The sequence below is a fragment of the Nocardia vaccinii NBRC 15922 genome, assembly GCF_001613305.1.
Classification (GTDB): domain Bacteria; phylum Actinomycetota; class Actinomycetes; order Mycobacteriales; family Mycobacteriaceae; genus Nocardia; species Nocardia vaccinii.
The window spans coordinates 1-90,449 of the sequence record NZ_BDCC01000066.1 but is presented as its reverse complement, the minus strand read 5'-3'; the positions used below and the strand labels follow the sequence as shown (position 1 = coordinate 90,449).

At 68.0% G+C, this 90,449-nt stretch carries 81 protein-coding genes; 32 read left to right on the top strand and 49 right to left on the bottom strand.

Annotated elements, in window-relative coordinates; translation table 11 throughout:
• Positions 1 to 49: 49 nt before the first annotated feature.
• Both NV1_RS34625 and NV1_RS34620 read right to left on the bottom strand, forming a co-directional pair.
• Positions 50 to 472 (bottom strand): Hsp20/alpha crystallin family protein, encoded by a 423-nt coding sequence (locus NV1_RS34625; protein ID WP_067901443.1) that lies wholly within the window; start codon positions 470 to 472, stop codon positions 50 to 52.
• A 190-nt stretch (positions 473 to 662) separates the two neighbouring features.
• Positions 663 to 2,003, bottom strand: coding sequence for a phosphoribosyltransferase (locus NV1_RS34620; protein WP_067901396.1), 1,341 nt, complete (start codon positions 2,001 to 2,003; stop codon positions 663 to 665).
• A 256-nt stretch (positions 2,004 to 2,259) separates the two neighbouring features.
• Here NV1_RS34620 and NV1_RS34615 point away from each other — a divergent pair, with 256 nt between their 5' ends.
• The 3 genes from NV1_RS34615 (at position 2,260) to NV1_RS34605 (ending at position 4,802) form a co-directional block, all read left to right on the top strand.
• On the top strand, positions 2,260 to 3,096 hold the full coding sequence (locus tag NV1_RS34615; protein ID WP_218027295.1) for a slipin family protein: 837 nt from the start codon (positions 2,260 to 2,262) through the stop codon (positions 3,094 to 3,096).
• A gap of 524 nt (positions 3,097 to 3,620) precedes the next feature.
• Positions 3,621 to 4,070 (top strand): universal stress protein, encoded by a 450-nt coding sequence (locus NV1_RS34610; RefSeq protein ID WP_067901390.1) that lies wholly within the window; start codon positions 3,621 to 3,623, stop codon positions 4,068 to 4,070.
• Positions 4,071 to 4,130: 60 nt separating this feature from the next.
• Complete coding sequence (locus NV1_RS34605; protein WP_245714082.1) at positions 4,131 to 4,802, top strand: SRPBCC family protein; 672 nt, start codon at positions 4,131 to 4,133, stop codon at positions 4,800 to 4,802.
• A gap of 109 nt (positions 4,803 to 4,911) precedes the next feature.
• On the opposite strand, the gene NV1_RS34600 is transcribed toward NV1_RS34605, so the two are convergent.
• The 6 genes from NV1_RS34600 to acsA all read right to left on the bottom strand — a co-directional run bounded on the left by NV1_RS34600 (position 4,912) and on the right by acsA (position 11,477).
• Entirely contained in the window at positions 4,912 to 5,793 is an 882-nt protein-coding gene (locus NV1_RS34600) for an alpha/beta fold hydrolase (protein WP_157117553.1), read from the bottom strand.
• A gap of 194 nt (positions 5,794 to 5,987) precedes the next feature.
• The gene (locus tag NV1_RS34595; protein ID WP_067901384.1) at positions 5,988 to 6,236 is read right to left on the bottom strand and encodes a phosphopantetheine-binding protein; all 249 of its coding nucleotides are present in this window, start codon (positions 6,234 to 6,236) and stop codon (positions 5,988 to 5,990) included.
• A gap of 4 nt (positions 6,237 to 6,240) precedes the next feature.
• Positions 6,241 to 7,698 (bottom strand): dihydrolipoamide acetyltransferase family protein, encoded by a 1,458-nt coding sequence (locus NV1_RS34590; RefSeq protein WP_067901382.1) that lies wholly within the window; start codon positions 7,696 to 7,698, stop codon positions 6,241 to 6,243.
• A gap of 1 nt (position 7,699) precedes the next feature.
• Positions 7,700 to 8,668, bottom strand: a complete 969-nt coding sequence (locus NV1_RS34585; protein ID WP_067901379.1) for an alpha-ketoacid dehydrogenase subunit beta — start codon at positions 8,666 to 8,668, stop codon at positions 7,700 to 7,702.
• Positions 8,665 to 9,609 carry a pyruvate dehydrogenase (acetyl-transferring) E1 component subunit alpha gene (gene pdhA, locus NV1_RS34580; RefSeq protein ID WP_174557520.1) on the bottom strand — a complete coding sequence of 315 codons (945 nt, stop codon included), beginning with the start codon at positions 9,607 to 9,609 and terminating at the stop codon, positions 8,665 to 8,667. Before pdhA ends, NV1_RS34585 begins: the two co-directional genes overlap by 4 nt.
• A 71-nt stretch (positions 9,610 to 9,680) precedes the next feature.
• Positions 9,681 to 11,477, bottom strand: a complete 1,797-nt coding sequence (gene acsA, locus NV1_RS34575) for an acetate--CoA ligase (protein ID WP_067901437.1) — start codon at positions 11,475 to 11,477, stop codon at positions 9,681 to 9,683.
• 203 nt (positions 11,478 to 11,680) lie between these two features.
• Here acsA and NV1_RS34570 point away from each other — a divergent pair, with 203 nt between their 5' ends.
• Positions 11,681 to 12,511, top strand: coding sequence for a sigma 54 modulation/S30EA ribosomal C-terminal domain-containing protein (locus NV1_RS34570; protein WP_067901376.1), 831 nt, complete (start codon positions 11,681 to 11,683; stop codon positions 12,509 to 12,511).
• Here NV1_RS34570 and NV1_RS34565 read toward each other — a convergent pair.
• Positions 12,484 to 13,062, bottom strand: coding sequence for a hypothetical protein (locus NV1_RS34565; protein WP_067901433.1), 579 nt, complete (start codon positions 13,060 to 13,062; stop codon positions 12,484 to 12,486). The genes NV1_RS34570 and NV1_RS34565 overlap by 28 nt on opposite strands.
• 246 nt (positions 13,063 to 13,308) lie before the next feature.
• Between NV1_RS34565 and NV1_RS34560 the strand changes: the two genes are divergently transcribed.
• Complete coding sequence (locus NV1_RS34560; RefSeq protein ID WP_067901373.1) at positions 13,309 to 13,863, top strand: flavodoxin domain-containing protein; 555 nt, start codon at positions 13,309 to 13,311, stop codon at positions 13,861 to 13,863.
• Between the two features lie 83 nt (positions 13,864 to 13,946).
• On the opposite strand, the gene NV1_RS34555 is transcribed toward NV1_RS34560, so the two are convergent.
• Complete coding sequence (locus tag NV1_RS34555; RefSeq protein ID WP_067901371.1) at positions 13,947 to 14,225, bottom strand: DUF1918 domain-containing protein; 279 nt, start codon at positions 14,223 to 14,225, stop codon at positions 13,947 to 13,949.
• A gap of 158 nt (positions 14,226 to 14,383) precedes the next feature.
• Complete coding sequence (locus tag NV1_RS34550) at positions 14,384 to 15,817, bottom strand: wax ester/triacylglycerol synthase family O-acyltransferase (RefSeq protein WP_084526211.1); 1,434 nt, start codon at positions 15,815 to 15,817, stop codon at positions 14,384 to 14,386.
• A 285-nt stretch (positions 15,818 to 16,102) separates the two neighbouring features.
• On the opposite strand from NV1_RS34550, the gene NV1_RS34545 reads away from it, so the two are divergent.
• Both NV1_RS34545 and NV1_RS34540 read left to right on the top strand, forming a co-directional pair.
• The gene (locus NV1_RS34545; protein ID WP_067901430.1) at positions 16,103 to 16,996 is read left to right on the top strand and encodes an ABC transporter ATP-binding protein; all 894 of its coding nucleotides are present in this window, start codon (positions 16,103 to 16,105) and stop codon (positions 16,994 to 16,996) included.
• A complete protein-coding gene (locus NV1_RS34540) occupies positions 16,996 to 17,790 on the top strand; it encodes an ABC transporter permease subunit (RefSeq protein ID WP_067901365.1) in 795 nt (264 codons plus the stop codon). Before NV1_RS34545 ends, NV1_RS34540 begins: the two co-directional genes overlap by 1 nt.
• A 34-nt stretch (positions 17,791 to 17,824) precedes the next feature.
• On the opposite strand, the gene NV1_RS34535 is transcribed toward NV1_RS34540, so the two are convergent.
• Both NV1_RS34535 and NV1_RS34530 read right to left on the bottom strand, forming a co-directional pair.
• Positions 17,825 to 18,736, bottom strand: coding sequence for a universal stress protein (locus NV1_RS34535; protein WP_067901362.1), 912 nt, complete (start codon positions 18,734 to 18,736; stop codon positions 17,825 to 17,827).
• 51 nt (positions 18,737 to 18,787) lie between these two features.
• Positions 18,788 to 19,207: a CBS domain-containing protein gene (locus NV1_RS34530; protein WP_067901358.1), complete on the bottom strand. Its 420-nt coding sequence runs from the start codon at positions 19,205 to 19,207 to the stop codon at positions 18,788 to 18,790.
• 307 nt (positions 19,208 to 19,514) lie between these two features.
• Between NV1_RS34530 and NV1_RS34525 the strand changes: the two genes are divergently transcribed.
• A complete protein-coding gene (locus NV1_RS34525; RefSeq protein WP_245714081.1) occupies positions 19,515 to 22,136 on the top strand; it encodes a cation-translocating P-type ATPase in 2,622 nt (873 codons plus the stop codon).
• A 14-nt stretch (positions 22,137 to 22,150) separates the two neighbouring features.
• Here NV1_RS34525 and NV1_RS34520 read toward each other — a convergent pair whose 3' ends face one another.
• From NV1_RS34520 to tsaA, 3 genes are all read right to left on the bottom strand, one after another.
• Positions 22,151 to 23,527, bottom strand: coding sequence for an NAD-dependent succinate-semialdehyde dehydrogenase (locus NV1_RS34520; protein WP_067901353.1), 1,377 nt, complete (start codon positions 23,525 to 23,527; stop codon positions 22,151 to 22,153).
• A 7-nt stretch (positions 23,528 to 23,534) separates the two neighbouring features.
• Complete coding sequence (locus NV1_RS34515) at positions 23,535 to 24,467, bottom strand: endo alpha-1,4 polygalactosaminidase (RefSeq protein WP_218027291.1); 933 nt, start codon at positions 24,465 to 24,467, stop codon at positions 23,535 to 23,537.
• 187 nt (positions 24,468 to 24,654) lie between these two features.
• Complete coding sequence (tsaA, locus tag NV1_RS34510; RefSeq protein WP_245714080.1) at positions 24,655 to 25,152, bottom strand: tRNA (N6-threonylcarbamoyladenosine(37)-N6)-methyltransferase TrmO; 498 nt, start codon at positions 25,150 to 25,152, stop codon at positions 24,655 to 24,657.
• 157 nt (positions 25,153 to 25,309) lie between these two features.
• Between tsaA and NV1_RS34505 the strand changes: the two genes are divergently transcribed.
• A complete protein-coding gene (locus tag NV1_RS34505) occupies positions 25,310 to 25,573 on the top strand; it encodes a GlsB/YeaQ/YmgE family stress response membrane protein (protein WP_067901352.1) in 264 nt (87 codons plus the stop codon).
• A gap of 35 nt (positions 25,574 to 25,608) precedes the next feature.
• The gene (locus NV1_RS34500; protein WP_067901423.1) at positions 25,609 to 26,409 is read left to right on the top strand and encodes a DUF4097 family beta strand repeat-containing protein; all 801 of its coding nucleotides are present in this window, start codon (positions 25,609 to 25,611) and stop codon (positions 26,407 to 26,409) included.
• Between the two features lie 98 nt (positions 26,410 to 26,507).
• On the opposite strand, the gene NV1_RS34495 is transcribed toward NV1_RS34500, so the two are convergent.
• From NV1_RS34495 to NV1_RS34480, 4 genes are all read right to left on the bottom strand, one after another.
• On the bottom strand, positions 26,508 to 27,569 hold the full coding sequence (locus tag NV1_RS34495; RefSeq protein ID WP_157117552.1) for a hypothetical protein: 1,062 nt from the start codon (positions 27,567 to 27,569) through the stop codon (positions 26,508 to 26,510).
• 360 nt (positions 27,570 to 27,929) lie between these two features.
• On the bottom strand, positions 27,930 to 32,438 hold the full coding sequence (locus NV1_RS34490; protein ID WP_169813478.1) for a cation-translocating P-type ATPase: 4,509 nt from the start codon (positions 32,436 to 32,438) through the stop codon (positions 27,930 to 27,932).
• Between the two features lie 44 nt (positions 32,439 to 32,482).
• Entirely contained in the window at positions 32,483 to 32,953 is a 471-nt protein-coding gene (locus tag NV1_RS34485) for a hypothetical protein (RefSeq protein WP_157117551.1), read from the bottom strand.
• 505 nt (positions 32,954 to 33,458) lie between these two features.
• Positions 33,459 to 33,725 (bottom strand): hypothetical protein, encoded by a 267-nt coding sequence (locus tag NV1_RS34480; RefSeq protein WP_067901338.1) that lies wholly within the window; start codon positions 33,723 to 33,725, stop codon positions 33,459 to 33,461.
• A gap of 63 nt (positions 33,726 to 33,788) precedes the next feature.
• Here NV1_RS34480 and NV1_RS46090 point away from each other — a divergent pair, with 63 nt between their 5' ends.
• Positions 33,789 to 33,917: an Rv1535 domain-containing protein gene (locus NV1_RS46090; protein WP_245714079.1), complete on the top strand. Its 129-nt coding sequence runs from the start codon at positions 33,789 to 33,791 to the stop codon at positions 33,915 to 33,917.
• A gap of 100 nt (positions 33,918 to 34,017) precedes the next feature.
• On the opposite strand, the gene NV1_RS34475 is transcribed toward NV1_RS46090, so the two are convergent.
• Complete coding sequence (locus NV1_RS34475; RefSeq protein WP_067901420.1) at positions 34,018 to 34,443, bottom strand: hypothetical protein; 426 nt, start codon at positions 34,441 to 34,443, stop codon at positions 34,018 to 34,020.
• A gap of 426 nt (positions 34,444 to 34,869) precedes the next feature.
• Between NV1_RS34475 and NV1_RS34470 the strand changes: the two genes are divergently transcribed.
• The 3 genes from NV1_RS34470 to NV1_RS34460 all read left to right on the top strand — a co-directional run bounded on the left by NV1_RS34470 (position 34,870) and on the right by NV1_RS34460 (position 41,221).
• Positions 34,870 to 36,312 (top strand): lipase maturation factor family protein, encoded by a 1,443-nt coding sequence (locus NV1_RS34470; protein ID WP_067901335.1) that lies wholly within the window; start codon positions 34,870 to 34,872, stop codon positions 36,310 to 36,312.
• 469 nt (positions 36,313 to 36,781) lie between these two features.
• Positions 36,782 to 40,063 (top strand): protein kinase domain-containing protein, encoded by a 3,282-nt coding sequence (locus NV1_RS34465; protein WP_307630864.1) that lies wholly within the window; start codon positions 36,782 to 36,784, stop codon positions 40,061 to 40,063.
• A 363-nt stretch (positions 40,064 to 40,426) separates the two neighbouring features.
• A complete protein-coding gene (locus NV1_RS34460; RefSeq protein WP_218027290.1) occupies positions 40,427 to 41,221 on the top strand; it encodes an SDR family NAD(P)-dependent oxidoreductase in 795 nt (264 codons plus the stop codon).
• 114 nt (positions 41,222 to 41,335) lie between these two features.
• Here the strand turns inward: NV1_RS34460 and NV1_RS46510 are convergent, their stop codons facing one another.
• Positions 41,336 to 41,464, bottom strand: a complete 129-nt coding sequence (locus NV1_RS46510; protein ID WP_281181941.1) for a hypothetical protein — start codon at positions 41,462 to 41,464, stop codon at positions 41,336 to 41,338.
• Positions 41,465 to 41,923: 459 nt separating this feature from the next.
• Between NV1_RS46510 and NV1_RS34455 the strand changes: the two genes are divergently transcribed.
• Positions 41,924 to 43,057 carry an alpha/beta hydrolase gene (locus NV1_RS34455; RefSeq protein WP_245714078.1) on the top strand — a complete coding sequence of 378 codons (1,134 nt, stop codon included), beginning with the start codon at positions 41,924 to 41,926 and terminating at the stop codon, positions 43,055 to 43,057.
• A gap of 360 nt (positions 43,058 to 43,417) precedes the next feature.
• Here the strand turns inward: NV1_RS34455 and NV1_RS34450 are convergent, their stop codons facing one another.
• The 3 genes from NV1_RS34450 to NV1_RS34440 form a co-directional block, all read right to left on the bottom strand.
• The gene (locus tag NV1_RS34450; protein ID WP_067901418.1) at positions 43,418 to 43,861 is read right to left on the bottom strand and encodes an Hsp20/alpha crystallin family protein; all 444 of its coding nucleotides are present in this window, start codon (positions 43,859 to 43,861) and stop codon (positions 43,418 to 43,420) included.
• A 434-nt stretch (positions 43,862 to 44,295) separates the two neighbouring features.
• Positions 44,296 to 45,162 carry an SDR family NAD(P)-dependent oxidoreductase gene (locus NV1_RS34445; RefSeq protein ID WP_245714077.1) on the bottom strand — a complete coding sequence of 289 codons (867 nt, stop codon included), beginning with the start codon at positions 45,160 to 45,162 and terminating at the stop codon, positions 44,296 to 44,298.
• 227 nt (positions 45,163 to 45,389) lie between these two features.
• The gene (locus tag NV1_RS34440) at positions 45,390 to 45,827 is read right to left on the bottom strand and encodes an isochorismatase family protein (protein ID WP_218027289.1); all 438 of its coding nucleotides are present in this window, start codon (positions 45,825 to 45,827) and stop codon (positions 45,390 to 45,392) included.
• A 243-nt stretch (positions 45,828 to 46,070) separates the two neighbouring features.
• Here NV1_RS34440 and NV1_RS34435 point away from each other — a divergent pair, with 243 nt between their 5' ends.
• Positions 46,071 to 47,555 carry a FadR/GntR family transcriptional regulator gene (locus tag NV1_RS34435; protein ID WP_067901323.1) on the top strand — a complete coding sequence of 495 codons (1,485 nt, stop codon included), beginning with the start codon at positions 46,071 to 46,073 and terminating at the stop codon, positions 47,553 to 47,555.
• A gap of 165 nt (positions 47,556 to 47,720) precedes the next feature.
• On the opposite strand, the gene NV1_RS34430 is transcribed toward NV1_RS34435, so the two are convergent.
• Positions 47,721 to 49,190: an AMP-binding protein gene (locus tag NV1_RS34430; protein ID WP_218027288.1), complete on the bottom strand. Its 1,470-nt coding sequence runs from the start codon at positions 49,188 to 49,190 to the stop codon at positions 47,721 to 47,723.
• Between the two features lie 4 nt (positions 49,191 to 49,194).
• On the bottom strand, positions 49,195 to 49,503 hold the full coding sequence (locus NV1_RS46085) for an acyl-CoA dehydrogenase family protein (protein WP_067901321.1): 309 nt from the start codon (positions 49,501 to 49,503) through the stop codon (positions 49,195 to 49,197).
• Positions 49,504 to 49,657: 154 nt separating this feature from the next.
• Between NV1_RS46085 and NV1_RS34420 the strand changes: the two genes are divergently transcribed.
• Positions 49,658 to 49,993 (top strand): aldehyde dehydrogenase family protein, encoded by a 336-nt coding sequence (locus NV1_RS34420; protein ID WP_218027296.1) that lies wholly within the window; start codon positions 49,658 to 49,660, stop codon positions 49,991 to 49,993.
• A gap of 74 nt (positions 49,994 to 50,067) precedes the next feature.
• Here the strand turns inward: NV1_RS34420 and NV1_RS34415 are convergent, their stop codons facing one another.
• Both NV1_RS34415 and NV1_RS34410 read right to left on the bottom strand, forming a co-directional pair.
• Positions 50,068 to 51,963, bottom strand: a complete 1,896-nt coding sequence (locus tag NV1_RS34415; protein WP_067901314.1) for a sugar phosphate isomerase/epimerase and 4-hydroxyphenylpyruvate domain-containing protein — start codon at positions 51,961 to 51,963, stop codon at positions 50,068 to 50,070.
• Complete coding sequence (locus NV1_RS34410; RefSeq protein WP_067901311.1) at positions 51,960 to 52,832, bottom strand: shikimate dehydrogenase; 873 nt, start codon at positions 52,830 to 52,832, stop codon at positions 51,960 to 51,962. The genes NV1_RS34415 and NV1_RS34410 overlap by 4 nt, the downstream gene beginning before the upstream one ends.
• A 108-nt stretch (positions 52,833 to 52,940) precedes the next feature.
• Here NV1_RS34410 and NV1_RS34405 point away from each other — a divergent pair, with 108 nt between their 5' ends.
• Positions 52,941 to 53,600: a TetR/AcrR family transcriptional regulator gene (locus tag NV1_RS34405; RefSeq protein ID WP_067901307.1), complete on the top strand. Its 660-nt coding sequence runs from the start codon at positions 52,941 to 52,943 to the stop codon at positions 53,598 to 53,600.
• A gap of 333 nt (positions 53,601 to 53,933) precedes the next feature.
• Positions 53,934 to 55,277, top strand: a complete 1,344-nt coding sequence (locus tag NV1_RS34400; protein ID WP_067901305.1) for an MFS transporter — start codon at positions 53,934 to 53,936, stop codon at positions 55,275 to 55,277.
• A 26-nt stretch (positions 55,278 to 55,303) separates the two neighbouring features.
• Here NV1_RS34400 and NV1_RS42750 read toward each other — a convergent pair whose 3' ends face one another.
• The 7 genes from NV1_RS42750 to pcaH all read right to left on the bottom strand — a co-directional run bounded on the left by NV1_RS42750 (position 55,304) and on the right by pcaH (position 61,610).
• Complete coding sequence (locus tag NV1_RS42750; RefSeq protein WP_174557519.1) at positions 55,304 to 55,477, bottom strand: hypothetical protein; 174 nt, start codon at positions 55,475 to 55,477, stop codon at positions 55,304 to 55,306.
• Between the two features lie 156 nt (positions 55,478 to 55,633).
• Entirely contained in the window at positions 55,634 to 56,851 is a 1,218-nt protein-coding gene (locus tag NV1_RS34390) for an acetyl-CoA C-acetyltransferase (protein WP_067901298.1), read from the bottom strand.
• A gap of 24 nt (positions 56,852 to 56,875) precedes the next feature.
• Complete coding sequence (locus NV1_RS34385; protein WP_067901295.1) at positions 56,876 to 57,655, bottom strand: IclR family transcriptional regulator domain-containing protein; 780 nt, start codon at positions 57,653 to 57,655, stop codon at positions 56,876 to 56,878.
• Positions 57,652 to 58,860 (bottom strand): bifunctional 3-oxoadipate enol-lactonase/4-carboxymuconolactone decarboxylase PcaDC, encoded by a 1,209-nt coding sequence (pcaDC, locus tag NV1_RS34380; protein WP_067901413.1) that lies wholly within the window; start codon positions 58,858 to 58,860, stop codon positions 57,652 to 57,654. Before pcaDC ends, NV1_RS34385 begins: the two co-directional genes overlap by 4 nt.
• A gap of 31 nt (positions 58,861 to 58,891) precedes the next feature.
• Positions 58,892 to 60,259 carry a 3-carboxy-cis,cis-muconate cycloisomerase gene (pcaB, locus tag NV1_RS34375; protein ID WP_067901292.1) on the bottom strand — a complete coding sequence of 456 codons (1,368 nt, stop codon included), beginning with the start codon at positions 60,257 to 60,259 and terminating at the stop codon, positions 58,892 to 58,894.
• Positions 60,260 to 60,271: 12 nt separating this feature from the next.
• Entirely contained in the window at positions 60,272 to 60,898 is a 627-nt protein-coding gene (gene pcaG / locus NV1_RS34370; protein ID WP_067901288.1) for a protocatechuate 3,4-dioxygenase subunit alpha, read from the bottom strand.
• Entirely contained in the window at positions 60,891 to 61,610 is a 720-nt protein-coding gene (gene pcaH / locus NV1_RS34365) for a protocatechuate 3,4-dioxygenase subunit beta (RefSeq protein WP_067901410.1), read from the bottom strand. The genes pcaG and pcaH overlap by 8 nt, the downstream gene beginning before the upstream one ends.
• Positions 61,611 to 61,763: 153 nt before the next feature.
• Between pcaH and NV1_RS34360 the strand changes: the two genes are divergently transcribed.
• Entirely contained in the window at positions 61,764 to 62,510 is a 747-nt protein-coding gene (locus NV1_RS34360; RefSeq protein WP_067901408.1) for a CoA transferase subunit A, read from the top strand.
• Positions 62,510 to 63,163 (top strand): CoA transferase subunit B, encoded by a 654-nt coding sequence (locus NV1_RS34355; RefSeq protein ID WP_067901286.1) that lies wholly within the window; start codon positions 62,510 to 62,512, stop codon positions 63,161 to 63,163. The genes NV1_RS34360 and NV1_RS34355 overlap by 1 nt, the downstream gene beginning before the upstream one ends.
• A gap of 34 nt (positions 63,164 to 63,197) precedes the next feature.
• On the opposite strand, the gene NV1_RS34350 is transcribed toward NV1_RS34355, so the two are convergent.
• Positions 63,198 to 64,106, bottom strand: coding sequence for a LysR family transcriptional regulator (locus NV1_RS34350; protein WP_067901284.1), 909 nt, complete (start codon positions 64,104 to 64,106; stop codon positions 63,198 to 63,200).
• Between the two features lie 248 nt (positions 64,107 to 64,354).
• Here NV1_RS34350 and NV1_RS34345 point away from each other — a divergent pair, with 248 nt between their 5' ends.
• Complete coding sequence (locus tag NV1_RS34345; protein ID WP_067901405.1) at positions 64,355 to 65,536, top strand: 4-hydroxybenzoate 3-monooxygenase; 1,182 nt, start codon at positions 64,355 to 64,357, stop codon at positions 65,534 to 65,536.
• A 37-nt stretch (positions 65,537 to 65,573) separates the two neighbouring features.
• A complete protein-coding gene (locus tag NV1_RS34340) occupies positions 65,574 to 67,037 on the top strand; it encodes an aldehyde dehydrogenase family protein (RefSeq protein WP_067901282.1) in 1,464 nt (487 codons plus the stop codon).
• 23 nt (positions 67,038 to 67,060) lie between these two features.
• On the opposite strand, the gene NV1_RS34335 is transcribed toward NV1_RS34340, so the two are convergent.
• Positions 67,061 to 68,065, bottom strand: coding sequence for a helix-turn-helix transcriptional regulator (locus NV1_RS34335; protein ID WP_067901280.1), 1,005 nt, complete (start codon positions 68,063 to 68,065; stop codon positions 67,061 to 67,063).
• A gap of 100 nt (positions 68,066 to 68,165) precedes the next feature.
• Here NV1_RS34335 and NV1_RS34330 point away from each other — a divergent pair, with 100 nt between their 5' ends.
• From NV1_RS34330 to NV1_RS34320, 3 genes are all read left to right on the top strand, one after another.
• A complete protein-coding gene (locus tag NV1_RS34330) occupies positions 68,166 to 68,717 on the top strand; it encodes a DinB family protein (RefSeq protein ID WP_067901278.1) in 552 nt (183 codons plus the stop codon).
• 249 nt (positions 68,718 to 68,966) lie between these two features.
• On the top strand, positions 68,967 to 69,092 hold the full coding sequence (locus NV1_RS44100; RefSeq protein WP_373864689.1) for a hypothetical protein: 126 nt from the start codon (positions 68,967 to 68,969) through the stop codon (positions 69,090 to 69,092).
• Between the two features lie 119 nt (positions 69,093 to 69,211).
• The gene (locus NV1_RS34320) at positions 69,212 to 70,738 is read left to right on the top strand and encodes an acyl-CoA synthetase (protein ID WP_067901272.1); all 1,527 of its coding nucleotides are present in this window, start codon (positions 69,212 to 69,214) and stop codon (positions 70,736 to 70,738) included.
• Here the strand turns inward: NV1_RS34320 and NV1_RS47035 are convergent.
• Positions 70,707 to 70,904, bottom strand: coding sequence for a hypothetical protein (locus tag NV1_RS47035; protein WP_174557518.1), 198 nt, complete (start codon positions 70,902 to 70,904; stop codon positions 70,707 to 70,709). The genes NV1_RS34320 and NV1_RS47035 overlap by 32 nt on opposite strands.
• Positions 70,905 to 71,102: 198 nt before the next feature.
• Here NV1_RS47035 and NV1_RS34315 point away from each other — a divergent pair, with 198 nt between their 5' ends.
• From NV1_RS34315 to NV1_RS34305, 3 genes are all read left to right on the top strand, one after another.
• Positions 71,103 to 72,107: a sigma-70 family RNA polymerase sigma factor gene (locus NV1_RS34315; protein ID WP_067901269.1), complete on the top strand. Its 1,005-nt coding sequence runs from the start codon at positions 71,103 to 71,105 to the stop codon at positions 72,105 to 72,107.
• A 70-nt stretch (positions 72,108 to 72,177) separates the two neighbouring features.
• Positions 72,178 to 72,939 (top strand): isocitrate lyase/PEP mutase family protein, encoded by a 762-nt coding sequence (locus tag NV1_RS34310; protein ID WP_067901402.1) that lies wholly within the window; start codon positions 72,178 to 72,180, stop codon positions 72,937 to 72,939.
• A 267-nt stretch (positions 72,940 to 73,206) separates the two neighbouring features.
• The gene (locus NV1_RS34305; protein ID WP_067901267.1) at positions 73,207 to 73,749 is read left to right on the top strand and encodes a dihydrofolate reductase family protein; all 543 of its coding nucleotides are present in this window, start codon (positions 73,207 to 73,209) and stop codon (positions 73,747 to 73,749) included.
• Between the two features lie 69 nt (positions 73,750 to 73,818).
• Here the strand turns inward: NV1_RS34305 and NV1_RS34300 are convergent, their stop codons facing one another.
• The 4 genes from NV1_RS34300 to NV1_RS34285 all read right to left on the bottom strand — a co-directional run bounded on the left by NV1_RS34300 (position 73,819) and on the right by NV1_RS34285 (position 78,993).
• On the bottom strand, positions 73,819 to 74,181 hold the full coding sequence (locus NV1_RS34300) for a hypothetical protein (protein WP_157117550.1): 363 nt from the start codon (positions 74,179 to 74,181) through the stop codon (positions 73,819 to 73,821).
• A gap of 115 nt (positions 74,182 to 74,296) precedes the next feature.
• Positions 74,297 to 76,450, bottom strand: a complete 2,154-nt coding sequence (locus tag NV1_RS34295; protein ID WP_067901262.1) for an acyl-CoA dehydrogenase family protein — start codon at positions 76,448 to 76,450, stop codon at positions 74,297 to 74,299.
• Between the two features lie 223 nt (positions 76,451 to 76,673).
• A complete protein-coding gene (locus NV1_RS34290; protein ID WP_245714076.1) occupies positions 76,674 to 77,810 on the bottom strand; it encodes an alpha/beta fold hydrolase domain-containing protein in 1,137 nt (378 codons plus the stop codon).
• A gap of 265 nt (positions 77,811 to 78,075) precedes the next feature.
• Entirely contained in the window at positions 78,076 to 78,993 is a 918-nt protein-coding gene (locus NV1_RS34285; protein ID WP_067901256.1) for a universal stress protein, read from the bottom strand.
• A gap of 382 nt (positions 78,994 to 79,375) precedes the next feature.
• Between NV1_RS34285 and NV1_RS34280 the strand changes: the two genes are divergently transcribed.
• Positions 79,376 to 80,287, top strand: a complete 912-nt coding sequence (locus NV1_RS34280; protein WP_084526200.1) for a cutinase family protein — start codon at positions 79,376 to 79,378, stop codon at positions 80,285 to 80,287.
• Between the two features lie 207 nt (positions 80,288 to 80,494).
• Here the strand turns inward: NV1_RS34280 and fadD5 are convergent, their stop codons facing one another.
• Complete coding sequence (gene fadD5, locus NV1_RS34275; protein ID WP_067901253.1) at positions 80,495 to 82,102, bottom strand: fatty-acid--CoA ligase FadD5; 1,608 nt, start codon at positions 82,100 to 82,102, stop codon at positions 80,495 to 80,497.
• 214 nt (positions 82,103 to 82,316) lie between these two features.
• On the opposite strand from fadD5, the gene NV1_RS34270 reads away from it, so the two are divergent.
• A complete protein-coding gene (locus tag NV1_RS34270) occupies positions 82,317 to 83,552 on the top strand; it encodes an acyl-CoA dehydrogenase family protein (protein WP_067901250.1) in 1,236 nt (411 codons plus the stop codon).
• Positions 83,553 to 83,606: 54 nt separating this feature from the next.
• Here NV1_RS34270 and NV1_RS34265 read toward each other — a convergent pair whose 3' ends face one another.
• Complete coding sequence (locus NV1_RS34265; protein ID WP_067901247.1) at positions 83,607 to 84,575, bottom strand: zinc-binding dehydrogenase; 969 nt, start codon at positions 84,573 to 84,575, stop codon at positions 83,607 to 83,609.
• A gap of 82 nt (positions 84,576 to 84,657) precedes the next feature.
• Between NV1_RS34265 and NV1_RS34260 the strand changes: the two genes are divergently transcribed.
• Entirely contained in the window at positions 84,658 to 85,317 is a 660-nt protein-coding gene (locus NV1_RS34260) for a TetR/AcrR family transcriptional regulator (protein ID WP_174557517.1), read from the top strand.
• A 33-nt stretch (positions 85,318 to 85,350) separates the two neighbouring features.
• Here NV1_RS34260 and NV1_RS34255 read toward each other — a convergent pair whose 3' ends face one another.
• The 4 genes from NV1_RS34255 to NV1_RS34240 all read right to left on the bottom strand — a co-directional run.
• Positions 85,351 to 85,701 (bottom strand): hypothetical protein, encoded by a 351-nt coding sequence (locus NV1_RS34255; protein WP_067901241.1) that lies wholly within the window; start codon positions 85,699 to 85,701, stop codon positions 85,351 to 85,353.
• Positions 85,702 to 86,097: 396 nt separating this feature from the next.
• The gene (locus NV1_RS34250; protein ID WP_067901238.1) at positions 86,098 to 86,736 is read right to left on the bottom strand and encodes a TetR/AcrR family transcriptional regulator; all 639 of its coding nucleotides are present in this window, start codon (positions 86,734 to 86,736) and stop codon (positions 86,098 to 86,100) included.
• Between the two features lie 81 nt (positions 86,737 to 86,817).
• Positions 86,818 to 87,867 (bottom strand): cytochrome P450, encoded by a 1,050-nt coding sequence (locus NV1_RS34245; RefSeq protein ID WP_067901235.1) that lies wholly within the window; start codon positions 87,865 to 87,867, stop codon positions 86,818 to 86,820.
• A gap of 321 nt (positions 87,868 to 88,188) precedes the next feature.
• Positions 88,189 to 90,449: beta strand repeat-containing protein (locus NV1_RS34240; RefSeq protein WP_174557516.1), on the bottom strand; the 2,261-nt coding region annotated here is incomplete at its 5' end.

The following is a 90,449-nucleotide window of genomic DNA, read 5'->3' as shown; positions in this document are numbered from 1 at the left end:
ACTAAATCGGGTCGCGTCAGTGGATCGGCGCAATCCACGCTTTGCGCGGCTAATCGGCGGACTTCACCTCGATTTTGGTGACCTTGTGCTTCGACTCGCTCAGGGGAACGGTGACCGACAGGATCCCCTTGGCGTAGCTCGCATCGATGCCCTCCTCCTGCGCGCCTTCCGGCAGTGAGACGGTGCGCTCGAACGATCCGTAGCTGAACTCCGAACGCCCATCCTGCACATGGCTTTCGCTGCGCTCGGCCTTGATGGTCAGCAGACCGCCATGCACGGACACCTCGACATCCTTGGCCGGGTCGATGCCGGGGATCTCGGCACGAACCACGTAATGAGCGTCGTCGACCGACTCCTCCACCCGCAACACATGGCCGCCCAGCATCGGTGCCAGCCCGGGTGCCAGCCCACTCCACCAGTCGCTGATGTCGGGCAAGAGCGAACCGGGGCGATGGACAGGAAGTACGTTCATGATCACTCCTCGACTGTGTAGTGGGAAGAAACGCTCACTCCGATCTCACCGCTCCCGCATCCGGGCCCCTAGAGCACCGAGTCTTCACCCCGAGGTGACATAGGTCACCGGCCCGAGCGTCTCCGCGAAAACGCTCGCGACCAGGGGGCATGGCGGTCCGGACGCGGGCCGGGACGGGGCGCTCGGATCGTCAGGTCGATCCTGCCGATGTGGCCGGCGTCGTGGTGGGCAGGCGAGTGGTGAACCAGTCACATGCCAGTTCGGCGGCTTGGCGCAGCGTGCCCGGCTCCTCGAACAGGTGGGTCGCGCCGGGCACCTCCCGAACCACGGTTTCGCACGACATCGCTTGTGCCGCTTGGTTGTTCAGATCCATCACGGTGAAGTCGTGTCCTCCGACGATCAGTAGGGTCGGCGCCGCGACCGCGGCCAAGGCTCGGCCGGCCAGGTCGGGCCGGCCACCGCGGGAGACCACCGCTCGGATGTGCACGCAGGGGTCGGCGGCCGCACACAGCGCCGCGGCGGCCCCGGTACTGGCGCCGAAATATCCGACCGGCAAACCCGCGGCTCGCCCCTGTCGACTCAGCCACTCGGTCACCTCGACCAGCCGCCGGGACAGCAGATCGATGTCGAACACGTTGGCGCGGTCGATTTCCTCGGCTGGTGTCAGCAGGTCGAACAACAGCGTGCCCAGCCCGGCGCGCTGCAGCACCTCGGCGACGTAGCGGTTGCGCGGGCTGTGGCGGCTGCTGCCGCTGCCGTGTGCGAATATCACGATCCCGATCGGATGCTCCGGGATCGTGAGATGACCGGCCAGCTCGGTCTTTCCGGCCTGCACCCGGACATCGTCATCGCACAACGGCGGGTCGTCGTCGGGGACCGGTCGCAGTCCTGGCTCACGGGTGGCGGCGCGGTGCAGCAACTCGACGACCTCGCGGTCGCTGGTCTGCCCGAACTGCCGATACCATTCGCCGACCGCGTAGAAGAGCATCGGCTGCGCCAGGCAGATCACCTCGTCGGCCTCGCGCCGCAGGATGTGCAGCGCGGCGCGGGACGCGACCGGTACCGCCAGCACGATGCGTGCGGCACCGTGGGCGCGGGCGACCTGGCATGCGGCGCGGGCCGTTGCGCCGGTAGCGACACCGTCGTCGACGATCACCGCGGTCCGGCCCGACAAATCGATGCGCGCCCGACCTGCGCGGAACCGAACGGCCCGGCGTTCCAGCTCCGAGCGCTCGCTCTGTTCCACGCGCGCCATCTCGTCGTCCGTGAGCCGCGCCTGCTGCACAACGCTGGTGTTGATCACCCGGACACCGTCCTCACCGATGGCGCCGAAGGCGAGTTCCGGCTGATGCGGGACGCCGAGTTTGCGTACCACGATGACATCCAGCGGCGCGTCCAGCCGCCGAGCCACCTCGAATGCGGCCGGGACACCGCCGCGCGGCAGTCCCAGCACGACGACGTCTGCCGCCCGCAGTGGCTCGAGACGCTCCGCGAGTCGACGGCCTGCTTCGGCCCGATCTTGGAAATACATCGAAACCTCCTGAACACCGACTGTTCCCAGCCTCCCGAAGAACCCGCGCCATCGGCAGGTCCGGTAGTCACGCGGCCTGGAGCCGTTGGGCCCTGAGATTCGGTACCTCGCTCCCGGATCATGCGTTCGCACGCGGCGGGAGGCTTCGGCGGGGACGTTCGTCCCGGTGGGAAGGAACCGAATGCTCTGGAGAGCGCCTGGTACCGCGCGCATTCTCGAGGCGATATGCCAGCCGTGAGAAGGGGCAGCCATGAACATGTTCACCGGAGTCGCCATCGCTGTGGTGCTGGTGTTGGTGATCGCGGGGGCGCTATCGATTCGGGTGGTGTTCCAGTATCAGCGTGGCGTGCTGTTCCGGCTCGGACGCGTGGTCGGAGTCCGGCAACCGGGGCTCAGATTCATCATCCCGATCATCGATCAGATGCGGCGGGTGTCGATGCGGATCGTCACCATGCCGATCCAGTCCCAGGGCATCATCACTCGTGACAATGTCAGCGTCGACATCTCCGCAGTCGCCTATTTTCGCATTGTCGACGCCGAGAAGTCGGTAGTCGCCATCGAGAACGTGTACGCGGCGATCGATCAGATCGCTCAGACCACGTTGCGCAAGGTCGTCGGCCAGCACACCCTCGACCAGACTCTCGCGGAGACGGACGCCATCAACGCGGACATACGCAAGATTCTCGATACCACGATCCTGGAGTGGGGTGTCGAGGTCACCCTGGTCGAGCTGAAGGACATCCAGCTCCCCGACGCCATGCAGCGCGCGATGGCCCGGCAAGCCGAGGCCGAACGGGAGAAGCGCGCGAAAATCATTGCCGCCGAAGGCGAATCCCTGGCCGCCGCGGCGTTGGGCGACGCATCGGACACGATGATGGCCCACCCGCTGGCACTACAGCTCCGCAATCTGCAGACCCTGGTGGAGCTGGGCGTGGACAAGAACACCACAGTGGTCTTCCCGGCCTCGTTGATGAGCGCGGTCAGCGACATCACCACCTTCCTGACCCGCGAGATCGCGGCTACCGCGGCCGGACATCCGGCGAACGAGCGGCATGCCCATGTCTCCGACGGAGTGCTGGAAATGCCGAACTGACCCGGCCACCGGGCGCTGATCACCCGGTACCGAACGCAACGACCCGGCCGACGGCTCGGGCGTGCGAGGGAACGATGATCCGGATCCATTGCGGCGTAACGGAGATCGATCCGGCCGAGTACAGCGCGATGCCGGTGGTGAAGATTCGCCGGGCGCGAGGCGGCTCGCGCGGCAGCGGCCCAGGTGTGACGTTCTCAGGGACCGAAGATGACCTTCGGCACGCGTGCGAGGGTGCGGGGCGGGGGCATGCTGAATGTGCCGGGGAAACCCGGCAGCTGATCTGCCCGAGAGAGGTGGACGGGGCCACACACAGAACACTGAGCCTGGGTGGAGCCCGACGTCGCAAGACGGGTTCACGCACTCGGGCAGACCCATGAGCAGCCCGCCCGGCCATGCGACGCGGATCGGGCGCGGATGCGGACAACACGCGGTGGCCATCGGCCGGCTTTCGGTTGCGGACTGTGCGGCATGTCTGAGCAGCGCTCTGCTGGTAGGCGGTGCTCGCGAGGTTCTGGAGGTGTGCAGTGGCTCAGGACGGTTCCCGGGGCCGGATCGTGGTCGGCGTGGACGGTTCGGATTCGAGCAAGATCGCGCTGCGGTGGGCAGCGGCCCAGGCGCACTCGACGGGTTCGAAGCTACAGGTCGCACAGGTCTGGCAGCAGCCGGTCACCTACGGTGCGCCGGTGCCCTTCCCCGATGTCGATCTGGTCGAACTCGCACGCGAGGAGTTGCAGGGGACCGTGGCCGAAGTACTGGGGCCCGACCCGGACGTGCCGGTGGTGACCCGGATCCTGGAGGGGCAGCCGGCCGAGGTGCTGCTCGACCTCGCCCGCGATGCCGATTTGCTGGTCGTCGGCAGCCACGGCCGCGGCGCCTTCGCCCGGATGCTGTTGGGCTCGGTGAGTCAGCACTGCGTCCAACATGCGAGCTGCCCGGTTGTCGTGGTTCCGGGCATCGAACGGCAATCCGCATAGCCGCAGAGGTACGGCGGCCTGGTTCCGGCCGTGCAGTGATGATGAAGGAGTCACGTCGTGGTGAGCGCCAAGATGCTGAAAACCACGAAAACCGTTGCCGCGGTTGCTGTCGGCGCTGCGCTATTGTTGGCCGGCCTCGAGGCCGGCTATCGGGTGTTCGTCCGGACGAGGTGGCTCACCTGGGGTGCGAGCGGCGAGGAGATCGCCCGCGTCATGGCCGGTGACGACCTGCTACCGGTTCCGGACATCCTCGCCACCCGCGCCGTCACGATCCTCGCCGGGCCGGGGACGATCTGGCCGTGGCTGGTGCAGATGGGGCCCGGCCGGGCCGGCGCCTATACCTACGACTGGATCGAGAACCTGCTCGGCCTGGACGAGCACAGCTCCGATCGAATCACGCCCCAGTTCCAGGGCCTTGCGGTCGGCGATGTCCTCGGGCTGGCGTCGGCCGGTCCGCGCCTGCAGGTGGTAGCGCTCGAACCCGAACGCGCGCTGGTCCTGGCTTCCCAGGACGGCAAGCGGGTGTGGTCGTTCGGGCTCTACCCCACCACTGGTGGCACCCGGCTCGTGAGCCGCAACCGCATCGCCACGCCGCGCGTTTCGTGGCCGGCGCGGATGTTCGACCTGCTCGTCACGGAGCCCGGCAGTCTCATCATGGAACGAAAGATGCTGCTCGGTATCAAGCAGCGAGCCGAGCACAGCCCGTGCTCGTGCGGTGTGAGCGACGGCTGATTCCCGGCCGACTCGCCCGGCGTCGCAGCGTGCGCGGAAATGCGAACCGCGGATTGCCACGCCCCGGCGAGGCTTGCAGCGCGGAACCGGCAGGGGCGCGGGCCGACAGTCACGACGAGCGGTGCCGCGCCGCGCCGTGATCCGGGGCGGAGGGGTACCCGGCATCTGCGGGCGAACGTTCCATGGCCCGGAATACCACCCGACCGAACCGGTCGGGGTCGGCCAGCAGCCAGCTGTGGCCACCGCCGACCGTGATCGCGCGAATGGCGTTGTGAGCGCCGCACAGCGCCGCGGTAGCGGCGGCCGGGACGACCGCATCGTTCCGGCTCGACACGACCGTGACCGGTATTCCACGATGGCTCAATTCGCCGAGTTCACGCACCAGATCCGCGGTGCGGGCCAAGCAGCCCGTGCGCCACAGAGCCAGCGGATTGACCACCGCTGCGGGCACCACCTCTCGCAGGATGGCGGGCAGGGCACGGGGGGAGCCGCGGACCGGGAGCAGGTCCAGGTACAGCTGGGCAATCCAATCCCACAACGGCCGATCGGCCATCGGGACAGCCGAACCGTCGGGGCCGGTGCGCCATACCGTCCCGCCGACCGCGTTCATCAGCACCAGGTGCGAAACCAGTTCCGGGGCTTGGTGCGCGGCGATCGCGGCCACACTGCCGCCGAACGAATGCCCGATCAGGACGACAGGACCGGTATCGAGCGACTCGAGATACTCGCCCACCCAGGAGGCGTACCCGCACAAGCTGTTCCGGTCCGCCGATAGCGCGGCGGTGCCGCCGAAACCCGGCATGGTGGGCGCATGGACCCGCAGCCCGCGGCGTTCGAGCTGACCCAGCGGCGTCTGATAGGTCCGCCCCGCCAGACCCCATCCGTGCAGGAAAACGATGGTGCGATCGACACCTTCCCGCGGCGTCGGAACCGAGCCGTTGTCGACTGCCTCGCCGGATCCGAGCGCGGTGGCAGCCGATGTGATGTCCATCACTCCAATATCCGCCTCGCCCACACACCGTCACAGGGCCGACTGCCGGTCGCCCAGAGGCCCAAGGCCCTCGGCTCGGTGAGGACCTTCCGCCGCCCCTGGGCCCGCTGTCCGACTTCAGGACAGGTCGTGGGGCTCGAACCGCACAGCTGCCCGGCATTCGTCACGACGCACGTCCGCGGCCCTACGCCGAATCAGGAGGTGAGGAAATCGATACAGGAACGAATCGTGGTCAATCGCGGATAGTCGCTTTCGGCAATCGCCTCGCCCCGTCCGGCAGAGAGTCGCTCGACAAAGGTGAGGAAGTCCAGGGAGTCCAGTTCCAGCGCGGCGCGCAAGGGCACGTCCTGGTCCAGGGTCCCCAGTTCGGATTCGGTGGCGAATCCGCGCAGTGCGCTCCGTACGACCGCGCCTGCGGATTCTCGGGTATCGATGATGGCCATATCTTCAGAGCTCCTGTGGACGTTGGATGAGATCGCCGATGGCATGGAGGAAACGAGCGCCGGTCGCACCGTCGCTGGCGCGGTGGTCAGCGGAGAGCGTTGCGGTCAGCTGTGGTCGCACACCGACCATGCCATCCACAGCACAGGGGCGTTCGCGCACAGCTCCCAATCCGACGATGGCGACCTGGGGGACCGCGATCACTCCGTAGACCGAATCCACGCCCATATCACCGAGATTGGTCACGGTGATGGTGGCCGCGGTGGTGTCCGAGGATCGCAGCCGCCCGGCCCTGGCACGCGCGACGACCGAGCGCAGTGCCGACATCATCGCCGGGAGGTCCAGGCCGTCCGCGTCGGCGATCGTCGGCACGATGATGCCGCCCCCGCGCAACGACACGACCACGCCCAAGTGCACGGCTGCCGCGGGCTGGAAGCAGTCGTGCACCCAGTAGCCGTTCAACTCCGGCACCTGCCGCGCGGCGCCGGCAATAGCGCGAAAAAGCACCGCGGGCAACAGTATTCGGCTCTCCACCGAAGCCGTCGCGTTCCTCCGGAGCAGCCAGTTCGTAGCGGCGGACACGTCGATGGTGTCGGACAGGTAATAGTGCGGGACGGTTTGCTTGGAGCGCACCATCGCGGCCGCGATCATCGATCGCATAGCCGCGACATCGCGTCCGGGGCCGACGGATTCGGTTCCGGGAGCCTGGGCCGTGGCCTCGGTGGGCATCGTCTCCGCGGACTTCTCGGTTCCCGAGCCGGGCGGCGCGGGCGGTAGGTCACCGGCTCGCACCGCACCGCCCGGACCGCTCCCGGTCGCGGCGGACAGGTCCAGGCCACGGGCATCGGCGAGCCGCCGAGCCAGTCCCGACGCGCGGGTATGCCGCACGGGGCTCGAATCCGTCGATGCGGCCGGACTCGGACCGCCGCGGACTTTTCCGTCTTCCCGGTGCGCCGCCTCGTGCTCCCTGACCGCCGAGTCGATATCCGAGCGCAGCACTCGTCCCGCCGGGCCGGTCCCGTGGAGCGCGTCCACATCGAGGCCGGCTTGCTCGGCCAGCCGCCGGATCAGCGGTGTCATCCGTTGCGGTGGAGTCTGTTCGGATTCGGCTGACGAGGCGGCGGGGGCCTGCGACCCGGATTCGGCCGCGACCGCGAGAGGTTCGCGTGGCGCGAGTTCGGCGTCCGTTCGCGCGGTGGCCGGCTGCGTTGGGGACGGTGCACTCGGAACCCCGTCACCGATCGTGGCCAGCACCTCGCCGACCGGCACGGTCCGGCCTTCGGGTACTCGAATCTGCTCGACGACGCCGTCATCGAAGCATTCGATCTCGATCGCGGCTTTGGTGGTGTCGACCTCCGCGACGATGTCACCGCGTTTCACCGGGTCACCGGGGTGAACGAACCAGTGCAACACGGTGCCCTCGGTCATATCCGCGCCCAGCGAGGGCATCCGGAATTCGATCACCTCAGCCCACCGCCTCCCGGACCGCGGCCATAACCGTGGCCGCTCGGGGCAGCGCGGCCTCCTCGAGCTGGCGTGCGTACGGGATCGGTACCTCGGCGCTGCAGACGCGGCGAACAGGTCCGTCGAGGTCGTAATAGGCATGTTCACAGGCGCGAGCCGCGATCTCCGCGGCGATGCCCACGCTGCGCCAGCCCTCGTCGACGACGATCAGCCGATGCGTCCGGCACACCGATTCGAGCAGCGTCTTCTCATCGAGCGGACGCAGGGTGCGCAGATCCAGCACTTCGACCGAAATCCCGTGCGCGGCGGCCTCTTCGGCGGCGGCGAGGGCGACCGGTACGGTCGCACCGTAGGCGACGACCGTGACATCGGTGCCGGAGCGACGGATTGCCGCATTGTCCAGGTCGACGATACCGGCGTCCTCGGGCAGGTCGGATCGGCTGTTGTACAACGCGATCGGTTCGAAGACCAGAACCGGGTCCGGGTCCTGCACAGCGGATCCGAGCATTCCGCGCGCGTCGGCGACGGTCGCCGGGCACACCACGCGCAACCCCGGGATGTGTGCGTAGAAGGCTTCCAGGCTGTGCGAATGTTGCGCCGCCAGTTGACGTCCCGGGCCGGTGGCCATCCGGATGACCAGCGGCACACCCAACTGTCCGCCGGACATGTGCCGGATGGTGGCCGCGTTGTTGAGAATCTGGTCGAGTGCGAGCAGGCTGAAATTGACCGTCATGACCTCGACGATCGGCCGCAGACCGCCGAGCGCGGCACCGATCCCGGCCCCGACGAACGCGGACTCGCTCAGGGGTGTGTCGCGAATGCGTCCGGGCCCGAATTCCTCCAGCAGTCCTCGGGTGACTCCGTAGCAGCCGCCGTAGGCGCCGACGTCCTCACCCATCACGAATACCCGCTCGTCTCCGATCAGGGCATCGCGCAGGGCCGCCCGCACCGCATCCCGATAGGTCGTCATGGCCGCTCCGCGTAGACGTGGCGGGTCAGTTCGGAGATGGGCTCGACGGGCGCCGCCTCGGCTGCGGTGATGGCGGCGTCCAGTTCCGCATCGGCGTCCGCTTCCAACGCGGCCTGAGCGCCGTCGTCGAATTCGCCGGTGTCGCGTAATCGTTCGGTCAGCAGCCGGATCGGGTCACGCTCGCGCCAGCGCGCGATCTCCGCCTTGTCGCGGTACCGATCGGCATCGTAGAGCGAATGCGCCCTGAACCGGTAGGTGCGCAATTCCAGGAAGCACGGACCGCTACCGCCTCGAATCGAAGTCAGCGCGCGCCGCGACGCCGCGGCAACGGCCATCGCGTCCATTCCGTCGACCGGCCACGCCGTCATGCCGTATCCGGCCGCCCGCAACGCCAGATCGGTCATCGCGTGCTCGCGAGCCAGCGCGGTGCCCATGGCGTATTGATTGTTCTCACACGCGAACAGCACTGGAAGCCGCCACAGCGCAGCCAGATTCATGCACTCGTGGAACTCCCCTTCGGCGACGGCGCCGTCGCCGAACAGGCACACGGTGACCCGGTTCCGCCCCGCCAGGCTGTCGGCCAGCGCCAGGCCGGTCGCCACCGGCAGCCCCCCGGCGACGATCGCATTTCCCCCGTAGAACCGGCGGCTCGCATCGAACAGGTGCATCGAACCACCGCGCCCGTGGCTGCACCCGGTGGTGCGCCCGAACATCTCGGCCATGAGCGCGGACATGGGAATCCCGCGCACCAGGGCGTGGCCGTGCTCGCGGTAGGTCGAAACCACCGCGTCGTCCTGCCCCACCTGGCTCAGCAGTCCGGCAGCCACCGCTTCCTCGCCGATGTACAGGTGCAGGAACCCGCGGATCTTCTCGGCGCTGTAGAGCTGCACGCAGCGTTCCTCGAAACGACGGATCCGGATCATCTCGCGCAGCAGCCGCATCGGATCGAGGCCCGGTTCGGGCTCGGCCGCGATATCGGGCGCCACGACCTCGGGCCGGATATCGGTGGTGCTCATCGTGCCGTCTCCAGAGTCGACAGATCACCTTCTGGCAGACCCAATTCGCGTGCTTTGAGCAACCGGCGCATCACCTTTCCGGACCGCGTATGCGGCAGGCTGTCGACGAATTCGACGTGTTTGGGCGCGACCGCGCCCAGCGCGCGGCGGCCGAATGCGGTCAGCTCGGCGCGCAGGGTCTCGTCGGCTGTGAACCCGGGGCGCAACAGCACGAACGCCTTGACCAATTCCCCCGCGACCGGATCCGGCGTGCCGATCACGCCGGCCTCGGCGATCGCCGGATGCGACATCAGCACGCTCTCCACCTCGAACGGCCCCACCAGGTGCCCGGCGGATTCGATGACGTCGTCCGCACGACCGACGAACCAGTAGTAGCCGTCCTCGTCGCGGCGGGCCAGATCACCGGTGAGATACCACCCGTCGGCGAACGCGTCCGCATACCTGACCGGTTCGTTCAGATAGCCGCGGAACATCGAGGGCCAGCCCGGCCGCAGGGCCAACTCGCCGACTTCACCGGTGTCGGCCTCGATCACCGCACCGTCGACCACCGCGGCCCGGCCGCCGGCGCCCAGTCGCAGTATCGTCGACTCCACTCCGGGCAGCGGGCGCCCCATCGAACCGGGACGTATCTGTGCCGCAGCGATATTGGCGATCATGATGGCGCCGGTCTCGGTCTGCCACCAGTTGTCGTGCACGGGGCGCCCCAGCACACCATCACTCCACACCACGACCTCCGGATTCAGCGGTTCGCCCACGCTGGCCACGAACCGCAGGCAGGACAGGTCCGTCCCGGCCGGCAGGTCGTTCCCGTGGCGCATCAACATCCGCAGTGCCGTCGGTGCGGTATACCAGACCGAGATCCGTTCCGCGGTCAGCACGTCGTACCAGCGTTGCGGATCGAATTCGGCCTCGTCGCTGATCACGGTCGCTCCCAGGCTCAGCGGTGCGATCACCCCATAGGACATGCCGGTCACCCAGCCCGGATCGGCCGTGCACCAGAACACATCACCGCCACGCAGATCCAGCGCGGCGCGCGCGGTCGCCCGATGCGCCACGATCGCGCCGTGCACATGCACCGCCCCCTTGGGCCTGCCGGTGGTGCCGCTGGTGAAGTGCAGCAGTGCCGGATCCTCGAAATCCGTTCGCACGACCGGGAATTCGGTTTCGGCCGCGGCCATCGCCGCGGGCAGCGAGACGAGTCCCGGCAGATCATCTTCGGCGTCGATGACGATGACGTGCCGCAACGCGGGAAGCGCGTCCCGCACCGGCGCGACCTTACGGCGATAGAAGGCGGAAGTGGTGACCAGCGCGCTCGCCTCGGACAAGGCCAGGCGCTGGCGTACCGGCTCCGGCCCGAACGCCGAGAACAGCGGCGAGACGACGCAACCGGCCTTCCAGGCGCCGAGGGATGCGATGTACAGCTCGGGCGTGCGCCCCAACAGGGTGCACATCCGCTCCCCGCGATGGATCCCGAGTGCATGCAGGACATTGGCGAACTTGTTGCTCAGCGCGACCAGGTCCGCACAATCCAGGGTGGTACTGCCGCCGGTCGCCGACAACCATCGCAGCGATGGCGTGGGCCCGGCCGGCGAATCCAGATGCCGGTCGACCGCCTCCACGGCGATGTTGACGCCACCGCCCGGAAGGCCGGCCAGCTCTGCCCGAGCGGTGTCCCAACGGAATTCACGTCGTGCTCGCGCGTAATCGCCGATATTGGCGGAGTCGATGTCCGCAGCCGACTTCTCGATCGGCGCATACCGTGCCGTGCCCGCGTCGTGTCTCACCGTGCCCATCACGTCCACGCTCCCGCCATGGCGTCGTTCCCCGCCATCCTCGAGTCCCCCCGCCAACCTCGAGTCAACGACGCGCGGCTCGCGGGTGAAAGAGCGGAAAGGCACCGGGCAATGGTGACCTCGGTCGTGAGGGCCGCCCGGTGACCTTCTGCCCTATTCGCGACTGCAACGGTCGCGGTGGTATTGGGCGAAGGAGTTCGATCATGACCACCGGAACCATGCCGCCCGACCGTCGACGGGAGTTTCGTGCCCGTTCGAGCGCGGTGACCGGTTACCGCGCCGCCGAGAAGATCGCCGTTCCGGTCATCGATGTGCGGCTCGACGGCCCGATTCCGAACATATTCGGTGACTACGCACGCCAGCGGATCGGCAGGGTAGCCGAGCGGTCACCGTCACCGATCACGGCGATCCGGATCCGCCTGGCAGCACGCCACGAGTCGGCCGTCGTCAATCCTTTCGTCGCGCAGGTCGATATCGCCGCCTCGAGACCGGTGCGGGTGCAGGTGACCGGGGCGAGTGCCCCGTCGGTGGTGGACTCGCTGCGGGCGCGGGTGTGGACGCGGCTGCGTACCTTGTCGGCCGGGAACGCCATCGAGGGTGAGCGTTGCCCATCTCAGGCAGAGCCGTTGCTGTATCTGCGGCCGGTTCGGCAGCGAACGGTGACGCGCACCAAGTTCTTCTGCTTGAAGACCCGGACGCCACCGCAGATCGCGCTCGACATGGCCCTGATGGACTACACCTTCGAATTGTTCCGGGAAACCGGTGCTGCCACCGACAGCGTGCTGTATCGCACCTCGCATGGAGACTATCGGCTCACCCGGCTCGACCTTCGGCCGCACTCGGTGATCACGGGCGATCTGCCGATCAGTATCGACGATGCCCCGGTCCCCGAACTGGACCGTGCCGAAGCCCTCAGCCGGCTGTCACTGAGTGCTGCGCCGTTCCTGTTCTACCGCGACCGCGCTCTCGAGCGGGGCTGCGTGCTCTACCACCGCTACGACGGACACTACGGATTGATGACGTCTCGGCGATGAACGGCATCGACCGGCTGCCACCAGGCATCGCTGTCGTGGTCGCCGAGAGCGAGCAGATCGCCTCGGAGCACGCCGGGAACAACATGATAGTCGATCGAACCGGGAACGCTGACCGGCGCCAGTACCCGCCAGAGGGTGCGTGCGTACACTTGCGCCGACTCCGGGCCATCCCATTCATAAATTCCCCGGTAGGTGCCGTTCTCGTCGTGCCCGAGCCACAGTTTCGTGATGAAACCGGGAAATCCCGCGAACAGCACGGTATTGAGCACACTCTCACGCCGGAACAGCGCGTGTCCCCGACCACGCACGGCGCGCAACCGGAATCTCACGACCAGGACACACGGTGCTCGCGGCACCGGGCGATCGAGGACGGTTTCGCGAAATACCACCGCGGTGGTTTCGTCCGCGAATCCGATCAGCAGTCCGCGGTTGCCGGTCGGCAGGTGAATCCGTCCGGCCAGTAACAAGCCGAGCGTGGTGAACAGACAACGCACCACGGCAGCGGCTGCCGGTCCTGCGCCGAGCGGTTTCGGTTCCGGTACCGAACTCATGCGGGCCAGCATGTTCCCGCGGCGCATCGGCTTCCAGAGGCGTCATGCCCCTGCGTGGTCGACCAATGTCCCGGTATCGACCGGTGCCGCGATCCCGCCGATGCGGTCAACGCTGTCGGTGCCACAGTGTTATTTCGGGATACGGCGATATTCCGGGGATACGGCACGATGGCCGGGACATTGGTCCCGCCGGGCCGGGCACGAGTCCTCTCACCTGTGGATCGACGCGGGCGCAGGCTGCTTGGTATGGAACCGCAGCTACCCCGCATCGCCGTGATATACGCGACCGACCAGGGCTCGACCTGCGAGATCGCCGAATTCATCGCCGAGAGCCTGCGGGCCCGTGGCGCCACCGTCGAATTGGCCGATGTCGAGCATGCGCCGGACTTGACCCGTTTCGATGTGGTGGTGCTCGGCAGTGCCGTACACGATATGGCCCTGCTGCCGAACGTCGCCGAATACGTGCATCACCACGTCGAGGAACTGAACGCCGTACCGGTCTGGCTCTTCAGCGTCGGCGCGGGACCGGCGCTGCGCGGGCCGATCGGCCGCAGGATCGCCGCACACGTTCCGAAAAAGATTGCCGCACTTCGCGATGCGATCCACCCGGTCGAGTATGCGGCATTCGCCGGACACTACGAACGAGTCGGGGTCTCGCTGCCCGCCCGCACCCTCTACCGGCTGATGGGCGGCGGCCGCTACGGCGATCTGCGCGACTGGAACGCCATCATCGGCTGGACCACGTCCATCGCCCGCACCCTGCGGCTACCGCAGCCGCTGTCGACACCGACCCATCCATAACCCTCGCCGCCGCCGGCGCACCGGAACCGGCGCTGCGCTCGTGTGCGGATACGTTGCGGCACAACCCGATTACCGCACGGCGATCATTTCACCCGGTGCGCACGCGCGTCCGGCGCGGTTTCGCGCTGCATCGAGGAGAACCGTTCCTGCGCCACTGTCTCCTGCGCACGCAGTTCATCGGCGCTCACGACATAGGAGTCCGGGCCGGGAAACATCAGGGCTCGATGTCCGGTGTCGGTCCAGTGCACGAGGAACGGCGGTTCACCGTCAGGGCCGTGGACCTCCTCGATCAACCCGCGCCGCACCGTCCCGCCTACCGCGCGTCCCTCCACGACCAGCCAGTCTCCGACATTCGCTCGCATGGCTCGACCTCTCGCTCGTCACGTTCGAGCTCTCGGACCCATATCCTCGCCCGGCCGAGTGACCGGCGCCAGAGCCGTTGGTCACGGGGCATCGCCGAGGCCCGTCGGATCGGCTCGACCTGCCGGTGTCGCCCTATCCGGGCCGGGTGAGCCCTTCCTCAGGACGGTGAACCACCGGCGCTTCGAGTCGAGGAGCGATCGGTGGCCGACCCGCGCGATTTGCGGGCGGCGTGGTCGCGAACCAGCTCCATCCGGCGTCGCGGCCGCTGGCCGCGGGCGTGTGCCAGCAGCACGGCGACCTCGGTGGCGATGCCGGAGGCGATCGCGTCGATATCGGGTGCGGTGTCGCGGTCGCCGGTGATGCCGAAGGTCAGAACGTCGCCGTAGCTCAGGATCGCGATCGTCGTGCGGACTCGCATGGCGATCGGGATGCACGGCCACATCTCGAGCACGTCGCGGCCGCCCAGTCTCAGCCGATGTCGCGGTCCTGGGATATTGGTCGCCAGCGCCGAGACGCCACGCTGCGGGAACCACGATGCCAGCCGGAACACCATCCCGACGAGTCCGGACGGCAGCCATCCGGCCAGTCGCAGCAACGACTGTTCGGCCTCGGGCTCGCCCCGGGTCCGATGGCGCGCGATGCGCTGATGCGCGGCCAGCAGCCGTTCGACCGGATCGACGACCTCGATCGGGAGATACGGGACCATCGCCGAAACCCGGTTGTCCAGAACATATTTCGCGTCGGGCTTCCGCATCGAGACCGGCACCACGATCCGCAGGGTGCCCGCTGCCGGATGCTCCCCACGGCGCAGCAACAATCCACGGTACGCCGCTGCGATGGCGGCGACCGCCACGTCATTGACAGTGACGCCGTACGCCGCGCCGATCTCGCGCACATGCGGCAATTCGGTACGCGCGACCGCGTAGCGACGTTGCCGGCCGATGGGACCATTGAGCGAGGTCTCGGCGACCGGTGTCACGGCAGCCAGCAGTACAGGCGCCAATGTTCGCACGGTGCCGAGGGCGACACGGGGGACGGTATAGGGCAATCGGAGCACACCGGACAGCAACCGCGCCGGACCGATGTGCGAAGGCTTTGCGGTTCCCGCGGGCCGGCCATCGGGAATCGGATCGCAGAAGCTTTCGAAAAGGGTCACTCCCGAGATCCCGTCGATCACGGTGTGGTGAGCCTTCGTGATCAGTGCCCAGCGCTCGTCGGCGAGGTGTTCGACCACCACCACCTCCCACATCGGATGGTCGCGGTCCAACCGTTCGGTGAGTTCGGTGGCGACCAGCTCTCGCAGCTCTTGCTCACCGCCCGGGTCCGGCAGCGCGGTCCACCGGATATGGTGCTCGAGATCGAAATTCGGGTCGTCCTCCCACACCGGCGCTTTCAGATCCAACGGCGTGCGCCGTACCCGTTGCCGCAACCGGCCGTGGCTCTCCAGACCACGATCGATCCACGCGCGCAGCTCAGCGGGCGTCGGCGGCGGATCGTGGAGGATGGACACCGTCCCGATCCCCATACTGACGTGCCGGTCGCTGTCCTCCATCGCCAGAAATCCCGCGTCCAACGGACCCAATTCCGCCATCATTCGACACCAATCGTCAGCTCGGTAACGCGCCGCCGTCGACGACGGTCCGCTTCTCTACGACCGCCTCCAGTCGACCAGCTCGTCACCGGCTCCGGGAGGGGCGAACGTCCCGCACCATACGGACATAGGTCGGGGTGCACGGTCCGATGGCGATCCGGGACCGTCCCGCTCAACGGAATCGCACGCTGATCTCGACGTAGGACCGGCTGTGGTGACATGAGTCAACGCGAGCGGGTGCACAGGACTCTGCAAGCGCTCGTCGCGGCAGCGCAGGCTGTATCCATGCCGCCGGTAATCGCGATACAGGGGCTGACCAAGTTCTACGGCCGCGTGCCCGCCCTCGTCGACGTGAGCTTCGAGGTGCCGGCCGGGGTGGTCTTCGGATATCTGGGCCCCAATGGCGCGGGCAAGACGACGACCACCCGAATACTGGTCGGCCTGATGCGGCCGACCCGCGGCTCGGTGAGCGTCGCGGGGGCGGACACGGTGCGCGCGCGATCGGCCGCGCAGCGGCACATCGGTTACCTCCCGGGCCAGTTCGTCCCCTACCCGGAGCTGACCGCCGAGCAGTATCTGACCTACCTCGCCCGGCTGCGCGGCGAAGTCGACCCCACGGTGCTGCATGGCCTGGTCGAGCGCCTGGACTTGGACCTGTCGATACGGATCGCGGCGATGTCGCACGGCAACCGGCAGAAGGTCGGCATCGTGCAGGCGTTCATGTCCGACCCGGATGTGCTCGTGCTCGATGAGCCGACCCAGGGTTTGGACCCGCTGGTCCAGCGTGAATTCCTGACGATGTTGCGAGAGGCCCGCGACGCGGGTCGCACGGTGTTCCTGTCCTCGCACATCTTGTCGGAGGTGCAGGCGGTCGCCGACACGGTTGCGATTCTGCGCCACGGTCGGCTGGTCGAGATGCGATCGGTCACCGCCTTGACCGCACAGGCGCAGCGCCGACTCGATCTCACTTTCGCCGGCACACCTCCGGATACGCGGTTGCTGCGTGCGGTGGGCGGAGTACGGTCGGTCGACGGTGCGGATCACGTGATCCGCGTCGAAGTGGATGGATCGACAGCCGAGCTGTTGAAGTTCGTCGCGCCCTACGGCGTGCGCGACATCGTCAGTCACGAACCCGACCTCGAGGACATCTTCCTCACCTACTACGGGCAGGACCACTGATGTTCGGCACGGTGTATCGGAAATGCCTGCGAGATCAACGCCGCGGGCTGGTCGGCTGGAGTGTCGGCATCATCGCGCTGGTGCTCCTGGAATCGGCGCTGTGGCCGTCGATTTCGCATATCAGCGGACTCCAGCAGCTGCTGAACAACTATCCGGAAGCGCTGCGCAAATTATTCGCCATCGACGAATTCTCCACCGGCACGGGGTTTCTCAACACCGAGCTGTACAGCATGTTGCTGCCCGTCCTGTTTCTGGTGTTCGCGGTGTCACGAGGCGCCCGCGCGATCGCCGGTGAGGAGGAGTCCGGCACTCTCGAGGTGCTGCTGGTGACCCGGGTGACACCGATGCGGCTGGTGCTGGAGCAGGGCGCGGTTCTGCTCACCGGGCTGGTCCTGCTCGGCGCGGTGTTGTTCGCTGCCGTTGTCGCGTGTTCGGCGGTGTTCGGGATGCATGTCGGTATCGCCGCCGCCGCGAGCGGTTCGGTGGCCATGATCGCGCTCGCCGCGCCGTTCGGTGCGCTGGCCTTGGCCTTGGGGGCCATGACCGGACGCCGCGCGAGCGCTCTCGCGGCCACGAGTGTGCTGGCCGTGGGCACATACGTGCTGTACGCGGCCTCGAAGATCGTCGACGCGGTGCGCCCCTGGGGTCCGTGGTCACCATTCCAGCAGGCGCTGGACACCGGCCCGATGGGCGCAGGGCTGCGGCCGGGCTATCTGTGGCTCGCCATCACCGCGGTGGTATTCATCGTCGCGGCCCTGCCGGTATTCGACCGCCGCGACATCGCCGCGGTATGAACAACCACGAACCGTGCGAATCCGGCCGCGCTGGTTACTGTTTCGGCGGATGCACAACCATCACGGGGCACTGGGCGTGCTGCACCAGCGAATTCGATGTCGAGCCGAGCAGCGCACCGAGGAATCCGTCTCGCCCACGGCTGCCGACCACCAGCAGTTGCGCTGATTTCGCTGAATCCAACAGTGCGGTAACCGGATCGGACATCAGTACCTGACGAGTGACCGGCACGTCCGGATATTTCCCGTGCCAGCCCGCCAGTCGTTCGGCCAGAACCGCGTGCTCGCTCACCTCTATTTCCGGCACCGAGTACAGCACGTACGGGTCCGCCGCATACAACCCCGAGTTGAGGTCGTGACACGCATACACGGCCAGCAGGCCGGTATCGCGTTCCGCGGCTTCCTCGAACGCGACGCCGACCGCTGCCTCGCCGGCGCGGCTGCCGTCCACGCCGACGACCACCGGCCCCCCGCCGGGTAGCTGATCGCCCGCGCTCGAGTCCGCGCGGACTACCACAATCGTTCCCTGCCCGTGAGCAACCACCCTCAGCACTACCGAACCGACGTGCGCGGCGAACCCGCTCGCGCCGACGGCGCCCATAACCACCAGATACGCCTCGGCGCTGTGCCGCACCAGCACGCCGGCGGGCGTGGCATCGGAAACCTCGGTCGACACCCTCGAACCCGGCTCCGCGGCCAAGGCCCGGTACCGCGCCCGCTCGACGATCGCCGCCCCTTTCGCGCGCAACCCATGCTGGACCGAGTCGAGCCACGCAGCGTAACGGCTCGATCCCCGACGCGCCGGCGCCAGCCCGAGCCCACAGACGATATGCAGCTCGCGTTCGCGCTGCGCGGCCAAGCCGGCCGCCCAGTCCAGGGCGAGATCAGCGCCCGCCGATCCATCGACCCCCACCACTACCGATGCCGAAGCAAGGCGATGCACGTCCATCCGAACCTCAACCTCCGATGCCATCCGACCGATCACCCACGGCGTCAGGGCTCACTGCCCCGCGTACACGCTCTCCACGAACTCCGCGATCTCGTGCTCACCCAGGTGCCGGCCGATATCGGCTTCGCTGATCATGCCCACCAGCCTCTTGTTCTCGATGACCGGGAGCCGCTTTATCTGCCGGGCCTCGAGTTCGCGGAGAACATCGTCGACGCTGGTATCGGCCTCGACCCATCGCGGAGTTCCCTCGCACAGGTCGGCGCAGGTCGTGCGCGCCGGATCACGACCGACAGCAATACCTTTGACGACGATGTCGCGGTCGGTGATGATCCCGCACAGCCGATCGTTCTCATCGCTGATCGGTAGCGCGCCGATATCGAGTTCACGCATCACTTGGGCCGCGCGGGCGAGCGTGTCCGCACGAGAAACCCAGTGGGCACCCGGATGCATGATGTCCTTGGCTGTGGCCATTATGTGCCTCCTGTTCGAACGACATGACCTGTTCACCATCACTCCATGTCTTCACCCACACAAAGAGGACAAAGTCCCGACCCGTCAGCCGGTTTGCACGGCCCGACCCCGCAGCGCCGGTCAGCCGGTGCGATATCGGCTTCGGACGCCGGCACCGAGATCGCCGGAACCGGGCCGGAGGGCCCTTCCCCCGGTGACCTCGGTGGGCAGCGGGACAGGCGGGCCATGCGGAAACGTGAGATCTGCCGGGTACCGGCACTGCGGTGCCCGGAACCCGCACCGGCCGGTGCGGGAAGGGTCTCCGTCGATGGCGCGGAATGGACTGGTCGAGATGTCGCGGACTCGGATCGGATCGGCGGCGACGCCGGGGCTGACATCGGCCGAGGCGGCCGATCGGCTGGCCCGTGACGGTGCGAATGTGTTGCCGCAGCGGCCGCCGGTCCGGTGGTGGCAGCGGATCGCCGCGCAGGTGCGCGATCCGCTGATCATGGTGCTGCTGGCCGCGGCAGCGCTGACCATCGTGACCGGCGACTGGACCGACATGTCGGTGATCCTTCTGGTGGTCGTGGCCAACACCACCGTCGGCGTCGTGCAGGAGGTGCGCGCCGATCACGCCATCGCGGCATTGTCGAGGTTGACCGCCCCGACCGCCACCGTGATCCGGGATTCGGCTCGGCACGAGATTCCCGCCGCCGGTGTGGTGGTCGGTGACCTGTTGATGCTGGCCGAGGGTGACATCGTGGCAGCCGACGCGGTGGTGAGCGAGGCGGTGGCGCTGCGGGTGGACGAGTCCGCGTTGACCGGCGAGTCGGTCCCGGTGGACAAGTCGGCAACCGGCGACCGGGCACTGTCGGCGGGCACGGTGGTCGTGAAAGGCCGTGCGCGGGCGGTGGTGACCGCGGTCGGGGCGGCGAGCGCTACCGGACGCATCGCGCGATTGCTGGACAAGGGCGGCGGCGGGCTGACCCCGCTGCAACGCAGGCTCACGGATATCGGCCGGATGCTGGCCGCGGTCACGGTGGGATTGTGCGCGATCGTGCTGGCCATCGGGCTGTTTCGAGGGCAGCCGGTGGAACTGATGGTCGTGACCGCCATCAGTCTCGCGGTCGCCGCGGTCCCGGAATCGCTGCCGGCCGTGGTCACTCTGGGGCTGGCGCTGGGCGCGCGGCGCATGGCCGCACGCAATGCGCTGATCCGCAGGCTTCCCGCAGTCGAGACACTGGGCTCGGTCACGGTGCTGGCCACCGACAAAACCGGGACCCTCACCGAGGGACGGATGGTTGCCCAGCGGCTCTGGACTGCCGTAGCCGAGGCGACCGTCACCGGATCAGACGACACTCCGAACGGCGAAATCCGTACCGGCCAAAAGGCTCTCACCGACTCCGAGATACCGGAGATCACCGCGCTGCTGACCGCCGCGGCGCTGTGCAACGACGCGCATCCGACTCCCCCGGCCACCGCCGGCGGGCCCTGGGGAGCGCTAGGGGATCCGACCGAGATCGCGCTCCTGTTCGCCGCGAGCAAACTCGGCCTCCGCCACGACGAAGTGAACGCGCGAGCGCCGCGTGTCGATGAGCGGCCGTTCGACAGTGACCGCAAGCGAATGAGCACGATCCACCGGCTGCCCGGCGGACGATATCGGGTGATCTGCAAAGGCGCCCCCGAAGCGGTGCTCGATTCCCACGTGCTCGCCGACGACCCGGCGTCGTCGACAGCAGCCCGCGAATGGGCTGATCAGTTGGCATACAACGGTTTCCGGGTGCTGGCCGTAGCGCAGGCCGACCGGGACATCGCACCGGCGACGGGCTCGGATCCCGAGCAAGGACTGGGGCTGCTCGGCCTGATCGCCATCGTGGATCCGCCCCGTCCCACGGCCGCCGGCACGATCGCAGCCTGCCGGCAGGCCGGGATCCGTCCGGTGCTGATCACCGGCGACCACCCCGGCACCGCCCGCGCGATCGCCACCGAGGTGGGCATCATCGGCGCCGGAGATGCCGTTCTGGACTGCCGTGCTCACGCCGGACAGGGTCTGCCGGACGCGGCGGTGTATGCCCGCGCCACTCCGGCGCAGAAACTCGACATCATCGAAACCCTCCGCCGCGGCGGCGAAATCGTCGCGATGAACGGCGACGGGGTCAACGACGGGCCCGCACTGCGCCGCGCGGACATCGGCGTGGCGATGGGCGGACGCGGCACCGAGGTGGCTCGCCAGGCCGCCGACCTCGTCCTGGCCGACAACGACCTCGGCACGGTCGTCACCGCCGTGGAGGAAGGCCGCCGCATCTACGCCAACATCCGCCGCTTCCTGGTCTACGGCCTCGCCGGCGGCGCGGCCGAGATCGCGGTCATGCTCGCCGGGCCCTTCCTGGGCATGGCACTGCCGCTGCTCCCGGCCCAGATCCTGTGGATCAACCTGCTCACCCACGGCCTGCCCGGCGTCGCGCTCGGTGGTGAACCCGCGGACCCGGATCTCATCCGGCGCGCGCCCCGCCCCCCGACCCAGAGCATCCTGGGCGCGGGACTGTGGCAGCGGGTGGTGCGCATCGCGGTCGTGCTGACCGCGGTCACGCTCGGCGTCGCGATCTGGGCTCAGCACACCGGCAGGCCCTGGCAAACAATGGCCTTCTTCACCCTGGGCGCAGCCCAGCTCGGCGCGGCGCTGGGCTCCCGCGCTCGGCCTCGTTCACCGGCGAATCCGATGCTGCTGGTCGCGGTCGCCGCAGCGCTGGCTCTGCAACTGGCCGCGCTGTATCTGCCACTGTTGCGGGATCTGCTCGGTACCGCCCCGTTGACCGGCACCGACCTGCTCGTCGTCGCGGGCGTGTCCACACTCGGATACGCCGCCGTCCGACTCGATCGCATCCTGCACCCCGGTCGCCGACGAACCGTTTCGGCACAAGACATCCGTCCGGACGATGGATCACCGTGAAAACTGCCGGGCGGCTAGCGAACCGAGACCCGCCGAAGTTTGACGTTGACGAACTCACCCATGCCCCAGCGCGCCAGTTCACGTCCGTACCCCGAGCGCTTGACACCGCCGAAGGGCAAGCCGGGCAACGTCGTTCCGTGCTCGTTGACGTAGGCCATTCCGACGTCGAGACGGTCCGCGACCTGCGCGGCTCGTGCCAGGTCGGCGCTCCACACCGAGCCGCTCAGGCCGAAGCCGACATCGTTGGCGAGCCGGACCGCGTCATCGACGCAGGAGGCCCGGTACGCCATGGCCACGGGACCGAAGATTTCCTCGGAATAGGCGTCCATTCCCGGGGTGATGCCGGTCAGGACCGCCGGTTCGAGGAATGCTCCATCACCGTCGCCCGGTGAGCCGCCCGTGTGCAGGGTCGCTCCCTGCCGCACGGCGGTACCGACCTGGTCGGCGACAGTGTCTCGTGCGGACACCGAGGACAACGGACCCACCTCGGTTCCGGTGTCCGCCGGATCCCCGACGACCGCACGATCGAATTCACTCACCAGGCCCTGCACGAAGTCGTCGTAGAGTTCGTCCAGGACGATGAAGCGTTTCGGGGAGTTGCACGCCTGGCCCGCATTCGCCAGCCGCGCCCGCGCCGCGATCCGGACGGTTTCGGCCATATCGGCGGTGTCCAGCAGGATGAAGGGGTCCGAACCGCCGAGTTCGAGAACCGACTTCTTCAGATTCTTCGAAGCCTCCGCGGCGACCGAGGCCCCGGCACTCTCGCTTCCGGTGAGCGATACTCCGCGAATCGCCGGATGTGCCAGCAGCTGCGCGATTTGCCTCGCGCTCGCATACACGTTGATGTACGCGTCGTCGGGCACTCCCGCCGTGTGCAATACCTCGGCGACGAGTTCGGAGGAGGCGGCGCAGATGGAAGCGTGCTCGAGCACAATCGTGTTGCCCAACAACAGGTTCGGCGCCGCGAAACGCGCGACCTGATAGTACGGGTAGTTCCACGGCATCACTCCGATGAGCGGCCCGATCGGCAACGTCTGCACCACCGACTCCTGGGCGCCCTGCGGATCGAGTTGCTCGGTGGTCAGCAACTCGGGGCCGTGCTCTGCGTACCAGCGATAGATATCGGCGGCCAGTCGCACCTCCGCGGCCGCCTGCTCGATCGGTTTCCCCATCTCCCTGGTGATGGCCGCCGCCAGCTCGGCGGACCGCTTCTCGTACAGATCCGCGGTCCGCGCCAAGGCAGCGGCGCGTTCGGCCACGGGCGTGCGCCGCCAGCTCCGGAACCCCTCGGCCGAACGTTCGGCGATACCGGGAATCCGGTCATCGGGCAGTCCCGGGAATTCACGCTCGGTGATGCCGGTGGACGGGTTCGTCGTCACATAAGTACTCACATCGCTCCTACCTGTCGAGGCAAGGTGCCATCGCCGGGGTACTACCCCTCTCGACCGGCACCATGCGCGCCCGATCCCGGAAAGCGGGGTGACGGTGACGGGACGGGCACGCCGTTGCGGTCAGCAGACGGCGCGGAAGTAGCCGGGCGCACCCGCGGGGGCGACCCCGCGGTCGCGCCGGACGATGCTGAGCGATCTGCTCCAGTGGGCGCAGGCATTGCTCGAACCGGCGGCGGTGTATTCGATGACGATGACATTGGTCGCCGAACGCGGCGGTGTATTCGTCGCAGTTGTCCTGCTCGCCGCATTCTTCGGCAATGGCGAAGTCGAGGCCGTTCTCCTGGCGCCGGTCGGCCAGTTCGGAGGTGTTCTTCTGCGCGACGGCCAGGCCCTTGTCGTGCGCGTGGGCAGACAGCAGGCGCACATAGGCCTGGGCGTCGCGGTCGGACAGCAGACCGCGGGAGCGCGTGAAGCTGTCGTAGTTGTCCGGCTCGATGGCCTGATAGCCCTTGTCCGCGCAGTCGTCGACCCAGGCGTCCACCTTCGCCGCGATGCGCTCGCGTCTGTCCGCGGTTCGCAGGTCGAGCAGCGCCTCGTTCCAGTCCTGGTCCAGGACGACCGTGCCGTCGGGGGCTCGCAGCACCAAATCGCCCCATTCGGCCGCACTACCCGGCTGGGCCTGGAATGCGTTCACGTAGCAGATGTTGTAGGTCCCGGCCGCGGGCTGCGCGGCGTGGTCACGGGCGACGACTCGCACTCCCGGCGGCGGGGTGTAGGCGCCGCCGATCTGATAATCGAATCCCGCACCCGCCGTCGGCAGAGCGACACCGGCCGCCGGGAGGCCCCCGGTACCCGGGGGCGCGGACGGCGAACACGCGGTGCACCCGGCAACCGCAGCCGCCAACGCACCGGCCAGGACTCGAGCGCGAGGGCGAGTCATGGTGAATCGTGTTGGGCACAAACCCCATCTCGGGGCACGGCCCCGGATCTCGGCGACCCGATGTCCCAGGCCGTGACGTTCGCGACGCCGGTGGTGCAGGTGGCCGACCCGTGACCATCACAGCGAGAAACGAGCCGACATCGGACAGGATCAGCACCGGATGATATCGCTTGCCTCGGGGCGCGGCTCAGCGATCGTGTGACCGATGCTGCGGCAGTACGGGTTTGATGTCCAGGATCGGCGTGCCGTCGATCGCTTCCAGGTCCGCGACGTGGATGCGTGCGTTGTCGTGGTCCACCGCGAGGATCCGCACGGTGTGCAGGCCGATCGGGTAGGGCCGGTGCGGGGAACGGGTGCTGAACACACCGGTGCGTGGTGCGGACGGGTCCCGGCGGGGGTGCACGGTGAGGGTGTCGCGATCCGCGCGATCAAGCCAGGTGAGCACGACCGCCTCGGTTCCCGGGCGCAGATCCCGCATGGCGGGGGCGAGCCCGGGATCGAGCACCAGCCGGCTCGGCGGCGCACCTTCGTCGCCTTGCTTGGGTGCGGTCTGTGGATCGGTCAGGTCGGATTCGACTCGCCCGATGGGGCGCAGCTCGAAGGTATCCATCAGCAATTCCGCTCCGTAGAACACGAGTTTTCCGTCCACACCGTAGCCCCCGGGGCCGGGCAGTGGACGTTTCACCGGCGGCGGGCCGTGTACCGCCGGCGGCGTGCCACTTCGATTCCGTTGTCGCCGTGAAGTTTTCATCCGTCCACAACCCGAACGTGACCGTTGCGCGGCGTGCGGCTGCTACCGTCGAGGTGGGGTTGTCGGTCGCCCCTACACGAGGAGGCATGCCATGGGCATCATCGCCATGATCATCATCGGTTTGATCGTCGGAGCCATCGCACGCCTTCTGGTTCCGGGCCGCCAGCGCATCGGCTGGTTGGCCACCATCATCGTGGGCATCGTGGGCAGCTACGTGGGTGGCACCCTCGGCAGTCTGGTGTTCGCGCCGCACGTGTTCAGCATCCACCCACCCGTTCACCACATGTTCCTGGGCTCGATCGTCGGAGCGGTGATCGTGCTGCTCATCGTCGACGCGGTCCGCAGGCGAGCGTGACCGCCGCCGGCCGGAGACCGGCGAAGGGGCACACCGTGCGTGAATTCGACACTCCCGGAATCATTTCCGTTGTCGTCGAGGTTCACCTGAGCCACATCAGGATCGTCGCGGCCGAACGAGCCACCACGGTTGTCGATGTGCGGCCGCAGAACCCGGACCGGCCCCTGGACGTCGAGATCGTCGAGCAGACCCGGGTGGACTTCTGCGCGGGCCTGCTGCGGGTGAGGATGCCGCGACCACCGTCGCAGGAGCAGGCGGCAAGCCGCACCCACGGTGCGATCGAAGTGGTGATCGAGGTTCCGAACGGTTCGCAGATCCAGGCCGACACCGAGATCGGAGCGATCCACACCAGGGGCATACTCGGTGATTGCCGGCTGACCAGCGCTCTCGGCGATATTCATGTGGACACCGCGCACGCACTGGAACTGACGGCCGAGGCCGGCGCGGTCTCGGTGCGGCAGGCCGGCGGCCGGGCCGAGATCCGCGTCTCGCAGGGCGCCACCACGATCGACACGATCACCGGCGAGCTTCTGGTCGAGTCGGCCCATGGCGACATCACCGTCGGTGCCGCACGAGCCGATGTGACCGCCAGGACAGCCGTGGGCTCCATCCGCGTGGGCGAGGCGGTGCGGGGAGCGATATCCGTGGAGACCTCCATGGGAAATCTGGAAGTGGGCATCCACCCCGGCACCGCGGCCCAGTTCGACGTCCACACCGAGTTCGGTTCGGTACGAAACGAATTCGACGCCGCCGAGCGCGCCGTCACCTCCGATGATCGGGTCCAGGTGCGCGCACGCGCGAGTGTCGGCGACATCGTTGTCCGCCGCGCGGCCTGACCCGCGACGGCCTGGAACCACCACCGATCGTCCGCGGTCTCGATCCGCACCCCCGCTCGGCGGATCGGCACCACCCGAAGGTCCCGAGCCGACGCCGCCTATCGACCGAGAGCGGCAGGTTCTGGCGCGAACGGGGCGGTCGGCGCCGGGGAATGGTGATAGTGCGTGCTGAACCACTTCCGCACTCCCCGGGCGGCCAGCAAGCGGCGGGCGGCGGGCTCCTCGACGAGGTGCTCGATGAGGGTCAGCAGCAGGTTGGAGTCGCATCGCGCCAGGTAGGCCGGGATACCGAATTCGCCCACAAGGTCGAACAATCGATTGTTCGCCGGTGTTGCCGAGTCGGTCAGGCGCAGCACGACGGTGGGGCCCTTGCGCAGGTAGGCCGCGACGTACTGCGTTCTGGTATGCACTCCCGCGATGTCGTCCCACGACAGGAAGTGGTCCTTCTCCCGCACGTCCAGCAGCGGATTGCGGCGCAGGATGCCCGACGGGTACAGCTCGATGTGAATGCGCCGGTGCGCGGCGAGCAGTACCAGCACCAGGGCGACGGCCAGCACCACCGAGCCGGCCAGGGCGGCGATCGCCCGGTCGTGGTCGAGCGCGGAGAACGGGAATGGGCCGCCGATCCCGGCCCATCGCGCCCACCAGCACGCTTGCCCGAAAACGATGAGCCCCAACAGAATCGAGACCAGCGGAACGATCCGGGTGGGATGCGTCACCCGCACACCCGCACCCCGCTCGGTATGCGAGCACCGGCGCACCGGAAGGCCGAACACTATCGCCGATGGTGGCACCAGCTCGCGGAGCATGCCCAACGCCACGGCCAGCAAGCCCAGCGAAGCGATGGCGAGGCCCACACCGCCCACGGTCACCACGAACGGCTCGGCGGCTCGGCGGGATACCATGACAATCGCCCACACGAAGGTCGTCGCCGCGCTCCCGGCGATCAGTCCGGCCGCGGGGACGACCACGAACACCGAGCGACCGGCCGGCCAGATCTGGTGGATTCGAAGTTTCGGAAATCGCACCTGCGCAGCCGGATTCGTGTCGCGCAGGAGGGCGAGTCGCCGCGAGGCGGTGGCAGCGCCCCGGCGCATGATCTGCCGATACCGAATTCCAGCGGCATCGACCGCCGCCCCGATGATCTGTCGATAATTCATCACAATGTAGACGAAACCTACCACCGGCCGGCCGCACCGTCTGCCCTCGGCGCGCCCATCGGCAATCAGCAGGTCGGCGACCGAAAAGTCACATCCACGACCGTGCGCAAGACCTACCCGGTTCGCACGGTCCGCGGACCTACCGCCGGCAGCGCCCTCGGCCACGGGTTCAGCTATGCCGGCGATGGACGGTTCGGCCACCGCGGCCGCGCCTCGTCACGCGCATCGCACCGAGACCACCGACGACGAACGTAGGGCGACGATGGATAGTGCCGTGATCCGCTCCTCGTCAACCGCGGCCGGCCGCCGGTCCGGTCGCACATCTGGCCCGGTCGACCATTCGGATTGTGGCGGCGCGGATTACGGTGCGAGCGAGGGCCCCGGTTCGAGCGTGCGTGGCTCGGACACTGCGCGACCCGCCAGGAGCGCCGCGCCGGTGCCGGTTGCGGCGCAGCCCAGCACGATCGACCAGGCGATCGGCCCGAGTGGTACGCAACCGAAGAACCGGTTCACTCCAGGCGTCATGATGACCGTGGCAAGCAGTACGGAGCTGCCCGCCACGGTTGTCCAGACCAAGCGGCTGTGCCGGCCGATCACCAGGGTCTGCCCCAGCTGCGTGCCGATCAGGGCGGCCAGGGCCATGGTGTCGGCACGGCGGCGGCGGCCGGTGGCGCGGCCGAGCATCCAGGCCGCGCTGGCGCCGAAGGTGGTGCAGGCGCCGCGTATGGCGACGGCTTGCAGGAAGTCCGTGCCGATACCGGGCGACGGCCCGAGTGTCGCGCCCGATGCCTCGGCGTCGTCGGCGGGCTGGGTGTCCGCCAGCGTGATCGCCATCGCCGGGCCGAGGTCGGTGAGCAGGTTCACCACCAGAAATTGCCGGGTGCCGATCGGGGCTCGACCGGACAGCAGCGTACCCAGGACAGTGAACGCCACTTCACCGGCATTGCCACCGACCAGCACGCCGATCGCGTCACGAACCCGCTGCCACATGCCCCGTCCCTCGGTCAGCGCCTCCCGCAGCACGGTGAGGTCGAGGACCGAGCCGTTGTCGGTGAGGATCAGGTCCGCAGCCTCGCGTGCGGCGACCGATCCTCGGGCGGCCAGCCCGATTCCGACGTCGGCGGTGCGGATGGCGGCCGCGTCGTTGCTGCCGTCACCGGCCATCGCCACGGTGTGCCCGCGTCGTTGCAGCGCGGACACGATGCGCACCTTGTGCTCGGGCGATACCCGCGCGAAAACCGTTGCCTGCTCGATCAGTTCGGCTTGGCCGTCCTCGTCCAGCAGGTCCAGGTCCGCGCCGGTCGCCACCGTATCGGCGGGAATGTCGAGCTGGTCGGCGACCGCACGCGCGGTGATCGGATGATCACCGGTGATCATCCGCACGCTGATGTCGTTCCGAGCCAGATCGGCAAGCAGTTCCAGCGCTTGCGGGCGCGGGCTGTCGGCGATACCGAGAAAGCCCAGGAGGATGAGCTGCTCGATCTCCTCGGTGACATCGTCGGGAGCCGTAACGAAATCACGCCGCGCCACTACCAGCACCCGCAGGCCCTGCGCGGCCAGCCGCCGCACCGCGGCTTCCGCATCGGCGCGGCATGCGCGCGTGAACGGCGAAACCTGATGGCGGCCTTCGTCATCGGTGCGCAGCACCTGATCACAGTGCGGCAGAAGCACTTCAGGAGCGCCTTTGACCGCGAGCCGGATGTGTCGGCCGGTGTTGCCCACCGCCGCGGAGTAGCCGCGGAAGCTCTCGAACGGCACCTCCTCGATGGGATCCCAGGGATGCGGCGGCCGGTGGCCCAGGTGCGTGTGCGCCGCTTCGACGACCGCCCGGTCGGTGGCGTGCACCAGCGGGGCCTGTGCGGGATCGGGGCAGGCGTGCGCGGCGGCGCGCAACAACTCCCGCGACTGTGCTGTGCTCGCGAAATACTCGCTGTCCCACTGCCGATCGAGGTCGGCAACCGCGACCAGCCGCAACTGCCCCTCGGTAAGAGTGCCGGTCTTGTCGAAACACATCGTGTCGATACGACCGAGCGCCTCGATGGTGCGGCTGGAACGAACCAGCACGCCACGGCGGGACAGCCGCCGGGTGGCGGCCAATTGAGCGACCGTCGCCACCAGCGGCAGCCCCTCGGGAACCGCGGCCACAGCGACGGCCAGCCCGTCGGCCAGCGCCGGGCGCAGCGGCAGGCCGCGCAGAAAGCTGGTGACGGTCACTGCGGTCCCACCGCCCAGGGTGAACGGCAGCACGCGCTCGGTCAGGCTGTGCAGATGTTCCTGCACACCCCCGAGAGGCGGCCGCCCGGCGGCCGCGAGAGCACGGCCGGCCTCGGTTGCGGCTCCGACCGCGACCACCACCACAGTCGCCTCGCCGCTGACCACGACACTGCCCTCGAACACCATGCTGGTGCGCTCCGCCAGCACGGCACCGGGCGTGGCAGGTGTCCGCTTCTCCACGGTCACCGATTCACCGGTGAGGCCGGACTCGTCCACCTCCAGCCCCTCGGTCTCCAGTAACCGCGCATCCGCCGGAACCACCTCGCCGGTGGCGAGTGCGATCACATCCCCCGGCAGCAGATCGTCTGCGGGAGTTTCGATTTCGCCGTCCTCGGTGAGTCGCCGGGCAGTCAATCGCTCACCGAGCAACAGTTTGTCCAGCGACAGTCGCGCGCGACGGCGCTGCAGGGCCGACACGGTGGCATTGAGCCCCAGCACCGTACCGACGAGCACGGCGTCGGTGGGTGAGCCCAGCAGCGCGGAGGCGACCGCGCCGACGCCCAGGACCGGCGTCATCGGGTCGGCCAACTCGCGCCGCACATCTGCGATCAGATCGGCCACAGTAGCTACCGGCGCGGCCAATCGCCGTGAAATCCCGCCGGCAGTGGTGGTGACGGATGAGCGGGGCAGCGGCGGCGGCCGGTACTGGGCAGGTAGCCGGGCCAGCACCTCGTCCGGCTCCAGGGCATGCCACGGCACCAGCCGCACGTCGGCCGGCTCGGTCACGTGCGCGGCTCGGCGCACGCAGTTCAGGCCCGTGGTCAATCCCATCACGGTCGCCGCGGTCACCGGGCTGGTCGCCCCCGCCGCCCGAGCCCCGGCGGGACCGGACGCGAGCAGCAGACCACTGAGCGTGGCCGCCGACAATGTCAGGACCCGGCCGCGCTCGCTGACTTCGCGTGCCAGGCCGGTGGTGGCGATGATCTGCCGTGCCGAACTCAGATCCGGGCACAACACATCCGCCTGCCACGGGATCCCCGCCGGGGCTCCGGGACGCCGGGTGGCGATACCGATCCCCAGATCGGCAGCGGCCAAGCCGCGATGCGCCTCGCCACTCACCACCGCCACCACATGTCCCTGCCGCTGCAGTCGCCGTACCAGCTCGGATATCGAGCCGCCGGCAAGGACGAATTCGTCGGCGCTGCGCCGCAATTCGCCGCTGCCCTCGTCACCGATCAGCACTACCCGCAGGCCCGCCTGCCGGATGGTGGCCAGCAGTCCGGCAGCGCCCGGATGCGGCTCGTCGCCGATCAGCACCCGCCCGACCACACGTCGGCGCTCGCGCAGCACATGCCAGCGCGGGCCGCCATCCTCATCCCCGGGGCCGACGGCATCAATGTCCAGGCGCAGATCGTCGCGCTGGTGTTCTGGCGGCGGCGGAATGGGCAGTTCCTCGTCATCGCGCCACAGCAGCCGCTGGGCGGCGCTCCACACGTATTCGACCGGCCAGCCGTCGTCGAGTGATTCGGCATCGAGAACCACGGCCCGCTCACCGCGCACCGCGTCCCGGTCGACGACCACTGCCGAGACCCGGTCCAGGCGGCGCCACATGAGCGGGTCGAGAGTCAGTACGCCACGCGCGGCCATCAGGGTCGACAACGCGCCGGCGAAGCTCTCGCGACCGGCCCGCGCCGCCCGGGGCACGCCCGCGGCAACGGCGTCGGCGGCATCGGCGACCGCACGGCCACCGGCCAGCGTCGCCGCCGAGGCCATTGCCGCCGCCGCGCTGACCTGTTCGGTGCAGCGCTCGATCGGTCCATGCGGCAGCGGCACCGGTCGCGGTGCGGGCGGCTCGTATTCGTAGACGCCGGGCGGATCCGCCTCGGCGATCAACTGCTCCCAGCGCCGCCACTGGGCGAAGCGAGCGGTCGCCTCGACCAACCGCACGGCTCGCTGCGCCGCATCGGCGCACAGGCCGGGCACTTCCGCGTCCAAGGCCCGGCCCACGGCGTTTCCGATCGTGATCACGGTATCGGTGCGGTGGCGGCCGAGCTGGGCTTCGAGTGCGCCGCGCAATCTCGGCTGGCCATCCACCAAAGCCAACGCACCTCGGACCATGTGCGCCAACGGCGGCGCCGGAATCATCCGGGGGGTCAGGCCCGCCCCGATGCCGATGACGTCGCCGGCCAACTGCAGCGCCGAGGTCAGCACCGGCTCGCGGTCCGACGGGTGCTCGAACCGACGGTTCCATTGCTGTTCGCTGGTCCCGGCGAGATCTTCGACGCGTTCCAGGATTACTTCCAGCTGAGCCGGAGACATTCCTTGCGGAGTCGTGGCCACCGCGACCCGCCCAGTGGCCGCGTTGATCTGGAACCAGCCCACGTCCGGTTCCTGCTCGAGATGCTTGTGCACCAACTCGGCCACCCGAGCGCTCTGCGCCGACCGCAAACCGCGAACCTCGGCGTGAATACGGTTGCCGTGCACCGTGACCCGCCGCTGCACGCGCATCCGCCGCGGATCCACGAGCGCACTCAGTTCCCGGCCCATACCCTCGACGAGTTCGGCCGCCAAGCCGGCGACCGCCGGGTCGGCCAACCGCGACGCCATCGCGGCCGGCCCGCGAAGCAAACCCAGCGTGGCTGCGGTGGCGGCCACTGGCAACCGGATCGGCGCAGTGACCACACCGCGCAGCGACACCATCACCGTGCGGCGGGCCGCGACCGCCGCGTACCTGCAGTGGACTGTTTCTGCCTGGCAGTGGGCTTTTTCTGGCTGGCAGTGGGCTTTTTCTGGCTGGCAGCGGACTTTTTCTGACCAGCGGTGGCCTGTCTCGGCCGGGCGGTCTTGCGCGGCTTCGGCCGTTCGACGGTGGCGTGCTCGCCGGATTCGGTTCGGGCACGCCGTAACAGATACCCCGCACCCGCGAGCCCGCCCGCGGCCACCGCTATCGGCCAGTCGACCAGCCCCGTCACACCCACCGCGATGACGCCGAGCACAGTGGCCGTCGGCATATCGATCCCGCCGTGCGCGCCGGATACCGCGCCCTCGACCGTGCCCCGCGCGGCACCGGTCACCGCCCCGACGACGGCTCCCCCGGCCGCCTCGGCCGTATGGACAGTCGCCGACGCCGCGGCGCCCAGGGTCCTGACAGTTTCGGATGCCACACTCATCATTCACACCCCAGTCGTCGTAGGTAGCTCGAAACTTCCCGCGGAAACCAGTGCGTTGCCAGAATACCCCCCAATGTTCACCTCAGCCTACGCTCATCGAGATCGAAAGCGGAATAACCTGCTCGTCCGTTGCACACCAGAGACACGAAAGCCCTAGTAAAACTGGTATCGATGCCCGCAACACCGGCGCAGCAATGGAATTTCGACTACCCGACAAAGAGCGATTGCCACGATATTGCTGGCGCACCTTCCGCGGGTTCTGCCCTGATCCGGCTCCGCGGGGCACCCCCGCCGCGTGGCCCGACGCGGCCAAAACACGACGAGCGCGCCGGCGGCTTTCTCGTCGACGGCCGGTCGTCACCGAGCGCGAAATCGGCCCTGCTCGCGTCGAATGCCGAAATCCGTTGCCGCACAGCGGCATACATAATCACTCGTACACCGCGCGCCGCACCCGACCCGCCGGAGCCGCGAGCATGCCGCACGCAATGGCCGTGCGGAACGGAATCTAAGCCTCTTCGAGGGCCTCGCCGATCTCGTGGGCAACGCGATTGTGCTGATCCTGTATCAGCCAGTGACCTGCCGCGAGAACCACCGCGACAGGCCATTCGATGATCTCCGCTGCGGCCAGGGCGCCGAGCGCACTGTAATACGCCAACTGCTCGGGCCGCGGGATCCGGACCCGGCCGAATACCGGCAATTCCACCGTGAAACCCTGCGCGGCGAGCACACGATCGACGGCGTTCCGGTGGCCGTCAGGTGACTTTTCGGCCATTTGTTGCCTCCAGGTCATTATCTGTTCGAGTCTTCGATGCCGGGGGTCAGCAAGGTATCGAGGGTGATACCTACCAATGCGAGCGTCGGGTCGGATCAGTTGACGGGAGCCCTGACACAGGTGCTCACCGTGCCGTTCCGTCAGTTGTACGCGGTGTTGTTGCGCGCCGGCTTCATCGAAGTCGTCGACTGAACACCCCTCCGACCGCCGGCCGCCGATGAAGCCACCGCAACAGCAGCGCGCGGACAGCATCCGGCAGCCGGTCAGCGTCGGTACCCGGCCTGCGTGAACGTCAACTTCCAGTCGGCGAGTGCGTGCGGGCCGGGCGCTTGGCCGCGGATTTCGCGCCACCGCCACCCCGGTGTGAAGCTCGCCCACCGGCCGGCTGCGAATCGGCCTTTCCGTCGCGACCGCCGACACCAGGCGCCGACAGCCTGCCAGATCGCTGCCCGAGCCGCTGGACCAGCAGGACCGCGCCGCCGACGCCGACCAGTACGGGCCAGTCCACCAGACCCGCGACACCGACCGCCGACAACGCCAGCGCAGCCGCCGGCGCCGAGTGACTGCCGCTGCTCATCCCGTTCTTCACACCGACCGCAGCACCTCGCACGCCGCCGATCACGCCGTTGACAGCAGCACCGCCCACGGCCCCCGAGGCAGCCATCGTTACGTCGGCCGTCCGGGCAATCATGTCCGCCACGCCTTCGGAAATGTTCATCGCCACTCCGTCGCGTTCACCATTGGGACACCTACGAGACAATCGAAGTTTACCCGAGCAACCCCAGCGATAGACCCACATCACAACAGGTACCGATGTCACCGACGCAACGCGCCGAATAAGGACCACACGACGCACCCCGCCGGCTGCCGCGATGGTCACTGCTCGGCTGGGAACGTGCCGTCCCGCCTGCCGTCACACCACCGTGACCGACCGGACGACGCGGGCTTTCGCCACCTGCCATGAGCAAGACGGCTCGCCCTGACGCCGACCCCCGCCTTCCCGACACGGAGGTTATCGGCACGCTCGGCGGACCGCGGACAACAGTGGCTCGGCATCAACGGTCATCGGCTCCGCCGTTCACCCTGTCGCGGGTTTCCGGACTCCGGCCGGGGTATCACAATGGGAACCCGAGGAGCTACGGACATGGGATGGTTCGACGCACCCGAATACTGGTTCGGCCGACAGGTGCTCGAGCGAGGCACAGCGGCCGTCTACGTGCTGGCCTTCGTAGCGGCTGCCCGGCAATTCCGGGCGCTGATCGGCACGCACGGGATGCTTCCGGTGCCCCGGTTCCTCGCCCGGCGATCGTTCCGGCAGGCTCCGAGCATTTTCCAACTGCACTACTCCGACCGGTTCTTCGCCGCCGTGGCCTGGTCCGGGGCGGCCCTGGCGGCGGCGGTCTGCGCCGGCCTCGCCGATCTGGTGCCGTTGGGGGTGGCGATGGCGATCTGGTTGATCCTGTGGGCGCTGTATCTATCGATCGTCAACGTCGGCCAGGTGTGGTACGCCTTCGGCTGGGAGTCCCTGCTACTCGAGACCGGATTTCTGACGATCTTTCTGGGCAACGACCGGGTCGCGCCGCCGGTGCTGGTGCTGTGGCTCGCGCGGTGGCTGCTGTTCCGGGTCGAGTTCGGCGCCGGACTGATCAAACTGCGCGGCGACCCTTGCTGGCGTAGCCTGACCTGCCTGTACTACCACCACGAGACCCAGCCGATGCCGGGACCGTTGAGCTGGTTCTTCCATCACTTGCCCAAGCCGTTGCACCGAATCGAGGTGGGGGCCAACCACTTCGCGCAGCTCGTCGTCCCCCTGGGGCTGTTCGCCCCGCAACCGGTCGCGGGTAGCGCCGGCGCAATCGTCGTCGTGACCCAGCTCTGGCTGGTGCTGTCGGGTAATTTCGCCTGGCTGAACTGGCTGACCATCCTGCTTGCCGCGGCCGCCATCCCGGATTCCGTGGCGGCCACGGTGCTGCCGATCCCCCATGCTCCGGCGCTCCCGGCAGCCGCGCCGTGGTTCATCGCCCTGATCATCGCGTTCACCGCGCTGGTGGTGGTGCTGAGTTATCGTCCGGCACGCAACCTGCTCTCCCACCACCAGCGCATGAACATGTCCTTCGACCCGTACCGCCTGGTCAATACGTACGGAGCCTTCGGCGGCATCCAACGAACACGCCACGAGATCGTCATCGAGGGCACCGCCGAGCCGCGCATCACGGACCGGACAGTGTGGCAGGAATACGAATTCAGAGGTAAGCCCGGCGATCCGCACCGGCTGCCCGGACAGTGGGCGCCTTACCACCTTCGTCTGGATTGGCTCATGTGGTTCGCCGCGCTCTCACCATTCTCGCGCCCGGTATGGCTGGTGCCGCTCGCGGTCCGGCTGCTGCGGAACGATCCGGCGACCGTGCGATTGCTCCGGCACAACCCGTTCCCCGGATCCCCGCCGCGCTTTCTGCGAGCGCAGCTCTACCGCTACCGCTTCACCACCCCCCGCGAGCTGCTGCGCGAGCGATCGTGGTGGCATCGCACGTTCGTGGACGCATACTTTCCGCCGATAGCACTCGAGAATGTGCGACCCAGGCCCTGACCATCGCGTCACGGCTCTGATCGGCCGGTGCTCGACCAGGCACCGGCCCGAGGCCGCGTACCGAGCTTCCCCGCAGCTACCGAACACCGACGTTCGTCGTCGTCGATTTCCGGCGATACGAGGTTTCGCACATCACCCGCATGCCCGCAGTTGACGCAAGTGCGCAGTCGACGCAGCTCCCACCCATGGACGGTTTGTGCAGTTACGGCGAAAGTTATTGCACTACAGCGGTATTCGAGGATTCTCGGGACGTCCCGAAAAGACGTGCCCGGCGACCGCCGTCCGGTATATTCCAGCGACGGAAACCGCGGCCGAAAACCGTCGGCGCGGGCGGGTACACATTTCGCACAGGACGCAGATCGACAGGCGTGGCAAACCGGCTGTCGCGATATCCTGGGTTGGCGTCGGTACATCGATGTTCCCGGCGAAACCGATGGGCTTGGGCATTGGGATGGAGAGCAATGATCCGTTGAGCACCCAGCGAGTGATCGGGTCGACGATCACCGAGGAGTTGCGCGCGGCGGGATTCGAGGACGCCCGGGAGATCGGCCGAGGCGGGTTCGGCGTGGTGTACCGGTGCACCGAGATCAGCCTCGACCGCGCCGTCGCCGTGAAGGTCCTGACCGCCGACTTCGACGAAGCCGACCGCGAACGGTTTCTCCGAGAGCAACGAGCGATGGCCCGGCTGACGGGTCATCCCAACATCGTCAGCGTATTGCAGGCGGGCGTGACGGACAGCGGCCTGCCCTATCTGGTGATGCCGTACCACGCTCACGACTCGCTCGAATCGCAGATCCGGCAGCACGGCCCGCTGTCGATCGCCGCGGCGCTGCGGCTCGGAGTGAAAATCGCCGGTGCATTGGTGTCCGCGCATCGGGCCGGGATCGTTCACCGCGATGTGAAACCGGCGAACATCTTGTTCACCGACTACGGTGAGCCGGCGCTGACCGATTTCGGCATCGCACATATGACGGATGGCTTTCGGACGACCACGGGCACCGTCACCGGCTCCCCCGCATATACCGCACCCGAGGTCTTGTCCGGCGCCCAGCCCACGCCGCTAGCCGACGTCTACGGCCTCGGTGCCACCCTGTTCACAGCACTGTCGGGTTATGCCGCGTTCGAGCGGCGCAGTGGCGAGCAGGTGGTCGCGCAGTTCATCCGAATCAGCAGTCAACCCGCGCCCGACCTGCGCGAGCACGGCATACCGGAGGACATATCCGCCGCCGTCGAATCGGCGATGTCGACCACACCGAGTGACCGACCGACGGCCGAGCAACTCGGCGAGCGGCTTCGAAGTATCGAAATGGCTCGCGGACTTCCGGTCGACGAGATGGCCCTGCACACCGACTCGCCGACCGGGAACAAGACCGGCAGCAGCGATCCGTCCGCCGAAGCCTCGCCGTCACCGATCACGCCGCGGCACCCGAAGGGGAACCTCCCTGCCGAGCTGACCAGTTTCGTCGATCGCCGCAGCGAGTTGTCCGAGGTGAAGAATCTGCTTGCCTCGTCGCGGCTGGTGACGCTCACCGGGATGGGTGGTGTCGGGAAAACCAGGCTCGCGGTACGGGCCGCCGCGAGTGTGCGACGGGATTTCCCCGATGGCACCTGGCTGGTCGAGCTCGGTGAGCTGCGAGATCCCACACTGCTGATGAACGTGGTCATGGCCGCGGTCGGTGTGGGTGACTGGAGCGCCCAGCCGTTGCCGGAGGTGCTACTCGGCTTCTTCGGTCAGCGAAGGAGCCTGCTGCTCCTGGACAGCTGCGAACACCTGGTGGCCGCGGTGGCCGACCTGGCGACCATGTTGCTGCGGTCCTGCCTCGAACTGCGGATCTTGGCCACCAGTAGTGAGCCGCTGGATATCCGGGGCGAGGCAGTGCTCAGGGTGCACCCGTTGACAGCGCCCCCTCCGGATTGGGAGCCGTCGCTACGTGGTTTGCCCAGATACGACGCCGTGTCGTTGTTCGCCGAGCGTGCCGCCGAGACAGTGCCGGGCTTCGAGGTCACCGAATCCAACAAAGCCGATATCGCGACGATCTGTGCCCGACTGGACGGCCTGCCCCTGGCGATCGAACTCGCGGCCGCCCGGCTGCGGGCGATGTCGCCAGCGCAGATTCTGGAGCGGCTGACCGACCGATACGCACTGCTCACTCGAAGCAGCCGAGATCTGCCTACCCGGCAGCAGACTCTGCGATGGAGCATCGACTGGAGCTACGAGCTGTGCACCGAGAGCGAACAACTGCTGTGGTGCCGGTTGTCGGTATTCTCCGGGGGCTTCGAACTCGACGCCGCCGAGCAGGTGTGCGGCTCCGATTCGGCCGCACAGAGCCTGGTCGATACCTTGTCGTCCCTGGTGGACAAGTCGATCGTCATCCGTGACGAGACCGATGACGCGGTCCGTTTCCGGCTGCTGGAGACACTGCGGGAATACGGCAGGGAGAAGTTGCGCGCGGGCGGCGACCAGGCGCGAATACAGCGCGCCCACCGCGACTGGTACGCGCGCATGGCACGCGATGTGGAGGCCGGGTGGATCAGCGACCGCCAACTCGACTGGATCGATCGCGTCGAGCGGGAACAGTCCAATTTTCGGGAGGCCATCGAAAGTTGCTGCGCCGACCACAGCGAGGAAGCGGCCGCCATCGGATTGCGCATGGTCAACGCACTGGCCCTGTACTGGCAGGCCCGAGGTCACTACAGCGAAGCTCGGCGATGGATCGACCGCATGCTGAACCACCCCGCACCGCAATCACCATCGGACCGTTGCGAGGCACTGTTCGTCGCGGTATCGCTGGCAGCACTCCAGGGCGATCTGCGCTCCGCGGCCGCGATGGCCGCACAGGTGCGGGCGCTCGCCGACCGCTCGAATGACACGATGACCCGCGTCGTAGCCGACCTGAGCGACGCCGTGTACGCACTGGTCGGCGGTGAATTCACCTCCGCGAGTTCCACTTTGGAGGCCGCCGCCGGTATGCTCGAGTCGCTGGGGCAACCACGCCACCAGATCGCCGCCCTGATCCTCCTCGGTATGGCGTACCGCGCACACGGCGATATCGAACAGGCGATGGGGAGCCTGCGGCGGGCAATCGCGATCACCGAAGCGCACGGCGAGACGATCCAGCGCTCGTATGCCCTGTTGGTCATGGGTGAAGTCGCCCTGCAGCAAGGGGAGCGGAACCGCTCGAGGCAATTGCTCGAGACAGCGTTGCGATTGGACCGACGCATGCACAGCCCGGTCACCGCCTCGGGTGGCTTGGAGGCCCTGGCCTGGATTCATGCCGACGAGGGCGACGTCGAGCGCGCGGCTGTTCTGCTGGGAGCCGCGGAAGAATTGGCCCGATCGACGGGTATCAACTGGATCAACACTCCGCAGGAGGTGTCCCGGCACGACGAATGCGCCCGGGTCGCACGGCGTGACCTGGGTGCGCGGCAATTCGATTCGGCGGTGCGGAAAGGACGGCATATGACGGCCGCCGCCGCGGTGGCTTCGGCGCTCGGCGCTCGTTCCGCCGAGGACAATGCCGCCGCGGGCGCGTCGAAGGTGTTGACCAAACGCGAAACGCAGGTCGCCGAACTCGTCGCGCAGGGCATGACCAACAAGCAGATCGCCACGAAGTTGGTGATCTCCCAGCGAACCGCGCAGGGCCATGTCGAACACATTCTGACCAAGCTCGGATTCACCTCACGCGCACAGATAGCGGCCTGGGTCGTAGCGCGCCACGAAAATGTCGAGGGCCGAGAAACAGTCGATTAGTGGGGGCCGCGGTCCCATCGTCAGTGCCGGATCGAGGGCCACAGAGCCATCCTTCCGTCGGGCTCTCCGCACGGTGAGCAGAGATTCATGATCCTGATCATGGATGATCTCGGAGCCGAACACCAGGTAAACCCCATAATCGACCGCCAGGGCCTTCAAACGTAGTCGACAATCCGCAGCAATCAGAGTACTGATCTATAGGAGGTGACAGACCATTGCGGGTCGTCGGCAGGCGGAATCCTCCCCGTAGCTGTGCACGATACATGTAGCGTGCATATGACATATGCGTTCGGATCGGCCGATGGAGCACCTACCCGACACCGCTTCGTCAGCAGCCCACAGGCCTCCCGAACCATCGAACAGATGAGGACCGACATGGACGATTTCGCACACCGCTACGGACCGGTCGCGGTGGTCACCGGCGCATCCTCGGGCATCGGCCGTTCGTTCGCGACCCAATTGGCAACGCGCAAGCTGGATCTCGTGCTCGTCGCTCGCCGCCTGGACCGATTGCGGCAGCTCGCCGAGGAACTGAGCGGCGAGCACGGCGTCCGGGTCACGGTGCGGCAGGCCGACCTGGCCGATCCGACAGCCGCCGCCGAGATCGTGGACGCGGTCGCCACCCTGGACGTGGGACTGCTGATCAGTAACGCGGGATTCGGGGTGAAAGGCGCGTTCGAACTCGGCGATACCCGAACCCTCACCGACATGATGACCGTGAACTGCCACACCCCCACCCAGCTCGCGCACGGGCTCATCCCCCACCTGAAACAGCGCGGACGCGGCGGAATCCTGTTCACCAGTTCGGTCGAGGGATTCCTCGGATGCCCATTCTCCGCGGGCTATTCGGCGAGCAAGGCGTATGTGACCGCGCTCGGCGAAGCCCTGTGGGGTGAGCTGACTCCGCTGGGTCTGGACGTACTGACGCTGTGCCCCGGCGCGACCGACACCGAGGCTCCGCGCCTGCAGGGCATCGATCCCGCGAACCTGCACGACCTGATGTCACCCGACGACGTCGCCGCCTCGGCACTGGAACACCTGCGGCACGGGCCGACCCACGTACCCAGCGAGCACTACCGGCGACAGTTCGAACAACTCCTGGCCATGCCGCGCGACCAGGCGCTCACCGCAATGGCCGAGGCCGTGAGCAGTGTATGAAACACGGTGCCGGGGTGAATGATTCGACGTTCACCCCGGCGTCGTGGCGAGTCACCCCGCGACGATGGCGCTCCGGGCAGCCCTGCTCGGCCTCTCGTACCACCGTCCCGCACATCACTTCAGGGCGATGGGGGTCAGTGGCGAGCCGACCGCGCCGGTCACCTTCAAGCCGGTCGCGCAGAGCATGAACTCCCACACGCCGCCCTGCTCGCAGTCCTGCACCAGTTCCTCGAAATTGAACATCTCACCGAGGGTCAGGCCCATATCGCGGATGACGACGTGATGGAACGGGATGATCGCGTTCTCGATCGGGCTGGGCCACGACTCACCCGTGGAGTTGTCGATCGCCAGCGCGGCGACCTCACGATCGTGCAGCCACCGGCTACACCACCGGATCGCTGATCCGGGTGGACGGAGGGCTGTATTAGACGGCGTTGCGCCCCTAAGTGCGGGTCAACCCTCGCCCGAGGGCGTAGCCACCGGTGAAGACGAACATCGCGAGGCCAGCGGTGCGGCTCCGCGAACCGGCCCGGCGGAACGGCCGGTGATTGGTGCATCTGGTGACATTTTCCCCTTGCCATGACAGGCCGATTTGTCTGCGCATAGGTACCTCTTCAGGTATTTCCACCGCTGTGCGCATGCCTTCGCTCGGTCAGGATTGACCATCGCCATGGTGTAGGTCGTATTGCTGAAGGAGCGACGTTGCACGATTCAGAAGGCAGGGAGGGTGCACCCGCCCCGTGCTGCTCGGGTGTGCCCAGCACTCGATCGGAGCCGAGCTTCCGGTCCGCACACGAGTCGTCTTTCGCCGAGCCGGACCTGCGGGAAGCAATGTCGGCGCTGACCGTCCAACGGCCGAACCGAGCCGGTATCGGCACCAGAATCGCTCACCCGCTGCTGCGTGGCACGGTCGGGCTCGGGTTGGCGACGTTGACGTGTGTTGCCGACAACGACAGGTTCCATCAACTGGTGCGGCTCGGCGGCTTACTCGATCTGCCGGCCGCGGCCATCGCGGCGCCGAGGGGCACCGAGCGCCGGATGGTGCGATTCGAGAAGTTCCGGGCGGAATGGTTGTGGCAGGACGACCGCGATCCGCAACAGCGGCAGGATTCGGCGCTGCTGTATTTCCACGGCGGCGGCTTCATCTGTGGCGGGTTGAACACTCACCGGCGGATGGTGGCCAAGATCGCGCAGGCCAGCGCGATGCCGGCGTTCAGCGTCGATTACCGGCAGTTGCCCCAGGCGCATCTGACCGAAACCCTCCGCGACGTGGTCGAATCGTACCGATACCTGCTGGAGCAGGGCTTCCGGCCCGAGCGCGTCATCGTCTCCGGTGACTCCGCGGGCGGCGGGCTCGCCTTCCGGCTCGCGCTGGCCACTCGCGAGCAGGGACTCCCGATGCCCGGCGGCATCTCCGCGATCGCACCGTGGGCCGATCTGGACTCGACCACGCGTGCGGCCCACCCGAACCGGCAACGCGACTCGTACATCCCAGCCCGGGCTCTGGAACTCATCGCACGCCGGGGCTTCGCCGCTGACAGCGAACTCGACCCTGCTTGGTCGCCGGTGAACAGCGATTTCGCCGGCCTGCCACCGGTCCTGATCCAGGTCGGCTCCACCGAATGCCTGCTACCCGACTCGGAAATACTGGCCCGACGGTGCGCCGAAGCCCAGGTACCGACACTGCTCCAGATCTGGGACCGCGCCCCGCACGTCCACCATGCCGGCTCGGATCTGCTGTCGGATGCCCGTGCGGCGATCGATGCGCTCGGGCAGTTCCACCAGCAGGTGCTCACCGGACGGATCGCATCGACCGCGCTTCCCGACGCGAGTTGAACCTGGCGGACAACGCGGACCGATCCCGATCGAGAGCCTGACGTCTCCGACCGCTGTGCCGCAGGCGCGATCTTCGACGGTTGGCCGGATCCGCTGCTCGCCCGGTCTGTCGGTGATCGAGTACTCGCGACCGAGCGGCACCGGGTATCGCGGCCGGGCCCTGGACGAGTTGGGCGAGGCGCTCCCACGCTGGGATGAGGCACCGGCCGGGACCGCGCGCCCGGCCGGGCGATCCCCGGATCGTCGACGTGCTCTACCCCGATGGCTGGCCGGCGATCCAGACAAGCCCAAGATCAGCGGTAAAAGGCATGCGCGGCAGAGGATTCCGGTGTGGCGGCCAGCTGCCGCCACACCGTGACGTCAGGACTTGCCGGCCTCGATCGTCTTGGGGGCGTCCCCGGACCCGGTGATGCTGATTCGGCGCGGTTTGGCTTTCTCGGCGATCGGCAGGGTCACCGACAGGACGCCGTCGTTGTAGGTGGCGCTGATGTTGTCGGTGTCGATACCGTCGCTGAGCGACAGTTGCCGCATGTAGCTGCCGGCGAAGCGCTCCGATGCCACCCATTGCACATGCTCGTCACTGGGCAGACTACGCCGGGCCTGCAACGTCAGCGTGCCGTTGTCGACGTTGACATCGATCGAACCGGGGTCCACACCCGGCAGGTCGGCGTTGAGCACATAATGATCGCCCGCTTTGAACAGGTCCATCGGCATGAATCGTGGGGCACGCGCGGATCCGGCGGTCTCGCCGAGAAGTTGACGAGCGACGGTATCGATGTCGTGGAATGGATCGAACCTCAGCACAGAAATCACCTCCATGGCGACGATCGCGCCCACCACGGCGGTGAGCGCCGTTAGCTGTGCACACCCAAACTAGCACTCACCACCCCGACGTTCTATTGCCCGAGCGGATCCGGCAGGTGCGGGTGAGCGGACCGGTCTCGGATGGCCCCGAGGCCGGCACCCGACGAATTCCTGGCTTGCTCGCCCGGCTCGCCGGAGATGGAGCTGACTCGGCGGCAGAGCCGGCCGCTGGCCGACGCGACCGGGTTGGAGGGGCACTGGACAAGGCACGGCGATCGCCCACCGTCGCGTGCGGAATCAGGTACGAAGGGTGCCGAAGAGGTTTCGGGGAGGCGTCGTTCTCCGCCGGTCTGGAGTGGCCGTCGCTGCTGCGCCCGCTGGACCGGGCCGGTTCGACCTATCGGGACTGATCCGGCCGGGGCGCGCACATTGTCCTAGAAACCAAGTCCGGCAAGCACTTTCTCGCTCTCGATCCACAACCGGGCCGCAGCGGCGTCGTCCTGCGCGGCCGCACCCGGTATCTCCTCGGCCTCGTTGTGGAAGTAGCGCCCGCCCGCGCGGCCGCACTCGCCCGCGGTGGCCAGCCACACCAGCGTGCGGGCCGGTTCGTCGGGCGGGACGGTGTCGGCCGCGGCCATGTGCGCCCGCATCGCCGCATTCCCGTGCGAGGCGAAATTGCTCGCCACGACGCCGGGATGCATTGCCTGCGCGACGATTCCGGCCGACTCCTCGCGACGGGCCAGCTCGCGAGTGAACAGGATGTTGGCGAGTTTGGCTCGCGCGTAGGCCATGGTGGTGTCGAAGTCGTTCAGGCTCTGCAGATCATCCCAGTCGAACCCGGTGCTGATCCGATGCGCGCTGGAGGACACCGCGATCACCCGGGCCGTGCGGTCCACCGCGCTCGCACGCAGCAGTGGCAGCAACTCCCGGGTCAGCAGGACGGGGGCGAGATGATTGGCCGCGAAGGTCGCCTCGGTTCCCTCCGCGGTGACGATCCGCCGGTCGCGGACGCCGCCGGCGTTGTTGATCAGCACGTCCAGGCGCGAGGTCCGCACGAGGATCTCCTGCGCCACCCGCCGCACCTCGGACATCAGGGTGAAGTCGCCGCGCAGCATGGTGAAGGTGCCGCCGTCGCGGGCAGCGGCGTGGAGTTGTTCGGTGGCCTCGGCGCAGCGTTGCGGATCACGGCCGACGCCGATCACGTGCCAGCCGAGTGCGAGCAGCCGACCGGCGGCGGATCGGCCGATCCCGGCGCTGGCACCGGTGACGACCGCGACGGGGAGCTTCGAATCGATGGGCAAGATGTTGTCTCCCAAATACTTTCAGCACGGATCGGAGTTCGCGCAGGGGCGCGAACCGTTCTAATGATACGCACCAGTCGCCATTTAACCAGGGCCATCGCGGCCTTCCTGATGGTCACCGAACGCGCGGTCAGCAAACACCGGCGACGTCTCCCAGGAGCTGGGCGTGCCGCCGACCGACAGCGGACACCGCCGCGTCCCGGCCTACCTGGAGAGAACGCCTGAATTCAGGCGGAGGTCCGCTCGAGCAGCGCGAGGATCTCCTCGGTACGCCCGGTTTCACCGAGCGACGGGAAGATCCGGGTGACGCTGCCCTCGTGCGCCTCGACGCTGAAATCCGTCATCGCGTCGGTGGCCAGGGTGACGTGGTAGCCGTACTCGTGCGCCTGGCGCGCGGTGGATTCGACGCCGAAACTCGTTGCGATGCCGATCACCACGACCTGGGTGACCGCCAGTTCCCGCAGCAACCGGTCCAGTTCGGGATTCATGAACGCACCCCAGGTCTGCTTGACCAGCTCATGGTCGGAGTCCTGCTGATTCAGCTCCGGGACGACTCTGCCGCATCGGCCGGTGGACGGGGCGAATCGGGCCTGCTGAAGGATCGTTCGGTCCGGCCGGATGAGCCAGCGGCAGCGCCGCGACGCCCTTCTGCAGATCGGTGACAATCAGGGCCGTATGCGGATCCAGTGCGGTCGGCGACACGGTGACTTCCTTTGCGGGACTTGGGAAAAATTGAGCAGACGGTCACTCTACGGCCAGACTGTGCTCGCCCGACCCGAACAACGCGTCCGGACCGGCGAAACAGTGGCCCGTAATCCAACTCGTTCACCGCTGGATCGCACGTCACGCCCGCCGCGATAGCACTGCTGACTACACTGAGGATCCGAAACCCACCCCGAGGAGTGTCCATGGCGGCTGCCATCGAGACCGAGCCCGCCGACGGCGAGCCGCGTGTCGAGACCGAAGCCGTGGGCGGCAAGCTGGCCGCCCGGATCGCGCACCGCATCGAGGAATCGGTCATCCGGCAGGGTTGGCCGGTCGGCGAGACGCTGGGTTCCGAAGTCGGGTTGCGCGAGCAGTTCGGGGTGAGCCGGTCGGTGCTGCGCGAGGCGGTGCGGCTGGTCGAACACCATCAGGTCGCCCGGATGCGGCGCGGGCCCAACGGCGGCTTGTTCATCTGCGCCCCCGACGCCGGTCCGGCTACCCGGGCCATCGTCATCTACCTGGAATACGTCGGCACCAGCGTCGCGGATCTGCTCGAGGCCCGGCTGCTGCTCGAGCCCATCGCCGCGGGCCTGGCCGCCGAGCGGATCACCGAGGACAGCATCGAGTCCCTGCGCGTGATCCTGGCGCAGGAGTCCGCGCGCCGCGAGGATCCGGGGGTCTCCTCGGAAGACCCACTGCATCTCATGCTGGGCACGCTGTCCGGAAATGCGGTGCTGCAGTTGTTCATCGACGTGCTCACCCGTTTGACCGCCCGCTATGCGCACACCTCTCGCAGACTGTCCAAGGCTGAGGTCACGGAGTCCAAAACCGTGGCACACGAGGCGCACCGAGCTGTCGTGGACGCGGTGATCGCGGGCGACGGCGCGCGCGCCCAGACCGAGCTGACCGCACATCTGGAATCGGTGGCCGCGTGGATCGAGAAGCATCGCGTGCGGCGCACCTCCCGGATCAAGGGCGCGGTGGTCGAACCCGAGGTGGTGGAGGGGCCCGGGGCGAAACTCGCGGAGATCGTCGCGGGGCGGATCCACGAGGACATCGCCGCGCGCGGCTGGCAGGTCGGCATGGTGCTGGGCTCCGAGGCCGATCTGCTGGCCCGTTACGGCGTCAGCCGCGCGGTGCTGCGCGAGGCGGTGCGGCTGCTGGAATACCACTCGGTGGCCCGGATGCGCCGCGGACCGGGCGGCGGGCTGATCGTTGCGGAACCCGAACCGCAGGCCAGCGTGGACACGATGGCGCTGTATCTGGAGTACCAGGGTGTCACCGCCGCGGATCTGCAGACCGTGCGCAATGCCATCGAACTCGGCGTCGTCGCCCGCGTGACCGAGCGTCTGGCCGAGGGTGATCCCCAGGCGGCCGAGCGGCTCGGCCAGGCCGTGCGCTGGCCGTCGGAAGGACCGCCGGAGGATCCGCGCAAGGCCGACCGGTTCCACACCGAACTGGCCGCCCTCGCGGGCAATCCGGTGTTGTCGCTGTTCCTGGCGATCCTCACCGAATTGTTCCGGCGGCACGCGGCCGGAAACGAACAACCGCTGCCCGGCGCCCAGGCCGCCGACGAGGTCGAGCAGGCGCACGGCCGCATCCTGGACGCGATCCTGCAGGGCGATGCCGGGATGGCGCGGCACCGCATGCGCCGCCATCTCGACGCCCTCACTCCCTGGTGGCACTGAAATCCTCGCAGCAGGACCACCGCCGTGCCCGGGGTGGTGATCTCGCCGCGCTGATTCTCACACCGCACCTCGAGGTGCACCTCGTTGCGACCGTCCACCTTTCGCTTGTCGACCACCGATCCGCGCACCCAGGTGGTGTCGCCGAGGTAGTTGAATTTGCGGTGCTCACAGCGCAGTTTCCACAACCAGCCGTCGTCGCCGATCCAGTCGGTGAGCAGATGCGCCAGCCAGGTCTCGCGCATGCCGCCGTAGTCGTACGGATTCGGCAGGCCGAGTTCGCGGGCGCGTTCGGGCTCCCAGTGCAGGCGCTGCACGGTATCGGGGATGTTCAGCGGGTTCGGCGGATACAGGCCCGGGGCCTTGCGCCGGATCCCGGCGGCGATCTTGAACGCGCCCGGCGGGGTGAGCTGCATACCCCAGCCCAGATGCCAGACCACCACATCGGTCGTGGTCAGCGGCCCTTTCACCTTGGGCTGCACCACATCTCCGATTTCGACGTCCTCCCACCAGCGCGGTTCGGGGCCGCGTCTGGTCTCCGCGGCATAGGCGGCGTCGATCTCGGCGAGTTCGGCGGGCGTGTAGGGCTGCTGCACGAGCGTCTCGGTCGATCGCCGTTTGGAGGCGTGCCGCAAGCGCGCGACCCGCGCTGCCCGCCTTGCTGTCCCACCACTGCGGATGCAGCGGCAACGTCCAGCCCGCGACCGCACCGGCGAATTCGGTGGCGCCGTACGTCATCAGCACCGGAATGCCGTAGGTGCGAAAGAAGCTGTCCGCCAACTGCTTCGGGCACGGCGCGGTACCGGAGGTGACCACCTCCAGACTGGCGATCCGAGCCGCGGGCACACCGGCGTCCAAAACGGTTCGCAATGCCGCGGGAACCAAGCTCGCGGCTCGCAGCTTGTGTCGTTCCACGACCGAGACCCACTGGTCGAGAACGAATTTGGGCATCAGGATCATCCGGCGGCCGGTGGCCAGGCAGGCCAGTGCACGCCACAGACCGCCGATGTGGACCAGCGGGGCGGACACCAACGAGGCCGACCGGGACAGCAGACGGTCGGCCTTGGGCACCTGTCCGCCCGAGACCAGGGCCTGATCGAGTTGTTCGAAGCCCAGATTCACCGTCTTCGGCGCGCCGGTCGTCCCGGAGGTCAGCATCTCCACTGCCACACCGGGATTCGCCGCCGGAGTGGTGTGCTCGGTATCGTCGCGACGTACCGTCCCGCCCGCCCGGCGCACCGAGCCATCGGTGCGCAGCTCCAGAGCCAGGCCCGCCTCCCGCACCGCGTCGAGGACGCCGGGCCGGGCCAGCGCCTCGGCTCCGGCGATCACGACCGGCGGGCTGGACCGCCCGATGTGGGCCGCCAGGCGCGCCGGGGGTTGCAGCGGGCTCAGCGTCACCGTGCAGCGACCGGAAGCGATCAGAGCCGCGACGACGGCGACATGTTCGGGCCGGTTCTCCAGTACGACGCCGACCCGAGCACCTTCGCCCAGACCGGCCGCCGTCGGTTCGGCGGTCACGGCCTGCGCGGTCTGCCGCATTCGTCCCCAGATCCACCAGATCTCGTCGTGCTCGATCGCCTCGGCATCGGCGGGAGCCTCGGCCAGCAGCCGGGACAGGCGGTCGCGAATACCCACGTGGTCAGCCTTTCGCCAGAATCGAGTCGAGCTCGGCACGAATATTCGCTCCCGGTCCCCGCGCGATGCCCACCAGCTCGGCGAGCCGGGATCGATGCAGTGCGGGAGCGCCGAACAGTTGCTCGGATGCCTTGGCGCGCTTGAGATACAGGTGCGCGTCGTGTTCCCAGGTGTATCCGATGCCGCCGTGAATCTGGATGTACTCCTCGGCCGCCCGGGTGAAGGCCGCCGAACACCGGGCCGCGGCCAGCGCGGCGGCAGCGGGCAGCTCACTCGGTTGCCCGGCTGCTACAGATCGGGAAACCGCTCGCACACCCCGCCGCCGATGAGGGAGGCGATGATCAGTTGCGGACTCGCCGAGGCGGTATGGCCTCGGGCCCCAGCCCGGTGACGACTTGAGCACCCCGGGCGAAAATCCTGCCTCGATCGCGAGCGCGGCCACGAACACGGAGCTGTTGAGCCGTCTGGTGACTCGCTTCGAAGGCGTGTCGATCGGCCCCGCGGTGCAGGACAACGATCTGGGCCCGCTGGTCTCGCGCGCCTCCGCCGACGAAGAGGCGATCACCCTGGCCAACGGCACCGATTACGCACTGCTCGGGGCGGTCTGGACCGCCGATCTGTCCCGTGCTCACCGCCTCGCGGCCGAGCTGGAGGCCGGTCAGGTGTACATCAACACCTATGGCGCGGGCGGCGGCGTCGAACTGCCCTTCGGCGGATTCCGCAAGTCCGGATACGGGCGCGAGAAAGGCATCGAAGCACTCGACTCCTACACCGCCACCAAGACGGTCGTCGTGCAGATCTGAACCTCCATCCGCGACCGCCGCCGGCTCGGCAGCGACTTCCGGCGCCGCCGGCATCGCGGCCCGTCCGGAACGATTCAGGCGCTCGTACGCAGGTGCGCGGCGACCCGCACCGCGGAATTCACCTCGCCCTGGCCGCCGTAGTCCCCGACACGCTGGACGATCTCGAAGAACAGGTCCGCACCGACGGTCTCGGTGAACAGCTGGAAGTACTCACCGCCACCGTCGGCGTCGTAGAGAATGCCGAATTCGCGCATCCGCCCGAGGATTTCGGTATCCAGGTCGAAACGGGCGGCCAGATCGTCGTAGTAGTTCGACGAGACCGCGGGACGGCGATGGCCGAGCGAGACGAGTTCGGCCGCGGTGGCGAAGATGTCGGCGCAGGTGAACGCGACGTGGCTGACGCCCCCGCGCCGGATCGCGGGCGGATGCTCCGGGCCGGCCGGGCAGCCGGGCACCATGTTCAACGAGATGCGCAGCGGCGATGCGGATCCGGCCCCGGCCATGGTGAGTGATTGGCTGCGCAACTGCCCGACCGAATCGGGAATGTCCACACCCTCACTCGGCTGCATACCGAACACCGACCGCAACCGCAGCATGATGCCGTCCCAATCGTCCGGCCGCACGGCCAGGGCCACGTGATCGACGCCGGTCAGCAGGGACGGCAGTGCGGCCGGCTCCGGCTGGGGCTCGAATGCCTCTCGCCAGGCAGCCCGGCTCGCCGGTCCGCGCAAATCGATCGAGGTGGTCTCGGTCACCCGCAACCGGACCACGTCGGCGGTATGGTCCTTGAATTCGCTTGCCGCACCGGGTAATTCGACCTCATGCGCAGGCACTTCCAGGGCCAGCGCCCGCGCTTGCCAGGCGTCCGGATCCGCGGAGCGGATGCCGACCTGCGACAGCAGCGGTAGCGGCATCCCCCGCGCAGGCGCGGTCCACGCCGTGTCCGAGCTCGCGTCCACGGCCACGGTGAGCTCTCCGTGCCGCCACAGCTCCAACTCGTGGTCGCGGTGCCGCCCGGCGTACCCGAAACCGAGACTGCCCAACATCGTGCGCAGTTGCCCGGCGCGATCGGGTCCGGCGGCGATGCGCAGCGACACCACACCGTCGATGCCGGGACGGACCGGAGGCACGAAAAGTTCTGCGCTGCCCGGTATCCGGGCCGCGACCTGTTCCTGTAGATACCGCAGCGAGCGGTGCGCGTCGGCTGCGGTGCGTTCGGTCGAGGACTGGCGGAACACGTCGTTGAAGATCTCCAGCGACCAGGGCCCGGCATAGCCGGCGGCGTGCACGTGCGCACCGAATGCGGCCAGGTCGAAGGTGCCCTGTCCGGGGAACTTCCGGTAATGCCTGCTCCACTGCAGTACATCCATCGCCATGGCCGGGGCGTCGGCCAGCTGCAGGAAGAAGATCTTCTCCCCCGGAATGTCCCGAATTCCCGAGGGATCATCCCCGCGCGAGAGGATGTGGAAGCTGTCCAGGCAGGTGCCCAGCGCCGGATGGTCCACCGCCGCAACGATATTCCAGGCATGCCGGTAGGTGTTGACGTGCGTGCCCCAGGCCAGCGCCTCGTAGGCGACACGGAGGCCGCGGCGATGCGCACGTTCGGCGAGGCCGTGCAATTGTGCGGCGAGGCGGTCGTCGTCGCGGACCGCGCTCGGCAGCGGGGACGAGCAGACCAGGATGGTGTCGCAGCCGAGCCGTTGCATGAGGTCGAATTTGCGTTCCGCGCGAACGAGATTGCGTGCGTACTGTGCCTCGTCGGTCGAATCGAGGTCCCGGAAGGGCTGGTACAGGTCGATGCTCAGATCCAGGTCCGCGGCGCGCGCCGCCAGCCCGGCCGGGGTGAGCGCGGAACCGATGAAATCGGGCTCGAAGATCTCGAATCCGTCGAATCCGGCCGCGGCGATCGCGGTCAGCTTCTGCTCGAGCGTGCCGCTCAACGACACGGTGGCGATGCTCGTGCGAATCATTTGGCCGCCAACGCTTCCCGCGACAGCAGCGCGTCCATCTGCGCGGCCATCCGCTCGGCGTCCGGCACGACGCCGGTGAAGATCTCGAAGGCGTCGGCGGCCTGATGGACGGCCATTCCCGCGCCGGTCAGCGCGCGCGCCCCGGCCGCCCGCGCCGTGCGGACCAGTTCGGTCTCGACCGGGCGGTACACCACCTCGGCCACCCACAGGTCCGGGCGCAGCAATTCGGCGGGCAATGCCATTCCGGGATGTTCGGCCATACCCATCGGCGTCGCGTGCACCAGTCCATCCGCGCGCACGAGCACCTGCGCGAGCCGATCGGGCGCGGCGACGGACACGCGGCGGTCCGGGAAGTGCGTGCCGAGCGTCGCGGCCAGTTCACCGGCCCTGCCGGGATCGGCGTCCACGAGGGTGAGTTCCCGAGCGCCCCGGTCCAGCGTGGCGTACCCGACCGCGGCGCCCGCACCGCCGGCTCCCAGTTGCACCACTCGGCCGAACCGCGCACCGGGCAGACCGCGGTCGAGCGAGCGGCGGAACCCGGACCAGTCGGTGTTGTACCCGGTCGCCCGGTCGCCCTCGAACAGCACGGTATTCACCGCGCCCAGCCGCGCGGCATCCGGCGACAACTCGTCGAGCAGTTCGACGACGCGCCGCTTACACGGGTGGGTGATGTTCAGGCCCCGGTACCCTTCCCCGCGCACGCGCTGGAACAGTGCGGGCAGATCGTCGACGGTCAGCTCGAGCTCGGCGAGATCGAGAATCCGATACTCGTAGTCCAGACCGTGGCGGCCCCCCTCGGTCATATGCAGCGATGGCGTCAACGAGGCGCGGATTCCGGTTCCGATCAGCCCACAGAGCAGCGAAGACATCCAGAGCTCCTTATGTACGGAACAGTTAGTTAATTGCAGCGTACTACGCCACTCCGGTTCGCGACAGCGCCGCGCCGATGCGGCCCACATGGCGGATACAGTAACCGAATGTCGCCGAACCGGACGGATACCGCGCCCGCACCGAAGCGGCGGCGCAACAAGGACCTCACCCGCGAGGACATTCTCGACATCGCCACCGCCGAATTCGCCGACAAGGGCTATTCCGGTGCGCGCGTGGACGATATCGCGCAGCGCACGCACACCACCAAGCGGATGATCTACTACTACTTCACCGACAAGGAAGGGCTCTACCGGGCCGTCCTCGAGCGCTCCTATCGGTTGATCCGCGAGCTGGAGCAGACACTGGACATCTCCGGACTCGAACCGGTCGCCGCGATCCGCGCACTGGCCGAGCTCACCTTCGACCACCATGAGCGGCATCCGGAGTTCATCCGGATGGTGGCGAACGAGAACATGCTGCGCGGCGAGCACATCAAACGCTCGCCGGTGCTGGCCGGCCTCGGCGCCCCGGCCGTCGACCTGCTCACCCACATCCTGCACCAGGGCCAGGACGAGGGCCTGTTCCGCACCGACGTCGACGCCCTCGACATGCACATGCTGATCAGCAGCTACTGCGTGTTCCGGGTGGCCAACCGGTACACCTTCCAGGCCCTGTTCGACCGCGACCTGACCGCACCCGACCTGCGCGAACACCTGCGCACCATGCTGGGCGACGTCGTGGTGAGCTTCCTGCTCGCCCGGGACTGAGCCGCCGCAAGCTCCGACCCGCGCGGCACGGTTTCCGGGGCTCGAACCACGCCGACGGGTGACCCCTCCAGTTGTTATGAACTATTTAGTTAATACTATTGCCATACTCGAGTGACGGAGGTTACAGTGCTTGCGGTCGCATGACGAACATGTGTTTGTATTGCGAACGCCAAGTGGGCATCACCCGGACAGCGCAGACGCGACACCCGGACCCGACAACGGACGACTCAGCGGCACCCCGGCGACACACCGCCGAACTCTGCGCCGTCAGTGCCGTACAGCATCGAGCCCCCAGCGCAGCGCAACGAAGTACAGATAGATCAGGAGTCAGATATGCACGCCGGCGTCGACGCGCAACGCACCGCACCCACGCCACCCGACACCGCGCGGGTCACCCGCGCCGCGATCGCCAGCTTCCTCGGCAGCACCCTCGAGTACTACGACTTCTACATCTATGCCTCGGCGGCGGCGCTCGTGTTCGGCAAGGTGTTCTTCCCTGCCTCGAACCCGGCCACCGGCACGCTGCTGTCCCTGGCGACCTTCGGCGTCGCCTATATCGCCCGGCCGGTCGGCGCGGTGGTCCTCGGACATTTCGGCGACCGCGTCGGGCGCAAGCGGATCATGCTGCTGACGGTCACCGCGATGGGATCCGCGACCTTCCTGATCGGCTGCCTGCCGTCCTATCGGACCGCCGGCGTACTCGCGCCGATCCTGCTGGTGATATTGCGTGTGCTGCAAGGTATTTCAGCGGCAGGCGAGCAGAGCGGCGCCGGATCGCTGACCATGGAACACGCACCCGCGGGCCGACGCGCCTTCTTCACCAGCTGGACGCTCACCGGGACGCAGGCCGGATTCATCCTCGCGACGGTGGTGTTCCTGGTCGTGGCGAATCTGCCCGACCGGCAGCTGATCAGCTGGGGCTGGCGAATTCCGTTCTGGTGCAGCCTCGTCGTGGTGATCCTCGCCTATGCCGTGCGACGACGGCTCGAGGAGCCCGAGGTGTTCCGGGCCGAGCAACGCAACGACGCGATCGCCGAATTCCCTGTCGCGCAGTTACTTCGAACCCAACCGGCGGATCTGCTTCGGGTCGTGCTGTGTGCGTTCATCGCGGTGGTCAGCACGGTTTTCGCGGTGTTCGGCCTTGCGTTCGCCACCGGGCACGCGGTCGGAGTGCCCAAGACGACCATGTTGCTGGTCGCGGTGGCGGCAAATGTGCTGGCGCTGATCCTGCAGCCGCTGTTGGCGATGCTGGCCGATCGGATCGGTCGGCGACCGGTCTTCATCGGCGGCGTGATCGGTTGTGGCATCATGATTTTCGTCTACTTCACCGCGATCATGTCCGGCAGCACCCCGCTGATCTACCTGGCGGCGCTGATTCTGATCGGCGTGTGCTACAGCGCGCCCAATGCCGTGTGGCCGACGTTCTACGCCGAGATGTTCGCCACCCGGGTCCGCTTCTCCGGTATGGCGATCGGCACCCAGATCGGCTTCGCCCTGGCGGGATTCGCCCCGACAATCGCCTGGACGCTGGTCGGTGACAGCCGCACCGACTGGCTCCCGGTGGCGATACTCGTCGCGATCACCTGCGCCCTGTCCGCCGCCGCGGCATTCACCGCGCGCGAAACCTACCGAACCCCGGTCACCGAACTCGGCGTGCCCGCAACCCGCTCCGAATAGCAGACACACAACTGCTCGGCGGCGGTTCAGCGCCAGCGCAGATCTCCGATCAGCGCTGTCTCCGAACCGCCGCCGACGACGATGACCTGACCGGTGATGAGTTCACCGACCCTCTCCGGTCGCCCAGGCAAGCCGCCGAACGGTTGCGGCGCGTCGACTTCCACCGCGGTGCGTATCGTTCCCGCGACCGATCGCGGCACCTGCGCGTAGCACTTCCCTGTTCGTTGCGGTTCTTTACGGCGCTTGGATTGGCTGATGATAAATGTATAGATTCGCATATGTCGATAACGCTTTTGGAAGACTCCGGGAGCGCCAATGCGCGACGCATAGATCTCTGTCCGGCGATGCGCCTCGAATCAGCCGCTGACCACGCGCTCGAATACCGCGGCCAAGCCCTGTCCCCCGCCGATACACATGGTCTCCAGCCCGTAGCGGCCTTCGCGCCGGTCCAGTTCGCGCAACAGCGTCGCCAGGATGCGGGCGCCGGTGGCGCCGACCGGATGGCCCAGCGAGATGCCCGAGCCGTTCGGGTTGAGGCGGTCGTCATCGGGCTCGATCTTCCACTCGCGCAACACCGAAAGGGTTTGGGCGGCGAAGGCTTCGTTGAGTTCGATGACCGACATATCGTCCAGTGACAGGTCCAGCCGCGCCAGCGCCTTCGCGGTGGCGGGGACGGGCCCGATGCCCATGGTGCGCGGGGGTACTCCGGCGACGGCCCAGGAGGCGAGACGGGCGAGCGGACGCAGGCCCAGGGCCCGCGCCGTGTCCAGGGTGGTGACGATACAGAGTGCGGCGCCGTCGTTCTGGCCGCTGGCATTACCCGCCGTCACGGTCGCGTCCGGATCGATCGACGAGCGGATGGGACGAAGCTTCCCGAGCGCCTCGACGGTCGTGTCGGCGCGCGGGTGCTCATCGGTGTCGACGACGATCGGATCCGATTTTCGTTGCGGCACAGGCATTGCGACGATCTCGTCGGCGAACCGGCCGCATTGCTGGGCGGCGACGGCGCGCCGATGCGATTGGACCGCCAGTGCGTCCTGGTCGGCGCGGCTGATGGAGTATTCGGCGCGCAGGTTCTCCGCGGTCTCGATCATGCCGCCGGGCACGGGAAAGTTCTCGCCGCCGGCGCTGATTCGGGCACGGGCCAGCCGGTCTTCGAGCCGTACGCCGTCGCCGCGTACGCCCCAGCGCATGTCGGTCGCGTAGAACTCCGCGCGGCTCATGGACTCCGTCCCGCCCGCCAGCACCAACTCGCTACCGCCGGTGGCCACCTGCATGCAGGCCTGCAGCACCGCCTGCAGACCGGACCCGCAGCGCCGGTCCACCTGCACGCCGGGGATGCCGACCCCGAGGCCCGCATCCAGGGCGGCCACGCGGCCGATGGCCGGCGCCTCGCCGTTGGGCGAGGCCTGTCCGAGGATCACATCGTCGATCCGATCGGCGGGCAGGCCGGTGCGGGCGAGTAATTCGGTGATCAGGGTCGCGGCCAGGGTTTCGGACGCGATGTCCTTGAACACTCCCCCGAACCGGCCGACCGGAGTGCGCAGCGGTTCACAGATGACGGCGTCGTACATGGGGCTCCTCGGGTGTTCGGGATATCAGGAACGGGTCTGCACCCGCGCGAGATCGCTGCTGACGGCGGCGGCCGTCTCGAGCAACGGGGGCAGCAGATCGGTGCGCACCGCGTCGGCCGTGTAGCGGGCTGCGTGCGTGGAGATGTTGACCGCCGCGCACACCTGCCCGGTGTGATCGCGGATCGGGGCGGCCAGGGATCGCAGGCCCTGCTCGAGTTCCTGGTCGACCAGGCAGTACCCGGCGGTGCGGGTCCGATGGACTTCCTCGCGGAGCCGGTCGATGGTCAGGACGGTGCGATCGGTCAGCGGTGCGAGGGTGACTTTCGCCAGGTAGTCCTCGAAGGCGTTCTCGGGCAGGCCCGCCAGCAGGACCCGGCCCATGGCGGTCCCGAAGGCCGGGAAACGGGTGCCGATGGTGATCGAGACGGTCATGATCCGGCTGACGGGCACGCGCGCGACATAGACGATGTCCTCGCCGTCCAGGATCGACACCGAGGTCGACTCGTGCACCCGGTTGGCCAGCGCCTCCAGATGCGGGCCCGCGACCTCGGGCAGACCGAAGCTGGACAGGTAGCTGTAGCCGAGTTCGAGCACCCTGGGAGTGAGCCAGAACAGGGAGCCGTCGGTCCGGACGTAGCCGAGCTCGACCAGGGTGAGCAGAAATCGGCGGGCAGTGGCCCGGGTCAGCTCGGTGGTCTTGGCGACGTCGCTGAGCGTGCGGCGCGGATGTTCGGCATCGAAGGCGCGGATGACGGCCAAACCACGGCCGAGTGATTGCACATACTCCGGTGAGGCTTCGGTCATGGTCGCTGCGGTTCCTCTGTATCCGTTGGGCCGGAGGCGGTTCGGTCGGACGATCCGGGCCCGATGCCTTCGGCGAGCGCGTTCCGGCCGAGTCCGAAGGCGAGGTTACTGTTCGGCACGCCCGCATAGATCGCCGTGTGCAGGAAAACCTCGGCCAGTTCGTCCGGCGCCATCCCGGCCCGCAAGGCGGCGCGGATGTGCATATCGAGTTCGTGGGTGTTGCCGACGGCGGTGAGGATCGCCAAGGTCAGCAGGCGGCGGGTGTGGCGGTCCAGGCCGGGCCGGTCCCAGACGTCCCCCCAGGCGGTGCGGGTGATGAAGTCCTGGAAGGGGGCGGTGAAGGCGGTGGTCGCGGCAACGGTGCGGTCCACGTGCGCATCGCCGAGCACCGCGCGACGCACCCGCATGCCGCGGGCGAACGCATCGGCCCGCTCGGTGCGCCCGGCCAGGTGCGCGGCGATCAGTGCGCTGACCCGTCCGGCCTGTTCGAGATTGGCCAGATGTGCAGCGGGGTCGAGGATGTGCATGTCCGAGTTCGCGATGCCCTCGGCGAGCAGACGCATATCGGCGGGGGTGGTGGCCGGATCCTGGGCGCCGGCGATCACCAATGTGGGTGCGGTGATCCGGGCCAGATCGGCGCGGCCGTCGAACCGCGCTAGGGCGCCGCAGCAGGACGCGTAGCCCTCGTCGGAGGTCGCGGTCACCATGGCACGGCCGCGGGCCACCAGGTCGTGGTCGCGACCGGCGAGTTCCTTGGTGAACCAGCGGTCGACCACGGCCTCGGCGAGGGATGCCGTGCCCGCGGACCGGGCCGTCGCGGCGCGGTCGAGCCAGCTCTGGGTGGTGCCGAATTTCGCGGCGGTGCACAGCAGGGTCAGTGTCCGGACCCGCATCGGTGCGTGCGCGGCGATCCACTGCGCCACCGCGCCACCCAGCGATAGGCCGATCAGGTGGACGCGCGCGCGGCCGAGCCGGTCCAGCAGGGCCAGCACATCCGCGGCGAGTTCGGCGACGGTGCAGTCACCGGTAACGACGGGAGAGTCGCCGTGGCCGCGCAGGTCGACTGTGACGATGTGGTATTCGTCGGTGAGTGCCGCCACTTGCGGGTCCCACATCGACCGGTCGGAACCGAGCGATCCGAGCATCACGACGGTGGGCGCATCGGTAGCTGAACCGATTGCCCGATAAGCCAATTCGACGGCCATGCGACCGGGATCGAGTGCATTTGTGCCCATATCAGTTGGCTCCGTTCGCATTTCGAAGGCTCCGCGTACCGGGTTCTTCGGTCGGTGGTGTTTCGCCGCGGTCTGCCAAGACCCGTTCCACGACATCGACCGCGTGACCCAGATAGGTTGCGGGATCGAGGAGTTCGCGTATCCGGTCCGGCGCCAGATGGGCGGTGACAGCCGGGGCGGTTTCGAGGGCGGGCGGGTCGGCTGATGCGGCGGCGGTGATGATCTCGCGCGCCTGATCGGTGTGCTCCGACAGGGCCGCGGTCACCCGCTCGGCCAGGAGGAGCCCGTGCGTGATCTCCAGATTGCGCGTCATCGCGTCGGGATGGACGTGCAGGCCGGTGAGGCTCTGCGCCAGCCGGTGCGCCGCGCCGCCGGTCAGGCGCAGCAGTTCGGTGACGGTTTCCCATTCGGCGTGCCATGCCCCGGCGGCCCGCTGGAGTTCGTGGTCCATCGCGGCGAGCGCGTCCGCCACCAGGCCCGGAACCCGGCGCGCGGCCGCACGCGCGGTGATCGCGGCGATCGGATTGCGTTTGTGGGGCATGGCCGAGGAGCCGCCGGGAGCGTCCTCGCTGACCTCCCCGACCTCGGTGCCCGACAGTACGACGATATCGGTCCCGATCTTGCCGATCGCTCCGGCCGCTACGCCGAGAGTGGTGGCCAGTTCGGCGATCGGGGTCCGGTCGGTGTGCCACGGCACGCGTTGCGGAGCCAATCCGAGCTCGGCCGCCAGCGCGTCGGCGATGTCGAATCCGCGAGGGTACAGCGCGGCGAGAGTTCCTGCGGCGCCGCCGAATTGGACCGGAAGGTCGACGAGTACCGCGGTGAGTGCGTGCGCGGCCCGGTCCAAGGCCGCGCACCAGCCGGCGGCCAGCGCGCCGAAGGTGGTGGGCAGCGCCTGCTGCCCCAGCGTGCGAGCGGCCATCGGGGTGCCGCGATGAGTGCGGGCCAGGCGCGCCGCGGCGTCGGCGGCGACACGCAGATCGGCGACCACCAGTTGTCCCGCGCGCTGGGCGAGCAGCATGAGGGCGTTATCGAGGATGTCCTGACTCGTGGCGCCCTTGTGGACTACGGCGGCCGGTACTCCATGGGTGGACGCGGCCCGGCGCAACGCGGTCACGAGCGGTATCACCGGATTGCCGCCCGCGACGGCCGCCGCACCCAGCTGAGCAGGATCGAGCATCGCGGCTACCACCTCCCCGGCCGCACCGATCGCGTCGGCGTGTTCCCGGTCCAGCACCCCGGCCCGCATCTGGGCACGCGCCAGCGCGCATTCCACCTCCACCAGTGCGGTGATCCAGGCACGATCGGACAGCACGGCACCGAGTTCGGCCGCACCGAACAGCGGGTCGAACAGCTCTCCACGCGGCATGTCGAACCTCTCCTAGAAGTAGAAGAACGGAGTTTCCGTACCCTCGGGATCGGCGTCCTGGACCACGATGTCGAGGTGGTAGCCGGTGTCGGTGGCGGTGGCGATCAGCCGATTCCGCCGGGCTTCCGGTAGTGCGGCCAGCACCGGATCCAAGGCGTTGGCGGCGGGCTCGTCGGGGAAATAGAGCCGGGTGACGAGCCGGTCGAGCAGACCTCGCGCGAAGATCGACAGATTCAGGTGCGGCGCCTCGTTCGCGCCGTCATCGCAGGGGTTCGCGCCAGGTTTGACAGTGGTGAACGACGCGGTCCCGGTGGCATCGGCGGCGCAACGGCCGAAGCCGCGGAAGTTCGGATCGGTCTGCGGCCGCGGGTCGTCGGGATGCTCGAACACACCGTCGCGGTTGGCTTGCCAGACCTCCACCAGCGCGTCGGCGACCGGTACGCGGGCGCCATCGGTAACCGTCACAGTGACGGTGATCGCCCCGGCGGTGCCGGGGGCAACGACATCGGGTCCATCGGGCCAGGGCAGCCCGATATGCAGGAACGGCCCGACGGTCTGCGACGGTGTCGGACCGAAGTCGACCGTGGTGAAATCACCGGATGTCACCGGATAGCGGGGAGCGAATTCGGTGTCACTCATCGTGGTCGTCCTCCTCGAACGGCGTCGCCTCGCGACCCCGCAGCACAATGTCGAAACGGAAGCCGAGTGCCCAGTTGTCCGTGGTCGCGGTGTAGTCGAACACGCTGACCATGCGATGGCGGACGGCCTCGGGAACGGAGTTGTAGATCGGGTCCTGGAAAAACATCGGATCGCCCGGAAAGTACATCTGCGTCACCAGACGCTGCGTGAAGGCGCGCCCGAACAGGGAGAAATGGATATGCGCCGGCCGCCACGCGTTGTGGTGGTTGCGCCACGGGTAGGCGCCCGGCTTGATCGTGGTGAACGAGTAGTGCCCGTCGTTGTCGGTGAGCACCCGGCCGACCCCGTCGAAGTGGGGGTCCAGCGGCGCCGGCCACTGATCACGCTCGTGCCGGTAGCGACCGCCCGCGTTCGCCTGCCAGACCTCGACCAGGGTGTTCGGTACGGGTTTGCCGTCGCTGTCCAGGACCCGACCGTGCACCACTATCCGCTGCCCGATCGCCTCGCCACCCCGAGCGGAGGTCAGATCCGCGTCCGCGGCGCTGACCCGGCCTTCGCCCAGGACCGGGCCGGTGAGTTCACCGAGCCGTTGCGGCAGGAAGACCAGCGGCTGTTTCGGGTGACGCAGTGTGGAGGTGCGGTAGTCGGCGAAGTCGAGCGGGACATCCTCGCTCTTCTCGATACCGCGGTAGCGGGGAGGCAGGTGGAGCATGCGCACGACCTCGTGTTCGGTATGTGGACAATGATGCGGAATGCGAACAGCATAGGACGATCGGCGATTCGGAACAACCATCCGAGCCAGAGATGTTCGCAATCCGAACGCTAGTTCATATTACGTACGCGGCACGCTACAGTGGACGACGTGATGGATAAAGTCATTGGCACAACCGCCGAAGCGGTCGCCGATATCCCGGACGGCTCGTCACTGGCCGTTGGCGGATTCGGTCTGGTCGGCGTCCCCGAAGCGCTGATCAACGCGCTGCTCGCCCAGGGTGCCCGCGAGCTGGAAGTGGTGAGCAACAACTGCGGCACCGCCGGTTTCGGGCTCGGCGTCCTGCTGGCGGCACACCGGGTCCGCCGGACCATCAGCTCCTATGTCGGCGCCAACGAGGAGTTCGCCCGCCAATACCTGTCCGGCGAACTCGAGGTGGAGCTGACCCCGCAGGGCACGCTCGCCGAGCGGATGCGCGCCGGAGGGGCCGGCATCCCGGCGTTCTTCACCCCCGCAGGGGTCGGGACGCAGGTGGCCGAGGGCGGTCTGCCGCTGCGCTACGACGGATCCGGCGGCGTCGCGGTGGCGAGCCCGCCGAAGGAGACCCGGGAATTCGACGGCGTCACCTATGTGCTCGAGCGCGGCATCGTCACCGACTACGCGCTGGTCCACGCCTGGAAAGGCGACCGGCACGGCAATCTCGTCTATCGGGCCAGCGCCCGCAATTTCAACCCGCCCGCAGCCGCGGCCGGTCGCATCACGATCGCTCAGGTCGAGCATCTCGTGGAGCCCGGCGAACTCGACCCCGACCAGGTGCACACCCCCGGCATCCAGGTTCAGCGGGTTGTGCACGTGGGCAAGGTCCAGGTGGGAATCGAGAACAGGACGGTACGCGCGTGATGTCGACCCGCGAACAGATGGCGGCCCGGGTCGCGGCCGAACTCGAGAACGGCCAATACGTCAATTTGGGCATCGGCATGCCGACACTGGTGCCGAACTACCTGCCCGACGACATCACCGTCGTACTGCACTCGGAGAACGGGGTCCTGGGCGTGGGCCCGTATCCGACCGAGGAGGAGCTCGATCCCGAACTGATCAACGCCGGCAAGGAAACCATCACCGTGTTGCCCGGCGCCTCTTACTTCGACTCCGCGCAGTCGTTCGGCATGATCCGCGGCGGTCAGGTCGATGTGGCCGTACTGGGCGCCATGCAGGTCAGCGCGCACGGCGACCTGGCCAACTGGATGATTCCCGGCAAGATGGTCAAGGGAATGGGCGGGGCCATGGATCTGGTGCACGGCGCTCGCCGGGTGATCGTCATGATGGAGCACCGTTCCCGTGCCGGGGAGCCGAAAATCGTCGAGCAGTGCACCCTGCCGCTGACCGGAACGGGCTGCGTGGACCGGATCATCACCGATATGGCCGTGCTGGACGTCACCGAGCGCGGATTGGTGCTCGTGGAGACAGCGCCTGGCGTGACCGTGGCCGAGGTCCGGGCGGCCACCGGCGCCGCGCTCGAGGTAGCGGCCGGGTTGGCGGAGCGGGATCGCTGAATCTCACCCGCGGCGGCCATATTTCCCGGCCTCGCTAGATGACCGGCATTCTCGCCGTCGCCCGCCGAATCACGTCGAGGAACCAACGCTGCGGAGCGCCGCCTTCCGGGACGTGGCGGGTGTAGGCGGCCACTTCCACCGGCTCGATCGGCCAGGGCAGCCGGAAGATCCGCACGACATGGGTCGGGGCCAGGGCCCGGGCGACCCGCTCGGGCACGATCGCGACCAGATCACTGTCCTGCACCACGTACGGCAGGGTCGCGAACCGGGTGACCCGGACCGCGATACGGCTTTCCAGCCGATGCTCGACCAGGGCTTTGCGCGGGCCGGGATGGCCGGCGCTGCCGTCCACCACCACGTGCCGCTCCCGCTCGAGATCCGCTGCGCCCGGCGCGGCAGCGCGTAGCCGGGGATGGTCGGCCGCGATCATTCCGACGTAGCCCTCGGTGAACAGCGGGGTGCGTCGCAGCCGCGGCGAATCGAGCACGGGGCTGGCCACCACAGCGTCCAATTCCCCACGGGTCAGCTGGTCGGTCGCGGTCTCGAGGTCGAAGGCGCTCACCCGCAACCCCGCCAGCGGCGCCTGCGCCGCCAGCTCGGCCAGCACCAGCGGAAGTACCGTCACCTCGCCGAGGTCCGAGAGGCCGAGGGTGAACCGCGTCGGCCGGGCCTTGTCGAATTCGGCTGTGGCGCCGAGGGTTTCGGTGAGCTCGGCGAGCGCCGCGCGCAGCGGTGGATACAGGCGCTCGGCCTCCGATGTCGCGATCAGCCCGCCGGACCCGCGGACGAACAGTTCGTCGCCGAGGCGTCGACGCAACTTGCCGAGACCGTAGCTCACGGTCGGCTGAGTGACACCGAGGAGGTCGGCCGCCGCCGTCACGCTGCGCGTCTCGTAGAGCAGGACGAATGTGCGCACCAGGTTGAGGTCGAAGTCGGCCGCCATAGATCTCCTCTATACAACTGCGGAAAAACATCTATTGGATTTCTGGTGTACCCGACTTTAGTGTGAGTACCAGCACCTCCGGAGGACGTTTGTGACCCCGGAAACACACCTGAAGTTCCGTCGAGAAGGATTCGTGGACTTCTACTTTCGCGGCAGTGGCCGCGATCGGATCGCTCGCCGGCCATGCCCCGCCGCACCGACCCCGGTGCGAAGAGCCCGGCGGTCCAGACCTCCAGGAGTACTCGCATATGCCGATCACCCGCACCCAGGTCGTCGTCGTCGGCGCAGGCCCGGCCGGACTGCTGCTGTCGCACTTGCTGTTCCGCTCGGGAATCGACTCGGTGGTCCTCGATATCCGCGGCCGGCGCGAGATCGCCACCACGATCCGCGCGGGCATCCTCGAAGCCGGATCGGTGCGCACCCTGGTGGACAGCGGTGTCTCCGACCGGGTGCTGACCGAGGGCGACCGCCACGACGGCGTGGTCCTGCGGTTCGGCGGGGACAACCACCGCATCGATTTCGAGGAATTGGTCGGTCAATCGGTCTGGTTGTACCCGCAGAACGACGTTTTCGCCGACCTGGCCGAACGCCGCGAAGCCGACGGTGGCGACGTGCGCTACGGCGTCGGCGACACCGCGGTCGACATCTCGGCCGAACGCCCGATCGTCTCGTTCACCGGCGCGGACGGCCGCCCGGCCCGGATCGAAGCGGATCTGCTGATCGGCGCCGACGGTTCCCGGTCGATCTGCCGCAAGGCATTCCCGGCGGGCACTCGAACCGAATGGTTTCGCGAATACCCGTTCGCCTGGTTCGGTTTCCTCGCCGCCGCACCGCCCTCGCATCCGGAATTGATCTACACCCATTCCGAACATGGTTTCGCCCTGGTCAGCCAGCGCACTTCGACCATGCAGCGGATGTACTTCCAGTGCTCGCCCGGCGAACGCCCCGAGGATTGGGACGACGAGCGGATCTGGGCCGAGATGCGCCGCCGGGTCAACGGCAACGGCTTCGAAATCGTCGAGGGGCCGATCACCGCGAAGATGGTGCTGCCGTTCCGGTCCTATGTCACCGCGCCGATGCGGTACGGCCGGCTGCTGCTCGCCGGAGACGCCGCGCACACCGTCCCGCCGACCGGCGCGAAGGGACTCAATCTCGCCGTGGCCGATGTGCGCGTGCTGCACGAGGCCATCGCCGATTTCCTGACCGGCGCCGATGAGCGAGCACTCGACCGATACACCGAGCGGGCCCTCGACCGGGTCTGGAAGGCACAGCATTTCTCCTACTGGATGACCACGATGCTGCATTCGGTCGAGGGCGCCTCAGCGTTCGACATCGAGCGGCAACGCGGCGAATTGGCGATGCTCACCGAATCCCGGCACGGCGCAGCATATTTGGCCGAGGCATACACGGGCTGGCAGCCGGCTGCTTAGCATTCCCGAGCGTCACCCGCTACATCAGGAGTTCTGCATGACCACCACCGGACCGGCCACCACTGCCTGGCACGGCGCACTGTTCGACGGCGCCTTCCGCCCGTCGACGGCCACTGTGCCGGTGACCTCGCCCGCCACGGGCGCGGTCATCGACACCGTCGGCGCGGCCGGGCCCGCCGACCTCGACCGCGCCGTCCGCAGCGCGCTCGCGGCGCAAAGCGACTGGGCGGCAAGCACTTACGACGAACGGCAGGCGGTGTTGCTGCGCGCTGCGCACCTGCTGGGCGAGAATCCGGAGCGGCTCGCGTCCTGGCTGGTCGCCGAGGCCGGATCCGGCCAGGGCAAGGCCGCGTTCGAGGTGGGTCTGGTGGTCGACGAGTTCCGGGAGAGCGCCGCTTTGGCCTCGCATCCCTATGGCGAGATGCTGCGTTCGAGCAAACCGCGCTTCTCCGTGGCTCGCCGGGTGCCGGTCGGTGTGGTGGGCGTGATCTCGCCGTTCAACTTCCCGAGCATTCTGTCCATGCGCTCGGTCGCGCCCGCACTCGCGCTCGGCAATGCGGTGATACTCAAGCCCGACCCGCGCACCTGCATTTCCGGCGGCCTCGCGCCGGCCGAATTGCTGAGCGAGGCGGGTCTGCCCGCGGGGCTGCTGCATGTCCTGCCCGGCGGCGGCGACCTCGGCGCGGCGATGGTGTCCCATCCCGATATCCCGTGCCTGTCCTTCACCGGTTCGACGGCGGCCGGGCGCAAGATCGCCGCCGCGGCGGGTCCGCTGTTGAAGAAGGTGCACCTCGAACTCGGTGGCAACAACGCGCTGCTGGTGCTTCCCGACGCCGATGTCGATGCCGCCGCATCGGCCGGGGCGTGGGGATCGTTCCTGCATCAGGGCCAGATCTGCATGACCACCGGCCGCCACCTGGTGCACCGTTCGATTGCCGACGCCTACATCTCCGCCCTCGTGGACAAGGCCCGCACCATTCCGGTCGGGGATCCGGCCGACCCGGGCAACGCCCTGGGCCCGATCATCGACACGAACCAGCGCGACCGCGTGCATGGCCTGGTCACCGCCGCCGTCGAGGCGGGTGCGACGCTGGCCGCCGGTGGCGAATACACCGATCTCTTCTACCGGCCGACCGTCCTGACCGATCTCGGCGCCGACAATCCGGCCTGGTCGCAGGAGATCTTCGGCCCGGTCGCACCCGTGATCGTCTACGACACGATCGAGGAGGCCATCGATATCGTCAACGCCTCCGAATACGGCCTTTCGGTCGGCATTCTCACCGGCGACGCATTCAAGGCCTTCGAACTGGCCGACCGCATTCACTCCGGCGCGGTGCACATCAACGATCAGACCGTCGACGACGAAGCGGTCATCCCCTTCGGCGGAGTGAAGGCCTCCGGAGTCGGCGGACGCTTCGGCGGACCGACCGCGAATCTCGATACGTTCACCGAAACCCAGTGGGTCACAATGCAATCCGAGATCGCCCGGTATCCGTTCTGATAAAGGTCGCCGAACGGGAGCGATCAGGATTCGGCGGTAATATCACGACCCCGCGGTTGTGGGCCGCGATCCGCGACCGCGGCTGTGAATGTGGCTCCCCAATTCCGCACCTGCGCAATCAGTTCCGGAGGATGCAGGATTCGGAAGTCGGCGCCGACCACGCCCAGGGCCATGGTGGGCCAGTCCAGCGAATCGGCGGTCATCGTCACCCGGCACCGGCCGGGGTCGAGTTGTTCGACGGTGCACCAGCGGCCGATCCGCTCGCGAATCGTGTCGGCGGGGGCATCGACCAGTACCTCGACCCGATACAGACCGGGCAGGTTCTCCATGCCGGACCGGACGAATTCGGCGGCATCGGCGGCCGGAAGTTCGCGGGGCAGAAAACGGGAATGGTCACCGACGGGGTCGCCGACCCGGTCCACCCGGAAACTGCGCCAATCGTGGCGGGCCAGATCGTAGGCCACGAAATACCAGCGTCGACCCAGCGCGACCAGTCGATGCGGTTCGACGTATCGCTCGGTGCGGCGGCCATCGGCGGCGGTATAGCCGAAACGTAGCCGTTCGGTGTCCCGGCAGGCCAGCGCGATCGTGGTGAGCACACCGGTATCGACGACAGGGCCGGGCTCACCGTTCCAGCCGCCCGCGATCGTCATCGCCCGGATGGCGTCCACCCGGCGACGCAGCCGCGGTGGCATCACCTGTATCAGCTTGGCCAGCGCACGCACCGACGCCTCCGCCACGCCGGGCGCGGACGTCCCCGTGGCGGCCTGCAGGCCGACCACCAGCGCGACCGCCTCCTCGTCGTCGACCATCAACGGCGGTAGCGCGGCACCCGCGGCGAGCTGATAACCACCGTCGATTCCCCGGCGCGCCTGCACCGGATAACCCAGCGCCCGTAGCCGATCCACGTCCCGGCGCAGGGTGCGCGCCGACACCTCGAGCCGTTCGGCCAGTTCCAGGCCGGGCCAGTACTTGTGCGTCTGCAACAGGGACAGCAGGCGGAGCGTCCGCGTGCTCGTATTCGCCACATCTCGATTATGGGTTCTATTCAGGTCGGAAAGTGGCCGCTATGGGTCATAGCGTGGTCATCGAACCGAAGGAACACCAACCGCGCGAAAGGCGAACACCATGGCCGACACCTCCACCCTCGATACCGCGAAGACCGGCAGCGTCCTGACCGGCGAGCGCGCCGACCTGCTCGCGCAGCTCGCGAAGGTCCGGCACTTCCTGCGCTTCACCGTTCGGGATCTGTCGGACCAGCAGCTCGCGCTGCGCCCGACCCCCAGCGAGCTGTGCCTGGGCGGCCTGATCAAACACGTCACCTCGGTGGAACGAGGCTGGGCGAATTTCATCCTGGAGGGCAGGTCGGCGATGAAGGACTTCGATGATATGACCGAGGAGGATTTCGCCCGCCGCGCCGACGAATTCCGCATGCTGCCCGGTGACACCCTGGCCGGAATTCTCGCCGCCTACGCCGAAGCCGCCGCACGCACCGACGACATCGTCGCCACCGCAACCGATCTCGACGCCTCCCTCGAACTGCCCTCGGCCCCGTGGTCCGAGGACACCCACTGGTCCGTCCGGCAGGTGCTGCTGCACATCATCGCCGAAACCGCCCAGCACGCCGGCCACGCCGACATCATCCGCGAGGCCATCGACGGTTCCAAGACGATGGGCTGACGCGGGCTCCTCGCCTCACGCCGCGAGGTAGCCGGCTCGGGGCCGCGCGCCGACGTCTTTCATGCCGCTACCGGTCGAAAGGCGTTGTCCCGGTGGCTGATCGACGACCTCGACGAATCGGCTGACCGCACGGGCACGGTGCCGCCGAGCCCGTGCGGTCACACCGCGGCCAACACAGCACGAGGGGAAGTCCGCACGCACCTCGGATGGCTCGGCCGTGCGGCTGCGGCCCGATCACCGGTTCTCCGCGTGGCCGATGCCCCCGACCAGGTGCGGCAGGGGGTGCTGCCGCCGGTCGCGTACACCGAGGGCACCGGCTTCCGGCCGGGGCCGCGCGTCGATCTCGACTCGGTGCTGCACGTCGACGGCTGGTGACCCGCCGGCCGAAACAGCCACAAACCCTCATGTCGCCCGAGCGGAGGCTTGCGACCAGGTAACCTCGCGATCGGCGCGGCCTGATCCATCGGTCGTTTCCGGCGAGTTCAGGAGGTCGTATGTACCCGGGTGCCCATGCCGTGCATTTTCCGGACAAACCCGCCGTCATCGTCGCGGGCGGTGCGGAGGTGACGACCTACCGCGAACTGGAGGAGCGATCCGCGCGCCTGGCGCGGTATCTGCATGCCGCCGGTCTGCGCCGCGGCGACCATATCGCCCTGCTGACCGACAATGATCCCAAGACCTTCGAAGTCTATTGGGCGGCAATGCGAAGCGGCCTCTACTTCACCGCCGTCAACAACCATCTGTCCCCGGCCGAGATCGCGTACATCGTGAACGACTGCGGCGCGAAGGCACTCGTCGTCTCGGCACATCTGGCCGAGTCCGCGGCGAAGATCGTGCCCGATACCCCGGCGGTGACCATCCGGCTGTCCTATCGAGGCGATGTCGAGGGTCACGATTCGTACGAGGATGCGCTCGCGGGCAGTTCGCCCGAACCGCTGCCGTCCCAGCCCGCGGGCATGGACATGCTGTACTCCTCGGGGACGACGGGCCGGCCCAAGGGCATCAAACCGCCGCTGCGAGACCGCACTGTCGAGGAGCCGAGCGATGTCACGTCGGTGTTCGGGCCGATCTACGGCTTCGACACCGAGACCGTCTACCTGTCCCCCGCTCCCATCTACCACGCCGCGCCACTGCGATTCTGCGCCACCATCCAGGCGGTCGGCGGCACTGTGGTGATGATGGAGAGGTTCGACGCCGAGCAGGCGCTCGCCGCGATCGAACGCCACCGCGTCACCCATAGTCAGTGGGTGCCGACGATGTTCGTGCGGATGCTCAAACTCGACGACGCGGTGCGGACCCGGTACGACGTGTCCAGCCTGCGAGTGGCCATCCACGCCGCCGCGCCCTGTCCGGTCGAGGTGAAGCAGGCCATGATCGACTGGTGGGGCCCGGTCCTGTACGAGTACTACGCGGCGACCGAGAGTATCGGCGTCACCCTGATCGATAGCGAACAATGGCTGCGCCGACCGGGTTCGGTCGGGAAGGCCGCCTTGGGCCTCATCCACATCTGCGGTGCGGACGGCGGCGAGCTGGCCCCCGACGAGATCGGCACCATCTACTTCGAACGCGAGGAGATGCCGTTCGCCTATCACAACGACCCGGACAAGACCACCGAGGCGATCCACCCGCAGCACCCGACCTGGTCGACCACCGGCGACATCGGCTACGTCGACGACGAGGGATTCCTGTTCCTCACCGACCGCAAGGCGTTCATGATCATCTCCGGCGGAGTGAACATCTACCCGCAGGAGATCGAAGACGCACTCGCCTTGCACCCCAAGGTATTCGACTCCGCGGTGATCGGAATCCCCGATGCCGAGATGGGCGAATCGGTGCAGGCCGTGATCCAGCCGGCTCCCGGCATCACCGGCTCACCCGAACTCGCCGACGAACTGCGCACCTTCCTGCGGGAACGAATCGCGCACTACAAGGTTCCCCGCGGTGTCGACTTCGTCGACGAGCTCCCTCGCACCCCCACCGGAAAACTGGTCAAGGGAAAGCTTCGAGATCGCTACCGGTGATCAGGAACGTGCCACGAGAGCCGCGTTCTGGCGTTCCCATGGCCTTGGCGGCACCGCTTGTTGCATGCACCCGTTCCGCGCCTCTGTGCAGAGCTTCCGCGACCAGTGCCTGCCCGATGCCGCGATTGGCTTCGGTCACCAGGACGGTTTTTCCTGAGATCGTCATCATTTCTCCTGTCTTCGTTCCGGGCCGACGCGTGCCGGAGATGTAGACACCACCGCGACGGTGATCTGGGCGCGCCCATCGGGCGGTGGCCCTGGAACCCGCGACCGAAACCGGGTACGCGCGGACCGCCCATTTCGAGGCTCGGCGGGTGTCCATATATGGGAGACGGACCCAACCCGAGCGTGGGAGTGATGACCAGTGGCAGTAACCGACCTGATCGCCCGGGCACGGGCCGGAGACGGCGCGGCGTTCCGCGAGTTGACCGAGCCGCACCGTCGAGAACTCCAGGTGCACTGCTACCGGATGCTCGGATCCACGCAGGACGCCGAGGACGCCTTGCAGGACACGCTGCTGGCCGCATGGCAGGGTCTCGGCGGCTTCCAGGGTCGGGCCTCGATCCGGGTATGGCTCTATCGAATTGCCACCACGCGGTGCCTCAACGCACTGCGCTCGGCGAGCCGCCGTCCGGCCGCGGAGTGGAACCTCCCCGGCTTCGAGCCGCCGGAGTCGAATCGGCTCGGCGAGGTCCCGTGGCTGGAGCCGTTTCCCGACACGCTCCTCGAGGCGGCCGGCAACGCTCCGCTCGGGCCGGAGGCTCGATACGAACAGCAGGAATCCATCTCCCTGGCCTTTGTCACCGCCCTGCAACTCCTGCCCGCCCGTCAGCGGGCCGTGCTCATCCTGCGTGAGGTCCTCGGCTACCACGCCGCCGAGGTCGCCGAAATGCTCGACACGACAGTCGATTCGGTCAACAGCGCCCTCAAGCGTGCTCGCACGGCGCTGCAACGTCGCCTGTCATCGGAGGGCAGGCGCGAACCGCCTCCGGCGCCCGACTCCCCTGCCGAGCAGGAGCTCGCGGCGAAGTTCGTGCGCGCCTACCAGTCCAGCGATATCGATGCGCTGGTCGCGCTGCTCACCGAGGATGTTCGCATCTCGATGCCGCCGATCCCGCTCGAGTACCACGGTCGCGACCACGCGTATCGCTTCTACACGAGCATCATCGACAAGGGCCGGATGTACCACTTCCTGCCGACGCGGGCCAATGGCCAGCTCGCATTCGGGGCGTACCTCAGCACCGATGGCATACGGCATGCGAGCGGGTTGATCGTGCTGACTCTCAGCGGCGACCGGATCTCGGCCATCACCCGCTTCGAGAACAGTGTGCTGCCACAGTTCGGGCTACCCCGATCACTTCCCGGCTGACAGATGGACCGCGCGCGCAGTTCCCAGAATTTTCCAGCCGTACCAGTGCCGATCGACACGGAGGATGACGATGACTGTTGATCTTGCGGAATTGAGAGCGCGCGCCGACAGGCTCCGCGAGTTGCACAGCGGTGAGCTGCTCGTACTGCCCAACGCCTGGGACGCGACGAGCGCGATCACGGTCGCCGAAGCGGGATTTCCCGCAGTCGCGACGGCCAGCGCCGCAATCTCGGCGGTGCTCGGTTACCCCGACGGGGAACGCGCGCCGTGGCAGGAGATGTTCGCCGCGGCCGGACGAATCGCCGGTGCGGTGTCGGTACCCGTGACCGTGGATGCCGAGGCGGGGTACGGGATGCGACCACGTGAACTGGTCGATCGATTGCTCGACATCGGCGCGGTCGGCTGCAACCTGGAGGACACCGACCATCGCGCGGGCGGTCTGATGGATGCCGACGACCACGCCGGGTGGCTCGGCGACGTACGTTCCGCGGCCGACGATGCAGGTGTCCCGATCGTGATCAACGCCCGGGTCGATACGTTCCTGCCGGCCAACGGGGTACCCGAATCGGACCGGGTCACCGAAACGATCCGACGCGGTCGGCTCTACCTGGATGCGGGCGCGGACTGCATCTATCCCATCGGCGTGGGCGGCAGGAATGACCTCGCTGCCCTCGTCACCGGACTACCCGGACCGATCAACGGCAACACCGGCGCCGAAATGGACCTGGCGGCGTTGCAGGACTTGGGCGTCGCCCGGGTGTCCTACGGCCCCCGCTTCTATCGTGCCGCCATCGCCCGGTTCAAGTCCGCGGTCGAGGCGCTGCGGACCTGATCCGCACCGCCACGACAGCCGCCGGACCAACGAATTGCCCTGGGCCGCTTGCATATTGCCCATCACGACAGATCCGGACCGCGGAGATGGGCGACCGCGGGCGGCGCTTCGCCCTCGACGCGGTGGGAGCGGCCCCCGGAAGCCGGCGGACATCGCCCGCGCGACCTGTGCCGGGCGCCGCCCAGTTTCCCGGTCCGCTGGGGTCTACATAGAGCGAAAGGCGGTGCCGGGGCGGCACTCGCAGGTCAGACCGAGGAGGTCCGCGCCATGCGGAAGGTGATCGAATATGTTCTGGTATCGGCGGACGGTGTCTTCGAGGACCCGGTTGCCATGGGTGTCGGCGAGTATCAGGACGAGGCGTATCTGCGCAACGGCTTGGCGTTGCTGACGGCGTGTGATGCGCTGCTGTTCGGCCGCCGCACGTACGAGGCGTTCGCCGAGCTGTACAGCGGTGGGGGCCACAAGCCGATGTGGGCCGATCGGATCAACGCGATGCCGAAGTACGTGTTCAGCACGACGTTGGCGACGGCCGACTGGGGCGATCCGACCATCGTGCGGGGCGACGCCATCGCCGAGGTGACCCGGCTCGTACAGCAGGACGGAGGGAATCTGCTGATCATGGGCCACGGCGTGCTCGGCGAGACGCTGCTGCGCGAGCGGCTGATCGACGTCATCGACCTCACCGTCCACCCCTTCTTGGCGGGACGCGGAAAACAATTCTTCCGCGCGGGGCAGCACGCCGAACTGAGGCTCACCGCCGTGACGACCTTCTCGAAGATCGTCAAGCTGACCTATGAAGTGATGCGATGATCCGTGTCGCTCAGCCGACCGAACCCGCGTCCCCGTTCCCTCCGTGGACAACTGGACGGGCGCGGATGCTCACCAGAGCACGGCTACCCGGTCCACTCCCCCGGTGACGCGATGGGACTGGATCTCGAGTTCGTCCAGTCCGGCGGCCAGGCGCAGACCGGGGAACCGGCGTTGGTGGTCACGGGTTTCGGTGTTGTAGTCGCCTCGGGGTCCGCCCGCGACGGCGGCCTGCGACACCTTGGCCGCCGTCTCCGGCGTGGGGTGCCTGCGACCGAACCGGGCGTCGCCCAGAATCTGCCTGACCTCCGCGTAGCCCATCGCCAGCCAGGCCGGATCGCCCGCCGGGCTCAACACCCGGGTCACCGGCGACTGCCGCCGCAACTCCGCATACCGCGACGCGACCTCCAATGCGTTGGGGCGTTCGAACGGCAACCGTGGAGCGGAGTGGACGGTACTGGTCAGTCATGACACCGGCTGCACGAGGACATTCGGTGCACAAAGGCACTCGGTGCCCGGTCGATACCGGGCACCGGCGATATGCCGACCGCTATCGCAGCAGCGGGTCGCGGGGCAAGCCGAGGATGCGCTCGCCGATCTGATTGCGCTTGATCTCCGAAGTGCCGCCCGCGATCGACATTCCGCGATGCATGAGCACCATGGTGTTTCCGGTCGCGGCGAATCCGTCCATGAACAACGCGTCCTCACCGAGCAGTTCGCTCACGACCGCGGCCGCCTCGTGGCCCAGTTCGGACACGATGAGCTTGGCCATCGCACCCTCCGGACCCGGACCGGCGCCGGTGACAGCGCGTTCGGCCGCGCGCAGATTGAGCAGGTCGACGGCCTGCTGCTCGGCGATGTAGCGACCGATGCGCGCGGCGCCACCGGTCAGGCGATCGGGGGCGGCGTCGAACAGCGGGACCAAAGCAGCGCCCGGAAAGCTCAGCACCCCCGCACCACCGCTGCCGATGCTCACGCTCTCATTGCCGAGCGTGGCGCGCGCGACCGTCCAGCCGCCGCCGACCGGTCCGACGACATCCTCGTCGGGGACGAAGACGTCGGTGAGGAACACCTCGTTGAATTCCGAATTCCCCGTGGTCATCTTCAGCGGACGCACCTGCACGCCCGGCGCGTGCATATCGATCGCCATCATCGTGATGCCTTGGTGTTTGGGAACATCGGGGTCGGTGCGTACGGTCGCGAAACCCATGCCCGCGAGATGAGCGCCGGAGGTCCACACCTTCTGGCCGTTGACCAGCCAGCCGCCCTCGACCCGGGTCCCTCGGGTCTTGATTCCCGCCGCGTCCGACCCGGCCTCGGGTTCACTGAAGAGCTGACACCAGACCACCTTCTGGTCCAGCGCAGGCCGCACCCAGCGCTCCAGCTGGTCCGGGTTGCCGTGCTGGATGATGGTGAGCACATTCCACGCGGTGATGCCGTAGGACGGGCGGGCCACACCGGCCGCGGCGAACTCCTGCTCGATCACAAGCTGTTCGATCGCCCCCGCGCCGCGGCCGAATGGCTCCGGCCAATGCGGCATCACGTATCCGGACTCGATCAGCCGGGTGCGCTGTCCGGCGGCGGGGAGATCGGCGATCTCGCGGGCGAATTCCCGCACCCGCGCGCGCACGGGCTCGGCCTCGGGCGGCAGTTCGAACGCCTTCGCGCGCGAGATCTCCCGCCGCGTCAGGTCGACCAGATCGGCGGATGCGCGTGCCGGGGCCAGAACGTGATTCAGCGCCGAGGCGCGCCGCATGAACAGGTGTGCGTCGTGCTCCCAGGTGATGGCGATACCGCCGTGCACCTGGGTCATGTGGTTGGCGCAGAAGTCCGCCGCGGGAGCGGTGATCGCGGCCGCGACCGCCGCGGCGTAGGACAGTTGATCGCCCCCGGTGCGGGCCGCCCGCGCGGCGTCCCAGACCGCCGAGGCCGCCATCTCACTGACCACGGCCATATTGGCGCAGTGGTGTTTCACCGCCTGGTACATGGCGATCGGGCGGCCGAATTGGATGCGGTTCCCGGCGTATTCGGCGGCGAGCCGGGTCGCCTCGGCGGCGACGCCCGCCGCCTCGGCCGACAGGATCACCCGCTGCAGATCCAGCAGCGTCCGCGCCGCGCCCGGCACCACGATCGCGGGCGCCCGGTGGAGGGTGACGCGCGCCGCGCGGCGGGTCGGGTCGAGATTGCGCGGCGTGGTCACCCGCACGTCGTCACCGGGTTCGACGATCGCGACATCGTCCCCCACCGTCAACACCAGTAGTCGGGCCAGTCCGCCGCCGAGCACCACCACCGAGCCGGTTGCCGTGCCGCCGTCGAGGCTCAGCCCTGCGGTCGTGGCCACGGCCGCTGTCGTCGAACCGTCGGCCAGGCCGGGCAGCAGCTGCTTGCGGGTATCCTGTTCGGCCGCAACGGCGATGAACGCGCTCGCGATGACCGTCGGCACGAACGGGCCCGGTGCGATCGCGACGCCCAACTCCGCCACGACGAGCACCAACTCCTCGAGCATGTACCCGGACCCGCCGTACTCCTCCGGCAGGTGCAGACCCAGCCAGCCCAGGCCGGGTACCTCGTCCCAGAATCGAGGCAGCGTCTCGTCCTCGGCCTCCAGCAACGCCCGCCCGGCACCGCGCGCCTCTCGCCTGCGCAGGAATTTCGCGGCCGTATCGGCAAGCGTGACATGGTCTTCGGTGATGGCGATCGACATCGAACAGCTCCCTTCCGGGGCGCCGACACACCTGTCGGCCCCGCGGACCTACTCCGGTGAACAACCGGTCGTGACCCGCGCCCGACCGATTCGCGCCGCCCGCCGGGAACAACCCCGCACGGGAGACAAGGACCATCATGCCCGCCCCCGGCGATCGGGCCGGTCGTTCCGCCGGATCGGTCCCGGTGGCCGGATCGGGTGTCGCGCCCGCGGCCCGATGATCTCAGACCGCGAGTCCGTACTCACGAATCCAGGCGAGGACGGTATCGGCCACGAATGCGACCTTGTCGGGCTGCCCGGACAGGTAGTGCAATCCCTCCCGGACCGGCACCAGCCGCTTGTCCCGATGTGACACCGCGTCGAACATCTGCGTGGCGTAGCTCGGGAAGCAGACCTGATCGGCGGTCCCGTACATCACCAGAACCGGCACGTCGATCCGCGACATATGCAGTGCGCCATCGCAATTGGATTCGTCGACACTCCACCGCGACAGCCACGAGCGCAGACTGCTGTAATGCGCCAACGGGGCGGGCATCATATTGGCGACCTCGGCCGGCCCCCACATCGTGCCCGGCTCGCGGTCCGAGGGATCGAGTGCCGGATCGATGAAACGCGGGTCGGCCGTGGTGCCGTGCACCACGAAGGGCAGGTCCTGCAGTTCGCCGCCGGCCCGGGCGAGCCGGTCGAGCTGATCGCGCACCCACGAGGTGATCCGGCGGTTTCGCGCCACCTGGGCCGCGCGATACCGCTCGATGAATTCGGCCGTGAACGGTGGCCGATTGCGGCCGTTGAACAGGTCGAGTTCCTCGTCCCGCGCCCACGGATCGGTCTCGTCGACCACGGCCGGGTCGATCCAATCGGTGAGGACCTGCGCACGGCCGGGATGAGCCATCAGCTGCGCAAGCGCGTCTGCCGCGGGCAGATCCGCGCGGGTCAGATCCGGTGGGTCGCCTGCCGGGGTGGCGGTGATGGTCGGCGACTCCGCCTGACTCTGGTACAGCGCGGCGAGCCCGCCGCCACCGGAATTCCCGATCAGCACGACCTTCTCATAGCCGCGCTCGCGCAGGTATCGGATCGCCGCGCCCACATCCAGAACACAGTTCTCCATGGTGAGCGAGCTGTCGTTGCCGATGTACCGGGTCGCCAGCCCGACCGCGTCGAGGCCGCGCTCGGCGAGCGGGGCGAGCAGATAATGGCCCATGAAATTCGACGCCGGATGGACGAGCAGCGCCACGGTCTTCGACCGTTCCGTCTGTGACCGGTGCAGCGATCCCCAGATCTTGCCCGCCATCCGGGAGACCCCGGAGTAGACGTCGATCCGATCACTGGCCTGCATCGGTATGCCCAGCAGTTCCGTCATGCTCATCCATTCGTATCGCGGTTCGCAACGAGGTCGCGCCCGGCGATCCGGCCGAAGGCGGCACAGAGCCCGGCACAACCCTGCCGAGATCATCGTGCACGCGGGCGCGCTCGTCGATCCGCCCGGGCAGGCCCGTTCGCCGCGGACCACCCACAGGAATCCGCCACGATCGCGAACGACCCTGCCGCTCATCGCAAATGGCGCATCCTCGCACCGGGCTCATCCGGTGTGCGGAGACCGCCCGGCCGCACCCGATCGGCGCGATCTACTCGGCCCCGGCCGCCGGACCCGGCTCTCGCACAACCATGATCGGGCATTCGACCGATTGCACCAGCGCCCGGCTCGTCGATCCGAGCAGCATTCCGGCGAATCCGCCGCGACCGCGGCTGCCGACGACCACCAACTGCGCGTTGTCGGATTCGGCCAGCAGGGCGCGCGCGGGCTGGTCACGGACGACCATACCGTGCACCGTGACATCGGGATGACGTTCGCGGTGGATCGCGAGATCTTCGACGAGCAGCTCGAATTCCTTGTCCTGCACCGCTTCCCACGCCGCGAGCGGCGGTTGGAGATCGGTCGAGTCGCTCCAGCACCGCAATGCGGTCAGGCCCACACCCCGCCGGGCCGCCTCCTGGAAAGCGATGGCGACGGCGGGCACGTTGTTCACACTCCCGTCGACGCCGACCAGAACCGGTTTGCGGGCGGAGACCGGATCGGTGCCCGCGCTCGAACTGACCACAACTACCGGGCAGTGCGCGTGGTGGACCATGGCCCAGCTCACCGAACCCAGCAATGCGCGCTGGACCGCACCCCTGCCTCGGCTGCCGACCACGAGGGCTCGCGCGGTACGCGAACGCGTTATCAGAGTGGCGATGATGGGATCGAACGTCACCTCGGAGCGGATCTCGACGGAGTCCGCGGGCGCGAGAACCGATGCGATCCTCGTCGCCTCGGCCACGATCTGCTCACCACTGTCCCGCATCTGGTCGACCGCCTCCGCGGTCGGATACGGCACCGGACCGTAAGCCCCCTGAAAGCCCACCGACGCCACCACATCCAGTGGGCAACCGTGTAGCGCCGCAGCGGCTGCGGCCCAGGCCACCGCCTGGTAGGAGATCGCCGAACCGTCCGTCGCCGTGACGATCGGGGCACGAGTTTCCGCTTCGCGAACTTCCTCTGTCATGAGCTGCTCCCCTTCTCACCGATCGGCTGATGTCCGGGCTTGTCCGACCCAGTGTGGTGTCCGAACCCCGGCCGATCCGAATGCCACACCGCACGGGGAGCGGAATGCCCGCGCCGCTCGGCGATTCCGGTGCGGCCTGATCACCGCCCAGATGCCGCGGTGGCCGAACCGGGCAGGGACGGGGTGTGCACCGCGTCCGGTTCGGCGTCGCGTAGCGCGATGCCCCCGGGCCCTGCGCCGGGGCTGCGAGCCGGCCGGCGATCACCAGCGCACACGACCAGCAATCCGGCTAATCATGCGCTATCTCGGTGCGGCTCTTACACTCGCACAGTAGCTGCACACCGGTCCGACGGCATGTCGGCCGTGACCACCCGGAGTACCGATGCATTCTCGTTGGAAGGCCACCGTCGCGAGCGCTGCGGCAATGGTGACCGCCGCTCTTCCCTTCGGCGTCAAGACAACCGCGCAGGCCGCCCCGCCGGACTGCCCCGGTCTGTATGTCGTCGCGATCCCCGGCACCTGGGAGACCTCGGACAGCGATCCGGGCAAGGGGATGCTCGCCGCGGTCACCAGGAATCTGCCCAGCAATGTCCGGACCGACTACGTCGTCTACGCGGCCACCGCGTTCCCGTGGGAAGGCGATGTCTACGGCCGTTCCAAGCAGGAAGCCGTCAATCGCGCCCGCGGCATGATCGGGGCGATGGCGCAACGCTGTGGGGCAACACGATTCGCGCTGCTGGGGTACAGCCAGGGCGCGGACGCCGCCGGTGACGTGGCCGCCTCGATCGGTACCGGCCTCGGCGTGGTACCGGCGAATCGCGTGGCGCTGGTCGGGCTCATCGCCGATCCCCGACGCTCCCCGACCGACCAGCTGATCGGCCCGCCCGTCCCGGGCGCGGGCGCCAGCGGTCCGCGGGTCGGCGGCTTCGGCTGGGTCGGCCCCCGGACCTACACCTTCTGCGCCGCGGGCGATCTGTACTGCTCGATGCCCAACGGCGACTTCGCCGGTCGGATCGGCGGGTTGCTTGTGCAGCTGTCGAATCCGGACCCGGCCCAGTTGGGGAACTATCAGCAGCAGGTGTCCACGCTCATCAACGATGCGCTCGCCGCGGGCGGTCTCGGCCTGCTGGACAACCAGATCACCAATACCGAGTACAACCAGCGCAAGAAGCAGGTCGACGACTTCCTGAAGTCCGGGATCCATCAGAGCTACCCGCGATACGGGGTCGACTCCAGTGGCGCCACCGCCCTGACCTGGCTGCACCAGCGGTTGATCGACGCGGCGCGGGGCTGAGACCAGAGCATGCCGATTCCGGTGTGACAGCCTGTGTGCTGACATCGATGGTCGGACTCCTGTTCGTCGCCTTCGGTGCGCTGCTGCTGACCACCGCCTGACGGCGTCCCGGATTTTCGCGACGGTGACATTCGGCCGCCACACCCTGGGGCGCCGGCTGATTCGGCGGCTCGCGCGGCGATTACGGCGACGAGATGGGCACGCAGCTCAGTCGGCCAGACCGGCGTCCTTGCTGCCGTAGGCCTTGCGGAGTTCGGGCTTGACGACCTTGCCGCTCGCGTTGCGCGGCAGTTCGCCGACGATCACCAGATCCTTCGGATGTTTGAAACGAGCGAGATTCTCGTTCAGGTGGGGCCCGAGTTCGGCGAGGGTCAGCTCGCCGGCCCCGTCGGCGAGTACGACGACGGCCACCGGTACCTCACCCCACTTCTCGTGCGCGCGACCGATCACCGCCGCTTCGGAGATCTTCGGATGTCCGTACAAGACGTTCTCGACCTCGGCGCAGTAGATGTTCTCGCCGCCGGAGATGATCATGTCCTTGGCCTGGTCGACGACGTAGAGAAATCCGTCCTCGTCCTGCCGGACCAGATCGCCGGAGTGGAACCAGCCTCCGCGGAACGCCTCCGCGGTGCCCTGCGGGTTCTGCCAGTAGCCCTTCATCAGATTCGGTCCGCGATAAACGATTTCGCCGACCTCGCCGGGCTGCACATCGTTCATCATGGGGTCGACGATGCGCGCGGTCACCGCGGGCACCACCTTGCCGATGGAACCGATCTTGCGCAGCGCGTCCTTACCGTCGAGCACGCACGTCACGGGAGACATCTCGGTCTGCCCGAACGCGGTCGTGTTGAGCGCCTCCGGGAAAGTCTCGTTCATCGCCGTGAGCACCGTGTCCGAGGCCGGTGCGGCTCCCCAGCTGATCGTCCGCAGCGCCAGATCGCGCGGCCTGGCCCGCTGCGCCGCGCATACCGCCTGCCACTGGGCAGGGACCATGAACACCGAGGTCGTACCCTCGCGCTCCATCGTGTCGAGCATGTCGTCGGCGTCGAACGAGCCCAGCGGGTGAATCACCGAGCGCACGCCCCGGTAGAACACCGGCGCGAAGGCCGCGAGCCCGGCGATGTGGAAGATGGGCGGTACGACCGACGCGACGTCGTCGTCCGAACCGCCGGCCGCCGCGTTGATCGTGGTCACCGCCTGCGCATGCAGGTTGGTGTGAGTGAGCATGGCGCCCTTGGGTTTTCCGGTGGTGCCCGAGGTGTACATGATGAGCGCGACGGTGTCCTCGGGCACATCGATCTCGGGCGGTTCGGGCGGGCCCTCGGTCAGGATCGCCTCGTAGTCGAGATGTTCCGGATCCGCACCGGCGTCGACCACGATCATGGTGTCGATCGCGCCGGTGGACGCGCGTACCGCGTCCATCAGCGGTGCGAGCAGGTTCTCGGTGACGACGACCTTCGCGCCGCTGTCGCCGACCAGGTACGACACCTCGGCCGGGCTCATCCGGATGTTGACCGGCACCGGGATCGCACCGATCAGGTTGGCCGCCAGCACCGCCTCGATGTACTCGGTGCGATTCAGCAGCGCCATCAGCACCCGGTCACCGAACCGCACCCCGCGACGATGCAGGGCCGCGGCGAAGGCGCGCGACCGATCGTCGAGCGCGCGCCACGTGGTCGACTTGCCGAGATACGTGATCGCCGTGCGCTCCGGCGTCATCAACGCATGGCGATGTACCTGGTTGTTCCAGTGGTTACGACGCGAGCGCAAGGGCTCGGTGATGGCTTCGTTCGTCGACTGCGTGGTGGCGGTCATGCTCACTCCTGTCGCCGCGGCCCGATGGACCTGAGCTGCTGCGTATTACGTGCCCTGGGTCACACAGTAGCGAGATGACGGCATCTCCGCCCGGGATGAGCAATGTGCGGCGGGGTGACATCACATTCGTCGGCATCGCCTGCCGAACCCGGCAGACATGCGAGAATATGACTCTCATATAGAATAATCATATTCTCATCAGAACGATCTACGCATGACCGAGCGCGACACGACCATCGAACCAGTGGACAGTTTCCGCGACCGAGCTCGCCGCTGGCTCCGAGAGAACCTGCCGCCGGCGACCGAGCACTTCGTCGGCGCGTTCGACGACGCCGTCTGGACCCGTCATCGCGGGCTGCAGCGGACCCTGTTCGACGGCGGGTTCGCCGGTATCTGTTTCCCGAAAGAGTATGGCGGACAGGGGCTCACACCCGTCCATCAGCGGGCGTTCAGTGAGGAGTCGCTCGGCTACGAGATGCCACTGGCGCTCAATGTGCCGACCTTGGCCATCTGCGCGGCGACGCTGCTGGATCTGGGGACCGAACAGCAGAAGCGCACGCGGCTGCCCGCGGTGCTGCGGGGCGAGGAGGTCATGGTGCAATTCCTGTCCGAACCCCGCGGCGGGTCGGACCTGGCCGGGCTGATCACCCGCGCGGACCACGACGGCGGCGAATGGGTTCTCAACGGCACCAAGATATGGAGTTCGGGCGCGTACGCCGCCGATTACGGGCTCTGCCTGGCCCGCACGAATTGGGATGTGCCCAAACATCAGGGGCTCACGCTCTTCCTCGTGCCCACGACCGCACCGGGCCTGACCATCCGCCGGATCAAGCAGGTCACCGGGTCGGTCGAATTCTGCGAGGAGTTCTTCGATGACGTCCGGCTGCCCGCGGACTCGGTGGTGGGCGAGGTGAGCGGCGGTTGGGCCGCCGCCACCACACTGCTGCACCACGAACGCGCGGCGGTGGGCGGCAGCTCCCCATACCTCAGCGGGGACCAAGCGCATCTCGGCGGCGAGGCCGACGCCCTGGTCGAATTGGCCCGCGGCACCGGATGTCTCGACGATCCCAGCGTGCGGGAGGACATCGGCGCCGTGCGGGCGATGCGCATCGTCCGGGACCAGTTGATCGAGCACGTCGCCGATGCGATCGCCGACGGCGCACTGCCCCCGGCGGCAGGTTCGCTCGTCCGCCTGCTCGGCGCCGAAACGACCTGGCTGCAAACGGATTCCGCAGTGCGAATCGCCGGTACGGCGGCGGCCATCGGCGCGGCCGACGGTCCCGGCACCGGACAGGTCGGCATCGATTACCTGTTTCGCAACGCGGCGGGCCTGGGCGGCGGCAGCACCGAGATGGCTCGCAACCTGATCAGCGAACGACTGCTGGGCATGCCCCGCGAGTACGCCGCCGACCGCGATGTTCCGTTCAATCAGGTCCCCCGGGGACGCTGACGCCGGGCGCGCGGAGCCGGACCGCCACGACCCGACCTGCGCACCGATCCGCTGTCACCGTGCCGGCGTGAGTACGATCCTGCCGAAGACCTCGCCGTCCGCCATCCGCCGATGCGCCGCGGCGGCCTGGTCCAGGGGAAGCACCTCGTGCACAACCGCTTTCACCTCACCCCGGCCGGCGGCGGCGAACAGATCGGCGGTGACCGACCGCCGATCGGGGATGGGAACGGTGTCGGCGCTGAAGGTGGCGAACGACATCGACTTCTGGAACGCCGCGATCATTTCCTTACCGAAATCCGCCGGTGGCCAACCGGCCATGACACCGACGACGACCATCCGGCCGTTCGGCTCGAGCTTGTCGAAGAAAGCGGGCAGACCCGGCCCGGCAACGATGTCGACGATGACGTCGTAGCTCGCCGGAGCGTCCGCCGGGCCCCGGCCGGCGCGGTCCAGCACATGCGTCGCGCCCAGTTCGCGGAGGCGGTCACCGCGCGCGGCCGAGGACGTCGTCACCGTCACCGCACTCGCACCGGACCGTGCCGCGAACTGCACCGCCATCACCCCGATACCTCCGGCGGCCCCGCGTATCAGAACCGACTCACCGGGCGCGAAATGCGCATGGCGCAAAGCGAAATGGGCCACCATGCCCGAACTGCCCAGAGTCACCGCAGCCGCCGCCGACACCGCTTCCGGTAGCGGGATGAGACTTTCGGCGGAGGTGACGACCTGTTCGGCATAGCCGCCGCCCACACTGGTGAACGCCCATACCCGCCGCCCGACCCAGGCGGCGTCGACGCCCTCGCCGACGGCGGTCACGGTGCCCGCGACCTCGCTGCCCAGGATGTGACCCGAGCCGAACCCGTAGTCGCCCAGGGCGCCGCTCCGGATCAGCGCGTCGACGCCGCCCACGCCGATTGCCTCGGTCGCGATCGATACCTGCCCGCCGAGCGGACTCGGCTCGGGCAGTTCCACCACCGCCAGACCCTCGGGACTGCCGAACTCTTCGACCATCACTGCCTGCACTGGTATCTCCGTGTTCTCTTCGATCGGAACCGACCAGCGGACCGTAACGGACGCCCCCGTCCGTTTAGCTAAAGTGAGAGCGGTGACCGCTCATTTGCCTCACAACCTGCGCTCCGACGCCCGGGACAACCGCGAACGCATCCTGGACGCGGCTCGCTCGATATTCGTCACCGACGGCCTGGAGGTGCCGATCCGGGCGATCGCGCGCCGCGCCGAGGTCGGCCCCGCCACCGTCTACCGCCATTTCCCGACCAAGGAGATGTTGATCGCGGAGGCGTTCACCGATCAGATGCTCGCCTGCCGATCCATCGTGGACGACGGGCTGGCCGACCCGGACCCGTGGCGCGGCTTCTGCGGCGCGGTCCAGCGGTTGTGCGAGTTGCAGGCGCGTGACCACGGCTTCACCGCGGCCTTCATGTCCACATTTCCGCATGCGATGGACTTCGCCGCGATCCGCACGTCCTCGCTGGCCGGCGCGGCCGAGCTGATCCGCCGCGCGAGGGACAGCGGCCGACTACGGGCCGATATCGTCCTGGACGACCTGATCCTGATGATCATGGCCAACAACGGGATTCACGCGAATACGCCCGCCGCGCGCCTGGCGGCCTCCCGTCGCTTCGCCGCCCATATGCTCCAGGCGTTCCAGGCCGCGCCCGCGTCCGCACCGCTGCCACCGGCACCCCGACTGGTGCCCGCGGTATCGTCGGCCCGACCCGCGCGCGCCAACGAGAAACACGGTTGACCAAGGGTTTTCGCCCGCCGCCGAGCGACTACGTCAGGGCAGGACCTGCGGCACCACGCCCGGATTCGCCGCCCCGACGAGGGCGCCGATCAGACTCCCGATGGCCGAACCGGCGGAACCCGTCACCGACCCCGTCGCCAAACCGACGGCCGATCCGATCGCGGAGCCGACCGAACCGCCCAGAGACGCGCCGTTCAGCACCGGATCGGGAACCAGCGCATTCGGATTCGTCGCGGTGTCCTGGGTCAGCGGAATACCGGCGACCGGCGCGGCGGCCCTGCCGGTATCCGCGGCGGCGGCCCCGGCGAATGCGGCCGATGCGGCCAATGACAGAGCCACGACCGCCGCCGCACGCCGAACAGTGCACAGGGTGTTACCGAGCATTTCCCCAACTTTCCGCCCGCCGGCGCAACCGAGGGCACAACGAATGACCCGGCACGCGGACCGGTTCGGATCAGTGACGGCCGCCAGAGGTGCAGCAGGACTCCGGCCGATGCCGAGTCATCCAACCATACTGTGCGACACGAGATCTCAAGACGTCCCGCGATAACATGTTGGCGTATGAGCGATTACGGATCAGGCGTCGGCGACACTCGACGGACCGTCGGCCGCCCCGCCCGATCAGCCGTCGAGACGGCGCATGTGTTTCGAAAACCTACTGCCGCACAACCACTTCAGGCACGATGGCCACGAGCGTTCGAAACCCTCGGGTTCGAACCAGAAGCGCAGCGCCGCCGGGCCGGATGTCGCCGGTCCGGATATCCGACGCGGCGGCGGCCTTCAGGAGGTCGGGCCGGATGCGGAAGCGGTCCGGGCGGTCGGCAGTTTGATCGCCGACAGGTACATCTCCAGAACCGGCCGGTAGAGGTCGATGTCGACCAGCTCGCTGCCCAGTACGACCGAATCGCTGGTGGCGATGAGCGCGTGCGCGAAGGTCAGCGGCGGAATCAGCAGGGTTCCGCCGATTCGGTCGAGACCCTCGGTGACGAAGGCCCCCAATTCCTCGGCGACCTCCGTGCGTTTGGCCTCGACTCGTGCGCGCGCCTCGGGATTGCGGATCAGATACAGCGTGAACTCGTGCCCGAGGGCGGCGTGCTCGACGCCCCGATCATGGCCGAGCTGACGCCATCGGTGGGCGATTTCGTCGAGTTCGCGAGGGCCCACCTCGCCCGCACCGGACAGCACCTCGGTGAAAGTGTCGAAGTAGCGGCGCCAGTACCGGTCGCTCAGGGCCAGGAAGAGCTCTTCCTTCGTCGCGAAGTGCTTGTAGACCGCGCCTTTGGTGTAACCGGCCGCGGACGCGATGTCATCGATGGTCGCGGCCGTGAACCCCTTCTCCGCGAACACTTCCTGCGCGGCGTCCAGAAGCAGTGCCCGAGTGCGCTCGAGCCGTCGCTCCTTCGTCCAGCGCTCCACCATGTCAGCGATTATGCCATGAATCTCAGGGACCAATTGACCCCTCAGATACTCGTGGGTATCTCGAGCTGACCCACCGAGCAATCACCACCCGACAGGCAATTCGTACACCCCGTACGCCAGGCGATCGCGTTTGAACTCGATGCGATCGATCGTCGTCGCCAGGTGCAGCGTCGGAATGCGACGGAACAGGGTGCCGAAAATGATCTGCAGTTCCGCGCGAGCGAGCTGCTGCCCGACACACTGGTGTCGTCCGAATCCGAAGGCCAGGTGCCGGTCGGCATTCACCCGGCGGACATCGATCTGTTCCGGATGCTCGAAGATGTCCTGGTCCCAGTTCGCGGGTGCGAGATCGATGATGACGCCCTCCCCCGCCCGTATCGTCACATCACCCAACTCGATGTCCTGCAATGCGATTCGCCGCTGCCCGTTCTGCACCACACTCAGGTGCCGCAGTAGCTCCTCGACAGCGTTCGCAAGCACCCGGGTGTCGGTGGCCTCGCGAATCACGGCTGCCTGATCGGGGTTCTCCAGAAGCGCGAGTGTGCCGAGGCCCACCATATTGGCGCTCGTCTCATGTCCGGCGATGAGCAGGCCCACACCCTGCATGGCCGCCTCGCGAATATCGATCTCCCCCGCCCGAACCCGTTCTGCCATATCGGATATCGCGTCCTCGCCGGGATTGTCGAGTTTGGTTTCGACCAGCCGCGTCATGAACCGCATCTGGTCGATTCTGTTCTGCCGGGTCTGTTCATCGGTCGCATCCCGGAGCAGCCCGACCTCGCTGTGCCGGCGGAAGAGCGCCTGGTCCTCGGGTGGGACGCCGAGCAGGGCGCCGATAACCAGGGAGGGTACCGGCAACGCCAGCGTGGAGATGAGATCGGCCGGGCGGGGACCGGCCAGGATGGCGTCGATATGTTCGTCGGCGAGTTGCTGGATCGCCGGGCGCAGCGCCTCGACCCGCTTGGCGGTGAACGGTTTGGTCATCATCCTGCGGTATCGAGAATGCTCGTCCGCATCCCGGTTGAACACCGACGCCGGACGACTGTGCGCCATCGCCCGCATGGCCTGGTTCCAGTGCGGAAATCCGGGGAGGCGATCATCGACGCTCACCCGCGGATCAGCGAAAAGCACGCCGCGATATTCCCAGCGACGCCGCGGACGTCACGGCTCTGATCACACGAGATCGGTTGCGGCGCCGCAATTCTGCGGCCACCGCCACGGCCCGTTCCCCCACGCCCTGCGTATGACCGGATCGGTATCGAGCCGCGACTTCCAGATCACCACGTCCGAGGCACTGTCGAATACCCGTCGCTACCAGTGCGGCACGCATGGCCGGTCGGCAAGGTACCGACAACGGAACTCGTGGGCGAGCGGCGCCGGCCGAACTGCGGGATCGAGCTGTCCGGTTCGAAAGTCGCGGGCCGGGTGCCGGGACTCGGTGGTCCCGGCACATCAGACGTATGCGTAGGGCAGTCCATTGCTGGTACCACCCAGCGTGGTGGCCGTGACCTGGACGGTACCGGTGCCGGCGGGGGCGACGGCGGTGATCTGGGTATTGGAGTTGACGGTGAACGAGGTGGCCGGGGTGGCACCGAAGCTCACCGCGGTGGCGGTGCTGAGTCTGTTGCCGGTCAGGATGACAGTATTGCCGCCGGCCGCCGGCCCCGAGCTCGGGGTGAGGGAGTTGAGCACCGGGGTTTCGATGTAGGTGTATGGCAGCCCATTGCTGGTGCCGCCGGCACCCCTGACGGTGACCAGGACCGTGCCGGTTCCGGCCGGCGTGACGGCTCTGATCTGTGTGTCCGATTGGACGGTGAAGGAGGCGGCCGGAGTGCTGCCGAAGAATACCGCGGTGGCGCCGGTGAATCCGGTGCCGGCGATGGTGACGTTCCTGCCACCCGCCGACGCCCCTTGGGGTGGGTTGAGCGAACTGAGAGTCGGCGCCGCGATGTAGGTGTAGAGCACGGCATTGCTGGTACCGCCGGGTGTGGTGACGGTGACCGCGACCGATCCGGGTGAACCGGCGGGGACGACGGCGGTGATCTGAGTGGCGGACACCACTGTGAACGAGGTCGCCGGGGTGGTTCGGAAAGTTACCGCGGTGGCCCCGGTGAATCCGGTACCGGTGAGAGTGACAGTGTTCCCACCTGCTTGGGGTCCTTGGTTGGGGACGATCGAGGTGAGGGTGGGCGCGGGGACGTAGGTGTAGGTCACCGGGTTGCTGGTGCCCCCGGGGGTGGTGACGGTGATGCTGACCGAGCCCGTTCCCGCGGGCACGACCGCGGTGATCTGGGTGCCGGAGACGACGGTGAACGACACCGCCGGGTTCGCACCGAAATGGACCGCGGTGGTGCCGGTGAGATTGGCGCCGGTGAGGGTGACGGTGTTCCCACCAGTTTGCGGTCCCTGGTTGGGCACGACCGAGGTCAGGGTGGGCGTTTGGACGTAGGTGTAGGTCACCGGGTTGCTGGTGCCGCCAACGGTGGTGACGGTCGTGTTGACCGAGCCCGTGCCGGCGGGGACGACCGCGGTGATCTCGGTATCGGAGACGACGGTGAACGACACCGCCGGGTTCGGCCCGAAGTGGACCGTGCTCGCACCGGCGAATCGCGTGCCGGTGAGGGTGACGGTATTGCCACCGGCGACTGGGCCTTGGTTGGGGGTGACAGCGGTCAGGGTGGGTGCGGGGATGTAGGTGTAGAAGAGCGGGTTACTGGTGCCGCCGACCGATGTCACGGTGACCGCGGCGGTGCCGGTGCGCGCGGGGGCGACGGCGGTGATCTGGGTATCGGACACCACGGTGAACGACGTCGCCGCGTTCGGGCCGAAGTGGACGGCGGTGGTGCCGGTGAATCCGGTGCCGGTCAAAGTGACTGTATTGCCGCCGGTTTCGGGTCCCTGGTTCGGAGCGATCGAGGTGAGAGTGGGCGCGGGCACGTAGGTGTAGAACACCGGGGCGCTGGTGCCACCCGGGGTGGTGACAGTGGCCCCGACCGACCCGGTCCCCGCGGGGGCGACCGCGGTGATCTGGGTGTCGGAGATGACGGTGAACAAGATCGCCGCGTTCGGGCCGAAGTGGACGGCGGTGGCGCCGGTGAATCCGGTGCCGGTCAAAGTGACTGTGTTGCCGCCGGTTTCGGGTCCCTGGTTCGGAGCGATCGAGGTGAGAGTGGGCATGGGGACGTAGGTGTAGGTCACCGGATTGCTGGTGCCACCAACGGTCGTGACAGTGACATTGGCGGTGCCTGTACCGGCGGGCACGACGGCGGTGATGTCGGTATCGGACACCACGGTGAACGACGTCGCCAGGGCCGCACCGAAATGCACCGCAGTAGCACCAGTGAACCCACCACCGGTCAAAATGACCGTATTACCACCAGTTTCGGGACCCTGGTCGGGGGTCACTGCAGCCAGGGTGGGTGCGGGGATGTAGGTGTAGAAGACCGGATTACTCGTGCCACCGATCGCGGTCACGGTGACCGCGGCAATACCAGTGCGCGCAGGAGCGACGGCCGTGATCTGAGTATCGGACACGACAGTGAACGACGTCGCCAGGGTCACACCGAAATGCACCGCAGTAGCACCGGTGAACCCAGTACCGGTCAAAGTGACCGTGTTGCCACCGGTTTCGGGTCCCTCGTTGGGCACGACCGAGCTCAGGGTGGGTGCGGGAACATAGGTGTACGGCACCGGGACGCTGCTACCACCCGGAG

Excerpts from the sequence above, each read along its gene's own strand:
- NV1_RS34305 (WP_067901267.1), top strand. The coding sequence starts at position 73,207 with ATGCGGAAGGTGATCGAATATGTTCTGGTATCGGCGGACGGTGTCTTC.
- NV1_RS34390 (WP_067901298.1), bottom strand. The coding sequence starts at position 56,851 with ATGTACGACGCCGTCATCTGTGAACCGCTGCGCACTCCGGTCGGCCGG.
- NV1_RS34595 (WP_067901384.1), bottom strand. The coding sequence starts at position 6,236 with ATGGCCATCATCGATACCCGAGAATCCGCAGGCGCGGTCGTACGGAGC.
- NV1_RS34330 (WP_067901278.1), top strand. The coding sequence starts at position 68,166 with ATGGCCGACACCTCCACCCTCGATACCGCGAAGACCGGCAGCGTCCTG.
- pcaG (WP_067901288.1), bottom strand. The coding sequence starts at position 60,898 with ATGAGTGACACCGAATTCGCTCCCCGCTATCCGGTGACATCCGGTGAT.
- NV1_RS34360 (WP_067901408.1), top strand. The coding sequence starts at position 61,764 with ATGGATAAAGTCATTGGCACAACCGCCGAAGCGGTCGCCGATATCCCG.
- NV1_RS34415 (WP_067901314.1), bottom strand. The coding sequence starts at position 51,963 with ATGATTCGCACGAGCATCGCCACCGTGTCGTTGAGCGGCACGCTCGAG.
- NV1_RS34310 (WP_067901402.1), top strand. The coding sequence starts at position 72,178 with ATGACTGTTGATCTTGCGGAATTGAGAGCGCGCGCCGACAGGCTCCGC.
- NV1_RS34280 (WP_084526200.1), top strand. The coding sequence starts at position 79,376 with ATGCATTCTCGTTGGAAGGCCACCGTCGCGAGCGCTGCGGCAATGGTG.
- NV1_RS34550 (WP_084526211.1), bottom strand. The coding sequence starts at position 15,817 with ATGGCGGAATTGGGTCCGTTGGACGCGGGATTTCTGGCGATGGAGGAC.
- NV1_RS34470 (WP_067901335.1), top strand. The coding sequence starts at position 34,870 with ATGGGATGGTTCGACGCACCCGAATACTGGTTCGGCCGACAGGTGCTC.
- NV1_RS46510 (WP_281181941.1), bottom strand. The coding sequence starts at position 41,464 with ATGTTCAATTTCGAGGAACTGGTGCAGGACTGCGAGCAGGGCGGCGTG.
- NV1_RS34320 (WP_067901272.1), top strand. The coding sequence starts at position 69,212 with ATGTACCCGGGTGCCCATGCCGTGCATTTTCCGGACAAACCCGCCGTC.
- NV1_RS34285 (WP_067901256.1), bottom strand. The coding sequence starts at position 78,993 with ATGACAGAGGAAGTTCGCGAAGCGGAAACTCGTGCCCCGATCGTCACG.
- NV1_RS34460 (WP_218027290.1), top strand. The coding sequence starts at position 40,427 with ATGAGGACCGACATGGACGATTTCGCACACCGCTACGGACCGGTCGCG.
- NV1_RS34345 (WP_067901405.1), top strand. The coding sequence starts at position 64,355 with ATGCCGATCACCCGCACCCAGGTCGTCGTCGTCGGCGCAGGCCCGGCC.
- NV1_RS34505 (WP_067901352.1), top strand. The coding sequence starts at position 25,310 with ATGGGCATCATCGCCATGATCATCATCGGTTTGATCGTCGGAGCCATC.
- NV1_RS34250 (WP_067901238.1), bottom strand. The coding sequence starts at position 86,736 with ATGGTGGAGCGCTGGACGAAGGAGCGACGGCTCGAGCGCACTCGGGCA.
- NV1_RS34615 (WP_218027295.1), top strand. The coding sequence starts at position 2,260 with ATGTTCACCGGAGTCGCCATCGCTGTGGTGCTGGTGTTGGTGATCGCG.
- NV1_RS34385 (WP_067901295.1), bottom strand. The coding sequence starts at position 57,655 with ATGACCGAAGCCTCACCGGAGTATGTGCAATCACTCGGCCGTGGTTTG.
- acsA (WP_067901437.1), bottom strand. The coding sequence starts at position 11,477 with ATGGGCACGGTGAGACACGACGCGGGCACGGCACGGTATGCGCCGATC.
- NV1_RS34485 (WP_157117551.1), bottom strand. The coding sequence starts at position 32,953 with ATGAGTGTGGCATCCGAAACTGTCAGGACCCTGGGCGCCGCGGCGTCG.
- NV1_RS34515 (WP_218027291.1), bottom strand. The coding sequence starts at position 24,467 with ATGACTCGCCCTCGCGCTCGAGTCCTGGCCGGTGCGTTGGCGGCTGCG.
- NV1_RS34570 (WP_067901376.1), top strand. The coding sequence starts at position 11,681 with ATGACCACCGGAACCATGCCGCCCGACCGTCGACGGGAGTTTCGTGCC.
- NV1_RS34560 (WP_067901373.1), top strand. The coding sequence starts at position 13,309 with ATGGAACCGCAGCTACCCCGCATCGCCGTGATATACGCGACCGACCAG.
- NV1_RS34290 (WP_245714076.1), bottom strand. The coding sequence starts at position 77,810 with ATGACGGAACTGCTGGGCATACCGATGCAGGCCAGTGATCGGATCGAC.
- pcaDC (WP_067901413.1), bottom strand. The coding sequence starts at position 58,860 with ATGGCCGTCGAATTGGCTTATCGGGCAATCGGTTCAGCTACCGATGCG.
- NV1_RS47035 (WP_174557518.1), bottom strand. The coding sequence starts at position 70,904 with ATGACGATCTCAGGAAAAACCGTCCTGGTGACCGAAGCCAATCGCGGC.
- NV1_RS34530 (WP_067901358.1), bottom strand. The coding sequence starts at position 19,207 with ATGGCCACAGCCAAGGACATCATGCATCCGGGTGCCCACTGGGTTTCT.
- NV1_RS34620 (WP_067901396.1), bottom strand. The coding sequence starts at position 2,003 with ATGTATTTCCAAGATCGGGCCGAAGCAGGCCGTCGACTCGCGGAGCGT.
- NV1_RS34410 (WP_067901311.1), bottom strand. The coding sequence starts at position 52,832 with ATGTCTTCGCTGCTCTGTGGGCTGATCGGAACCGGAATCCGCGCCTCG.
- pcaB (WP_067901292.1), bottom strand. The coding sequence starts at position 60,259 with ATGCCGCGTGGAGAGCTGTTCGACCCGCTGTTCGGTGCGGCCGAACTC.
- NV1_RS34400 (WP_067901305.1), top strand. The coding sequence starts at position 53,934 with ATGCACGCCGGCGTCGACGCGCAACGCACCGCACCCACGCCACCCGAC.
- NV1_RS34555 (WP_067901371.1), bottom strand. The coding sequence starts at position 14,225 with ATGCGAGCGAATGTCGGAGACTGGCTGGTCGTGGAGGGACGCGCGGTA.
- NV1_RS34535 (WP_067901362.1), bottom strand. The coding sequence starts at position 18,736 with ATGGACGTGCATCGCCTTGCTTCGGCATCGGTAGTGGTGGGGGTCGAT.
- NV1_RS34340 (WP_067901282.1), top strand. The coding sequence starts at position 65,574 with ATGACCACCACCGGACCGGCCACCACTGCCTGGCACGGCGCACTGTTC.
- NV1_RS34495 (WP_157117552.1), bottom strand. The coding sequence starts at position 27,569 with ATGAATTATCGACAGATCATCGGGGCGGCGGTCGATGCCGCTGGAATT.
- NV1_RS34625 (WP_067901443.1), bottom strand. The coding sequence starts at position 472 with ATGAACGTACTTCCTGTCCATCGCCCCGGTTCGCTCTTGCCCGACATC.
- NV1_RS34545 (WP_067901430.1), top strand. The coding sequence starts at position 16,103 with ATGCCGCCGGTAATCGCGATACAGGGGCTGACCAAGTTCTACGGCCGC.
- NV1_RS34270 (WP_067901250.1), top strand. The coding sequence starts at position 82,317 with ATGACCGAGCGCGACACGACCATCGAACCAGTGGACAGTTTCCGCGAC.
- pdhA (WP_174557520.1), bottom strand. The coding sequence starts at position 9,609 with ATGCGGCTGCTGCGCGAGATGATCCGGATCCGTCGTTTCGAGGAACGC.
- NV1_RS34540 (WP_067901365.1), top strand. The coding sequence starts at position 16,996 with ATGTTCGGCACGGTGTATCGGAAATGCCTGCGAGATCAACGCCGCGGG.
- NV1_RS34585 (WP_067901379.1), bottom strand. The coding sequence starts at position 8,668 with ATGACGACCTATCGGGATGCGGTGCGGGCGGCCCTGCGCGATGCCCTG.
- NV1_RS34565 (WP_067901433.1), bottom strand. The coding sequence starts at position 13,062 with ATGAGTTCGGTACCGGAACCGAAACCGCTCGGCGCAGGACCGGCAGCC.
- NV1_RS34435 (WP_067901323.1), top strand. The coding sequence starts at position 46,071 with ATGGCGGCTGCCATCGAGACCGAGCCCGCCGACGGCGAGCCGCGTGTC.
- NV1_RS34295 (WP_067901262.1), bottom strand. The coding sequence starts at position 76,450 with ATGTCGATCGCCATCACCGAAGACCATGTCACGCTTGCCGATACGGCC.
- NV1_RS34355 (WP_067901286.1), top strand. The coding sequence starts at position 62,510 with ATGTCGACCCGCGAACAGATGGCGGCCCGGGTCGCGGCCGAACTCGAG.
- NV1_RS34525 (WP_245714081.1), top strand. The coding sequence starts at position 19,515 with ATGGCGCGGAATGGACTGGTCGAGATGTCGCGGACTCGGATCGGATCG.
- NV1_RS34475 (WP_067901420.1), bottom strand. The coding sequence starts at position 34,443 with ATGAACATTTCCGAAGGCGTGGCGGACATGATTGCCCGGACGGCCGAC.
- pcaH (WP_067901410.1), bottom strand. The coding sequence starts at position 61,610 with ATGCTCCACCTGCCTCCCCGCTACCGCGGTATCGAGAAGAGCGAGGAT.
- NV1_RS34405 (WP_067901307.1), top strand. The coding sequence starts at position 52,941 with ATGTCGCCGAACCGGACGGATACCGCGCCCGCACCGAAGCGGCGGCGC.
- fadD5 (WP_067901253.1), bottom strand. The coding sequence starts at position 82,102 with ATGACCGCCACCACGCAGTCGACGAACGAAGCCATCACCGAGCCCTTG.
- NV1_RS34600 (WP_157117553.1), bottom strand. The coding sequence starts at position 5,793 with ATGGACATCACATCGGCTGCCACCGCGCTCGGATCCGGCGAGGCAGTC.
- NV1_RS34480 (WP_067901338.1), bottom strand. The coding sequence starts at position 33,725 with ATGGCCGAAAAGTCACCTGACGGCCACCGGAACGCCGTCGATCGTGTG.
- NV1_RS34255 (WP_067901241.1), bottom strand. The coding sequence starts at position 85,701 with ATGCTCGGTAACACCCTGTGCACTGTTCGGCGTGCGGCGGCGGTCGTG.
- NV1_RS34350 (WP_067901284.1), bottom strand. The coding sequence starts at position 64,106 with ATGGCGGCCGACTTCGACCTCAACCTGGTGCGCACATTCGTCCTGCTC.